The 115343-nt window shown below is 56.3% G+C and carries 98 protein-coding genes, 4 tRNA genes, 3 rRNA genes and 1 riboswitch (2 of these 106 cut by a window edge); of the genes, 46 read left to right on the top strand and 59 right to left on the bottom strand.

All coding sequences use genetic code 11. The annotated features are described in order from the left end of the window. The 4 genes from selA to O1722_RS00775 all read right to left on the bottom strand — a co-directional run. Window positions 1-162, bottom strand: partial view of an L-seryl-tRNA(Sec) selenium transferase gene (gene selA / locus O1722_RS00790; RefSeq protein ID WP_033488025.1) — the beginning only. The gene continues 1224 nt to the left of window position 1, outside the view; only the first 162 of its 1386 coding nucleotides appear in the window; it begins with the start codon at window positions 160-162; its stop codon lies beyond the left edge, outside the window. Between the two features lie 102 nt (window positions 163-264). Beyond that, window positions 265-873, bottom strand: coding sequence for a glutathione S-transferase (locus O1722_RS00785; RefSeq protein ID WP_015572763.1), 609 nt, complete (start codon window positions 871-873; stop codon window positions 265-267). Window positions 874-962: 89 nt separating this feature from the next. Further along, window positions 963-2099, bottom strand: coding sequence for an HlyD family secretion protein (locus O1722_RS00780; RefSeq protein WP_033488024.1), 1137 nt, complete (start codon window positions 2097-2099; stop codon window positions 963-965). Window positions 2100-2101: 2 nt separating this feature from the next. Continuing rightward, on the bottom strand, window positions 2102-2458 hold the full coding sequence (locus O1722_RS00775) for a DUF3302 domain-containing protein (RefSeq protein WP_033488023.1): 357 nt from the start codon (window positions 2456-2458) through the stop codon (window positions 2102-2104). Window positions 2459-3121: 663 nt separating this feature from the next. Between O1722_RS00775 and O1722_RS00770 the strand changes: the two genes are divergently transcribed. The 4 genes from O1722_RS00770 to O1722_RS00755 all read left to right on the top strand — a co-directional run bounded on the left by O1722_RS00770 (window position 3122) and on the right by O1722_RS00755 (window position 7287). Continuing rightward, complete coding sequence (locus O1722_RS00770; RefSeq protein ID WP_015572764.1) at window positions 3122-5029, top strand: PTS mannitol transporter subunit IICBA; 1908 nt, start codon at window positions 3122-3124, stop codon at window positions 5027-5029. 101 nt (window positions 5030-5130) lie between these two features. Beyond that, the gene (mtlD, locus tag O1722_RS00765; protein ID WP_017382581.1) at window positions 5131-6279 is read left to right on the top strand and encodes a mannitol-1-phosphate 5-dehydrogenase; all 1149 of its coding nucleotides are present in this window, start codon (window positions 5131-5133) and stop codon (window positions 6277-6279) included. Further along, on the top strand, window positions 6276-6866 hold the full coding sequence (gene mtlR, locus O1722_RS00760; RefSeq protein ID WP_015572766.1) for a mannitol operon repressor MtlR: 591 nt from the start codon (window positions 6276-6278) through the stop codon (window positions 6864-6866). The genes mtlD and mtlR overlap by 4 nt, the downstream gene beginning before the upstream one ends. 58 nt (window positions 6867-6924) lie before the next feature. Further along, a complete protein-coding gene (locus tag O1722_RS00755) occupies window positions 6925-7287 on the top strand; it encodes a YibL family ribosome-associated protein (protein ID WP_015572767.1) in 363 nt (120 codons plus the stop codon). 32 nt (window positions 7288-7319) lie between these two features. On the opposite strand, the gene O1722_RS00750 is transcribed toward O1722_RS00755, so the two are convergent. Genes O1722_RS00750 through O1722_RS00735 form a run of 4 tightly spaced genes read right to left on the bottom strand, consistent with a single transcriptional unit; the run spans window position 7320 to window position 12195 of the window. Beyond that, window positions 7320-8414, bottom strand: a complete 1095-nt coding sequence (locus O1722_RS00750; RefSeq protein WP_033488022.1) for a fimbrial protein — start codon at window positions 8412-8414, stop codon at window positions 7320-7322. 9 nt (window positions 8415-8423) lie between these two features. Next, window positions 8424-10904 (bottom strand): fimbria/pilus outer membrane usher protein, encoded by a 2481-nt coding sequence (locus tag O1722_RS00745; protein WP_032668987.1) that lies wholly within the window; start codon window positions 10902-10904, stop codon window positions 8424-8426. Between the two features lie 4 nt (window positions 10905-10908). After that, window positions 10909-11583 (bottom strand): fimbrial biogenesis chaperone, encoded by a 675-nt coding sequence (locus tag O1722_RS00740; RefSeq protein ID WP_023295610.1) that lies wholly within the window; start codon window positions 11581-11583, stop codon window positions 10909-10911. Between the two features lie 30 nt (window positions 11584-11613). Beyond that, a complete protein-coding gene (locus tag O1722_RS00735) occupies window positions 11614-12195 on the bottom strand; it encodes a fimbrial protein (RefSeq protein WP_015572771.1) in 582 nt (193 codons plus the stop codon). A gap of 1098 nt (window positions 12196-13293) precedes the next feature. Between O1722_RS00735 and lldP the strand changes: the two genes are divergently transcribed. The 5 genes from lldP (at window position 13294) to trmL (ending at window position 18943) form a co-directional block, all read left to right on the top strand. After that, window positions 13294-14949 carry an L-lactate permease gene (gene lldP, locus O1722_RS00730; RefSeq protein ID WP_003860175.1) on the top strand — a complete coding sequence of 552 codons (1656 nt, stop codon included), beginning with the start codon at window positions 13294-13296 and terminating at the stop codon, window positions 14947-14949. Beyond that, window positions 14946-15719 (top strand): transcriptional regulator LldR, encoded by a 774-nt coding sequence (gene lldR, locus O1722_RS00725; protein WP_006808630.1) that lies wholly within the window; start codon window positions 14946-14948, stop codon window positions 15717-15719. Before lldP ends, lldR begins: the two co-directional genes overlap by 4 nt. Then, complete coding sequence (gene lldD / locus O1722_RS00720) at window positions 15716-16903, top strand: FMN-dependent L-lactate dehydrogenase LldD (protein WP_015572772.1); 1188 nt, start codon at window positions 15716-15718, stop codon at window positions 16901-16903. The genes lldR and lldD overlap by 4 nt, the downstream gene beginning before the upstream one ends. A gap of 180 nt (window positions 16904-17083) precedes the next feature. Then, entirely contained in the window at window positions 17084-18424 is a 1341-nt protein-coding gene (locus tag O1722_RS00715; protein WP_032651952.1) for an MFS transporter, read from the top strand. Between the two features lie 45 nt (window positions 18425-18469). Beyond that, a complete protein-coding gene (gene trmL, locus O1722_RS00710) occupies window positions 18470-18943 on the top strand; it encodes a tRNA (uridine(34)/cytosine(34)/5-carboxymethylaminomethyluridine(34)-2'-O)-methyltransferase TrmL (protein ID WP_017693778.1) in 474 nt (157 codons plus the stop codon). Window positions 18944-18981: 38 nt separating this feature from the next. Here trmL and ilvC read toward each other — a convergent pair whose 3' ends face one another. Then, window positions 18982-20457, bottom strand: coding sequence for a ketol-acid reductoisomerase (gene ilvC / locus O1722_RS00705; RefSeq protein WP_006808634.1), 1476 nt, complete (start codon window positions 20455-20457; stop codon window positions 18982-18984). A gap of 152 nt (window positions 20458-20609) precedes the next feature. On the opposite strand from ilvC, the gene ilvY reads away from it, so the two are divergent. Continuing rightward, window positions 20610-21500 (top strand): HTH-type transcriptional activator IlvY, encoded by an 891-nt coding sequence (gene ilvY / locus O1722_RS00700; RefSeq protein WP_017693777.1) that lies wholly within the window; start codon window positions 20610-20612, stop codon window positions 21498-21500. A gap of 97 nt (window positions 21501-21597) precedes the next feature. Here the strand turns inward: ilvY and ilvA are convergent, their stop codons facing one another. The 7 genes from ilvA to ilvL form a co-directional block, all read right to left on the bottom strand. Continuing rightward, window positions 21598-23142, bottom strand: coding sequence for a threonine ammonia-lyase, biosynthetic (ilvA, locus tag O1722_RS00695; protein ID WP_086524719.1), 1545 nt, complete (start codon window positions 23140-23142; stop codon window positions 21598-21600). Window positions 23143-23144: 2 nt separating this feature from the next. Next, entirely contained in the window at window positions 23145-24995 is a 1851-nt protein-coding gene (ilvD, locus tag O1722_RS00690; RefSeq protein ID WP_033488021.1) for a dihydroxy-acid dehydratase, read from the bottom strand. A gap of 60 nt (window positions 24996-25055) precedes the next feature. Further along, the gene (ilvE, locus tag O1722_RS00685) at window positions 25056-25985 is read right to left on the bottom strand and encodes a branched-chain-amino-acid transaminase (protein WP_003860182.1); all 930 of its coding nucleotides are present in this window, start codon (window positions 25983-25985) and stop codon (window positions 25056-25058) included. Window positions 25986-26003: 18 nt separating this feature from the next. Further along, window positions 26004-26267, bottom strand: coding sequence for an acetolactate synthase 2 small subunit (gene ilvM, locus O1722_RS00680; RefSeq protein WP_003860184.1), 264 nt, complete (start codon window positions 26265-26267; stop codon window positions 26004-26006). Further along, window positions 26264-27910 carry an acetolactate synthase 2 catalytic subunit gene (ilvG, locus tag O1722_RS00675; RefSeq protein ID WP_033488020.1) on the bottom strand — a complete coding sequence of 549 codons (1647 nt, stop codon included), beginning with the start codon at window positions 27908-27910 and terminating at the stop codon, window positions 26264-26266. The genes ilvM and ilvG overlap by 4 nt, the downstream gene beginning before the upstream one ends. A gap of 2 nt (window positions 27911-27912) precedes the next feature. Continuing rightward, window positions 27913-27963 (bottom strand): peptide IlvX, encoded by a 51-nt coding sequence (gene ilvX, locus O1722_RS00670; RefSeq protein WP_166792073.1) that lies wholly within the window; start codon window positions 27961-27963, stop codon window positions 27913-27915. A gap of 86 nt (window positions 27964-28049) precedes the next feature. After that, window positions 28050-28148, bottom strand: a complete 99-nt coding sequence (gene ilvL, locus O1722_RS00665) for an ilv operon leader peptide (RefSeq protein ID WP_001311244.1) — start codon at window positions 28146-28148, stop codon at window positions 28050-28052. 340 nt (window positions 28149-28488) lie between these two features. Here ilvL and O1722_RS00660 point away from each other — a divergent pair, with 340 nt between their 5' ends. After that, window positions 28489-30009 (top strand): YifB family Mg chelatase-like AAA ATPase, encoded by a 1521-nt coding sequence (locus tag O1722_RS00660; RefSeq protein ID WP_032620478.1) that lies wholly within the window; start codon window positions 28489-28491, stop codon window positions 30007-30009. 27 nt (window positions 30010-30036) lie between these two features. Here O1722_RS00660 and O1722_RS00655 read toward each other — a convergent pair whose 3' ends face one another. Further along, window positions 30037-30375: a MaoP family protein gene (locus O1722_RS00655; RefSeq protein ID WP_006808641.1), complete on the bottom strand. Its 339-nt coding sequence runs from the start codon at window positions 30373-30375 to the stop codon at window positions 30037-30039. 118 nt (window positions 30376-30493) lie between these two features. Between O1722_RS00655 and hdfR the strand changes: the two genes are divergently transcribed. Beyond that, the gene (hdfR, locus tag O1722_RS00650) at window positions 30494-31315 is read left to right on the top strand and encodes an HTH-type transcriptional regulator HdfR (RefSeq protein ID WP_017693775.1); all 822 of its coding nucleotides are present in this window, start codon (window positions 30494-30496) and stop codon (window positions 31313-31315) included. Between the two features lie 99 nt (window positions 31316-31414). Here the strand turns inward: hdfR and O1722_RS00645 are convergent. The 9 genes from O1722_RS00645 to btuB all read right to left on the bottom strand — a co-directional run bounded on the left by O1722_RS00645 (window position 31415) and on the right by btuB (window position 39834). Then, window positions 31415-31490 (bottom strand) — tRNA-Trp (locus tag O1722_RS00645). Between the two features lie 52 nt (window positions 31491-31542). Next, window positions 31543-31619, bottom strand: a tRNA-Asp gene (locus O1722_RS00640). Window positions 31620-31674: 55 nt separating this feature from the next. Further along, a 5S ribosomal RNA gene (rrf, locus tag O1722_RS00635) occupies window positions 31675-31790 on the bottom strand. Window positions 31791-31859: 69 nt separating this feature from the next. After that, window positions 31860-34764 (bottom strand): 23S ribosomal RNA (locus O1722_RS00630). 170 nt (window positions 34765-34934) lie between these two features. Then, window positions 34935-35010: transfer RNA gene (locus tag O1722_RS00625), tRNA-Ala, on the bottom strand. Window positions 35011-35115: 105 nt separating this feature from the next. Further along, window positions 35116-35192: transfer RNA gene (locus O1722_RS00620), tRNA-Ile, on the bottom strand. A 70-nt stretch (window positions 35193-35262) separates the two neighbouring features. Continuing rightward, a 16S ribosomal RNA gene (locus O1722_RS00615) occupies window positions 35263-36804 on the bottom strand. Together the 16S, 23S and 5S rRNA genes with 4 tRNA genes alongside form the textbook arrangement of a ribosomal RNA operon. Window positions 36805-37190: 386 nt before the next feature. Then, a complete protein-coding gene (gene murI / locus O1722_RS00610) occupies window positions 37191-38042 on the bottom strand; it encodes a glutamate racemase (RefSeq protein ID WP_003862067.1) in 852 nt (283 codons plus the stop codon). Next, a complete protein-coding gene (btuB, locus tag O1722_RS00605; RefSeq protein WP_033487963.1) occupies window positions 37987-39834 on the bottom strand; it encodes a TonB-dependent vitamin B12 receptor BtuB in 1848 nt (615 codons plus the stop codon). The genes murI and btuB overlap by 56 nt, the downstream gene beginning before the upstream one ends. A 66-nt stretch (window positions 39835-39900) precedes the next feature. Then, window positions 39901-40076, bottom strand: a riboswitch (cobalamin riboswitch). Between the two features lie 104 nt (window positions 40077-40180). On the opposite strand from btuB, the gene trmA reads away from it, so the two are divergent. Further along, a complete protein-coding gene (gene trmA / locus O1722_RS00600) occupies window positions 40181-41281 on the top strand; it encodes a tRNA (uridine(54)-C5)-methyltransferase TrmA (protein ID WP_003862063.1) in 1101 nt (366 codons plus the stop codon). 80 nt (window positions 41282-41361) lie between these two features. Here the strand turns inward: trmA and O1722_RS00595 are convergent, their stop codons facing one another. Together O1722_RS00595 and fabR are read right to left on the bottom strand one after the other, a co-directional pair. Further along, window positions 41362-41721, bottom strand: coding sequence for a YijD family membrane protein (locus tag O1722_RS00595; protein WP_017383113.1), 360 nt, complete (start codon window positions 41719-41721; stop codon window positions 41362-41364). Between the two features lie 9 nt (window positions 41722-41730). Beyond that, entirely contained in the window at window positions 41731-42369 is a 639-nt protein-coding gene (gene fabR / locus O1722_RS00590; RefSeq protein WP_003862059.1) for an HTH-type transcriptional repressor FabR, read from the bottom strand. Between the two features lie 196 nt (window positions 42370-42565). Between fabR and sthA the strand changes: the two genes are divergently transcribed. Continuing rightward, a complete protein-coding gene (gene sthA / locus O1722_RS00585) occupies window positions 42566-43966 on the top strand; it encodes a Si-specific NAD(P)(+) transhydrogenase (protein WP_003862057.1) in 1401 nt (466 codons plus the stop codon). Here sthA and oxyR read toward each other — a convergent pair. The 4 genes from oxyR to argC all read right to left on the bottom strand — a co-directional run bounded on the left by oxyR (window position 43949) and on the right by argC (window position 48437). Beyond that, window positions 43949-44866 carry a DNA-binding transcriptional regulator OxyR gene (oxyR, locus tag O1722_RS00580; RefSeq protein ID WP_003862055.1) on the bottom strand — a complete coding sequence of 306 codons (918 nt, stop codon included), beginning with the start codon at window positions 44864-44866 and terminating at the stop codon, window positions 43949-43951. The genes sthA and oxyR overlap by 18 nt on opposite strands. Before the next feature lie 304 nt (window positions 44867-45170). Next, window positions 45171-46544, bottom strand: coding sequence for an argininosuccinate lyase (gene argH, locus O1722_RS00575; RefSeq protein WP_032104309.1), 1374 nt, complete (start codon window positions 46542-46544; stop codon window positions 45171-45173). Between the two features lie 105 nt (window positions 46545-46649). Continuing rightward, the gene (gene argB, locus O1722_RS00570) at window positions 46650-47426 is read right to left on the bottom strand and encodes an acetylglutamate kinase (RefSeq protein WP_094058360.1); all 777 of its coding nucleotides are present in this window, start codon (window positions 47424-47426) and stop codon (window positions 46650-46652) included. 6 nt (window positions 47427-47432) lie between these two features. Continuing rightward, on the bottom strand, window positions 47433-48437 hold the full coding sequence (gene argC, locus O1722_RS00565) for an N-acetyl-gamma-glutamyl-phosphate reductase (RefSeq protein ID WP_033487965.1): 1005 nt from the start codon (window positions 48435-48437) through the stop codon (window positions 47433-47435). Between the two features lie 88 nt (window positions 48438-48525). On the opposite strand from argC, the gene argE reads away from it, so the two are divergent. The 3 genes from argE (at window position 48526) to gldA (ending at window position 53910) form a co-directional block, all read left to right on the top strand. Beyond that, window positions 48526-49677, top strand: coding sequence for an acetylornithine deacetylase (gene argE / locus O1722_RS00560; RefSeq protein ID WP_015569956.1), 1152 nt, complete (start codon window positions 48526-48528; stop codon window positions 49675-49677). A gap of 271 nt (window positions 49678-49948) precedes the next feature. Next, window positions 49949-52600: a phosphoenolpyruvate carboxylase gene (gene ppc / locus O1722_RS00555; RefSeq protein ID WP_032672225.1), complete on the top strand. Its 2652-nt coding sequence runs from the start codon at window positions 49949-49951 to the stop codon at window positions 52598-52600. A 206-nt stretch (window positions 52601-52806) separates the two neighbouring features. Next, on the top strand, window positions 52807-53910 hold the full coding sequence (gene gldA, locus O1722_RS00550) for a bifunctional L-1,2-propanediol dehydrogenase/glycerol dehydrogenase (RefSeq protein WP_033487967.1): 1104 nt from the start codon (window positions 52807-52809) through the stop codon (window positions 53908-53910). Window positions 53911-54002: 92 nt separating this feature from the next. Here gldA and katG read toward each other — a convergent pair whose 3' ends face one another. The 4 genes from katG to metB form a co-directional block, all read right to left on the bottom strand. Next, window positions 54003-56183 (bottom strand): catalase/peroxidase HPI, encoded by a 2181-nt coding sequence (katG, locus tag O1722_RS00545; RefSeq protein WP_017383105.1) that lies wholly within the window; start codon window positions 56181-56183, stop codon window positions 54003-54005. Window positions 56184-56327: 144 nt separating this feature from the next. Further along, window positions 56328-57218 (bottom strand): methylenetetrahydrofolate reductase, encoded by an 891-nt coding sequence (metF, locus tag O1722_RS00540; protein WP_003862045.1) that lies wholly within the window; start codon window positions 57216-57218, stop codon window positions 56328-56330. 225 nt (window positions 57219-57443) lie between these two features. Beyond that, window positions 57444-59876 (bottom strand): bifunctional aspartate kinase/homoserine dehydrogenase II, encoded by a 2433-nt coding sequence (locus O1722_RS00535; RefSeq protein ID WP_033487968.1) that lies wholly within the window; start codon window positions 59874-59876, stop codon window positions 57444-57446. Between the two features lie 2 nt (window positions 59877-59878). Continuing rightward, entirely contained in the window at window positions 59879-61039 is a 1161-nt protein-coding gene (gene metB / locus O1722_RS00530) for a cystathionine gamma-synthase (RefSeq protein WP_017383102.1), read from the bottom strand. 275 nt (window positions 61040-61314) lie between these two features. On the opposite strand from metB, the gene metJ reads away from it, so the two are divergent. Then, window positions 61315-61632, top strand: a complete 318-nt coding sequence (metJ, locus tag O1722_RS00525) for a met regulon transcriptional regulator MetJ (RefSeq protein WP_006179183.1) — start codon at window positions 61315-61317, stop codon at window positions 61630-61632. A 48-nt stretch (window positions 61633-61680) separates the two neighbouring features. On the opposite strand, the gene rpmE is transcribed toward metJ, so the two are convergent. Then, window positions 61681-61893 (bottom strand): 50S ribosomal protein L31, encoded by a 213-nt coding sequence (gene rpmE / locus O1722_RS00520; protein ID WP_003862040.1) that lies wholly within the window; start codon window positions 61891-61893, stop codon window positions 61681-61683. A gap of 200 nt (window positions 61894-62093) precedes the next feature. Between rpmE and priA the strand changes: the two genes are divergently transcribed. The 7 genes from priA (at window position 62094) to rraA (ending at window position 70028) form a co-directional block, all read left to right on the top strand. Next, complete coding sequence (priA, locus tag O1722_RS00515; RefSeq protein WP_032104298.1) at window positions 62094-64289, top strand: primosomal protein N'; 2196 nt, start codon at window positions 62094-62096, stop codon at window positions 64287-64289. Window positions 64290-64408: 119 nt separating this feature from the next. After that, window positions 64409-65434, top strand: a complete 1026-nt coding sequence (cytR, locus tag O1722_RS00510) for a DNA-binding transcriptional regulator CytR (protein WP_017383100.1) — start codon at window positions 64409-64411, stop codon at window positions 65432-65434. 92 nt (window positions 65435-65526) lie between these two features. Then, the gene (gene ftsN / locus O1722_RS00505) at window positions 65527-66495 is read left to right on the top strand and encodes a cell division protein FtsN (protein WP_017383099.1); all 969 of its coding nucleotides are present in this window, start codon (window positions 65527-65529) and stop codon (window positions 66493-66495) included. Window positions 66496-66589: 94 nt separating this feature from the next. Further along, a complete protein-coding gene (gene hslV / locus O1722_RS00500) occupies window positions 66590-67120 on the top strand; it encodes an ATP-dependent protease subunit HslV (RefSeq protein ID WP_003862036.1) in 531 nt (176 codons plus the stop codon). 9 nt (window positions 67121-67129) lie between these two features. Then, window positions 67130-68461 carry an HslU--HslV peptidase ATPase subunit gene (gene hslU, locus O1722_RS00495; protein WP_015569947.1) on the top strand — a complete coding sequence of 444 codons (1332 nt, stop codon included), beginning with the start codon at window positions 67130-67132 and terminating at the stop codon, window positions 68459-68461. Between the two features lie 62 nt (window positions 68462-68523). Then, the gene (menA, locus tag O1722_RS00490) at window positions 68524-69450 is read left to right on the top strand and encodes a 1,4-dihydroxy-2-naphthoate polyprenyltransferase (RefSeq protein ID WP_087924327.1); all 927 of its coding nucleotides are present in this window, start codon (window positions 68524-68526) and stop codon (window positions 69448-69450) included. A gap of 92 nt (window positions 69451-69542) precedes the next feature. Next, entirely contained in the window at window positions 69543-70028 is a 486-nt protein-coding gene (gene rraA / locus O1722_RS00485) for a ribonuclease E activity regulator RraA (protein ID WP_033487969.1), read from the top strand. Between the two features lie 587 nt (window positions 70029-70615). Here rraA and zapB read toward each other — a convergent pair. Then, window positions 70616-70855: a septal ring assembly protein ZapB gene (zapB, locus tag O1722_RS00480; RefSeq protein ID WP_003862031.1), complete on the bottom strand. Its 240-nt coding sequence runs from the start codon at window positions 70853-70855 to the stop codon at window positions 70616-70618. Window positions 70856-71254: 399 nt separating this feature from the next. Here zapB and O1722_RS00475 point away from each other — a divergent pair, with 399 nt between their 5' ends. The 4 genes from O1722_RS00475 to fpr all read left to right on the top strand — a co-directional run bounded on the left by O1722_RS00475 (window position 71255) and on the right by fpr (window position 75606). Then, window positions 71255-72100 carry an MIP/aquaporin family protein gene (locus O1722_RS00475; RefSeq protein ID WP_033487971.1) on the top strand — a complete coding sequence of 282 codons (846 nt, stop codon included), beginning with the start codon at window positions 71255-71257 and terminating at the stop codon, window positions 72098-72100. 21 nt (window positions 72101-72121) lie between these two features. After that, window positions 72122-73630: a glycerol kinase GlpK gene (glpK, locus tag O1722_RS00470; RefSeq protein WP_033487972.1), complete on the top strand. Its 1509-nt coding sequence runs from the start codon at window positions 72122-72124 to the stop codon at window positions 73628-73630. A gap of 122 nt (window positions 73631-73752) precedes the next feature. Beyond that, on the top strand, window positions 73753-74763 hold the full coding sequence (glpX, locus tag O1722_RS00465) for a class II fructose-bisphosphatase (RefSeq protein WP_015569942.1): 1011 nt from the start codon (window positions 73753-73755) through the stop codon (window positions 74761-74763). 96 nt (window positions 74764-74859) lie between these two features. Beyond that, on the top strand, window positions 74860-75606 hold the full coding sequence (gene fpr / locus O1722_RS00460) for a ferredoxin--NADP(+) reductase (protein ID WP_033487973.1): 747 nt from the start codon (window positions 74860-74862) through the stop codon (window positions 75604-75606). Here fpr and O1722_RS00455 read toward each other — a convergent pair whose 3' ends face one another. Next, window positions 75607-76026: a DUF805 domain-containing protein gene (locus tag O1722_RS00455; RefSeq protein WP_006808672.1), complete on the bottom strand. Its 420-nt coding sequence runs from the start codon at window positions 76024-76026 to the stop codon at window positions 75607-75609. 112 nt (window positions 76027-76138) lie between these two features. On the opposite strand from O1722_RS00455, the gene O1722_RS00450 reads away from it, so the two are divergent. Both O1722_RS00450 and tpiA read left to right on the top strand, forming a co-directional pair. Further along, complete coding sequence (locus O1722_RS00450) at window positions 76139-76735, top strand: DUF1454 family protein (protein ID WP_017383094.1); 597 nt, start codon at window positions 76139-76141, stop codon at window positions 76733-76735. 111 nt (window positions 76736-76846) lie between these two features. After that, window positions 76847-77614, top strand: coding sequence for a triose-phosphate isomerase (gene tpiA, locus O1722_RS00445; RefSeq protein ID WP_003862019.1), 768 nt, complete (start codon window positions 76847-76849; stop codon window positions 77612-77614). Between the two features lie 36 nt (window positions 77615-77650). On the opposite strand, the gene O1722_RS00440 is transcribed toward tpiA, so the two are convergent. The 6 genes from O1722_RS00440 to cpxP all read right to left on the bottom strand — a co-directional run bounded on the left by O1722_RS00440 (window position 77651) and on the right by cpxP (window position 83796). Further along, window positions 77651-78955, bottom strand: a complete 1305-nt coding sequence (locus tag O1722_RS00440; RefSeq protein WP_023304636.1) for an SLC13 family permease — start codon at window positions 78953-78955, stop codon at window positions 77651-77653. Window positions 78956-79028: 73 nt separating this feature from the next. Beyond that, on the bottom strand, window positions 79029-79772 hold the full coding sequence (locus O1722_RS00435) for a CDP-diacylglycerol diphosphatase (RefSeq protein ID WP_003862014.1): 744 nt from the start codon (window positions 79770-79772) through the stop codon (window positions 79029-79031). A gap of 111 nt (window positions 79773-79883) precedes the next feature. Beyond that, window positions 79884-80873: a sulfate ABC transporter substrate-binding protein gene (locus tag O1722_RS00430; RefSeq protein ID WP_032660777.1), complete on the bottom strand. Its 990-nt coding sequence runs from the start codon at window positions 80871-80873 to the stop codon at window positions 79884-79886. Between the two features lie 231 nt (window positions 80874-81104). Continuing rightward, the gene (pfkA, locus tag O1722_RS00425) at window positions 81105-82067 is read right to left on the bottom strand and encodes a 6-phosphofructokinase (RefSeq protein WP_003862009.1); all 963 of its coding nucleotides are present in this window, start codon (window positions 82065-82067) and stop codon (window positions 81105-81107) included. A 184-nt stretch (window positions 82068-82251) separates the two neighbouring features. After that, on the bottom strand, window positions 82252-83136 hold the full coding sequence (gene fieF / locus O1722_RS00420) for a CDF family cation-efflux transporter FieF (protein WP_017382698.1): 885 nt from the start codon (window positions 83134-83136) through the stop codon (window positions 82252-82254). 153 nt (window positions 83137-83289) lie between these two features. Continuing rightward, a complete protein-coding gene (gene cpxP, locus O1722_RS00415; RefSeq protein WP_003862006.1) occupies window positions 83290-83796 on the bottom strand; it encodes a cell-envelope stress modulator CpxP in 507 nt (168 codons plus the stop codon). Between the two features lie 150 nt (window positions 83797-83946). Here cpxP and cpxR point away from each other — a divergent pair, with 150 nt between their 5' ends. Further along, window positions 83947-84645, top strand: coding sequence for an envelope stress response regulator transcription factor CpxR (gene cpxR, locus O1722_RS00410; RefSeq protein WP_003862004.1), 699 nt, complete (start codon window positions 83947-83949; stop codon window positions 84643-84645). Further along, window positions 84642-86015 carry an envelope stress sensor histidine kinase CpxA gene (gene cpxA, locus O1722_RS00405; protein WP_015569937.1) on the top strand — a complete coding sequence of 458 codons (1374 nt, stop codon included), beginning with the start codon at window positions 84642-84644 and terminating at the stop codon, window positions 86013-86015. The genes cpxR and cpxA overlap by 4 nt, the downstream gene beginning before the upstream one ends. Before the next feature lie 43 nt (window positions 86016-86058). Here the strand turns inward: cpxA and yiiM are convergent, their stop codons facing one another. After that, the gene (yiiM, locus tag O1722_RS00400) at window positions 86059-86742 is read right to left on the bottom strand and encodes a 6-hydroxyaminopurine reductase (protein WP_017382697.1); all 684 of its coding nucleotides are present in this window, start codon (window positions 86740-86742) and stop codon (window positions 86059-86061) included. A 66-nt stretch (window positions 86743-86808) separates the two neighbouring features. Next, on the bottom strand, window positions 86809-87429 hold the full coding sequence (gene sodA, locus O1722_RS00395; protein WP_003861999.1) for a superoxide dismutase [Mn]: 621 nt from the start codon (window positions 87427-87429) through the stop codon (window positions 86809-86811). Between the two features lie 288 nt (window positions 87430-87717). Here sodA and rhaT point away from each other — a divergent pair, with 288 nt between their 5' ends. After that, on the top strand, window positions 87718-88752 hold the full coding sequence (gene rhaT, locus O1722_RS00390; RefSeq protein WP_015569935.1) for an L-rhamnose/proton symporter RhaT: 1035 nt from the start codon (window positions 87718-87720) through the stop codon (window positions 88750-88752). Here the strand turns inward: rhaT and rhaR are convergent, their stop codons facing one another. Together rhaR and rhaS (O1722_RS00380) are read right to left on the bottom strand one after the other, a co-directional pair. After that, window positions 88753-89601, bottom strand: a complete 849-nt coding sequence (gene rhaR, locus O1722_RS00385) for an HTH-type transcriptional activator RhaR (RefSeq protein WP_017382695.1) — start codon at window positions 89599-89601, stop codon at window positions 88753-88755. Window positions 89602-89674: 73 nt separating this feature from the next. Continuing rightward, window positions 89675-90511, bottom strand: a complete 837-nt coding sequence (rhaS, locus tag O1722_RS00380) for an HTH-type transcriptional activator RhaS (protein ID WP_015569934.1) — start codon at window positions 90509-90511, stop codon at window positions 89675-89677. A gap of 301 nt (window positions 90512-90812) precedes the next feature. Between rhaS (O1722_RS00380) and rhaB the strand changes: the two genes are divergently transcribed. The 9 genes from rhaB to rhaM all read left to right on the top strand — a co-directional run bounded on the left by rhaB (window position 90813) and on the right by rhaM (window position 100698). Further along, window positions 90813-92282: a rhamnulokinase gene (gene rhaB / locus O1722_RS00375; protein ID WP_033487975.1), complete on the top strand. Its 1470-nt coding sequence runs from the start codon at window positions 90813-90815 to the stop codon at window positions 92280-92282. Continuing rightward, window positions 92279-93538, top strand: coding sequence for an L-rhamnose isomerase (gene rhaA / locus O1722_RS00370; protein ID WP_033487976.1), 1260 nt, complete (start codon window positions 92279-92281; stop codon window positions 93536-93538). The genes rhaB and rhaA overlap by 4 nt, the downstream gene beginning before the upstream one ends. A 95-nt stretch (window positions 93539-93633) precedes the next feature. Continuing rightward, entirely contained in the window at window positions 93634-94464 is an 831-nt protein-coding gene (gene rhaD, locus O1722_RS00365; protein ID WP_015569930.1) for a rhamnulose-1-phosphate aldolase, read from the top strand. 82 nt (window positions 94465-94546) lie between these two features. Then, window positions 94547-95533: a rhamnose ABC transporter substrate-binding protein gene (rhaS, locus tag O1722_RS00360; protein ID WP_017694056.1), complete on the top strand. Its 987-nt coding sequence runs from the start codon at window positions 94547-94549 to the stop codon at window positions 95531-95533. A gap of 99 nt (window positions 95534-95632) precedes the next feature. Beyond that, window positions 95633-97135, top strand: coding sequence for a sugar ABC transporter ATP-binding protein (locus O1722_RS00355; RefSeq protein WP_032649877.1), 1503 nt, complete (start codon window positions 95633-95635; stop codon window positions 97133-97135). Continuing rightward, window positions 97136-98140: an ABC transporter permease gene (locus O1722_RS00350; RefSeq protein ID WP_033487977.1), complete on the top strand. Its 1005-nt coding sequence runs from the start codon at window positions 97136-97138 to the stop codon at window positions 98138-98140. Next, window positions 98137-99141 (top strand): ABC transporter permease, encoded by a 1005-nt coding sequence (locus tag O1722_RS00345; RefSeq protein ID WP_015569926.1) that lies wholly within the window; start codon window positions 98137-98139, stop codon window positions 99139-99141. Before O1722_RS00350 ends, O1722_RS00345 begins: the two co-directional genes overlap by 4 nt. Before the next feature lie 97 nt (window positions 99142-99238). Next, the gene (gene fucO / locus O1722_RS00340; RefSeq protein ID WP_033487978.1) at window positions 99239-100387 is read left to right on the top strand and encodes a lactaldehyde reductase; all 1149 of its coding nucleotides are present in this window, start codon (window positions 99239-99241) and stop codon (window positions 100385-100387) included. Further along, the gene (rhaM, locus tag O1722_RS00335; protein WP_015569925.1) at window positions 100384-100698 is read left to right on the top strand and encodes an L-rhamnose mutarotase; all 315 of its coding nucleotides are present in this window, start codon (window positions 100384-100386) and stop codon (window positions 100696-100698) included. The genes fucO and rhaM overlap by 4 nt, the downstream gene beginning before the upstream one ends. On the opposite strand, the gene O1722_RS00330 is transcribed toward rhaM, so the two are convergent. The 4 genes from O1722_RS00330 to O1722_RS00315 form a co-directional block, all read right to left on the bottom strand. Further along, entirely contained in the window at window positions 100686-101963 is a 1278-nt protein-coding gene (locus tag O1722_RS00330; protein WP_015569924.1) for an MFS transporter, read from the bottom strand. The genes rhaM and O1722_RS00330 overlap by 13 nt on opposite strands. Before the next feature lie 44 nt (window positions 101964-102007). Further along, on the bottom strand, window positions 102008-104131 hold the full coding sequence (locus O1722_RS00325) for an alpha-galactosidase (RefSeq protein ID WP_033487979.1): 2124 nt from the start codon (window positions 104129-104131) through the stop codon (window positions 102008-102010). A gap of 105 nt (window positions 104132-104236) precedes the next feature. Beyond that, on the bottom strand, window positions 104237-105232 hold the full coding sequence (locus O1722_RS00320) for a LacI family DNA-binding transcriptional regulator (protein WP_003861974.1): 996 nt from the start codon (window positions 105230-105232) through the stop codon (window positions 104237-104239). A 17-nt stretch (window positions 105233-105249) separates the two neighbouring features. Beyond that, entirely contained in the window at window positions 105250-105798 is a 549-nt protein-coding gene (locus tag O1722_RS00315; protein WP_032649886.1) for a helix-turn-helix domain-containing protein, read from the bottom strand. Between the two features lie 103 nt (window positions 105799-105901). Between O1722_RS00315 and O1722_RS00310 the strand changes: the two genes are divergently transcribed. Next, complete coding sequence (locus O1722_RS00310; protein ID WP_015569922.1) at window positions 105902-106561, top strand: AzlC family ABC transporter permease; 660 nt, start codon at window positions 105902-105904, stop codon at window positions 106559-106561. After that, a complete protein-coding gene (locus tag O1722_RS00305) occupies window positions 106561-106884 on the top strand; it encodes an AzlD domain-containing protein (RefSeq protein WP_015569921.1) in 324 nt (107 codons plus the stop codon). Before O1722_RS00310 ends, O1722_RS00305 begins: the two co-directional genes overlap by 1 nt. A gap of 42 nt (window positions 106885-106926) precedes the next feature. On the opposite strand, the gene O1722_RS00300 is transcribed toward O1722_RS00305, so the two are convergent. The 6 genes from O1722_RS00300 to fdhD all read right to left on the bottom strand — a co-directional run bounded on the left by O1722_RS00300 (window position 106927) and on the right by fdhD (window position 113065). Continuing rightward, complete coding sequence (locus tag O1722_RS00300; protein WP_033487980.1) at window positions 106927-107526, bottom strand: DUF1120 domain-containing protein; 600 nt, start codon at window positions 107524-107526, stop codon at window positions 106927-106929. Continuing rightward, the gene (locus tag O1722_RS00295; RefSeq protein WP_033487981.1) at window positions 107517-109940 is read right to left on the bottom strand and encodes a fimbrial biogenesis usher protein; all 2424 of its coding nucleotides are present in this window, start codon (window positions 109938-109940) and stop codon (window positions 107517-107519) included. The genes O1722_RS00300 and O1722_RS00295 overlap by 10 nt, the downstream gene beginning before the upstream one ends. A 26-nt stretch (window positions 109941-109966) precedes the next feature. After that, entirely contained in the window at window positions 109967-110653 is a 687-nt protein-coding gene (locus tag O1722_RS00290) for a fimbria/pilus chaperone family protein (RefSeq protein WP_032668945.1), read from the bottom strand. Window positions 110654-110729: 76 nt separating this feature from the next. Beyond that, entirely contained in the window at window positions 110730-111437 is a 708-nt protein-coding gene (locus O1722_RS00285; RefSeq protein WP_032651996.1) for a DUF1120 domain-containing protein, read from the bottom strand. Window positions 111438-111901: 464 nt separating this feature from the next. Continuing rightward, window positions 111902-112114 carry a YdgH/BhsA/McbA family protein gene (locus O1722_RS00280; protein WP_032651998.1) on the bottom strand — a complete coding sequence of 71 codons (213 nt, stop codon included), beginning with the start codon at window positions 112112-112114 and terminating at the stop codon, window positions 111902-111904. Between the two features lie 114 nt (window positions 112115-112228). Then, window positions 112229-113065: a formate dehydrogenase accessory sulfurtransferase FdhD gene (fdhD, locus tag O1722_RS00275; RefSeq protein ID WP_023295636.1), complete on the bottom strand. Its 837-nt coding sequence runs from the start codon at window positions 113063-113065 to the stop codon at window positions 112229-112231. Window positions 113066-113436: 371 nt separating this feature from the next. On the opposite strand from fdhD, the gene fdnG reads away from it, so the two are divergent. Beyond that, window positions 113437-115343: the 5' portion of a formate dehydrogenase-N subunit alpha gene (gene fdnG, locus O1722_RS00270; protein WP_086626598.1), read on the top strand. Its footprint extends 1144 nt past the window's final position; the window shows 1907 of its 3051 coding nt (coding positions 1-1907); it begins with the start codon at window positions 113437-113439; its stop codon lies beyond the right edge, outside the window.

The raw sequence follows: 115343 nt of genomic DNA, 5'->3' as shown, positions 1-115343 counted from the left end.
GTTCTCAGCCTGAATATGGCGACGCGCATCGTCCTGAAGCTGGCGTAGCATGTCGACCGTTGCAGTATGGCCAAACTGCTCCAGCACCGCAGTGATGCGCGGGTCACGAAGCAGACGATCGGTAGCGGGGATCTGGCTGTAGAGGGAATGATGAGTAGTCATGAATGCGCCTGGCGAGTAAATATCTTCCCCCCTCCCGACGGGAGAGGGAGTTAACATGTGGGGGATTGTACCGCCTCCCGCCAGGAAGTGTTATAACCCGCATCAAGCCTTTGGCGGTTCAGTCCGGGCAAAACTTTCGCGCTGGAAGAGCGTCTCCGCCAGTTTGACCAGCAGCGGACGATCCACGCACCAGCCCGGCGAGACGCGGCGGAAATTGAGGTAGCCAATGGCGCAGGCGATGGCGATCGTCGCCAGATTCAGGCTATCGCTCTGAATTTTCCCGTCGCGGATCAGCTGTTCGCACATATCCAGGCTGCGGCTGATTTTTTCGCGCTGGCGTAGCAGCTCATTTTCTGACTGCTGGGCGGCGGGCCTTGCCTGCTCGCGTACGGACGTCAATGCCGCATCCATAATGCCATCCGCCAGGGCTTCAATTTGCTTCATCGCCAGCGCTGCTTTTGGATCCGCCGGCAGCATGGCTGGCGCAACGCCAAGCAGCTCGATGTACTCCGCAATGATCGGGGAATCAAACCAGTAGTCGCCCTCGTCCGTTACCAGCGCCGGGACTTTCCCCAGCGGGTTGTACTGCGCAACGCCGTTCTCTGCGTTGTAGGGCTGTTCATTCACGAATTCAAATTCAATCCCTTTCTCCAGCAGGAGAATCGAAATCTTACGCACGAAAGGACTGGTATAACTGCCGATGAGTTTCATTGCTTATCCTTAATGCCCATAAAGAGGTCAGTATGGATCAAGCCGTGGAAAAAGGCAGGTATGCGTATCGCATTCCTGCCCTCAAACGCTTAGTGGTCGAGGTAAAGATAGTGCATCCAGCTGGTCATACGCAGCAGCACTTTACGCATCACCGAGACGTGGGCAAAGTGGTCGGAATAGACGGCGACCTGGGCATAGATGCCGTCAGGCAGCGCATCAACATCCGCGTTCGGTTCCAGTTCGATAAGCGCCTGCACTCCGTCCGTTCCCGGCGCCACCGTCAGCGACTGTAACGCCCCCTGTGCCTGATAGGTTCCTCCCGGCACTACCGGCAGGATGCTGGTGAGTTTACCGGAAAACACCTGGCCCGGCAGCGCGTTGAACACCACTTCCGCTTCGTCGCCAGGCTTTAGACGCAGTAATGAGTTCTGGCGAAACTGAGCGATAATCTGGCGTTTCTGCTCAGGAATAAACACCATCACCGGACGCAGCGGCAGCGCGGCGGCGTAGGTTCCCGGGCGGATAAGGACCTGCGTGACGTAGCCGTTGCCTGGCGCGCGGACCACCGTCTGTTCCAGGTTATAGGTGGCCTCGGCCAGCTGCGCCCGAAGAGAAGCAATTTGCGACTGCTCGCCGTTGACCATACTGTCTAACTGACTCTGGATCTGAGTCTGTTCAGCAACCGAGCCTTTTACCAGCGCATCCTGCGCCAGATAGTTCTGCCGTGCGTTATCAATATCGCTTTCAGAGAACGGATTGACCTTCGCCCGGCTGCCTTTGACATAGCGCTGATAATCTTTATACAGCCGGTCACGTTCAGCAGAAACGCGGGTCGTGTTGGCCTGCGCTTCAGAGAGCTGGGCTTTCAGTACGTCAATATTGTGTGTGGCGGTGACCAGATCGGCTTTCAACCTGTCGACGCGCGCCTGATACTTACCCGGATCGAGTTTAAATAACATTTCGCCCTTTTTAATGAGCTGATTATTTTTATGGGTCACTTCACTGACCACACCGGTGACCTGTGGCGTAATTGGGATTGAAATAACCGCTTTTTGCGCCGTAAAGGTGTAGGGATGGTTATAGTTCATTAACAGGATTAGCCCCGCTACAATAAATATCCCGCCTAATGACGTGGTGGCAAGCGTCCACTGGTTTACCGGAATACGGAATATTTTGAAAATAGCCCAGGCAAAGGCCACATAGGTCAGAATAATCAACAGATCCATGACTATCGCTCCAGCGCGTTTTTATCGGCCACGGGCTGCACGGCGGCGAGCTTTTGCTCAAGCTCGGTGACGCGTCTCGCAAGCGCTTCAACATCAGAAGGTCGGTCTGACGGCTGCATGTGGTTTTGCATACCCCAGCCGCGATCTTCACGGTATAGCGTGGCCCAAATCCACAGGAAGGGCCAGATGGCATGGAGCGTAAACAGGCTGATCCAGCCTGCCGTATGGATAGCATCCGCATGGGGGTGATTACGCTTTTTCGCCATATTGTAAGGAATATCATGAATGGCAATGATCCCGTAGAACAGAACCAGGAACACGAAAATTAATACGCCCAGCGCGAAATAGTTGAGAAACATAGTCTCCTCGCTTACATAATATCAACTCATTAAATGAATAAATTGGCACGCAACCTGTTAATTAATTTATTTTTAAACAAACAGGCGGCGACTATTATTTCAGAGCCGGGGAGTATCCTTTTTTATAATAACTGCATGCAAGTTTATAAACGTGTCAAAATATAACCCGGATAATAATATATTCACTCTTACGATATGAGCGTAATCCAGGTTTTCGCTTTTCGCCATACAACATTATGACGCATTCGGCTTAGCTATTAATGTTGCTTTTTTACAGTGCGCCACGCTATTGCGAGCAGAAAATGGCTGCGCTCGCAGCGGGACGAATCGGAATAAAAATATTTTGTGAATCAAATCACAATTTGGAAACAAACGGCCAACTTAACATTGTGATATAAATCACAAAACACCGCCCATTTTGGCGTAACTTTGAGCGATGTATTTTTTTTACACACTCATTTTGTGATCATGATCACTTCATTAATATCCTCACCCCCTACATTCATGTGATTCAGATCACACAAAATTTCACTGTCTGGACAGTTGAACGATTCAGTGCCAGATTTCACAGCATCAGAACAGGGCCCGGCTACCTCTGCCGCCGCACATTAACGATAAACCTCGGGCCACAAGCCTAAGCGTAAACATAAGAAGGGGTGTTTTATGTCATCCGATTTCAAGATCAAAGTGCAAAGCTTTGGTCGTTTCCTCAGCAACATGGTGATGCCAAATATCGGCGCGTTTATCGCGTGGGGTATTATCACCGCATTATTTATTCCGACAGGGTGGTTGCCTAACGAAACGCTGGCAAAACTTGTTGGCCCAATGATTACCTATCTCCTGCCACTGCTCATCGGTTATACCGGTGGTCGTCTGGTGGGCGGTGACCGCGGTGGCGTCGTGGGTGCCATCACAACCATGGGGGTGATCGTCGGTGCGGATATGCCGATGTTCCTCGGTGCGATGATTGCCGGTCCTCTGGGCGGCTGGGCGATCAAGAAATTTGACGTCTGGGTTGATGGCAAGATCAAATCCGGCTTCGAAATGCTGGTGAACAACTTCTCTGCGGGCATCATCGGGATGATCCTCGCGATTCTGGCGTTCCTCGGCATTGGCCCGGCGGTTGAAGTGCTGTCCAAGCTGCTGGCGGCGGGCGTTAACTTCATGGTGGCGCACGACATGCTGCCGCTGGCGTCTATCTTTGTTGAACCAGCGAAAATCCTGTTCCTGAACAACGCCATCAACCACGGTATCTTCTCACCGCTGGGTATTCAGCAGTCACACGATCTCGGCAAGTCCATCTTCTTCCTGATTGAAGCGAACCCGGGTCCAGGTATGGGCGTTCTGCTGGCGTACATGTTCTTTGGTCGCGGTAGCGCGAAACAGTCTGCTGGCGGCGCGGCGATCATTCACTTCCTGGGCGGTATTCACGAAATTTACTTCCCGTATGTGCTGATGAACCCACGTCTGATCCTGGCCGTTATCCTTGGCGGTATGACCGGCGTGTTCACCCTGAGCGTACTGGGCGGTGGTCTGGTGTCTCCTGCTTCTCCAGGCTCTATCCTGGCGGTGCTGGCGATGACCCCGAAAGGCGCCTACTTCGCGAACATCGCGGCGATCTGTGCGGCCATGGCGGTCTCCTTCGTGGCCTCCGCTATCCTGCTGAAAACCAGCAAGGTGAAAGAAGACGACGATATCGAAGCGGCAACCCGTCGTATGCATGACATGAAAGCCGAATCCAAAGGCGCAACGCCGCTGGCGGCGGGAGATGTCTCTAACGACCTGAGCCACGTGCGTAAAATCATCGTGGCTTGTGATGCCGGTATGGGCTCCAGCGCAATGGGTGCGGGCGTACTGCGGAAGAAAGTGCAGGATGCGGGTCTGACCAACATCTCCGTCACCAACAGCGCGATTAACAGCCTGCCGCCGGACGTTGACCTGGTGATCACGCACCGCGATCTGACCGAACGCGCTATGCGTCAGGTACCGCAGGCGCAGCACATTTCCCTGACCAACTTCCTCGACAGCGGCCTGTACGCCAGCCTGACCGAACGCCTGGTGGCGGCGCAGCGCCATGAAGATAACGAAGTGAAAGTGCGTACCAGCCTGCAAGACAGCTTCGACGAGAGCAACGCGCATCTGTTCAAACTGGGCGCTGAAAACATCTTCCTTGGCCGCACGGCGACCAATAAAGAAGAGGCCATTCGCTTCGCCGGTGAGCAGCTGGTGAAAGGCGGCTACGTTCAGCCTGAGTACGTTGAGGCGATGCTGGAACGCGAAAAGCTGACCCCAACCTACCTGGGTGAATCCATCGCGGTTCCGCACGGTACGGTGGAAGCCAAAGACCGCGTGCTGAAAACCGGCGTGGTGTTCTGTCAGTATCCTGATGGCGTGCGCTTCGGTGAAGAAGAGGACGACATCGCCCGTCTGGTGATTGGTATCGCCGCTCGCAACAACGAGCATATCCAGGTGATTACCAGCCTGACCAATGCGCTGGATGACGAAACGGTTATTGAGCGTCTGGCCAACACCACCAGCGTTGAAGAAGTTCTGGCCCTGCTGAACAAGTAACAGCGCCTCTTCCCTCTCCCCCCGGGGAGAGGGCTAGGGTGAGGGGAAAACGTTCCTCACCCCAGCCCTCTCGGGTAAAAACATTGATGAAGGTTAACACTATGAAAGCATTACATTTTGGCGCAGGTAATATTGGTCGTGGCTTTATCGGTAAACTGCTGGCAGACGCGGGCATTACCCTGACATTCGCCGATGTGAATCAGGTGGTTCTGGATGCCCTGAATGCCCGTCATAGCTATCAGGTTCACGTGGTGGGTGAAAACGAACAGGTTGAAACGGTCTCTGGCGTCAACGCGGTAAGCAGCATTGGCGACGACGTGATTGACCTCATCGCGAGCGTTGATCTGGTCACCACCGCCGTGGGTCCGGTGGTGCTTGAGCGTATCGCCCCGGCGGTCGCGAAAGGCCTGGCGAAGCGTAAAGCACAGGGCGTTGAAACGCCGCTGAACATCATCGCCTGTGAAAACATGGTGCGCGGCACCACGCAGCTGAAAGGCCACGTTCTTGCGGCCGTCGCAGACGAAGATAAAGCCTGGGTTGAAGCGCACGTAGGTTTTGTGGATTCCGCCGTGGATCGCATCGTTCCACCTTCAGCATCCGCCACCAACGATCCGCTGGAAGTGACCGTGGAAACCTTCAGCGAGTGGATCGTTGATAAAACCCAGTTTAAGGGCGCGCTGCCGACCATTCCGGGAATGGAATTAACCGATAACCTGATGGCATTTGTCGAACGTAAACTCTTCACGCTGAACACCGGGCATGCTATAACCGCGTACCTCGGAAAATTGGCCGGTCATCAGACGATTCGTGACGCGATCCTCGATGAGAACATCCGTGCGGTGGTCAAAGGGGCAATGGAAGAGAGCGGCGCGGTGCTGATCAAACGCTACGGTTTTGATGCTGATAAACACGCGGCATACATCCAGAAAATCCTCGGTCGTTTTGAAAACCCGTATCTGAAAGATGACGTTGAGCGCGTGGGTCGTCAGCCGCTGCGTAAACTGAGCGCGGGCGACCGCCTGATTAAACCGCTGCTGGGCACGCTGGAATACGGCCTGCCGCACGCAAACCTGGTGAAGGGCATCGCTGCCGCCATGCACTACCGCAGCGAGCAGGACCCGCAGGCGATTGAGCTGGCTCAGCTGATTGATGACAAAGGCGCGCAGGCTGCGCTGGCGCAGATCTCCGGTCTGGATGCCAACAGTGACGTAGTTGCGGAGGCGGTCAGCGCATACAACGCAACCAAATGATGCAGAGTCCGGCGCAGGTTAGCCTGCGCCCGAATAACAGATTGTCAGATATGCAGGCAATAATGGAACAAACCCAGGCCTTTGAAAATCGTGTGCTTGAGCGTCTGAATGCTGGCAAAACCGTACGAAGTTTCCTGATTGCCGCCGTCGAGCTGTTAACCGAGGCGGTGAACATTCTGGTGCTTCAGGTGTTTCGCAAAGACGACTACGCGGTAAAGTATGCTGTAGAACCGTTACTGGACGGAGACGGACCGCTGGGCGATTTATCGGTACGGCTGAAGCTGATTTACGGTCTTGGCGTGCTGAACCGCCAGGAGTATGAAGACGCCGAGCTGTTAATGGCGCTGCGCGAAGAGCTCAATCATGACGGTAATGAGTACACCTTTACCGATGATGAGATACTGGGGCCCTTCGGCGAACTGCACTGCGTATCCGCGCTCCCTCCCGCACCTCAGTTTGATAACAGCGACCCTGAGCTGTACGCGATGCAAAAGCTGCGTTATCAACAGGTTGTGCGCTCCACCATGGTGCTTTCCCTGACTGAGCTGATTTCTAAAATCAGCTTAAAAAAAGCGTTTCAGAAGTAAGCCCGCACACATTGGTGTATCCTTCCCTGTAAATTCCCCGTTTTCAGAGTTATTTGTCATGAAAGAAGTCGAAAAGAACGAAATTAAACGCCTGAGCGACCGTCTGGATCTGATCCGCCATCAGATGGCTGGCCTCTCCCTGGTCGATTCTGCCGAGAAATATGCCGAGCTGGAAAAAGAGTCCGTGAAGCTGGAGGCGGAAATTGAACGCCTGCGCGAAGTGAAAGGCCAGAAGCTGAGTAAAGAAGCGCAGAAGCTGATGAACATGCCGCATCGCCGCGCGATCACCAAAAAAGAGCAGGCCGACATGGGCAAGCTGAAGAAAAGCGTCCGTGGCCTGGTAGTGGTGCACCCGATGACTGAGCTTGGTCGCGAAATGGGCCTGAAAGAGATGACGGGTTTTTGTAAGACCGCGTTCTGATCGTCCTCCCCTGCCGCTGCGGCAGGGGAAACTCAGTTGTAAATCAGGTTAAACGTCGCCATCGCATCCGCTTTTCCCGCCGTCACGTTCTCTTCCGTCTGAAGGTAATGCGCATCAAACCAGAAGGTTTGCGTCTGGTTATCCCCCACTTGCTCAAATGCTGACACCTGTGGGATGTTCCACGGTACCACCTGCCCCTGAACCGAACCGGTATTGTCACCGTAAAGCAGTTCGATCCCGACACCGCTGGCGCTATCCTCCTGCTTCGTCAACGCCAGCGCCCGATCGTTGCCCGGCGTGGTATCGCCAAAGAAACCCATCTTCACCGCCGTGTTATTTTCGCAGGTCACCGGAATGCTGAAGCGTCCGCCTCCGGCGCGGGAGCCTATGCCATGAAATTCACGCTGGCTCACGCTCCCCATGGGAACAAGAATGCTGCGAGAGCCCACTGAACAGCTGGTACGCCTGACGGTGAAGCTGGCGAGATGGATCTGTACCGGTGTCGCCACGTTGGTGGCGCTGGCTTGATTTTCTCCCGCCTGCAATATCAGCGATCCGACATTTTGCTCCTGGGAATTGGCGTTATCGTCAGGCATGGCGCTGGTCGTTGGAATTTTGTAAAACACCACCCAGAACTGCATTTTATACATTGAGGCGCTGGCAAAGGCGGGGTTTTGCGATGCGTCGCAAATGCGCCGGGACTCATTGCCATTCACCTGACTTGTGCCGTCAATATAGCGTACCGCATCGGCGCCGCAGTACTGCTGTTCCCGGAACCCCAGCGCATAGCCGATGCCATCGATCTGAGTTTTATAGACGTGACGTGACGCGCCGTCTTCACCAACCACGGTGCCGACGGGGTTATCCATGTCGACAAAGCCGATACTACGCCAGGCATCATTCCCGCCATCACAGCTGTAGAAATCCGCCCCGGTAGACTGTATCGGCGCAGATATCGGCGTCCAGTCCGCCGTGCCGGGCGCATACCCTATGGCGTAGGGCACCTGAACGACCCACTGATCGCGCGTGGTGCGGCAAGATGAGGTCTGAGCATGGGCATGAAAACTCAGCATGCCAAAAAGCGAAAGAAGGCTCAGGTAGAAAAACCAGTGAATAAAACGACGCATGATATTCCTCTAATGGCACTCAACGGATAGCGTGGCGATACCGGGGGCCATATGAGCTTTCCCCAGTCTGAAAGGTGTCTGGCATTGCTGCTGCTCCCCGTCCTGATACCAGCTGACGCGCAGGGTGCCGCGCTCTGGTACCCCACTCAGGTAGGCCTGACCGCCGTCAGCGACCATGCTTCGGTTTGCAGAATGGCGGTTCTGCTCCACCACTTCAGCCTGCGCGCCAAACGGCAACGGTTCGCCGTGGTAGCGCAGGGAAAACAGAACGCGATAACCAATGTGGGTTTTGTAATTGGCCAGCACCACCGCGCCGCTGGTGGGAATGAGCGTCAGACCGCTCTGCTCAACGTCGACGTTCTCACCCAGCGTCGCCGTATCAAGACTGACGGTATTTTTGCGGTACGCCGAGAGCGTTGGCATGACCGCATAGCCGCGGCTGTCGGTATGGATCCCGTTGTAGCCCTCCGGCTCAACGTTCGCCGCGCCGGGCACGCGTAGCAGGGCGACGGTATCGCCCAGCGGCTGGCTAAGCGTGACGCCATACTGCGTGGCGATAACGCCTCCGGCGAGTCCGAGGCTCGCGTTGCTACCGCTTCGGCTGTGGTCATAACCGAGGCTGACGTTGCCGTAGCCACCGTTGTATTGCAGCGCCAGGCTGGTACTGTCGGCTTGTCCCTCGCTGGCCTTACTCTGCTGAACGCTGTAATTAAGGTTGCGATTCGCCAGCGCACTGCCGTTGAGTGACACCTGCTGCGTGGTCATCCCACGATTGTTGTGGTTGATGAAGTAACTGACCGAGCTGTCCGGCAACCAGTGACCAAGCGGAACATTGACGTTAAACGACACGGTACGATCGGGATGCTGCTCAAGCGCTGAGTCGGTGTAGTCATACCCCGCGCCCCAGGTAATGCCTCGCCAGCTGGTGTACCAGCCAATGTGGATGGTTTTATCCTGCCCGGACGTATGCCAGTAATCCTGCATCCATGCCGAGACGCTGAGGCTGCCGAACTGACCCAGCGTCTGTGAGAAGGTGACCTGCGAGCGGCTACGGCGATTATTGAGTTGCAGCTGTTGGCTGTCAGACTGATTCAGTTCACTGAATTCATAGTAATTGCGCGAGGCATAGCGATAACTCGCCAGGTTGAAGGCGGTGCCGGTAGCGCTGAAATCTTTCTGATACTGAATGCGCCACGCCTGCCCCATCGCGCTTTTGCCATTGGGTAAACGGCTTTTTGCCAGCGTATCGTCAATGCCCAGCGAGCCAAATGCGCCAAACCCTCTGCCTACGCCAATTGCACCGGCCTGATAGTTGCTCGCCGTACGAAAGCCGCCATACACCGTCATCCTCGAGAGCAGGCCGTAGAAGAAAGCGCCTTCAACAAACTCAGGTGAACGCGCATCGCCGGAGCCGGAGTGAAATCGTCCGGCGTTGAGGCTGTATTTCAGGCTGCCCAGGCGTCGCATAAACGGCACCGCAGAATAGGGTTGGGTAAAGACGCGCGTTGAGCCGTCACTTTCCGTGACCGTCACCTGTAGATCGCCACTTTGTGCGCCGGGGAACAGATCGTTAATGATAAATGGCCCGGCGGCCACCCAGGTTTCATAGATCACATAGCCATTTTGCGAAACGGAGACTTTAGCGAAGCTGTGTGCGACGCCGCGGATGGTTGGTGCGAAGCCGCGCTGGCTGTCGGGCAACATGCTTTCGCTTGATGTGAGCTGTACCCCGCGAAACGCCACGCTATCGAAGACGTCGCCTGCGGTCCAGGCATCGCCGATCCGTAGCTGGCTGTTAAGACGGCGAATATCCCGGGTCAGCCAGCTACTTTGCGACTGAAAATGGTCGCCGCCCGCGTCGCTGTGGCTCCAGGCGGAGGTGTTGCGCAACCGCCACGCCCCCAGATTGATACCGTTACGCAGGCTCAGATAGCTGGATGTCGTGACGCCACGCTGATGATGTGCCTGGCCGCCCGACAGACTGTAATCAGTAAAGGCCGCCGGGATACCATCGTCCCACTGCGACTGCGGCACGTAGCCACGGCTACGGTGTTTCATCGCCGCCTGCGGCAGGCTGAGAAAGAGACGCTGCTGGTTGAAATCATAGGAGGTTCGCGCTGCCGGAATGAAATCCGCGAGGTGCGTGAACGATTCTCCCTCCCGCAACCGGGAGAATGCAGGAATGGCCCTGACATTCACCCCAAGCGCTTCCAGCAGCGATACGCTAAAAACGGGTTGCAGGCTGCCTTTCTCATTGACGAAGGTGATCTCCTGATGCCGCTCCTCGCGTCCGTTAATCTCCAGCGTCACGAGCCAGGTGCCTGGCATCTGCCCGCCCTTTTCAGAGAAATAGTGCAGATCCGCCGTTTTCTGTTCGGTAGAGGAAAGCTCCAGCGCGGCGGGATCAAAGTAATCCTCGGCCATCCCCGCGCGGCTGAAGCTAAGCAGCAACACCGAAAGCGGCGCGTAACGAAACAGGCGAAAAGACATGGTCTTAAAGAGGCTGGGTGTGGGTGGCGGTGATGGCACCAAAATCATTAATAGCCGACCAGCTTACGCCCCCGGAGGCGGACACAGGCCATTCGCGGATTTCCCCTGGACCGATCATGCCCGGCTGCTCAATTTTATGCCCGCCAACGGACAGTCGATAAAAAGAGACGTAGTATGGCGTCGGGTTGGCGGCCTTAAGCCCTTTTCCCGTCCGCGAAAACGTTATTTTCTGCCAGGCAGTGGCAGCGTCCCCTTTAAGGTTGTCCGGGCGGTAGAAAATTTTAAATTTCGATTTAACGTTAACTTGTAATTCGTTGCTGCTCTCTTTTGGCTTTGGCGCAATCGCTTTAATATCGAGCCAGAATACAGATTCACGATCTGTGGGCAGCGGAGCGCCGGTATATTGAATACGCAGCGTGTTGGTCTGCTCCGGATCAAGTCTGAACAGAGGTGGTGTGACAATAAATGGCGCAGCGTTATTTTTATCCTGCCCATCACCTTCAACCCACGACTGAATAAGATAGGGAACCGCACTTTCCATATTAGAAACAGAAAATGCCACCTCCTTGCTGTGTTGTGGGTATACGATCCGTGTTCCCCCCATTACAACGCCAGCGGAAACTGACGCAGAACTAACCATTAATGCAGTGAGCATAATATACGATAAACGTTTCATCATTATTATCTCTGGAGGTGGCTGAGAGTGAAATCAGTTATAAACCATCAGGAAGTTGGAAACGGCATTGACGTCGCCCGCGTTAATTTCCGAACCGTCTTTGTCGAGAGAGGCATAAAACGTTAATTCAGCATTGCCTTCAGCATCCGGTGCGGTTGTTTCAGATACCGTACCCGGTTTAATCGCGGTGCTGCGATCGCTGTTATAAAGCTTCACGCCGACGCCCGTCGCCATACCTTCGCCTGGCGTAACCTGTAGCAGTGTGTCATTCACCGTATCTTTGGTTCCGTCAAAAAGTACCGCAACCGATTCAACCGTCTCCGGGCAGTTCTCTACGTTGATTTTGAACTCACGCGGCGTCGTTTCGCTGTGATCGTCGAAGTAGCTTTTCGCCCACGCGCCGAGGTCTACCGTTTTGCTTTTTGACGCAGGGGTAATATCACAGGAAATAAGGGTGATTTTCCCGGTAAAGTTGATCACGCCGCCTGTGCTCTGCGAGCCAGCGCCTGTATCCAGGGAAGCATTAACACCAGAATCACTGCTTGCCAGTACTGATTGAGAAGATAACAGCAGCCCCGCCGCGGCAATCGCCAGCGCCACATTTTTGATTTTCATTTGGAACACTTTCCCCTCTGTAAATTAAACAGATATAGACTTGTTGTACCAGGTACAATAACCGCTATAAGGATTTAAAAACGCCACCAAAAGGGTTTTAGCAGAATGGGTGACGCGACCTTATAGAATAAAGCAGGGTCCATCCCATGGTGATAATCCGTATATTTTCAGAAGGCCATACACAGATATCCTGCAACTGAGGAAATGACTTCTGGCCGAAAATAACACTGAATACGTTGTGGTTAGTAATAAATTTAATGTCTTCTGTAACGTTGCTTCTGAATAAATAGTAAATCATATGCCTTTTAACGTCTACGTATTGAAAAGCAGTACGCCGCGTCTGTAAACACTCTGGAATTAACACTCAGCTAACAAATTTAACCCCTTTCGATTGCCCTGATAATTATTAATTTGCTTTTAATACCGTAACTAAATTACAAGAGAGCCAACTGATCATTGTTTGATCAATTTATTTCAGAATATTATTAGCCAAAAAATGTCACTTCAGCAAAAAATTCTTGCCCTTTATCCTGAAAAATCACGGTTAAACAGGATATTTCTTTATCGATCAGCAATTGATCGTTTGTAATACACTGTTAAAATCTATATGTGAAATTTACCTTAATTAAAATTTTTTGCTACAGCTTAGATTTCGCATTTTTAACCAAAAAAAATTTTATTTATAGGAAATAAATCACTCTGCTCACATATATACAGCTTTTCAAAAACACAAATAAAGCAAACAAACCTCATTCAATTCACGTAATATTATCACCTCCCCATTTTATTCAACATCTTTTACGCGTCGTATCTGCTCAAAAACGAATGTAATGCTCTCCACCTGACTACCGCTCCCATCGCACACGGTAAGTTAATTTTGCGGGTTTGGTCCTACCAATCATGTGCAAAGCTATCCATCGTTCACAGTTTTGATGCTCCACTTCACAAAACCATTGCCGAATAGCAACACTTGGTTAACCATTTATTGCCATTAACCCTACATCACAATATTGGACGGACCACTTTTACACTAAGTGTGACGCTGAGATGAGCAGAGACTCACCCGACGAACACCTGTGTGGTCCTCAGGAGACCTGCATGAGCCTCTGGCAACAAAACTACGATCCGGCCGGGAATATCTGGCTGTCGAGCCTGATCGCATCGCTACCGATCCTGTTCTTCTTCTTTGCGCTAATTAAGCTCAAGCTGAAGGGCTACCTTGCCGCAACGTACACCGTTGCCATCGCCCTGCTGGTGGCGCTGTTCTTCTATAAAATGCCGGTCGATCGCGCGCTGGCCTCCGTGGTGTATGGTTTCTTCTACGGCCTGTGGCCGATTGCGTGGATCATCATCGCCGCCGTCTTTGTCTACAAAATCTCGGTCAAAACCGGGCAGTTCGACATTATTCGCTCGTCGATTCTCTCTATTACACCGGACCAGCGTTTACAGATGCTGATTGTCGGTTTCTCCTTCGGGGCGTTCCTTGAAGGGGCAGCAGGATTTGGCGCGCCGGTGGCGATCACCGCCGCTCTGCTGGTCGGGCTGGGCTTTAACCCGCTGTATGCCGCTGGCCTGTGCCTGATTGTGAACACCGCCCCGGTGGCGTTTGGCGCGATGGGCATTCCGATTCTGGTGGCGGGCCAGGTGACCGGGCTGGACAGCTTCGAGATCGGCCAGATGGTAGGTCGCCAGCTGCCGTTCCTGACCATTATCGTGCTGTTCTGGATCATGGCGATTATGGACGGCTGGCGCGGCGTGAAGGAGACCTGGCCTGCGGTGATGGTAGCGGGCGGTTCGTTCGCCATTGCCCAGTATCTCAGCTCCAACTTCCTCGGCCCGGAACTGCCGGACATCATCTCTTCCCTGGTGTCGCTGGTCTGTCTGACGCTGTTCCTGAAACGCTGGCAGCCGGTGCGCATCTTCCGCTTTGCCGATATGGGTGCCTCACATGTGGATCAGACGCTGGCGCGCACCGGCTATACCGCCGGACAGATTGTGCGCGCATGGTCACCGTTCCTGTTCCTGACCGCCACCGTGACGCTGTGGAGCATTCCGCCGTTTAAAGCCCTGTTCGCCCCGGGCGGCGCGCTGTACGACATGGTGATTAATATCTCCGTGCCGTTCCTCGACAAAATGGTCGCCCGTATGCCGCCGGTGGTGCACGACGCCACGCCATATGCGGCAGTGTTTAAGTTCGACTGGTTCTCAGCCACCGGCACGGCCATCCTGTTTGCCGCTATCCTTTCCGTAGTGTGGCTGCGCATGAAGCCTGCCGCCGCGGTGCAGACCTTTGCGGCGACGATTAAAGAGCTGATGTTGCCGATTTACTCCATCGGCATGGTGCTGGCGTTCGCGTTTATTTCGAACTACTCCGGCCTGTCGTCGACGCTGGCGTTAGCGCTGGCGCATACCGGCCACGCGTTTACCTTCTTCTCGCCGTTCCTCGGCTGGCTGGGGGTGTTCCTGACTGGTTCAGATACGTCATCTAACGCCCTGTTTGCCGCCCTACAGGCCACGGCCGCGCAGCAGATTGGCGTCTCGGACGTGCTGCTGGTCGCCGCGAACACCACCGGCGGCGTGACCGGGAAGATGATCTCGCCGCAGTCCATCGCCATTGCCTGTGCCGCGGTGGGGCTGGTAGGCAAAGAGTCGGACCTGTTCCGCTTTACCGTTAAACACAGCCTGATATTTACCTGCATGGTGGGCGTGATCACCACATTGCAGGCCTATGTCTTAACCTGGATGATTCCATGATAGTGATGCCCAGACGCCTGTCCGACGAGATTGCCACTCGCGTACGGGCGCTGATAGAAGAACAACAGCTGGAAGCGGGCATGAGATTGCCCGCCGAGCGTCAGCTTGCCGCTCAGCTTGGCGTGTCGCGCAACTCGCTGCGCGAGGCGCTGGCGACGCTGGTTAGTGAAGGGGTGCTGCTGAGCCGTCGCGGCGGCGGCACCTTCGTGCGCTGGCAGCATGACGACTGGTCCGAACAAAACATCGTGCAGCCGCTGAAGACGCTGATGGAAAACGACCCGGACTACAGCTTCGACATCCTCGAAGCGCGTCACGCCATCGAAACCAGTACAGCGTGGCACGCGGCGATGCGGGCAACCGACGCCGACAAAGAGAAGCTCAAAGCCTGTTTTGAAGCCACGCAAAGCAGCGACCCGGACATCGCCTCCCAGGCGGATGTGCGGTTCCATCTGGCGATTGCCGAGGCCTCGCACAACGTGGTACTGCTGCAAACCATGCGCGGGTTCTTCGACCTGCTGCAATCCTCCGTGAAGCAGAGCCGCCAGCGCATGTATCTGGTCCCGCCGGTGTTTGCTCAGCTGACCGAACAGCACGAGGCGGTGCTCAACGCCATTCTGGCCGGTGATGCCGAGGCCGCGCGCAAGGCGATGATGGCGCATCTCGGCTTCGTGCATACCACCATTAAACGATTCGATGAAGATCAGGCCCGACAGGCGCGTATTACCCGTCTGCCTGGCGAGAGTGATATTTCCAGGGAGAACAAAGCATGATTATTTCAGCAGCCAGTGATTATCGCGCCGCGGCGCAGCGCATTTTGCCCCCGTTCCTGTTCCACTACATTGACGGCGGGGCGTATGCCGAATACACCCTGCGCCGCAACGTGGAAGACCTGTCGGAGGTGGCCCTGCGCCAGCGCGTGCTGAAGAATATGTCTGACCTGAGCCTTGAGACGAAGCTGTTTAACGAAACGCTCTCCATGCCGGTAGCGCTCGCACCTGTCGGTTTATGCGGCATGTATGCCCGTCGCGGTGAAGTGCAGGCCGCCGCCGCCGCAGATGCCAAAGGCATTCCGTTTACCCTTTCCACCGTGTCCGTCTGCCCGATTGAAGAAGTCGCCCCGACCATCAAGCGCCCGATGTGGTTCCAGCTGTACGTCCTGCGCGATCGCGGTTTTATGCGCAACGCACTGGAGCGCGCCAAAGCGGCGGGCTGCTCAACGCTGGTCTTTACCGTCGACATGCCGACCCCCGGCGCGCGCTACCGCGACGCCCACTCCGGCATGAGCGGCCCTAACGCGGCCCTGCGCCGTTACTGGCAGGCGGTGACGCACCCGCAGTGGGCGTGGGATGTGGGCGTGAACGGCCGTCCGCACGATCTGGGCAATATTTCGGCCTACCTGGGTAAACCGACCGGGCTGGAAGATTACATCGGCTGGCTGGCGAACAATTTCGATCCATCTATCTCATGGAAAGACCTGGAGTGGATCCGCGAATTCTGGGACGGCCCGATGGTGATCAAAGGGATCCTCGACCCGGAAGATGCCCGCGACGCGGTACGTTTTGGCGCCGATGGGATCGTGGTCTCTAACCATGGTGGCCGCCAGCTTGACGGGGTGCTCTCCTCCGCCCGCGCCCTGCCGGCCATTGCCGATGCGGTGAAAGGCGATATTGCGATCCTGGCCGACAGCGGCATCCGTAACGGGCTGGACGTGGTGCGCATGATCGCCCTGGGCGCGGACAGCGTGCTGCTGGGCCGTGCTTACCTGTACGCGCTGGCCACCAGCGGCCAGGCGGGCGTGGCGAATCTGCTGAACCTGATCGAGAAAGAGATGAAGGTGGCGATGACGCTGACCGGTGCGAAAACAATCGGTGAAATCAGCAAAGACTCGCTGGTGCAGGAGCTCAGTAAGCTGCCTGCGGCGCTGGCCCCTCTTTCTCAGGGAAACGCGGCCTGATCTCCCCCGGTTAGCCTCCCCTTCTTCCGCGCCCGACTTCCCCCTCGGGCGCTTTTTTTGTCGAAAATAACACCTGCGTAACATTCTGGATAATAAAATTTGACATCCACCTGCCGTCCGCAATTGTATAGACAAGCAAATACAAGAACACAAAAACAACATCAGATCGGAGTGGAGCGTATGGCGTATTCAGGTAAGGTGGATATTCAGCAGGTGATCGATGAAAGTCCTTTTTCAGGGTTTCACTGGCTTCTTATTGTGCTGGGCTTTCTGGTGCTGGCGATTGATGGGTTTGATACCGCAGCGATGGGTTACATTGCGCCTACGCTGTCGACGGAGTGGGGAATACATAAACAGGATCTGGGGCCGGTGCTGAGTGCGGCGCTGCTGGGGCTGTCGCTGGGTGCCCTGATTGCAGGTCCGGTATCGGACCGGATGGGACGCAAGCGCGTGCTGGTCTTTTCGTGTCTGTTCTTCGGCCTGGCGAGCCTGGGCACGGCCTGGGCGCAAAGTCTGAATACCCTGACGCTGTGGCGCTTTCTGACGGGCCTCGGCCTCGGCGCTGCCATGCCTAACGCCATCACGCTGATCTCCGAGTTTGCCCCCCAGCGCTGCCGCGCCATGGCAATTAACACCATGTACTGCGGCTTTCCGCTGGGTGCGGCGGGCGGCGGAGCAATCTCATCCTGGCTTATCCCTCACCACGGCTGGCGAAGCGTGCTGCTGACCGGCGCGATTGCGCCGCTGATTTTAACGGTGCTGCTGGCGCTGCTGTTGCCGGAGTCGGTGAAGTTTCTGGTGCAGCGCGGGAAAGACGTCGCCCAGGTTCGCCGCATCGCCAGCCGGTTCGCCCGCAGCACGCTGGATAGCGTCACGGGCTTTTTCCTCGCGGAGGAGAAAGTCGCGTCGAAAAAAGGCAGCGTGTCGCAGCTGTTTTCCATGCCCTGGCTGCCCGGCACCCTGATGCTGTGGGTCACCTATTTTATGGGGCTGGTGATTTATTACGTCCTGCTGAGCTGGATGCCAACGCTGATGCAGGGGATGGGATATGCGCTGGCGGAATCCGCCTGGCTTACCTCGCTGTTCACCTTCGGCGGCACCGCTGGCATTTTGCTCGCGGGCTGGATGATGGATCGCTGGGAAGCGCACAAGGTGGTAGCGTGTGGTTTCGTGCTGACGATGGGCCTGATTCTTTTACTCGGCATTGAGCATAACCATATCGCCCTGTTTGGCGGGTTAATTTTCCTGATGGGGATCGCGATGAACGGCGCGCAGTCGGGCATGCAGACCCTGGCCGCCACCTTTTACCCTACCGAGTGCCGTGCGACGGGTATCGCCTGGATGCAGGGGATCGGCCGCTTCGGCGGCGTGGCGGGCACCATGACCAGCGCCCAGCTTCTTTCCATGCAGTGGCAGGCGGACAGTATTTTAATGATCCTCAGCGTACCTGCTCTCGTGGCTGCGGCGGCAACCGTCTACAAAATGCTGTATAGCCGCGCGCAGGAGCCGGGCGTCGCCTAGTCCCTCTCTTTTCTGCTATTCTGCCCCCGCAATTAAGGGGGCAGCATGCTTAACATCGTCTTATTCGAACCAGAAATTCCGCCGAACACCGGCAATATTATCCGCCTGTGCGCCAACACCGGTTTTCGTCTGCACATTATTGAGCCGATGGGCTTTACGTGGGACGACAAACGTCTGCGCCGCGCGGGGCTGGACTACCATGAGTTTACCGCCGTCGTTCGTCATCACGATTACGCCGCGTTTCTGGGATCCGAAAAACCACAGCGCATGTTCGCCCTGACCACCAAAGGTACGCCAGCGCACAGCGCCGTACGCTATCAGGACGGGGATTATCTGATGTTTGGTCCGGAAACCCGCGGCCTGCCGGCCACCATTCTGGATGCCCTGCCCGCTGAGCAGAAAATTCGTATTCCGATGATGCCGGACAGCCGCAGCATGAACCTGTCGAATGCGGTGTCGGTGGTGGTGTATGAGGCGTGGCGCCAGCTGGGTTATCCCGGCGCGATATTGCGTAGCTAAAACAGTTCGGGTGGCTTACGCCACCCGATTCGTCGTGTTTAGCCTGCTACCGCGATACGTTTCATATCGGTCATGTAGCCACGCAGTTTCTGGCCCACTTTCTCGATTTCGTGGCTGCGAATCGCTTCGTTGACGTCACGCAGCTGCGCGTTATCAACCGCTCCTTCCGCAATCGCCTGGCCCAGATCGCCCGCTTGCAGGGTGGTCATGAACTCTTTCAGCAGCGGTACGCAGGCGTAAGAGAACAGGTAGTTACCGTACTCGGCGGTATCGGAGATCACCACGTTCATCTCATACAGACGTTTACGGGCGATGGTGTTTGCGATCAGCGGCAGCTCGTGCAGCGATTCGTAGTACGCAGATTCTTCAATGATGCCCGAATCCACCATGGTTTCGAACGCCAGCTCAACGCCCGCTTTCACCATCGCGATCATCAGGACGCCTTTATCGAAGTACTCCTGCTCGGTGATCTTGCCGTCATACTGTGGTGCGGTTTCGAACGCGGTTTTACCGGTCTCTTCGCGCCAGGTCAGCAGTTTCTTATCGTCATTCGCCCAGTCCGCCATCATGCCGGAAGAGAACTCGCCGGAGATAATGTCGTCCATGTGTTTCTGGAACAGCGGCGCCATGATGGTTTTCAGCTGTTCAGAGAGTGCGAACGCGCGCAGTTTTGCCGGGTTGGACAGACGGTCCATCATCAGCGTAATGCCGCCCTGCTTCAGCGCTTCGGTGATGGTTTCCCAGCCGAACTGAATCAGTTTTTCCGCATATGCCGGATCGGTGCCTTCTTCCACCAGCTTGTCGAAGCACAGCAGAGAGCCGGCCTGGAGCATGCCGCACAGGATGGTCTGCTCGCCCATCAGGTCAGATTTCACTTCCGCAACGAAGGAAGATTCCAACACGCCCGCACGATGGCCGCCAGTGGCCGCAGCCCAGGCTTTGGCAATCGCCATGCCCTCGCCTTTCGGATCGTTTTCCGGGTGAACGGCGATCAGCGTCGGTACGCCGAAGCCACGTTTGTACTCTTCGCGCACTTCGGTGCCCGGGCACTTCGGTGCCACCATCACCACGGTGATGTCTTTACGGATCTGCTCGCCCACTTCAACGATGTTGAAGCCGTGGGAGTAACCCAGCGCGGCGCCGTCTTTCATCAGCGGCTGTACGGAACGCACAACGTCAGAGTGCTGCTTGTCCGGCGTCAGGTTAACCACCAGATCCGCCTGCGGGATCAGCTCTTCGTAGGTGCCCACTTTGAAGCCGTTTTCGGTCGCTTTACGCCAGGAAGCACGCTTTTCGGCAATCGCTTCTTTACGCAGGGCGTAGGAGATATCCAGCCCGGAGTCACGCATGTTCAGGCCCTGGTTCAGACCCTGTGCGCCACAGCCGACAATGACCACTTTTTTACCCTGAAGGTAGCTCGCGCCATCAGCAAATTCATCGCGCGCCATGAAGCGGCATTTGCCCAGCTGCGCCAGCTGCTGGCGCAAGTTCAGTGTATTAAAGTAGTTAGCCATGGGTGATACCTCGTGATGTTGTGTGTCTTATTGTTCGGTTCGCGTTTCAGCGAGAATGTACCCACATTACAACAGGAAATTTATTGCGGAAATTGATATATTCACAACGTCACATTGCAATTTATGCAATGTAAAAAGAGGGAGTGGAATCGGTGGATTTACGCGATCTGAAAATGTTCCTGCACCTGGCGGAAAGCCGTCACTTTGGCCGTAGCGCCCGGGCGATGCACGTCAGCCCCTCCACGCTGTCGCGCCAGATCCAGCGCCTTGAGGAAGACCTCGGCCAGCCGCTGTTCGTGCGCGATAACCGCACCGTCACCCTCACGGAAGCAGGTGAAGAGCTGCGCATCTTTGCTCAGCAGACGTTATTACAGTATCAGCAGCTGCGGCACACCATCGACCAGCAAGGGCCGTCGCTTTCCGGCGAGCTGCATATTTTCTGTTCCGTGACCGCTGCCTACAGCCATCTTCCCCCCATTCTCGACCGCTTCCGTGCGGAACATCCGTCGGTTGAAATTAAGCTCACCACCGGCGATGCCGCCGACGCGATGGAAAAAGTGGTAACGGGCGAAGCGGATCTGGCGATTGCCGGGAAACCCGAAACGCTGCCGGGGGCGGTGGCGTTCTCGATGCTGGAAAATCTGGCGGTAGTGCTGATTGCCCCGGCGCTGCCCTGCCCGGTGCGCAACCAGGTTTCGGTGGAGAAACCGGACTGGTCCACGGTGCCGTTTATCATGGCCGATCAGGGGCCGGTGCGCCGCCGCATTGAGCTGTGGTTCCGCCGCCAGAAGATCAGTAACCCGTCGATTTACGCCACGGTCGGCGGCCATGAGGCGATGGTATCGATGGTGGCGCTCGGCTGCGGCGTAGCGCTGCTACCGGAAGTGGTGCTGGAAAACAGCCCGGAGCCGGTGCGCAATCGCGTGATGATTTTAGAACGCAGCGATGAGAAAACGCCGTTCGAGCTCGGCGTGTGCGCACAAAAAAAGCGGCTGCATGAGCCGCTTATTGATGCGTTCTGGACGATATTGCCGAACCACTAAAGCCGGGTGGAGCTGCGCTTACCCGGCCTACACGCAGTTCAACCCTTAGAACGTAGGCCTGATAAGCGCAGCGCCATCAGGCATTTTCCCGAACAACCTAACCCGCCAGGAAGAAACGGAACGCCGGGTTGTGGGTTTCGTCATGGCACTCATAGCCCAGCTCGTTCAGGCGCGTTTCGAAATCCGGCTCGTGCTCGCCCAGCTCGAACGCCGCCAGTACGCGGCCATAGTCGGTGCCGTGGCTGCGGTAGTGGAACAGAGAGATGTTCCAGTGCGTGCCCAACGTGTGCAGGAACTTGAGCAGCGCGCCCGGCGATTCCGGGAACTCGAAGCTGAACAGGCGTTCCTTCAGCGGCTTGGATGGACGGCCGCCGACCATGTAACGCACGTGCAGCTTCGCCATCTCGTCGTCGGAGAGATCGACCACGCTGTAACCGCCGTCATGCAGCAGGCTGAGGATCTCTTTGCGCTCCTCCACGCCACGGCTCAGACGCACGCCGACAAAAATGCACGCATCTTTGGCATCGGCAAAGCGGTAGTTGAACTCCGTTACCGAACGACCGCCCAGCAGCTGACAGAACTTCAGGAAGCTGCCCTTCTCTTCCGGAATGGTCACCGCCAGCAGCGCTTCACGCTGCTCACCCAGCTCACAGCGCTCGGAAACGTAGCGCAGACCGTGGAAGTTCACGTTGGCACCGGAAAGCACGTGCGCCAGACGCTCGCCGCGAATATTGTGCTGGGCGATGTATTTTTTCATTCCCGCCAGCGCCAGCGCGCCGGATGGTTCCGCCACCGCACGCACATCCTCGAAGAGATCTTTCATCGCCGCGCAGATAGCGTCGCTGTCGACGGTGACGATATCGTCGAGATACTCCTGGCACAGGCGGAACGTTTCGTCGCCAATGCGCTTCACCGCCACGCCCTCGGCGAACAGCCCGACGCGCGGCAGATCTACCGGATGTCCGGCGTCCAGCGCCGCCTTCAGGCAGGCAGAGTCTTCCGCTTCAACCGCAATCACTTTGATCTGCGGCATCAGCTGTTTGATCAGCACCGCCACACCTGCGGCTAAGCCACCGCCGCCCACCGGGACGAAAACGCGGTCGAGATGGGCGTCCTGCTGCAACAGTTCCAGCGCCAGCGTACCCTGCCCGGCAATCACCATCGGGTGATCGAACGGCGGCACCCAGGTGAAGCCCTGCTGCTGCGCCAGCTCAATCGCTTTGGCTTTGGCTTCGTCAAAGTTAGCGCCGTGAAGCAGCACTTCTCCGCCGAACCCGCGCACCGCGTCGACCTTGATATCTGCGGTGGCGACCGGCATCACGATCAGCGCCTTCAGCCCCAGACGCGCCGAGGAGAACGCCACGCCCTGCGCGTGATTGCCCGCCGAGGCGGTAATCACCCCGCGCGCTTTCTGCTCGTCCGTCAGCCCGGCCATCATCGCGTAGGCGCCGCGCAGCTTGAAGCTGTGCACCGGCTGCCTGTCTTCACGCTTCACCAGAATGACGTTGTCGAGACGCGAAGAGATTTTGTCCATTTTTTGCAGGGGCGTGACCTGCACCGCTTCATAGACCGGCGCGCGTAGTACCGCTCTCAGGTATTCCGCCCCCTCCGGGGCGGCGGATAAGGGTTGTGACTCGGCCATCATTAGCCCCCCAGTTTAGATTTATCGCGCACCGCGCCTTTATCTGCACTGGTGGCAAGACTCGCGTAAGCGCGCAGGGCGAAGGAGACTTCACGCTGACGATCTTTCGGCGTCCAGGCTTTGTCGCCGCGGGCTTCCTGCGCCTCACGACGGGCCGCAATCTCCTGGTCACTCAGCTTCAGCTGAATGCCGCGGTTCGGAATGTCGATTTCGATCAGGTCGCCATCTTCGATGATCGCGATATTGCCGCCGCTTGCCGCTTCTGGCGAGACGTGACCAATGGAGAGGCCTGACGTGCCGCCAGAGAATCGACCATCGGTGATCAGCGCGCAGGCTTTGCCGAGGCCCATCGATTTCAGGAAGGTGGTCGGGTAGAGCATCTCCTGCATGCCCGGACCGCCTTTCGGCCCTTCGTAGCGAATGACCACCACGTCGCCTTCCACCACTTTGCCGCCGAGGATAGCGTCTACCGCTTCGTCCTGGCTTTCATACACTTTTGCCGGGCCGGTAAATTTCAGGATGCTGTCGTCCACGCCTGCGGTTTTCACAATGCAGCCATTTTCCGCGAAGTTACCGTACAGCACGGCCAAACCGCCGTCTTTGCTGTAGGCATGTTCCAGCGAGCGAATGCAGCCTTCGGCGCGATCGTCATCCAGCGTGTCCCAGCGGCAATCCTGCGAGAACGCCTGGGTGGTACGGATGCCCGCCGGACCGGCGCGATACATGTTTTTCACCGCGTCGTCTTTGGTCAGCATCACGTCGTACTGCTCCAGCGACTCCGGCAGCGTCAGGCCGAGCACGTTTTTCACGTCGCGGTTCAGCAGCCCGGCGCGATCCAGCTCGCCGAGAATACCAATCACGCCACCCGCACGGTGGACATCTTCCATGTGGTACTTCTGGGTACTCGGCGCGACTTTACACAGCTGCGGCACTTTGCGGGAGAGCTTGTCGATGTCGCTCATGGTGAAGTCGATTTCAGCTTCCTGCGCGGCGGCCAGCAGGTGCAGAACGGTGTTGGTGGAACCGCCCATGGCGATATCCAGCGTCATGGCGTTTTCGAACGCCGCTTTGCTGGCGATGTTACGCGGCAGCGCGCTGGCGTCGTCCTGCTCGTAGTAGCGTTTGGTCAGCTCAACGATGCGCTTGCCCGCGTTAAGGAACAGCTGTTTACGGTCGGCGTGGGTCGCCAGCAGCGAGCCGTTACCCGGCTGAGAAAGACCCAGCGCTTCGGTCAGGCAGTTCATGGAGTTGGCGGTGAACATCCCGGAACAGGAGCCGCAGGTCGGGCACGCGGAGCGTTCCACCTGGTCGCTCTGCTCGTCAGTGACTTTCGGATCCGCGCCCTGGATCATCGCATCGACCAGGTCGAGCTTGATGATTTTGTCGGAGAGCTTGGTTTTCCCCGCTTCCATTGGGCCACCAGAAACGAAGATCACCGGAATGTTCAGGCGCAGGGAAGCCATCAGCATCCCCGGGGTGATTTTGTCGCAGTTGGAGATACAGACCATCGCATCGGCGCAGTGGGCATTAACCATGTACTCCACCGAGTCGGCGATCAGCTCGCGCGACGGCAGTGAATAGAGCATTCCCCCGTGGCCCATTGCGATACCGTCATCCACCGCAATGGTGTTGAACTCTTTCGCCACGCCGCCGGAGGCTTCGATTTGCTCGGCAACCAGCTTGCCGAGATCGCGCAGGTGCACGTGGCCCGGTACAAACTGGGTGAAGGAGTTCACCACGGCGATAATTGGCTTGCCGAAATCGGCGTCGGTCATTCCGGTGGCGCGCCACAGTGCGCGGGCACCCGCCATATTACGGCCGTGGGTGGTGGTGGCTGAACGATACTTAGGCATGCTTTATTTACTCCCGTCTGACTATTTAATGGGACGGTGCGTGCCGTCCCAAATTTATATTTAGTGATTAACCTGATCCAACCAGCCGTATTTGTCTTCTGTTTCGCCGGTGAACAGGCCGAAGAAGGCTTGCTGAATGCGTTTGGTGACCGGGCCACAGCGGCCTTCGCCCACCTGAATGCCGTCTACGCTACGCACCGGCGTAATTTCAGCCGCGGTACCGGACATGAACACTTCGTCAGCCAGGTACAGGGATTCGCGGGACAGTACCTGCTCGCGCACTTCGATACCCAGATCTTTTGCCAGCTTGATGATGGCGTCGCGGGTGATGCCCGGCAGCGCGGACGAAGTGAACGGCGGGGTGAACAGAATGCCGTCTTTCACTTCAAACAGGTTTTCGCCCGCACCTTCGGAGATGTAGCCATTCACATCCAGCGCGATACCTTCCTGATAGCCGTGACGGCGCGCTTCGCTGCCGACCAGCAGTGAGGAAAGGTAGTTACCGCCCGCTTTAGCCGCAGTCGGGATAGTGTTTGGCGCCACGCGGTTCCAGGAAGAAACCATTGCGTCGATCCCCTGATCCAGCGCTTCCGCGCCCAGGTAGGCGCCCCACGGGAACGCGGCAATGATCACATCGGTGTTATAGCCGGCGGGCGGGTTCACGCCCATGCCAACGTCGCCCACGAACACCAGCGGACGAATATAGGCGCTGGTCAGTTTGTTCTGGCGAATCACCTCGCGGCAGGCTTCCATCAGCTCATCAACGCTTTGGGAGACCGGGAAACGATAAATTTTGGCTGAGTCATGCAGACGCTGCATGTGTTCGCGATGGCGGAACACCACTGGCCCTTTGTGAGAATCGTAGCAACGGATCCCTTCAAACACGGAGGTGCCGTAGTGCAGCGCGTGGGACATCACGTGAACTTTCGCGTCTTCCCAGCGAACCATCTCACCATTGAACCAAATGTAATCAGCTTTTTTTGTCGTCATTTTTTCGTCCTGTCACGCTTAAGCGCGGATTTGTTGTGATGTGGTTGTGCTCTGGCAGATGGCAACATGGGCAACGTCTACCAGTTTTGATAACTGACTAAACAGTAAGTCGACCGGCCGCGGGCTGGCAACGGTTAATTCGATACTGATGTTCTGCGCGTCGGTGGCCGTTTCCATATTCATAGAGCAAATCTGAAAGCCACGGTGGCGAACCACGCGCAATACGCGTTCTAACGTTTCCGGGTTGAAGCGAGCCTGCACGGCGACCTGATGTTGCATCATGATAATTTCTCCAGCATTTGTGAGTTACTGGCACCGGGCGGTACCAACGGCCAGACGTTCTCAAGCTCGTCGATTGAGACATGAAGCAGGTATGGCCCTTCGCTTGACAGCATGGTGTCGAGTGCCGCTTCAACCTGGTCTTTACGGGTGATGTGCTGGCCAGGAATGCCAAAGGCGCTGGCCAGGGTGAGGAAATCGGGGTTATCGGTCAGGGTCGTTTCGCTGTAACGCTCCTGGAAGAACAGCTGCTGCCACTGGCGAACCATGCCTAAACGCTGGTTATCGAGCAAGACGATCTTCAGCGGTAACTGCTTACGCTTCACGGTGCCGAGCTCCTGGACGTTCATCATGAAGGAGCCGTCACCGGAGATACAGATAACGGTATCGTTCGGGCGGGCAACCTGTGCGCCCACGGCAGCGGGCAGACCGAAGCCCATCGTCCCTAACCCGCTCGAGGTGATAAAGTTCTCCGGGCGGGTGTAGGTCATGTGCTGGGCTGACCACATCTGATGCTGGCCGACATCCGTCGTTACCACGCTGTCTGCGGGTTTACGGTCTGACAGCTGTTTCAACAGCAGCGGCGCATAGATGGCGTCGCCTGGGTGATCGTAACGCCACGCGTGTTCAGTACGCATATCAGCGGTGTGCTGACGCCATGGGTTGATATCCAGCGGCTGCTCCAGCGCCGGTAACAGCGCGTTAAGATCGCCCTGCAACGCGACATGCGCCTGACGCAGTTTGCTCATCTCCGCCGGGTCGATGTCCATATGGATCACTTTGGCGTTCGGCGCGAAGGTATTCAGCTTGCCGGTAACGCGGTCGTCAAAACGTGCGCCGACGGCGATAAGCAAGTCGCATTCCTGCACCGCCAGGTTTGCCGCTTTGGTACCATGCATCCCCAGCATGCCGAGGTAGTACGGGTAATCTGCCTCTACCGCACCGAGACCTTTCAGCGTGCAGGTGGCGGGCATTTGCGTGGTCGCAATGAACGCGCGAAGCGCCGGAACAGCCTGCGCCATGCCCACGCCGCCGCCTACGTACAGCATCGGTTGTTTGGCCTGCGCCATCATCTGACGCGCCTCTTCCACCTCTGCATGCGGGAACGCATTATCGCTTTCCACGGTAGAGAAATGCGGCTCCAGTTCGCCGAGTGCAACCTGGATATCTTTCGGGATATCAACCAGAACCGGGCCAGGACGGCCAGAGCTGGCAACCTCGAACGCTTCGGCCATCACACGCGGCAGCTCTTCGAGAGACTGAACGAGGAAGCTGTGTTTGGTGCAGGCCAGCGATAAACCGAGCACATCCACTTCCTGGAAAGCATCGGTGCCGATGAATGGAGAGGCCACCTGGCCGGTGATCGCCACCACGGGTACGGAATCGAGCAGCGCGTCAGCCAGGCCGGTGATCAGGTTCGTTGCGCCGGGACCTGAGGTGGCCATACAGACGCCAGTTTTACCGGTCGCACGGGCATAACCGATGGCGGCCATCGCTGCGCCCTGCTCGTGTCGGCACAACAGGTGTTCCACGCCGCCGTCATACAGTGCATCGTAAATCGGCATAATTGCGCCACCCGGATAACCGAATACGGTTTCGACTCCCTGCGCGCGCAACGCATGTACTACCCATTGTGCCCCATTCATAGTTAGTTCCCCGTCATAAATCTGGAGAAACAGAATTTTGTGCTAGTCGTCATTCTCTGCTCCTCATTTAAGTTTTTTAGTCATAAAAAAACCCCCGGACCTTTCGGTGCGGGGGTCTTAGTTCGTTAAGGCTTGATTTCTAAGCCTTTCCTCGTCCAAGTGCAGCCCCGCACGGTGGGATAATAATCACCACCACGCTAATCACGACCAGGCTAATCACTCGTAGAAGGGCTGTCATTTTCAGTTCTTTTTGCATCTTGTTCGAAGGAATACCTAAAGAGTTACCACAGATATTTCATCTGACACAAGATTTTTTTATGACCTATATCTGTAGCATGCGAACTATTTCTTTCAAAATCGTTGTTTTATATAGGGAAAAAATAGAAATGAAGATTTTTCATTTTTTTGTCCTGTTTCATCAGGCAAGGCGCGCATGATTTCTTTTCTGCGAGGCCGATTCCACCGACATGTAAGGATTACATTTTGCCGCTAAAAGGCTGGAACGAGCGCCGTAATTCAGTGAATTAGTGCTAAACAGGAAAAAATGATGCTGGCATAGTCACCGCCAAGGAGGGCTTATGTCACTGTCAGTTGTTTATACACGCGCGGCCATCGGCGTGAAGGCACCGCTTATTTCTGTAGAGGTTCATTTAAGTAATGGACTGCCCGGACTGACGCTGGTCGGCTTACCAGAAACGACCGTTAAAGAGGCGAGGGATCGCGTGCGCAGCGCAATTATTAATAGCGGTTATGCTTTTCCGGCGAAGAAGATCACCATTAACCTTGCGCCCGCCGATTTGCCAAAGGAGGGAGGGCGATATGATTTACCTATTGCTATAGCGCTTCTCGCGGCTTCTGAACAGCTCAATACGCCAGGGCTAAGCTCGTGTGAGTTCGTGGGTGAATTAGCGCTTACAGGCGCGTTAAGAGGCGTTCCCGGAGCAATCTCGGGTGCGCTTGAAGCCATACGCGCGGGAAGACAAATCATTGTGGCCAATGAAAATGCCTCTGAAGTAAGCCTTATCGCCGAAAAGGGGTGTCTTGTCGCGGGACATTTGCAAGAGGTTTGCGCCTGGCTGGAAGGCCGACACGAGCTTGCCGAGCCGCAGGAGAATGACGAGGTGGCGCCAGCTTCGCCCGAGGATCTCAGCGATATTATGGGTCAGGAACAGGGTAAACGGGCGTTAGAGATAACGGCCGCGGGTGGGCATAACCTGTTACTGATAGGTCCGCCAGGCACGGGGAAAACGATGCTGGCGAGCAGATTGAGCGGCCTGTTGCCACCCCTCAATAATCATGAAGCACTGGAAAGCGCCGCGATATTTAGCCTGGTCAGTTCTACCTCGCTGCATAAACAGTGGCGCCGCCGTCCTTTCCGCTCTCCACACCACAGTGCGTCTCTTACCGCGATGGTGGGCGGGGGTTCGATCCCCGGACCGGGTGAAATCTCACTGGCGCACAACGGCATTTTGTTTCTGGATGAATTGCCAGAGTTTGAACGCCGCGTGCTGGATGCATTGCGGGAGCCGATTGAATCCGGCGAAATCCATTTGTCTCGTACACGGGCCAAAATAAGCTACCCTGCGCAGTTTCAGCTAGTCGCGGCGATGAACCCTAGCCCTACGGGTCATTATCAGGGCAATCATAACCGCTGTACGCCGGAGCAGACGCTGCGCTATCTGAGTAAGCTGTCTGGCCCCTTCCTCGACCGTTTTGATTTATCTCTCGAGATCCCCCTGCCCCCGCCCGGTCTGCTGAGGCAAACCGGTATTAGGGGCGAAAGCTCAGCAACTGTGCGTGAACGGGTTATTGCGGCGCAGGCGCGGCAGTATGCTCGTCAGAACAGGCTGAATGCCCGGCTGGATAACAGCGGGATCCGACAGTTTTGTTCTCTCAACGCTGAAGATGCAGGCTGGCTGGAAGAGACACTGACGCGGTTTGGGCTATCCATTCGCGCGTGGCAGCGTTTGTTGAAAGTAGCGCGCACGGTCGCCGACGTGGAGGGCTGCCCCGGAATAGAGAGGCGGCATTTGCAGGAGGCATTAAGTTACCGTGCGATCGATCGGCTGCTGTTGCATCTGCAAAAAATGCTGGCGTAAAAAAAGGGGCCGTAGCCCCTTCTCTTCTTAATCGTCAGACTCGGTATAGTCTTCTGCACCTTCCATCTGCGGCTTACCGCCAGACAGCGTATGGAAACGCTTAGGACGCTTAATGCGAGCCATATACTTGATCCATACACGTTCTGCATCAGACTGCGGCTCACGCTCACCACGGCAAACAGAGACAAACTGTTTTTCATCTTCGGTTGCCGGTTCACGTTTACCCAGATCCAGCTCGTTAAAGGCATAACCATGGCGCTCAAGAAGTTGAGCTTCTTTGATAGTGAAATCGCCGTGACGAGAGAACCCGCGCGGGTAATGTTTATTGTCGAAAAAACGATTAGTCGTCGTAAAGCTTTCCGCCATCCTACACGCTCCTAATTCTTTGGCCGAGCTATTTATGGCGCGGAGTATTAGTTACGCTTGACAGAGTGTAAAACAAAACATTTAAATCATAACGACAAATAATTTTGTGGAGAAAGATGTGGATACGGAATTGCTAAAAACTTTCCTCGAAGTGAGCAGAACGCGACACTTTGGGCGAGCAGCTGAAGCCCTCTACCTGACGCAGTCAGCAGTCAGTTTTCGTATTCGACAGCTGGAAAATCAACTGGGTGTGAACCTTTTTACCCGCCATCGCAACAATATTCGTTTAACTCCGGCTGGTGAAAAGCTGTTGCCTTATGCAGAAACCCTGATGAATACCTGGCAGGCAGCGCGAAAGGAGGTTGCGCACACCTCCCGGCATAATGAATTCTCGATCGGTGCCAGCGCTTCACTATGGGAATGCATGCTCAGCCAGTGGCTTATGCGGCTATATCGCACACACAACCATCTGCAATTTGAGGCGAGGATTGCGCAACGTCAGTCGCTGGTTAAGCAACTCCACGAGCGGCAGCTTGATCTGCTGATCACCACAGAAGCCCCCAAGATGGACGAATTTAGCAGCCAGATTGTTGGACAATTTAGCCTGGCGCTCTATGCATCGGAGCCTGCAATGATGAAGGCCGACCTGAATTATTTACGCCTGGAATGGGGGCCTGATTTTCAGCAGCACGAGACGGGGTTAATTGCCAGCGATGATATCCCGCAGCTCACGACAAGCTCTGCGGAGATCGCATGCCAGCATCTTCCCGCATTGAAAGGCTGTACCTGGTTACCTGTTCGCTGGGCGGATAATAAACCCGCACTCCATGTTGTCACCGATTCGACAACGCTCTCCAGGCCGCTGTATGCCATTTGGCTGCAAAACAGCGATAAGCAGTCGCAGATAAAAGATCTGTTAAAAACCAGCATACTGGATTAACGCAAAAGCCTGCGGAAACGCAGGCTGCTTATTCTTCAGGAAGGTGTTGAGCTGTTTTGCAGGCAAAAAAAATCCTTTGCCGAAGCAAAGGATTCTATATGGCAGGGGCGGAGAGACTCGAACTCGCGACACCCGGTTTTGGAGACCGGTGCTCTACCAACTGAGCTACGCCCCTAAAGTTTTTGCCATTAAGCCTGCCGGAAGGGCAGGCTTAATGTCTTAATGAGTGGCGGAACGGACGGGACTCGAACCCGCGACCCCCTGCGTGACAGGCAGGTATTCTAACCGACTGAACTACCGCTCCACCGAATACTTCTGTAACCACCGGATTAATGCACCGGCTTACTACTTAATTTGATGCCTGGCAGTTCCCTACTCTCACATGGGGAGACCCCACACTACCATCGGCGCTACGGCGTTTCACTTCTGAGTTCGGCATGGGGTCAGGTGGGACCACCGCGCTAAAGCCGCCAGGCAAATTCTGTTAATCTGTATCAGGCTGAAAATCGTGTCTGTCTCTTCGCCAAAACACCTTCGGCGTTGTAAGGTTAAGCCTCACGGTTCATTAGTATCGGTTAGCTCAACGCATCGCTGCGCTTACACACCCGACCTATCAACGTCATCGTCTTTAACGTTCCTTCAGGAGACTTAAAGTCTCAGGGAGAACTCATCTCGGGGCAAGTTTCGTGCTTAGATGCTTTCAGCACTTATCTCTTCCGCATTTAGCTACCGGGCAGTGCCATTGGCATGACAACCCGAACACCAGTGATGCGTCCACTCCGGTCCTCTCGTACTAGGAGCAGCCCCCCTCAATTCTCCAGCGCCCACGGCAGATAGGGACCGAACTGTCTCACGACGTTCTAAACCCAGCTCGCGTACCACTTTAAATGGCGAACAGCCATACCCTTGGGACCTACTTCAGCCCCAGGATGTGATGAGCCGACATCGAGGTGCCAAACACCGCCGTCGATATGAACTCTTGGGCGGTATCAGCCTGTTATCCCCGGAGTACCTTTTATCCGTTGAGCGATGGCCCTTCCATTCAGAACCACCGGATCACTATGACCTGCTTTCGCACCTGCTCGCGCCGTCACGCTCGCAGTCAAGCTGGCTTATGCCATTGCACTAACCTCCTGATGTCCGACCAGGATTAGCCAACCTTCGTGCTCCTCCGTTACTCTTTGGGAGGAGACCGCCCCAGTCAAACTACCCACCAGACACTGTCCGCAACCCGGATTACGGGTCCACGTTAGAACACCAGCCATTAAAGGGTGGTATTTCAAGGTTGGCTCCACGCAGACTGGCGTCCACGCTTCAAAGCCTCCCACCTATCCTACACATCAAGGACCAGTGTTCAGTGTCAAGCTATAGTAAAGGTTCACGGGGTCTTTCCGTCTTGCCGCGGGTACACTGCATCTTCACAGCGAGTTCAATTTCACTGAGTCTCGGGTGGAGACAGCCTGGCCATCATTACGCCATTCGTGCAGGTCGGAACTTACCCGACAAGGAATTTCGCTACCTTAGGACCGTTATAGTTACGGCCGCCGTTTACCGGGGCTTCGATCAAGAGCTTCGCGTTGCCGCTAACCCCATCAATTAACCTTCCGGCACCGGGCAGGCGTCACACCGTATACGTCCACTTTCGTGTTTGCACAGTGCTGTGTTTTTAATAAACAGTTGCAGCCAGCTGGTATCTTCGACTGATTTCAGCTCCGCCCGCAGGGGCTTCACCTACATATCAGCGTGCCTTCTCCCGAAGTTACGGCACCATTTTGCCTAGTTCCTTCACCCGAGTTCTCTCAAGCGCCTTGGTATTCTCTACCTGACCACCTGTGTCGGTTTGGGGTACGATTTCGTGTTACCTGATGCTTAGAGGCTTTTCCTGGAAGCAGGGCATTTATCACTTCAGCACCGTAGTGCCTCGTCATCACACCTCAGCGTTAATAAGGTACCGGATTTACCTGGAACCTCCGCCTACATGCTTAAACCGGGACAACCGTCGCCCGGCTGACATAGCCTTCTCCGTCCCCCCTTCGCAGTAACACCAAGTACAGGAATATTAACCTGTTTCCCATCGACTACGCCTTTCGGCCTCGCCTTAGGGGTCGACTCACCCTGCCCCGATTAACGTTGGACAGGAACCCTTGGTCTTCCGGCGAGCGGGCTTTTCACCCGCTTTATCGTTACTTATGTCAGCATTCGCACTTCTGATACCTCCAGCATGCCTCACAGCACACCTTCAACGGCTTACAGAACGCTCCCCTACCCAACAACACATAGTGTCGCTGCCGCAGCTTCGGTGCATGGTTTAGCCCCGTTACATCTTCCGCGCAGGCCGACTCGACCAGTGAGCTATTACGCTTTCTTTAAATGATGGCTGCTTCTAAGCCAACATCCTGGCTGTCTGTGCCTTCCCACATCGTTTCCCACTTAACCATGACTTTGGGACCTTAGCTGGCGGTCTGGGTTGTTTCCCTCTTCACGACGGACGTTAGCACCCGCCGTGTGTCTCCCGTGATAACATTCTTCGGTATTCGTAGTTTGCATCGGGTTGGTAAGCCGGGATGGCCCCCTAGCCGAAACAGTGCTCTACCCCCGAAGATGAGTTCACGAGGCGCTACCTAAATAGCTTTCGGGGAGAACCAGCTATCTCCCGGTTTGATTGGCCTTTCACCCCCAGCCACAGGTCATCCGCTAATTTTTCAACATTAGTCGGTTCGGTCCTCCAGTTAGTGTTACCCAACCTTCAACCTGCCCATGGCTAGATCACCGGGTTTCGGGTCTATACCCTGCAACTTAACGCCCAGTTAAGACTCGGTTTCCCTTCGGCTCCCCTATACGGTTAACCTTGCTACAGAATATAAGTCGCTGACCCATTATACAAAAGGTACGCAGTCACCCCATAAAGAGGCTCCCACTGCTTGTACGTACACGGTTTCAGGTTCTTTTTCACTCCCCTCGCCGGGGTTCTTTTCGCCTTTCCCTCACGGTACTGGTTCACTATCGGTCAGTCAGGAGTATTTAGCCTTGGAGGATGGTCCCCCCATATTCAGACAGGATACCACGTGTCCCGCCCTACTCTTCGAGTTCACAGCATGTGCATTTTCGTGTACGGGACTATCACCCTGTACCGTCGGACTTTCCAGACCGTTCCACTAACACACAAGCTGATTCAGACTCCGGGCTGCTCCCCGTTCGCTCGCCGCTACTGGGGGAATCTCGGTTGATTTCTTTTCCTCGGGGTACTTAGATGTTTCAGTTCCCCCGGTTCGCCTCGTTAACCTATGTATTCAGTTAACGATAGTGCAACGGATTGCACTGGGTTTCCCCATTCGGACATCGCCGGGTCAAAGGTTCATATCACCTCGCCGGCGCTTTTCGCAGATTAGCACGTCCTTCATCGCCTCTGACTGCCAGGGCATCCACCGTGTACGCTTAGTCGCTTAACCTCACAACCCGAAGATGTTTCACTTCTGATTGCGAAAATTTGAGAGACTCGAACACACATGAGCTGTGTGTCGTTTCAATTTTCAGCTTGATCCAGATTTTTAAAGAGCAAAACTTCGCAGTGCACCTTTTCAGGTTCACTCTGAAGTTTTCTTGTGTTCGCAGTAAAAGATGGTGGAGCTATGCGGGATCGAACCGCAGACCTCCTGCGTGCAAGGCAGGCGCTCTCCCAGCTGAGCTATAGCCCCATCGTAGTCACCTCTGTACCGGTAATTTTTGTTGAGGCAAGGCGTGGTGACACGAAGCATACTTATGTATGTGAGTGTCGCCGCAACGCAGCATCAGCAAAAATTTGGTAGGCCTGAGTGGACTTGAACCACCGACCTCACCCTTATCAGGGGTGCGCTCTAACCACCTGAGCTACAAGCCTGTAGAGGTTTTTTACTGCTGTTTTTCATCAGACAATCTGTGTGAGCACTACAAAGGCAGGTTCTTTAAGGTAAGGAGGTGATCCAACCGCAGGTTCCCCTACGGTTACCTTGTTACGACTTCACCCCAGTCATGAATCACAAAGTGGTAAGCGCCCTCCCGAAGGTTAAGCTACCTACTTCTTTTGCAACCCACTCCCATGGTGTGACGGGCGGTGTGTACAAGGCCCGGGAACGTATTCACCGTGGCATTCTGATCCACGATTACTAGCGATTCCGACTTCATGGAGTCGAGTTGCAGACTCCAATCCGGACTACGACGCACTTTATGAGGTCCGCTTGCTCTCGCGAGGTCGCTTCTCTTTGTATGCGCCATTGTAGCACGTGTGTAGCCCTACTCGTAAGGGCCATGATGACTTGACGTCATCCCCACCTTCCTCCAGTTTATCACTGGCAGTCTCCTTTGAGTTCCCGGCCGGACCGCTGGCAACAAAGGATAAGGGTTGCGCTCGTTGCGGGACTTAACCCAACATTTCACAACACGAGCTGACGACAGCCATGCAGCACCTGTCTCAGAGTTCCCGAAGGCACCAAAGCATCTCTGCTAAGTTCTCTGGATGTCAAGAGTAGGTAAGGTTCTTCGCGTTGCATCGAATTAAACCACATGCTCCACCGCTTGTGCGGGCCCCCGTCAATTCATTTGAGTTTTAACCTTGCGGCCGTACTCCCCAGGCGGTCGACTTAACGCGTTAGCTCCGGAAGCCACGCCTCAAGGGCACAACCTCCAAGTCGACATCGTTTACGGCGTGGACTACCAGGGTATCTAATCCTGTTTGCTCCCCACGCTTTCGCACCTGAGCGTCAGTCTTTGTCCAGGGGGCCGCCTTCGCCACCGGTATTCCTCCAGATCTCTACGCATTTCACCGCTACACCTGGAATTCTACCCCCCTCTACAAGACTCTAGCCTGCCAGTTTCGAATGCAGTTCCCAGGTTGAGCCCGGGGATTTCACATCCGACTTGACAGACCGCCTGCGTGCGCTTTACGCCCAGTAATTCCGATTAACGCTTGCACCCTCCGTATTACCGCGGCTGCTGGCACGGAGTTAGCCGGTGCTTCTTCTGCGGGTAACGTCAATCGACAAGGTTATTAACCTTATCGCCTTCCTCCCCGCTGAAAGTACTTTACAACCCGAAGGCCTTCTTCATACACGCGGCATGGCTGCATCAGGCTTGCGCCCATTGTGCAATATTCCCCACTGCTGCCTCCCGTAGGAGTCTGGACCGTGTCTCAGTTCCAGTGTGGCTGGTCATCCTCTCAGACCAGCTAGGGATCGTCGCCTAGGTGAGCCGTTACCCCACCTACTAGCTAATCCCATCTGGGCACATCCGATGGCAAGAGGCCCGAAGGTCCCCCTCTTTGGTCTTGCGACGTTATGCGGTATTAGCTACCGTTTCCAGTAGTTATCCCCCTCCATCAGGCAGTTTCCCAGACATTACTCACCCGTCCGCCACTCGTCAGCGAAGCAGCAAGCTGCTTCCTGTTACCGTTCGACTTGCATGTGTTAGGCCTGCCGCCAGCGTTCAATCTGAGCCATGATCAAACTCTTCAATTTAAAAGTTTGATGCTCAATGAATTAAACTTCGTAATGAATTACGTGTTCACTCGTTGAGACTTGGTATTCATTTAGTGTCCGAGGACATTAAGAATCCATGTCACTTTGAGTGCCCACACAGATTGTCTGATAAATTGTTAAAGAGCAGTTGCAACGCGGCTTTCAGCTCATCGTTGCGAGGTCCCGTATATTACGTTTTCCTCATTCAGAGTCAAGCAATTATTTTCACTTTTCTCTGTTGGCGTTCATCTCTGAACCCCGCTGTCCCGGCGGCTTGTAAGCCGTTGTTCCGTGTCAGTGGAGGCGCATTATAGGGAGTTCTCCGACGTTGACAACCCCTCTTTGAAAAAAAACGTTCAACCGTCTCTTTTTTGCTCAAAACCGTGCTACAGCGCCAGTTTTTCGAGCGTTTCGAAGCCATAACGACGTAAAACGGGCAAAAGTTGTTCGGTTTCTTTTGTTATCGCCATACAGAAAGCGATGTTCGCATCCGCTGATTTCGCATCCGGCGCCTCGTGTTCCAGCAGCCAGGCCGTCCGACGCGCAATTGCAGCACCGGAATCCACCAGCCGGGTCCCTTCAGGCAGAACCTTTAACAGCTCTTCCTGTAATAGCGGGAAATGGGTGCAGCCAAGAACAACCGTATCCGGTGGTTCCTGCATCCGCAGCCATGGACGCAAAATACGACGCAGCTCTTCAAGCGATACCGTCTCGCCGTGCAGTTTTGCTTCCGCCATTTCCACCAGCTCCGCGGAGCCGAGCATGGCGATCTGGCATTCATTGGCAAAGCGCTCAATAAGCTCACGCGTATAAGGACGTTTTACCGTACCGCGCGTAGCCAGCAACCCCACAATGCCGTTCGCCGTCAGACGCGCCGCAGGTTTGATTGCCGGAACAACGCCCACAACCGGGAACGGGAATTTTTCGCGCAGGGCAGGAAGAGAGACCGTGCTTGCCGTATTACAGGCAATGACCGCCAGCGCCAGGGGATAACGCTTTTGTACCGCGGTGACGATTTCAACCACACGCTCAACAATAAAGTCTTCGCTCTTTTCCCCGTACGGGAACGCGACGTTATCGAAGGCGTAGATGTAATGGAGATCCGGCAGGAGCTGCCGAATCTCATCATAGACCGAAAGCCCACCGACGCCGGAATCAAACACCAGCACGGTGGGACGCGGATCAGAAGGTGTAGCTGCCAGACAAGGTGTATTCCCGTCCTGCAGTTTGGTAGCCATAAACTGTCTCGTAATCTTTATCGAACAGGTTGGCTATTTTACCACGAACTGTGAGATGAGAGGTGACAGGATATGAAACCGCGACGTCCCACAGGCTGACGCCGCCCATTTTGACTTTCTCTGACGGATAGGTTCCAAAGTCGGTGTCGTAGCGCGTGCCGAGATAGTGATACGTCAGGCTCCAGTCGAAATCATCGATCTGCGTATCGAGCTGATACTTCACCTGCTGTTTAGCACGACGGTCCAGAAGTTGGTTGGTTGCCGCATTGCGGGCATCCACATAGTCGTAGCCTACAGTATGCGTCAACGGACCCGTATCAAACGACGCTGTTGCTTCCACACCTTTAATGCGTGCTTTGCCGACGTTGTAATATTGCTGAAGGTTATTGTTGAAGTCGATGAGATTATCAACGTCATTACGATAGCCGGATACGCGCCAGCTCACGCCTGCCGTCAGGCCTTCAAACGCCCCTTCCCACTGCTTGCTCTCTTCAGGATCAAGATGGGTATTGCCGTAGAAGCCATAGAGCTGACCCAGATTCGGCGCTTTATAGGCCGTACCATAAGAGGCTATGAAGCGGTAACCGTCAACGAACTCCCAGGCTGCGCTACTTTGCCAGGTACCATGGCGACCAAACTGAGAGTTGTCATCGCTGCGGGCTGCCGCCTCCAGAGTGAAATCGCCAAACTGCTGCAACCCGGTCAGGTAGACGCCGGTGTTACGCAGGTCATAGGCGTTGGTGACGTAGTTGGTACCCGGCTCGGTGCTCTGTTTCTGCCAGTCAACGCCCGCGCCGATATTGCCATGCCCCACGTCAACAGAGTTGGTCCACTGAACATTGTACTGTTTGATTTCATCCAGGGTAGCCGTGGAGTCATAGCGTCCAAGGTGCGGATCGTAATTGTAGTCTTTGCTGTGACTGTAGCTGGAGAGCAACTGTGAATGGAAAATATCCCGGCTAAACCGTAATCCGGCATCCCAGGTCTGGCTATAGAGCTGGCGGGTATCGACCAGTACATCAGGGGTAAATGAACTGTAATAGCCGTCATAGGCGGTACGGTTGCTGTAACCATAGCCGCGTACGAAACCACTCCATTGCTCAGAGAAAGCATGCTCCAGTGCGCCATAGAGCGTTTTATTCATAAAGCCGTCGCGATCGGTCTGGGCAAGGCCGCCGTTATTACCGTCAGCAACGACGTCAAAACCTTTTGTGTAGGTGTAATCCCCTGCCAGCGTAACGCGCGTACTGTCACCCAACGTTTGCTGGGTGCTGCCACCATAATTCTGGAAGCCGTGTGTCCCAACGCCAGCATTCAGCGTTGTGCCATCCTTCGCACGCGTAGTGATAATGTTGACTACGCCACCAATCGCATCCGAGCCGTACACCGCCGAACGCGGTCCACGAATGTATTCGATGCGCTGCACCAGGGAGATCGGAAACTGGCTGAGATCGGACGACCCCGTGACGCCCGCCTGGTTAAGGCGTATCCCATCGACGAGAATCAGGACATGGCTGGAGTTCGTACCGCGTATAAAGAGAGAAGAGAGCTGCCCCATCCCGCCATTTTGCGCGGTATCTACGCCGGGCAGGCGACGCATGACATCCAGAACCGTGGTGGATTGCCAGCGGTCGATATCGGCCCGCGTCACGACAGAAGTCGCAGCCAGAACAGATTTTTCAGGTTGTTCGAAACGGTTTGCTGTCACCACCAACGAGTCGGCGCTTTCCTGCGCCCAGCCCGAAAATGCCGTGACGGAAAACGCCGTCAACAGCGATACTTTTTTAATCATTGTTAAAGCATCCACAATATAAGAAGGATGCCGCAGGCCTCATCGATAGCACGCGATGATGAAACCAAATGCGACGTGATCCCGGCAGGTCTTCGGGCTGGGTGGCGTTATACGGATGAAGACTTCCCATTTTCACAGTGTCTACAACTCTCATCCCGCCAGTCTTTACCGCTGCGCGTCAGCTCCAGATTTGCACTGGATTCCCTTTTCACTCTCAGGAGACCGGAAACAGAATGCTACAATTAGACACGTATAGATGTCCAGATAGCTATTAGCCATTAAATCTGGACATCCACTGCACAATCCCTACAATCCCCGCGTAATTCTTTATCACTCAGGACGCATCATGACCCCCGAACACCTCCCGACAGAACAGTACGACGCACAGCTGGCAGAAAAAGTTGTCCGCCTGCAAAGTATGATGACGCCTTTCAACGCGCCGGTTCCCGAGGTGTTTCGTTCTCCGGTCAGCCACTACCGTATGCGCGCTGAGTTCCGCATCTGGCACGATGGCGATGACCTGTACCACATCATTTTCGATCAGCAGACGAAATCCCGCATTCGCGTAGACAGTTTTCCGGCGGCGAGTGAGCTCATCAACCAGCTGATGACGCTAATGATCGACGGTGTACGCAATAATCCGGTGCTGCGCAACAAGCTGTTCCAGATTGACTACCTGACCACTCAGAGCAATCAGGCCATTGTTTCTCTGCTCTATCACAAAGCGCTGACCGACGAGTGGCGCGAGCAGGCAGAAGCCCTGCGCGATGCGCTGCGCGCGCAGAACATCAACGTGCACCTGATTGGCCGCGCGACCAAAACCAAAATCATGCTGGACCAGGATTACATCGACGAGCGTCTGCCGGTAGCAGGTAAAGAGATGGTTTACCGTCAGGTAGAGAACAGCTTCACCCAGCCGAACGCCGCCATGAACGTGCAGATGCTTGAATGGGCGCTGAAGGCGACAGAAGGGTCTAAGGGCGATCTGCTGGAGCTCTACTGCGGTAACGGCAACTTCTCGCTGGCGCTGGCGCGTAATTTCGAGCGCGTGCTGGCGACGGAAATCGCCAAACCGTCGGTGGCCGCCGCGCAGTACAACATCGCCGCTAACCATATTGATAACGTACAAATTATTCGTATGGCGGCAGAAGAATTTACCCAGGCGATGAACGGCGTACGCGAGTTTAACCGCCTGCAAGGGATTGATTTGAAGAGCTACCAGTGTGAGACAATTTTTGTCGATCCGCCGCGCAGTGGCCTGGACAGCGAAACCGAGAAGATGGTGCAGGCGTACCCGCGTATTTTGTACATCTCCTGTAACCCGGAGACGCTGTGCAAGAATCTGGAAACATTAAGCCAGACGCACAAGGTTGAACGTCTGGCGCTGTTCGATCAGTTCCCGTATACGCACCATATGGAGTGCGGCGTTTTACTTACCGCACGGTGATCTGTAGGCCGGATAAGCGTAGCGCCATCCGGCATTTTTTGGCAGATGGCGCTTCGCTTACCTGCCCTACAAATAATTCATTACTCCGGTAACTGGCTCTTGCGGCTACGCATGCGCGAGCCAATCCAGAACACCAGCGCCACAGACAGTACCGCAGGCAGGAAGTTAGAGCCAATATCCGGATACTCTGCGCGCACCACGGTGCTGTACAACAGTACACCCAGAATAAAACAGGCTGCGGCCAGTCCCGGTAACCCAACCGGCATGGTGCGGTTCAGATAACGTTGATGCAGGCAGTACACCGTCAGCACCAGCGCGATAATCGGGAAAATCGAGAACGGTACAATTGAGCTAAAAACCGCCGCAAACGTACCATTGATGGATAAGCCAGCGATCAATGCCAGCAACAGCGTTCCTTTATCCTGACCTGACTGTTTCATTACTCACCTTCACTCATCGTTTTGATGTGCCAACTTCTCTTGTTCACGGCGATACCAGTAGTACGCACCTTTAGAAATCATCCGCAGCTGCAATACCAGTCGCTCTTCGAGTTGCTTACGTTGTTCAATGCTGACATCCAGCGCTTCGGCACCCGCGCTGAAAACAATCGTCACCATCGCCTCGGCCTGTGCTTCAGTAAACGCACGCGGCATATGGTTTTCGAGTTCAAGATAGTCGGCAAGTTCCGCGATGAAATGCTGAATTTCACGCGCGACGGCGGCACGAAACGCGGCTGACGTTCCGGAACGCTCACGCAACAGCAGGCGAAACGCGTTAGGGTTATTGCCGATAAATTCCATAAATGTCGACACGGAGGTGCGGATCACGCTGCCGCCTTTGGCGATACGCTGACGCGCCTGACGCATAAGCTGGCGCAGCATCAAACCGCTCTCGTCGACCATGGTCAAGCCCAGTTCATCCACATCACGGAAATGACGATAGAAGGACGTTGGCGCAATCCCGGCCTCGCGCGCCACTTCACGCAGGCTCAAACTGGCAAAACTCCGCTCAGCACTCAGTTGACTGAATGCGGCTTCCACCAGCGAACGCCGGGTTTTCTCTTTTTGTTGTGCTCTTACGCCCATCACGATAGTTGAATCCTTCCAAAGGCCCGTTGGCACTATACCAGAGAATAAAATTAATCTGTTTACCTGGCTTTGTGAATGATTGTTTACGGGCGGTTTGTGCTCCACTGCCCGAAAAAAGCACAACGATAATTGGGTTACCCTGGCAATGATGTTATGATTCTGTTGCTTTTATGTATAAGAACAGGTAAGCCTTGCCATGCCACATTCCTACGATTACGACGCAATAGTTATTGGTTCCGGCCCCGGCGGCGAAGGTGCTGCTATGGGTCTGGTAAAACAGGGAGCCAGAGTAGCGGTTATTGAGCGCTACCATAACGTCGGCGGCGGTTGCACCCACTGGGGCACCATCCCTTCGAAAGCCCTCCGCCACGCCGTTAGCCGCATTATCGAATTTAACCAGAACCCTCTTTACAGCGACCACTCCCGACTTCTTCGCTCCTCCTTTGCCGATATCCTGAATCACGCAGACACGGTCATTAACCAGCAGACGCGCATGCGTCAGGGTTTCTATGAGCGCAACCACTGTGAAATTCTGCAAGGGAACGCGCATTTTGTGGATGAACACACCCTGGCGCTGGAGTGCCACGACGGTTCGGTTGAGACGCTCACCGCTGAAAAATTTGTGATCGCCTGCGGCTCCCGTCCTTACCATCCGGCAGATGTGGATTTCTCGCACCCGCGCATTTACGACAGCGACTCCATCCTCAGCCTGCACCACGAGCCACGCCATGTGATCATCTACGGCGCGGGCGTGATTGGCTGCGAATATGCGTCGATTTTCCGGGGAATGGAGGTCAAAGTTGATCTGATCAACACCCGCGACCGGCTGCTGGCGTTCCTCGATCAGGAGATGTCAGATTCCCTCTCCTACCACTTCTGGAACAGCGGCGTGGTGATTCGCCACAACGAAGAGTACGAGAAAATCGAAGGCTGCGACGACGGTGTGATCATGCACCTGAAATCCGGTAAGAAGCTGAAGGCGGACTGCCTGCTGTACGCCAACGGCCGTACCGGCAACACGGATTCATTGCAGCTGGAGAATATCGGGCTTGAAACCGACAGCCGCGGTCAGCTCAAGGTCAACAGCATGTATCAGACTGCGCTGCCGCACGTTTACGCGGTGGGCGACGTGATTGGTTACCCAAGCCTGGCCTCCGCCGCGTACGATCAGGGCCGCATCGCCGCACAGGCGCTGGTGAAAGGTGAAGCGACGGCGCATCTGATTGAAGATATCCCGACGGGCATCTACACCATTCCGGAAATCAGTTCTGTCGGCAAAACCGAGCAGCAGCTGACGGCCATGAAGGTGCCTTACGAGGTGGGTCGTGCCCAGTTTAAACATCTGGCGCGGGCGCAAATCGTGGGAATGAGCGTGGGTACGCTGAAGATCCTGTTCCATCGCGAGACGAAAGAGATCCTCGGTATTCACTGCTTCGGTGAACGCGCGGCGGAAATCATTCATATCGGCCAGGCGATCATGGAGCAAAAAGGTGGTGGCAACACCATTGAGTACTTCGTTAACACCACCTTTAACTACCCGACCATGGCGGAAGCTTATCGGGTAGCTGCGCTGAACGGCTTAAACCGCCTGTTTTAACGCGCTGTCGAAATGGCCATCCATCGCACCCCGGATGGCCTCTGCCAGCTGCTCATAGCGGCTGCGCAGCGGTGACCCCGGACGATAAACCAGACCAATGGTGCGACGCGGCTCCGGCTTAATACAGGGCAGATAGACCACGCCATCACGTTTACGCTCGTGCGGCACCGCCAGCGCCGGCAGCAGCGTAATACCGCTTCCCGCCGCCACCATATTACGCAGCGTTTCCAGGCTGGTTGCGCGGAAATGGGTATCTTCATCGGCACCCGCTTCGAAGCAGAAGCCCATCGCCTGATCGCGCAGACAGTGGCCATCTTCCAGCATCAGCAGTTTTTCACCGGCCAGATCGGCCATCGGCACGCGATCGCGGTTCGCCCACGGGTGATCTTCATAGATCGCCAGCATCATCGGCTCATCGAACAGCGGTACTTCAATAAACGCTTCACTCTCTTTGACCAGCGCCAGGATCGCGCAGTCGAGCTTGCCGCTGTCTAACTGCGCCAACAGCTGATGGGTTTGCGCTTCATGCAGGTACATTTCGAGTTTCGGGAACGTCTGGTGCAGCATCGGAATGATTTGCGGCAACAGGTACGGGCCAACGGTTGGGATCAGGCCAATATGCAGCGGGCCGGACATCGCTTCCCCCTGCTGGCTTGCCATTTCCTTGAGCACTTTGACCTCGCGCAGTACGGTGCGCGCCTGATCCACCAGAAGCAGACCTGCCTGCGTGAACAGTACCTTACGACTGGTGCGCTCCAGCAGCATCACGCCCAGCTCATCTTCCAGCTTGCGGATCTGACCGCTCAGCGTTGGCTGGCTGACGTGGCAGGAGTCTGCCGCGCGGCGAAAATGGCGATGCTCAGCTAACGCTACCAGGTATTCAAGATCACGAATATTCATTATTCATCCTCCGTCGCCACGATAGTTCATGGCGATAGATAGCATAGCAACGAACGATTATCCCTATCAAGCATTCTGTTGAATAATACATCACATAGACGAGGCGGCACGTGTTTGACCCTTGACGTCCCCGCACCGTCAGCGAGTTTCTCTCAAAACTCGAAAAACTAAAGCCAACGTGAACTTTTGCGGACCCCGTGGTCCGCTTTTTTTTGCGTAAAAAAAGCCCAGCACTAAGCCAGGCTCCGTTTTTCTCCCTCTCCCTGTGGGAGAGAGCCGGGGTGAGGGCACCAGCCCGCACTATTCAAACCAACCGGTTTTTCGCATCCGCAATCGCCTGCGCTACCTGCTTCGGCGACACGCCACCTTTCGCTGCACGCTTATCCAGGCAGGATTGCAGGGCCAGAATCGGGTAGACATCATCCCCGATAACCGCGCTGAATTTTTGCAGGTCGGCAAGCGCCAGCTCTTCAAGGGCTTTACCCTGACGAATCGCTTCCACCACTGCTTCACCCACAATATGGTGCGCCTCGCGGAACGGTACGCCTTTCGCCACCAGGTAGTCCGCCAGCTCGGTAGAGTTAGCATACCCCTGCTGCGCCGCTTCCTGGCAGCGCGGACGTTTCACCTGAATGCCGTCCAGCACCAGCGCGCCCATATGCAGACAGTCCAGCCAGGTGTCGAGCGCGTCGAACAGCCCCTCTTTGTCTTCCTGCATGTCTTTGTTGTATGCCAGCGGCAGCCCTTTCAGGGTCATCATCATACCGGTCAGCGCGCCCTGCACACGGCCACACTTGCCGCGGATCAGCTCCAGCGCATCCGGGTTTTTCTTCTGCGGCATCAGGGAGGAGCCGGACGTCACGCGGTCGGACAGCTCCACAAACCCGGCTTCGCCAGAGTTAAAGAAGATCAGGTCTTCGGCAAAGCGCGACAGGTGCACCATCCCGATAGAGGCATTCGAGAGCAGCTCCAGCACGTGGTCACGGTCAGAGACGCTGTCCAGGCTGTTGCGGGTGGCGGAGGCAAAGCCCAGCCAGCCTGCCAGCTGCTCACGGTCGATTTCATACGCCGTACCGGCCAGCGCGCCGCTGCCCAGCGGGCTGACGTCCAGACGCTTTAAGGTATCCTGTAAACGGCTCTCATCACGCGCCAGCATCTCAACGTAGGCCAGACACCAGTGCGCGAACGTCACCGGCTGCGCGCGTTGCAGGTGGGTATAACCCGGCATCACCGCATCCTGATTGCTCTGCGCGGTGTCCACCAGCGCGCTCTGCAACTGACGATTCGCCGCCAGCAGTTCGCCGACGGTCTCTTTGCACCACAGCTTCAGGTCGGTCGCCACCTGGTCATTACGGCTACGCCCGGTATGGAGCTTTTTACCCAACTGGCCGACTTTGTCGATCAGTTTGCCTTCCACCCAGCTGTGAATATCTTCGGCATCGCTCTGGAGGATTTGCTCCGGATCCAGACGCACCTCTTCCAGCAGGTTGTTCAGCGCCTCTTCCAGCTGCTGCTGTTCGTCTGCGGTCAGCACGCCAACGGTCACCAGCGCTTTGGACCAGGCCACAGAGCCGACAATATCCTGTTCGGCCAGGCGGTAGTCGAAGCGCAAAGAGTCGTTGAACTGTTTGAACCGCTGATCCGCTGCCTGTGTAAAACGCCCACCCCAAAGTGCCATAACGAATTTCCTTAATGATGATATTTTTGCCCGGTGGCGCTGCGCTTACCGGGCTTACAAAATTCACGTAGGCCGGATAAGCGAAGCGCCATCCGGCACAGAATCTTAAGCCAGAATACGCGTGCCAATCGGCGTGCCGTTAAACAGCGCCGGGAGTTGCTCCGCGTGACGCCAGGAGGCGATATCCACCGGGCGGCCCAGCGTGCGGGCCGCATCCAGCGCGGCGTTCACTTTAACGATCATGCCGTCGGTAATAATGCCCTGATCGATCAGCTGCTCGGCTTTTGCGGCGGTCATTTCCGCAATGCGCTGGCCTTTGCCGTCCAGAATGCCGCTCACGTCGGAGAGCAGGATCAGGTCTGCGCCCAGCGTTGCCGCCAGCGCCGTCGCCGCCTGGTCCGCATTGACGTTCATCAGTTCGCCCTCTTCGGTCACGCCGATTGAGCTCACCACCGGCAGGAAACCGCCTTCCAGCAGGGTGTTAATCAGCTCAGGCGAACCTGGCTGCGCCAGTCCAACATGGCCAAGCTCTTCGTCGAGCTGGGTCACTTTTACGCTATCGCCATCGCCCAGAAAGAGGCCAACGGAGGCGATATGGTGTTTCTTCGCCCACGCCAGCAGCGTTTTGTTCGCCGTTCCCGCCAGCGCGCCGGTAATGATGTCAATCTGGTCCGCAGGCGTCACGCGCAGGCCATTTTTCTTTTTCACCGGCAGGTTGAGCCCTTTCATCAGCTCATCCACCACGCAGCCGCCGCCGTGCACAATCACCAGCGGACGTTGATGTGATTCACGATAGTTCACCAGTGCGGTAAACAGGCGCTCCAGCGCTTCTTCGCTGTCCAGCAGTACACCACCGAGTTTGATAATTAATGAATTCATCATCACACCTTAAATAAGAGCCTGCGTTTCAGGGAAGCCGAAACGAATATTTGCACACTGCATTGCCTGTGCGGCAGCGCCTTTGAGTAAGTTATCTTCTGCGGCGACCACAATCAGATGCTCGCCCTGCACGGCAAAGCCGATGTCGCAGAACGGCAGGCCAACCACGTTTTTCAACGCCGGCACGCCTTTGTCATACAGGCGCACCAGCGGTTTATCCGCATACGCCTGCGTGAAGACCTCGCTCACCTGTTCTTTGGTCACACCCGGCTTCAGGCGGCAGGTAATGGTTTCGAGGATCCCACGTGGGAAGCTGCCGAGGTGCGGGGTGAAAATCACGTCCGCGCCCAGATGGGTGGTGATTTCAGGGTGATGGCGGTGATTAAACACGCCATACGGCTGAAGGCTCACTTCGCAGAAGCTGTTGGAGATCGCCGCTTTGCGCCCGGCGCCGCTCACGCCACTGGTGGCGTTGATCACCGGCCACTGATTCAGATCCAGCAGACCGGCGTCGATCAGCGGCTTCAGGGAAAGCTGCGCCGCCGTCGGGTAGCAGCCCGGCACGGCAATCAGATCCGCTTCTTTCAGTTTGTCAGCGCTCCACTCCGCCAGGCCGTACACCGCTTTTTCGAGCAGATCCGGGTGCTGATGGGTGAAACCGTAATATTTTTCGTAGAACGCGCTGTCGTTAACGCGAAACGCGCCGGAGAGATCAAAGACCACGCAGCCGGCGGCTAAAAATTGCGGTGCCAGGTCGTGGCTAACTTCATGCGCCGTGGCTAAAAACACAACGTCAACGCCGTCGGTGAACTCGCTGATGTCAGACATGGGCTGCAAAGGCAAATCAACCACGCCCTTAAGTTGTGGATGCAAATCGGAAATTAACTTTCCGGCATCATTGCTTTGCGCTGACACGGTCAAAGCGGTTATGGTCATATGAGGGTGGCGATTTACGTAGCTTACAAGCTCTGCGCCCGCATAACCGCTAGCGCCTACAATCAGCGTATTCAACATCGGGTTCCTTTATGCTCAACGATAATGTATTTTTATTCACATTTATTGCATGAATATTGATACTATCACGACCTAAGGTGTGTCAACAATGAAAATGAACTTACCGCCATTTATCGAGATTTACCGCGCCCTGATTGCCACACCCTCCATCAGCGCGACGGAAGAAGCCCTGGATCAGAGCAATGAGTCTTTAATCAATCTGCTGGCGGGTTGGTTTAGCGATCTTGGATTTAACGTTGAGGTTCAGCCCGTCCCCGGAACACGCCACAAATTTAACCTGCTCGCCAGTACCGGACATGGCGCGGGCGGCCTGCTGCTGGCTGGCCACACTGACACCGTGCCGTTTGATGATGGCCGCTGGACGCGCGATCCGTTCACGCTGACCGAACATGACAACAAACTCTACGGTTTGGGCACCGCCGACATGAAAGGCTTTTTCGCCTTTATCCTCGACGCGCTGCGTGACGTGGACGTGACAACCCTGAAAAAGCCGCTCTACATTCTGGCGACCGCCGATGAAGAGACCAGCATGGCGGGCGCACGTTATTTCTCTGAAAACACATCGATTCGCCCGGACTGCGCGATCATCGGCGAACCGACCTCTCTGCAACCGATTCGGGCGCACAAAGGCCATATTTCTACCGCGGTGCGCGTGCTCGGACAGTCCGGCCACTCCAGCGATCCGGCGCGCGGCGTGAACGCCATCGAGCTGATGCATGACGCGATTGGCCGCATCATGACCCTGCGCGACGATCTGAAAGAGCGTTATCACTACGAGGCGTTCACCGTGCCGTATCCGACGCTAAACCTCGGCAGCCTGCACGGCGGTGATGCGTCCAACCGTATCTGCGCCTGCTGCGAACTGCATATGGATATCCGTCCTCTGCCGGGCATGACGCTAAGCGATCTGGATGGCTTACTGAACGAAGCGCTGGCACCGGTCAGCGAGCGCTGGCCGGGCCGTCTGACGGTCTCCGAACTGCATCCGCCGATTCCAGGCTACGAATGTCCGCCTGACCATCAGCTGGTTCAGGTGGTGGAAAAACTGCTCGGCGAGAAAACCGACGTGGTGAACTACTGCACCGAAGCGCCGTTTATTCAGACGCTGTGTCCGACGCTGGTTCTGGGCCCTGGCTCCATCAACCAGGCCCACCAGCCGGACGAATATCTCGAAACCCGCTTCATCAAGCCCACTCGCGAACTCATTACCCAGGTTGTGCATCACTTCTGCTGGCATTAAAAACGCACCGAACAGTCCCCTCTCCCTGTGGGAGAGGGTTAGGGTGAGGGCAACAAATCGCATGATCTTCGTCACATTCCCATAAGCATCTCTTATCTGACGCAATACGAATTAAATTTCGTAAATTGCCCACATTTATTCGTTTGCTGAACCGTTTTCGCAGCAATTGACGACGGGGGTTTTACGTGGCTTTATAAAGGGAGATGACAAAATAATGTCCAGAAGATTTTCGCATGGGCATAAACAAAAATGATGGGGTGACTGGGTTTTTATGAACGAACAATATTCCGCGTTGCGTAGTAATGTCAGTATGCTCGGCAAAGTGCTTGGAGATACCATCAAAGACGCACTGGGGGAGAACATCCTCGACCGCGTTGAAACCATCCGCAAGCTGTCCAAATCTTCCCGCGCCGGTAACGAGGCCAATCGTCAGGAGCTGCTCACCACCTTGCAGAACCTCTCTAACGATGAGCTGCTGCCCGTTGCCCGCGCCTTCAGCCAGTTTCTGAACCTGGCAAACACCGCTGAGCAATACCACAGCATTTCGCCAAAAGGCGAAGCGGCCAGCAACCCGGAAGTCATTGCCCGCACCCTTCGTAAACTCAAAGACCAGCCCGACCTCAACGAAGCGACCATCAAAAAAGCGGTAGAATCCCTTTCGCTGGAGCTGGTGCTGACCGCACACCCAACCGAAATCACCCGTCGTACGCTGATCCACAAAATGGTGGAAGTGAACAACTGTCTGAAGCAACTGGATAACAAAGACATTGCCGACTACGAACGTAACCAGCTTATGCGCCGTCTGCGCCAGCTAATTGCCCAGTCCTGGCACACGGATGAAATTCGTAAGCATCGCCCAAGCCCGGTCGACGAAGCCAAATGGGGCTTTGCGGTGGTGGAAAACAGCCTGTGGGAAGGGGTCCCCAACTACCTGCGCGAGCTGAACGAACAGCTGGAAGAGAACCTGGGCTACCGCCTGCCGGTTGATTTTGTTCCGGTGCGCTTCACCTCCTGGATGGGCGGCGACCGCGACGGCAACCCGAACGTAACGGCGGAAATCACCCGCCACGTCCTGCTGCTGAGCCGCTGGAAAGCGACCGACCTGTTCCTGAAAGATATTCAGGTGCTGATCTCCGAGCTGTCGATGGTGGAAGCCACGCCGGAACTGCGCGCGCTGGCCGGTGAAGAAGGCGCCAGCGAACCGTACCGTTTCCTGATGAAAAAACTGCGCGGTCAGCTGATGGCCACTCAGGTCTGGCTGGAAGCGCGCCTGAAAGGCCAGCGCCTGCCGAAGCCGGAAGGTCTGCTGAGCCAGAACGAACAGCTTTGGGAGCCGCTGTACGCCTGCTATAAATCGCTCCAGGCCTGTGGGATGGGCATCATTGCCAACGGCGAACTGCTCGACACCCTGCGCCGCGTGAAGTGTTTCGGCGTGCCGCTGGTGCGTATCGACGTTCGTCAGGAAAGTACCCGTCATACCGAAGCACTGGGCGAGCTGACCCGCTACCTCGGCATCGGCGACTATGAAAGCTGGTCAGAAGCCGACAAACAGGCGTTCCTGATCCGCGAGCTGAACTCCAAGCGCCCGCTGCTGCCGCGCAACTGGGAGCCAAGCAACGACACCCGCGAAGTGCTCAACACCTGTAAAGCGATCGTGGATGCGCCGAAAGGATCGGTGGCCGCCTATGTGATCTCCATGGCGAAGACCCCGTCCGACGTGCTGGGCGTTCACCTTCTGCTGAAAGAAGCGGGCATTGACTATGCTCTGCCAGTGGCCCCGCTGTTTGAGACCCTCGACGACCTGAACAACGCTAACGACGTGATGACCCAGTTGCTGAACATCGACTGGTATCGCGGCTTTATTCAGGGCAAACAGATGGTGATGATTGGCTATTCCGACTCCGCGAAAGATGCGGGCGTGATGGCAGCCTCCTGGGCGCAGTATCAGGCGCAGGATGCGCTAATCAAAACCTGCGAAAAAGCCGGTATTGAACTGACCCTGTTCCACGGACGCGGCGGCTCCATTGGTCGTGGCGGTGCGCCTGCACACGCAGCGCTGCTCTCTCAACCACCAGGAAGCCTGAAAGGCGGCCTGCGCGTGACCGAGCAGGGCGAGATGATCCGCTTCAAGTACGGCCTGCCGGAAGTGACCATCAGCAGCCTGTCGCTCTATACCAGTGCGATCCTGGAAGCCAACCTGCTGCCGCCGCCGGAGCCAAAAGAGTCCTGGTGCCGGATCATGGACGAGCTGTCTGACATCTCCTGCGACCTCTATCGCGGCTACGTGCGTGAAAACAAAGACTTTGTGCCTTACTTCCGCTCAGCAACGCCTGAGCAGGAGCTGGGTAAACTGCCGCTGGGTTCGCGCCCGGCCAAGCGTCGCCCGACCGGCGGCGTTGAATCCCTGCGCGCCATTCCGTGGATCTTCGCCTGGACGCAAAACCGTCTGATGCTGCCGGCCTGGCTGGGTGCCGGTGCGGCGCTGCAAAAAGTGGTGGAAGACGGAAAGCAGAGCGAACTGGAAACCATGTGCCGCGACTGGCCGTTCTTCTCTACCCGTCTGGGCATGCTGGAGATGGTCTTCTCGAAAGCCGACCTGTGGCTGGCGGAATACTACGATCAGCGTCTGGTGAAACCAGAGCTGTGGGCGCTGGGTAAAGAGCTGCGCGAGCTGCTTGAAGGCGATATTAAAGTGGTGCTGGATATCGCTAATGACTCCCACCTGATGGAAGACCTGCCGTGGATCGCCGAGTCTATCCAGCTGCGTAACATCTACACCGACCCGCTGAACGTTTTACAGGCTGAACTGCTGCACCGTTCGCGTCTGGCGGAGGAGGAAGGTAAAGAGCCGGATCCGCGCGTTGAACAGGCGCTGATGGTAACGATAGCAGGCGTTGCGGCAGGTATGCGCAACACCGGTTAATGCTCAGTGCCCGGCAGCGCTACGCTTGCCGGGCACTTCTCGATCTTCCCCCTTCCCTGATCTCCCCCTCAATCTTTGCCACCGTTAAGGCAATCATGTTTCCCTTAGACGTAGCGCAACAAATGACCGGCACGCCGGGAGTAGAGTCACTCTTAGTGCAGTTCGAACAGGACAGAATTTACCTCAAACACTAAGGGAGTAATGTTATGGACCGTGTGATTCAATCCCCGGGAAAATACATCCAGGGCGCAGATGTTCTCACTCGCCTCGGCGACTACCTGAAGCCGCTGGCAAATCGCTGGCTGGTGGTGGGCGATAAATTTGTGCTGGGTCTTGCTGAAGAAACCCTGCGCCAGAGTTTTAAAAAAGCCGGACTCCATGCCGAAATTGCACCATTTGGTGGCGAATGTTCGCAAAATGAAATCGATCGCCTGAAAAAGCTGGCCGACAGCGCTGACTGTCTGGCGGTGCTGGGTATCGGCGGCGGAAAAACGCTGGATACTGCCAAAGCGCTGGCCCACTTTATGGACGTGCCGGTGGCCATTGCCCCGACCATTGCCTCCACCGATGCGCCGTGCAGCGCCCTTTCCGTGATTTATACCGACAGCGGCGAGTTCGATCGCTACCTGATGCTGCCGCACAACCCGAACATGGTGATTGTCGATACCAAAGTGGTGGCGGGCGCACCTGCGCGCCTGCTGGCCGCCGGGATTGGCGATGCCCTGGCAACCTGGTTTGAAGCGCGTGCCTGCTCACGTAGCGGCGCGACGACCATGGCGGGCGGCAAGTGCACGCAGGCAGCGTTAGCGCTGGCAGAGTTGTGCTACAACACGCTGGTTGAAGAGGGCGAGAAAGCGATGCTGGCGGCGGAACAGCACGTGGTCACACCGGCTCTGGAACGCATTATCGAAACCAACACCTATCTCAGCGGCGTGGGCTTTGAAAGCGGCGGGCTGGCGGCGGCGCATGCCATTCACAACGGCATGACGGCGGTGCCGGATGCGCATCATTTCTACCATGGTGAAAAGGTCGCGTTCGGCACGCTGACGCAACTGGTACTGGAGAACGCGCCGGTTGAAGAAATTGAGACCGTCGCCGCGCTTTGCCACAGTGTTGGGCTGCCGATCACGCTGGCGCAGCTGAATATCAAAGAGGATATTCCGGCCAAAATGCGGCTGATCGCGGAGGCGTCCTGTGCCGAAGGGGAAACCATTCACAACATGCCTGGCGGCGTAACGCCGGATCAGGTCTATGCGGCGCTGCTGGTGGCGGACCAGTACGGACAGCGATTCTTGCAGGAGTGGGAGTAACGAAAAAAGCCGGGTGGCGCTGCGCTTACCCGGCCTACATGGCACTTTAATTTGTAGGCCGGGTAAGGCGTAGCCGCCACCCGGCACAATGGTTACTTCACATCAAACCGGTCCAAATCCATCACTCGCGCCCATGCGGCAACAAAATCACGAACGAACTTCTCGTGTGCATCACTGCTGGCGTAAACTTCGGCCAGCGCACGCAGGACGGCGTTTGAACCGAAGACCAGATCGGCGCGGGTCGCGGTGTATTTCACTTCCCCGCTGGCGCGATCGCTACCGGCAAACAGCTCGTTTGAGTCGTCGGTCGCTTTCCACTGGGTGTTCATATCCAGCAGATTAACGAAGAAGTCGTTGCTCAGCACGCCCTCGCGGTTGGTAAACACGCCATTCTTGCTGCCATCGAAGTTTGCACCCAGTACGCGCAGACCGCCGATCAGCACCGTCAGTTCCGGCGCGGTCAGGGTCAGCTGCTGGGCTTTGTCGATCAGCAGCGACTCCGTAGTGGACACATCCACCTGCGCACGGTAGTTGCGGAAACCGTCAGCAACCGGTTCGAGCAGGTTAAACATCTCGATGTCCGTCTGGTCCTGACGCGCATCTACGCGGCCCGGGGTGAACGGTACGTTGACGTAAACGCCCGCGGCTTTCGCCGCCTGCTCAACGCCCACAACACCCGCCAGCACGATGATATCGGCCAGTGAGGCTTTATTAGTGGTGCGCTGGATTGCTTCCAGAGCCGGTAACGCCCGCACCGCCGCGGCGTTCACATCCCAGTCGCGCTGAGGCGCCAGCGCCAGACGCGCGCCGTTAGCGCCGCCACGCTTGTCGCCGCCGCGGAAGGTCGATGCCGACGCCCAGGCCACGGAAACCAGCTCGCTCACGGAGAGACCAGAGGCCGCGATTTCCGCTTTCAGGCTTTCAATATCTTCCTGCGTCGGATGGAACACCGGTTGAGGCAGCGGATCCTGCCAAATCAGATCTTCTTTCGGTACTTCCGGGCCGATGTACCGCGCTTTTGGCCCCATATCGCGGTGGGTCAGCTTGAACCACGCGCGCGCAAAGGCTTCGTTGAAGGCCTGCGGATCGTTCAGGAAGCGACGGGAAATTTTCTCGAATTCCGGATCAAAACGCAGCGTCAGGTCGGTGACCAGCATGGTTGGCTTGCGTTTTTTCGACGGGTCGAACGGGTCAGGCATAATTTCCGGCGCATCCACGGCTTCAAACTGAATGGCGCCCGCCGGGCTACGCGTCTGCACCCATTCGTATTTGAACAGGTTCTCGAAGAAGTAATTGCTCCACTGGGTCGGGGTTTGAGACCAGATAACTTCCAGCCCAGAGGTGATGGCGTCAGCGCCAATACCGGTGCCGTGCGTGCTGGCCCAGCCCAGGCCCTGCGCTTCAATCGGCGACGCTTCCGGGTCAGTGCCCACGTGCGTGGCTTCACCTGCGCCGTGCGTTTTACCGAGCGTATGGCCGCCCGCAATCAGCGCGACGGTCTCTTCGTCATTCATGCCCATGTTGCCAAAGGTAGCGCGGATCGCCGCCGCCGCAGACAGCGGTTCACCGCTGGCGTTCGGCCCTTCCGGGTTAACGTAAATCAGGCCCATTTCGGTGGCCGCAAGCGGGCGCTTCGCCAGCGCTTCCGGGTCACGGTGGGTCAGCCAGGCTTTTTCATCGCCCCAGTTCACGTCCAGATCCGGTTCCCAAACGTCTTCACGCCCGGCACCGAAACCAAAGGTGCGGAAGCCGGAGTTCTCCAGCGCCACGTTACCCGCGAGGATAAAGAGGTCAGCCCAGGAGATTTTTTGTCCGTATTTTTGCTTAATTGGCCACAGCAGGCGGCGAGCCTTATCCAGGCTGACGTTATCCGGCCAGGAGTTCAGCGGTGCAAAGCGTTGCTGACCGCGTCCGGCGCCGCCGCGACCGTCAACGGAGCGATAGGTACCCGCACCGTGCCAGGCCATACGGATAAACAGGCCCGCATAGCTGCCCCAGTCGGCAGGCCACCACGGTTGTGAGTCGGTTAACAGTGCTTTGAGATCGCCCTTAAGGGCGGAATAGTCGAGCTTGCTGAATTCTTTGCGGTAGTCGAAGTCTTCACCCAGAGGGTTAGAACGGCTGGAGTGTTGATTAAGTAGATCGATGCGAAGTTGTTTAGGCCACCATTCTTTGCTGCCGGTACCTGCACCCGCGCTATGATCGACGCCGCCCTGGTGGAACGGACATTTGCCGGCGGATGCCGCGTTATTGGTCTCGTCTGACATGCTCATCGCTATGCTCCCTTTACAGTGTTACCGTTACGATATACACCACTAGCGATAAGAGATAGTTGAATTAATCCACAGATTCGATAGCTAATACCTTTTAACTCTCCGTTCGATTAAAAAACCCTCATTTTATGAGGGTTTTTTACTTTACAGCGCCGGGCGAACACCGAGCGTATGGCAAATGGCGTAGCTCATTTCCGCGCGGTTCAGGGTATAGAAATGGAAATCTTTCACCCCTTCGCGACTTAAAATCTTCACCATGTCCATCGCGATATTGGCCCCCACCAGCTTACGGGTTTCCGGATCGTCGTCCAGCCCTTCGTACATTTTGGACATCCACAGCGGAATGCGCACGTTGGTCATATCTGCGAATTTCTTCGCCTGTTTGAAGTTCGAGACCGGCAGAATGCCAGGAATGATTTCGACATCAATACCCGCCGAGACGCAGCGGTCGCGAAAGCGCAGGTAGCTTTCCACGTCAAAGAAGAACTGAGTAATCGCGCGGTTAGCACCGGCCTCCACTTTACGCTTCAGGTTGAGCAGATCCGCCTGGGCGCTTTTGGCTTCCGGGTGAACTTCAGGGTAGGCAGCCACGGAGATATCAAAGTCGGCAACGTCTTTCAGCAGCCCGACCAGATCGGCGGCAAACATCTCTGGCTTGCCGCTGCCTGGCGGGAGGTCGCCGCGCAGGGCCACAATGTGGCGAATGCCGTTATTCCAGTAGTCCTGGGCAATGGCGCGCAGCTCATCACGGGTGGCGTCGATACAGGTCAGGTGCGGTGCCGCTTCCAGACCGGTTCGATCTTTAATGCCCTTAATGATGCTGTGCGTGCGATCACGCTCACCGGAGTTGGCGCCGTAGGTTACGGAGACGAACTTCGGCTTCAGGCTGCTCAGGCGATCGATAGAGCTCCACAGGGTTTGCTCCATTTCACTGGTGCGCGGCGGGAAAAATTCAAAAGAGACGTTAATCTGGCCGTTTACTTCGGCCAGGCTCTGATTCAGGGCTTCCCGCTGGTTGGCGTGAAAAAAGCTCATACCTTACCTCTATCTTTCGCGTGTCGTTGTTTGTTGTGTTGTGAACTTCTATACGTTTAGACGTCCAGATGTAAAAATGACGTAAAAGCGGGATGACGTCAACAGAAATAATCACAATAACGGTGAGGTTTGCTCAGGGAAGATGAAGGGCGTTCATGATGGGGGTGAGTGCGGTCTGCTGCCCTCACCCTAACCCTCTCCCACGGGGAGAGGGAACAAGCGAAATTACAGCAGCTTAGCCAGACGATTAATATCAGACTGAATGGCTCCGGCGGTGACATCGCGTCCCGCGCCCGGGCCACGGATCACCAGCGGGTTATCGCGATACCAGCGGCTTTCGATGGCGAAGACGTTGTCGCACGGCAGGAGCGCCGCCAGCGGATGTTCAGGACGCACCGCCTCCACGCCCACGCGCGCTTTACCGTTCGCCTCGAAGCGCGCCACGTAACGCAGCACCAGGCCCATCTCGTTAGCCGCTTCCAGACGTTGCACCATCTGCTCGTTCAGCTCGTCGCCGTTCTCGAAGAAGTGATCGACGGACCCTTCCTCGCAGCCCGCAGGCACCAGAGACTCGACGCGTACCTGACCCGGCTCAATGTCGTAGCCGGCTTCACGCGCCAGGATCACCAGCTTACGCATCACATCTTTACCGGCAAGGTCAACGCGCGGATCCGGCTCGGTTAAGCCCTGCTGCCACGCCTGATCCACCAGGTCGGTGAACGGAACGGTGCCGTCAAACTGCAAAAACAGCCAGGAGAGCGTGCCGGAGAAGATCCCGCTCAGCGCCAGAATGCTGTCGCCGCTTTCAATCAGGTCGCGCACGGTATGGTTCACCGGCAGGCCCGCGCCAACGGTGGCGTTATACAGCCAGTGACGGCCCGTTTTTTCGAATGCGTCATGGATCTGACGGTATTTATCAGTGCTGCTCGCGCCCGCCAGTTTGTTGGCGCTGATGACGTGGAAACCGTGGCTGGCGAAATCCAGATACTGATCGGCCAGCTGTTCGCTGGCGGTCACATCCAGCACCACCAGATCGTCGTACGGGTGCGCGCGCATCCACAGGAACAGCGACTCTTCATCCTGCTCAACCGCTTCATCGTTAAAGAAGGCCAGCGCCCGGCTGGCGTCCAGCCCTTCGTAGTTCAGCAGGCTGCGGCGGCTGTCCACCACCCCTGCCAGAATAAATTCAAACCCGGTACGCGCCGAAAGCGTTACCTGCTCGCGGGCGAACAGCTCCAGCCAGCGGGAACCGATGTTCCCTTTCCCGAACAGTACCAGGCCGATGCGTTTTTCCGCGCGGAACAGGGAGGTGTGCAGACCCTGAATCAGGCTTTCGGTTGGCCCTTTACGCAGCACGGCAACCAGACTGATGCCCTCTTCCGACTGCCAGGTGAACTCCACCGGCTGACCTTTCAGTTGCTGCCAGAAGCGGTGGCAGTGGAGCGGGTTACGGGTGACGCCCGCGCCCACCATCGCCACCAGCGCCAGCCCCTGACGCAGGCGAAGCTCGCCCGGCAGGCCCGCTTCATCCAGAATTTTCAGGGCGCTGTCCACCACTTCAGCGGTATAGCAGAACTGCAACAGCTGACGATCGTTATGTACGCCAACGGCCAGCGGACGCACCTGGGCACGTTTCAGGATGGTGTCGATATCTTTGTGTGCCAGTTTGAAATCCTGGCCCGCAGGCACCTGGAACTCAATCAGGCAGATGTCATCATGGCTGGTGACAATGCGCGCGCCCGTACCGGATGCCAGCACGCGTTCAATGCGGGTGGAACCCTGATCCGGCGTGTAGCTACAGCGTAGTTGCAGGTCGATGTCGCTGCCGGAAACCGGCTGTAGCGTGCGCGCGTGCAGCACCGGGGCCGCCAGACGCGCCAGTTCGCTCGCTTCGTCGAGACGCAGCAGCGGCAGCAGGCAGGCATCTTTTACTTTGCGCGGGTCCGCGCTGTAGACACCGGCCACGTCGCTCCAGATGGTGACGCGGGACACGCCCGCCAGGGCGCCAATCTGCGTTGCCGAGTAGTCAGAGCCGTTACGGCCCAGCAGAACGGTTTCGCCCGCGTTGCTGCGGCTGATAAAACCGGTGACGACAATACGTTTACCAGGATGTTGCACCAGCAGCTGTTGCAGCAGCGGGTAAGACAACCCTTCGTCCACCTGCGGCTGTGCGGCACGTTCGGCACGCAGGAAATCACGCGCGTCGAGCCAGGCGGCGTCCACACCAAGATGTTGCAGCACAGCGGCCATCAGGCGCGCAGACCACACTTCACCGTGGCCAACCACTTCCGCATACACTGCATCGGTAATGCCGCTGTCCAGCAGAGCGGCCAGACGCTCAAGGTCGTGCGTAAAAGCGCTAATCAGCCCGTCCGCCACGTCCGCAGGCAGCAAACCGGCAATCAGTTCACTCTGGTAACGACGTAAGGACTGTTGCACCTGATGCGCAGAGAGGCGATCGGTCTGGCTCAGTTTCAGCCAGCTAATCAACTGGTTGGTGGTGCTGCCCGCCGCAGAGACAACCATCATGTCCCCCGGCTGTGAATACTCGGTCATGATCCCTGCGACACGCAGGTAACATTTCACATCAGCAAGACTACTACCACCAAACTTGTGCAGCTGACGACCCTTCGTCCCTGCCTGCGCTATCACACTCATGATTACCCCTTGGCTGCGACCCGGAAGCCATTTTCCAGATCGGCAATTAAATCTTCAGAATCTTCAATACCGGTCGAGATACGCAGCAGCGTCTCGGAAATCCCGGCGGCGGCACGTGCTTCGGGTGCCATACCTGCGTGCGTCATGGTTGCGGCGTGGGAGATCAAGCTTTCTACTCCCCCTAAGGATTCCGCCAGCGTAAACAATGACAACCCGCTCAGGAAGCGACGCAGCGTTTGCTCGTCACCGTCCAGTTCAAAACTTAACATCGCGCCAAATCCTTTCTGTTGGCGCGCGGCAATCTCGTGCCCCTGGTTTTCCGGCAGCGACGGGTGATAAAGCTTCTTCACCAGCGGCTGGGTTTTCAGGAAATCCACGATCGCCTGGGCATTACGCTGCGCCACGTCCATACGCGGCGACAGCGTACGGATGCCGCGCAACAGCAAATAGCTGTCGAACGCGCCCGCGGTGACGCCAATGTTATTGGCCCACCATGCCAGTTCGGTGACTACATCAGGATCTTTGGCAATCACCACACCTGCTACTACGTCAGAATGGCCGTTCAGATATTTAGTGCATGAATGCAACACCAGATCGGCGCCCAGTGCCAGTGGGTTCTGAAGGGCCGGACTGAGGAACGTATTATCCACTACACTTATCGCTCCCGCATCCCTTGCGAGCTGACAAATTTTCGCAATATCGACTACGCGCAACAATGGATTGCTTGGACTTTCCACCAGCACCAGCTTCGGCTGCTCGGCAAGCGCCTGTTTCAGCGCCTGTTCGTCGTTTTGATCGACAAACAGCACACGGTAGCAGCCACGTTTCGCCAGGCTATCAAACAGACGATAGCTGCCGCCATAACAGTCGTGCGGCGCCACCAGCAGATCGCCAGGTTTCAGGAACACCGTAGTCACCAGGTGAATGGCAGACATGCCGGTATTGGTTAATACCGCACCCGCGCCGCCTTCCAGTTCCGCCAGCGCGCGCTGGGTGACGTCACGCGTAGGATTGCCGCGACGCGAGTAGTCATGCGCGCGGGGTTCATTAAATCCGGTGAAATTATAGGTGCTGGAGAGATGAATTGGCGGGACAACGCAGCCGTACTGCTCGTCATCATTCAATCCGCTACGCACTGCGATGGTGGCCTGTTTACGCGTCATGGTGAGGCTTCCTGGCGAATGAGGTGAAAAGTCAGGCACCAGAGTAAACATTGAAAGTATGGACGTCAATACATCTGGACATCTAAACTTCTTTGCGTATAGATTGAGCAATGTGCAAATAGCCGTTAAAATTATATGCTTTAGGACACGCTACAGCGGCAATATCCGTGCCTCGGTATCGTCTCTACGGTAAACTACGCAAGATTACGGTTCAAAACTGATGGTTACCGGTTTTGCACCTTTAGATTAATGACTGAGAGGATTAAAGGTATCTCATGGCTGAATGGAGCGGCGAATATATCAGCCCATACGCTGAGCACGGTAAGAAGAGTGAGCAAGTCAAGAAAATCACGGTGTCCATTCCTCTGAAGGTGTTGAAGATCCTCACCGATGAACGTACGCGTCGTCAGGTGAACAACCTGCGTCACGCCACCAACAGCGAACTGCTGTGCGAAGCGTTCCTGCATGCGTTTACCGGCCAACCGTTGCCGAACGATGACGATCTGCGCAAAGAGCGCAGTGACGAAATTCCAGAAGAGGCGAAGGTGATCATGCGTGAACTGGGTATCGACCCGGATACGTGGGAATACTGATAAGCGGATACAAAAAAGGCACCTTGCGGTGCCTTTTTTTCGGGAAACTTATTTAGCGCCCGGGATGCTGAAACGCTTGTTGAAGCGGTCAACACGGCCACCGGTTGCAACATCACGCTGCTTACCAGTGTAGAACGGGTGGCATTTGCCGCACACGTCCAGGTTCAGATCGTGACCCACGGTAGAGCGGATCTGGATAGAGTTACCGCAAGAGCAGTTTGCAGTAATCATTTCGTATTTCGGGTGAATATCTTTTTTCATGGGAGAACCTCAGTTAAGGCCGCGTCGCTCTTCCAGCCCTAACGCCAGACACCACGCGATGTTGAATGTAAGTTCTTTGGCGTAAAATACACCAAAGGCGGCGAATCATACAGAATTTGACCAACGTATGCAAACTGATCCGCACGCCGCTTTCACTAATGTGTATACTAACGCGCCACTTTTCAAGTCAGGAAGATTCGATGCCCGTCGCTCACGTTGCCCTGCCCGTTCCGCTTCCCCGCACCTTTGACTACCTGCTGCCCGACAGCATGAGCGCCAAAGCGGGCTGTCGCGTGACCGTGCCGTTTGGCAAACAGCAGCGTGTGGGGATCGTGGTGTCCGTCAGCGAACACAGCGAACTGCCGCTTAACGAGCTGAAATCGGTTGTTGAGGTGCTGGACAGCGAGCCGGTTTACTCCACCAGCACCTGGCGACTGCTGCTGTGGGCGGCAGATTATTATCATCATCCGATTGGCGACGTGCTGTTCCATGCCCTGCCCATTATGCTGCGCCAGGGCAAGAGCGCCAGCCACGCGCCAATGTGGTACTGGTTTGCCACCGAGCAGGGCCAGGCTGTGGACATTAACAGCCTGAAGCGCTCGCAGAAACAGCAGCAGGCGCTGGCCGCGCTGCGCCAGGGAAAAATCTGGCGCCATCAGGTCGACGAGCTTGAGGTAAGCGAAACCGCGTTGCAGGCATTAAGGAAGAAAGGGTTGAGCGAGCTGGCCAGTGAAGCACCTGCCCTTCACGACTGGCGCGACGGCTTTTCCGTCTCGGGCGATCGCCTGCGTCTGAATACCGAGCAGGCCACCGCCGTGGGCGCGATTCACAGCGCCGCCGACCATTTTTCCGCCTGGCTGCTGGCGGGCGTCACCGGCTCCGGTAAAACCGAAGTGTATCTGAGCGTGCTGGAAAACGTGCTCGCGCAGGGCAAACAGGCGCTGGTGATGGTGCCGGAAATCGGCCTGACGCCGCAAACCATCGCGCGTTTTCGTGAACGCTTTAATGCGCCCGTTGAGGTCCTGCACTCCGGCCTGAACGACAGCGAGCGCCTCAGCGCCTGGCTGAAAGCGAAAAACGGCGAAGCAGCAATTGTGATCGGCACCCGTTCATCGCTGTTTACGCCCTTTAAAAATCTCGGCGTTATCGTAATCGATGAAGAGCATGACAGCTCCTATAAACAGCAGGAAGGCTGGCGCTATCACGCCCGCGACTTAGCCGTGTACCGCGCCCACAGCGAGCAAATCCCCATTATTCTCGGGTCCGCCACCCCCGCGCTTGAAACGCTGCACAACGTTCGCCAGCGTAAATACCACATGCTGCGCCTGACGCGCCGTGCGGGGAATGCCCGCCCGGCCATTCAGCATGTGCTGGATTTGAAAGGCCAGCAGGTGCAGGCCGGGTTAGCGCCTGCGCTGATTAGCCGCATGCGCCAGCATTTGCAGGCGGGCAACCAGGTGATCCTGTTCCTGAACCGCCGCGGCTTCGCGCCTGCGCTGCTGTGCCACGACTGCGGCTGGATCGCGGAGTGCCCGCGCTGCGATCACTACTACACCTTCCACCAGGCTCAGCGCCATTTACGCTGCCACCACTGCGACAGCCAGCGTCCGGTCCCCCGTCAATGCCCGTCCTGCGGCTCAACGCACATCGTGCCGGTCGGTCTGGGAACGGAACAGCTTGAACAGGCGCTCGCGCCCTTCTTCCCGGACGTACCCATCTCCCGTATCGACAGGGATACCACCAGCCGTAAAGGGGCGCTGGAGCAGCAACTGGCGGAAGTGCATCGCGGCGGCGCGCGCATCCTGATTGGTACTCAGATGCTGGCGAAAGGGCACCACTTCCCGGACGTGACGCTGGTCGCCCTGCTGGACGTCGACGGCGCGCTGTTCTCCGCGGATTTTCGCTCCGCCGAGCGTTTCGCCCAGCTTTATACCCAGGTTGCCGGTCGCGCTGGTCGAGCGGGTAAGCAGGGCGAGGTGGTTCTGCAAACGCACCACCCTGAACATCCGCTGCTGCAAACTCTGCTGCACAAAGGCTATGACGCCTTCGCGGACCAGGCGCTGGCCGAACGTCAGACGATGCAGCTTCCCCCGTGGACCAGCCACGTTATCATCCGTGCGGAAGATCATAATAACCAGCAGGCGCCGCTGTTCCTGCAACAGCTGAGGAACCTACTGCAAGCCAGCCCGCTGGTGGATAATCAGCTGTGGATTTTAGGCCCGGTACCCGCGCTCGCCCCGAAACGCGGGGGCCGTTTCCGCTGGCAACTGTTACTTCAGCACCCCTCGCGTATCCGTTTACAGCAGATCGTCAGCGGCACGCTGGCGCTGATCAATACCCTACCGGAAGCGCGAAAAGTGAAGTGGGTTCTTGACGTCGATCCGATTGAAGGCTGAAGACGGATCGAAAAATTTAATGCGCCTCACACTTTTTATGAAAATTCTGTAACCGATTCCATTAACTATCTGTAAAAATGGTGCTGTCCGCAGTTCGGTGTTCAGGCGAGGAGAAGACGTTGAAGTCCAGGAAAGAGGTTGCCTCGGCGACCATGAAAGACGTTGCCGAGAAAGCACAAGTCTCAACAGCAACCGTGTCCCGCGCATTGATGAACCCTGACAAAGTCTCCCAGGCGACCCGAAACCGGGTTGAAAAGGCGGCGCTTGAGGTCGGTTATTTCCCGCAAGCCATGGGGCGCAACGTTAAACGCAACGAATCCCGCACCATCCTGGTGATCGTGCCGGATATCTGCGATCCCTTCTTCAGCGAAATCATCCGCGGCATTGAGGTCACGGCCGCCGCCCAGGGCTATCTGGTGCTGATTGGCGATTGTGCTCACCAGAACCAGCAGGAAAAAACGTTCATCGACCTGATCATCACCAAGCAGATTGATGGCATGCTGCTGCTTGGCTCACGCCTGCCGTTTGATGCCAGCATTGAAGAACAGCGCAATTTACCGCCGATGGTCATGGCGAACGAATTCGCGCCGGAGCTGGAGCTGCCAACCGTTCATATCGATAACCTCACCGCCGCATTCAACGCCGTGAACTATCTTCAGGAACTGGGGCATAAGCGTATCGGCTGTATCGCCGGACCAGAAGAGATGCCGCTGTGTCATTACCGCTTGCAGGGCTACGTTCAGGCGCTGCGCCGTACCGGGGCTATCGTCGATCCGCACTACATTGCGCGCGGTGATTTCACCTTTGAAGCGGGCGGGCAGGCGCTGGAAAAATTGCTGGCCTTGCCAGAACCGCCCACCGCGGTCTTCTGCCACAGCGACGTGATGGCGCTGGGGGCGTTATCCTACGCCAAACGTCACGGCCTGCGCGTGCCGCAGGACCTGTCGATAATCGGTTTTGATAATATTTCACTTTCGGAGTTTTGCGATCCGCCGCTTTCGACCGTTGCACAGCCGCGGTATGACATCGGCCGTGAAGCGATGCTGCTTTTGCTGGATCAGCTGCACGGTCAATCAGTTAGCAGTGGGTCACGACTACTGGATTGTGAGCTGATTGTGCGCGGCTCTACCCAGGCATTAACTTAAAGTAAATACCTTTCGACACCCTTATCTGGTCAAAGCCCCGTCGCTTAAGTAACATGGCGGGCTGACGAACGAATAAATACAGCGAAACGATAGTGGCACAACGAGATTATGTACGTCGCGGCCAGCCGGCACCTTCGCGACGCAAAAAGAGTAGTTCAAAAAGCAAGCAACGCAGCCTGTCTGCTGTCTCCCCAGCTATGGTCGCCATTGCTGCGGCTGTGCTGGTGGCCTTTATTGGCGGCCTCTACTTCATTACGCATCATAAAAAAGAAGAGTCTGAAGCCCTTCAGGGTAATAAGGTCGTCGGCAACGGCCTGCCGCCGAAGCCTGAAGAGCGCTGGCGCTACATTAAAGAGCTGGAAAGCCGCCAGCCTGGCGTACGTGCGCCTACCGAGCCTTCTGCCGGGGGTGAAGTAAAGAATGCCGATCAGCTGACGGACGAACAGCGTCAATTGCTCGCTCAGATGCAGGCGGACATGCGCCAGCAGCCTACGCAGCTGAACGAAGTACCGTGGAACGAACAAACCCCGGCGCAGCGTCAGCAAACGTTGCAGCGCCAGCGTCAGGCTCAGCAGCAAACGCAACAGCAGCAGTGGACGCAGACGCAGCCGGTACAGCAGCCGCGTACACAACCGCAGCAGCAGACGCGTACCGTACAAACTCAGCCTGTCCAGCAGCAACCGAAGGCGCAGCCGCAGAAGCAAACGGCACAGCCGTATCAGGATCTGTTGCAGACGCCTGCGCATACCACTGCGCAACAGCCAAAAACGCAGCAGGCTGCGCCGGTCACCAAAGAGACCGAGGCACCGAAGCAGACGGCTGAGAAAAAAGATGAACGCCGCTGGATGGTTCAGTGCGGTTCGTTTAAAGGCGCCGAACAGGCAGAAACGGTGCGTGCTCAGCTGGCATTTGAAGGATTTGACTCACGCATTACCACCAATAACGGCTGGAATCGCGTAGTGATTGGACCGGTCAAAGGCAAAGAAAACGCAGACGGCACCATTTCCCGTTTGAAAGTGGCTGGCCACACAAACTGCATTCGACTCGCCTCCGGGGGTTGAAACCCCCAAAATCCCCCCCATCTATCATTTAATTCAGCCCTGAGCACAGGCTCAGGGCTTCTGTTTCCCGAATCTGTAACCAGGGGGTCTGCTCGTGACAACAATAGTAAGTGTACGCCGTAACGGCCAGGTGGTAATTGCCGGTGATGGCCAGGCCACGCTGGGTAATACCGTCATGAAAGGCAACGTGAAGAAAGTACGTCGTCTTTATAACGACAAAGTGATCGCCGGTTTCGCAGGCGGCACGGCTGATGCCTTCACGCTGTTTGAACTGTTTGAACGCAAACTGGAAATGCATCAGGGTCATCTGGTGAAAGCCGCCGTTGAGCTGGCAAAAGACTGGCGTACCGACCGCATGCTGCGCAAGCTCGAAGCGCTGCTGGCCGTGGCTGACGAAAACGCCTCGCTGATCATCACCGGTAACGGCGACGTGGTTCAGCCTGAAAACGACCTGATTGCCATCGGCTCTGGCGGCCCGTACGCCCAGGCCGCAGCCCGTGCGCTGTTGGAAAATACCGACATGAACGCGCGCGATATCGCGGTGAAAGCGTTGGATATTGCAGGTGATATCTGCATCTATACCAACCACAATCACACCATCGAAGAATTACCGTCTAAAGCGTAAGGATCGCCCATGTCTGAAATGACCCCACGCGAAATTGTCAGCGAACTGAACAAACACATTATCGGCCAGGACGACGCCAAGCGCTCCGTGGCTATCGCACTGCGTAACCGCTGGCGTCGCATGCAGCTCGATGAAGAGCTTCGCCACGAAGTAACGCCAAAAAATATTCTGATGATCGGCCCGACCGGTGTGGGTAAAACCGAAATCGCCCGTCGTCTGGCCAAACTGGCTAACGCGCCGTTCATCAAAGTTGAAGCCACCAAGTTCACCGAAGTGGGCTATGTGGGTAAAGAAGTGGACTCCATCATCCGTGACCTGACCGACTCGGCGATTAAGATGGTGCGTGTCCAGGCAATTGAGAAAAACCGCTATCGCGCCGAAGAGATGGCCGAAGAGCGTATTCTCGACGTGCTGATCCCACCGGCAAAAAACAACTGGGGACAGGCTGAACAGCAGCCTGAACCTTCTGCTGCGCGTCAGGCATTCCGCAAAAAACTGCGCGAAGGCGAGCTGGACGACAAAGAGATTGAGATCGATCTCGCTGCCGCGCCAATGGGCGTGGAAATTATGGCACCTCCGGGCATGGAAGAGATGACCAGCCAGTTGCAGTCCATGTTCCAGAACCTGGGCGGACAGAAGCAGAAAGCGCGTAAGCTGAAAATCAAAGACGCGATGAAGCTGCTGATTGAAGAAGAAGCCGCGAAGCTGGTTAACCCGGAAGAGCTGAAACAGGATGCTATCGACGCGGTTGAGCAGCACGGTATCGTGTTTATCGACGAAATCGACAAGATCTGTAAGCGCGGCAACGCGTCCGGCCCGGATGTCTCACGCGAAGGCGTTCAGCGCGACCTGCTGCCGCTGGTGGAAGGTTGCACCGTCTCCACCAAGCACGGCATGGTTAAAACTGACCACATTCTGTTTATCGCCTCCGGTGCGTTCCAGATTGCCAGCCCGTCTGACCTGATCCCGGAACTTCAGGGACGTCTGCCAATCCGCGTCGAGTTGCAGGCGCTGACCACCGAAGATTTCGAACGTATCCTGACTGAGCCAAACGCTTCTGTGACCGTACAGTACAAAGCGCTGATGGCGACCGAAGGCGTGAACATTGAATTTACCGATGACGGTATCAAGCGCATCGCTCAGGCCGCGTGGCAGGTCAACGAAACCACCGAAAACATCGGTGCGCGTCGTCTGCACACCGTGCTGGAACGCCTGATGGAAGACATCTCTTATGATGCGAGCGACCTTAACGGTCAAAGCATTACCATTGACGCAGACTATGTGGGCAAACACCTGGATGCGTTAGTGGCAGATGAAGATCTGAGCCGTTTTATTCTATAATCGCGTTCAATGCATTTTCATCACTGTTGATGGGGGCTATGGCCCCCATTTTTATTGGCTAAATAACTATGACTGATATCAGCCGTACACAGGCGTGGCTCGAAAGTCTGCGCCCTAAAACGCTTCCTCTGGCTTTTGCCGCCATTATCGTCGGTACCACGCTTGCCTGGTGGCAGGGTCATTTCGATCCGCTGGTAGCAGGTCTGGCGCTTGTCACCGCCGGGCTGCTGCAAATCCTCTCTAATCTCGCCAATGATTACGGCGATGCGGTAAAAGGCAGCGACAAGCCTGACCGCATCGGGCCGCTGCGCGGCATGCAAAAAGGGGTGATTACCCAGGCACAGATGAAGCGGGCGCTGATTATCACCGTGGTGTTGATTTGCCTGTCCGGGCTGGCGCTGGTGACGGTCGCCTCGAAAACCACCAGTGATTTCATTGGCTTCCTGGTGCTGGGCTTGCTCGCCATTATTGCAGCCATTACCTATACCGTCGGGACGCGTCCTTACGGGTATATTGGTCTGGGCGACATCTCCGTGCTGGTGTTCTTCGGCTGGCTGAGCGTGATGGGAAGCTGGTACTTACAGGCGCACACGGTGATCCCTGCCCTGTTCCTGCCGGCGACCGCCTGTGGTCTGCTGGCGACGGCGGTGCTGAATATCAATAATCTGCGCGACATCGATAGCGACCGCGAGAACGGTAAAAACACGCTGGCCGTGCGTCTGGGTCCGGTGAATGCACGCCGCTATCACGCCTGCCTGCTCATCGGCGCGCTGGTCTGCCTGGCGCTGTTCAATCTGATTTCGCTGCACAGCCTCTGGGGCTGGCTGTTTGTGCTCGCCGCACCGCTGCTGATTAAGCAGGCCCGCTACGTCATGCGTGAACTCAGCCCGGCCGCCATGCCACCGATGCTGGAACGTACGGTAAAAGGCGCGTTGCTGACTAACCTGCTGTTCGTCATCGGGATTGTCTTAAGCCAGACGCTGAGTTAGCTGACAAATATCAATTAACAATTGATGATTTTGCCAACAACGCATTTCGCACGATATACTGAACACATTCGCAGCAACAGAGCGTTAAACCTATGAAATACGATACCTCCGAGCTTTGTGACATCTACCAGGAAGATGTCAACGTCGTTGAACCCCTGTTCTCCAACTTTGGTGGACGGTCGTCGTTTGGCGGACAAATCATCACGGTGAAATGTTTCGAGGACAACGGGTTGCTGTACGATCTGCTCGAAGAGAACGGTCGTGGTCGCGTCCTGCTGGTGGATGGTGGCGGTTCCGTGCGCCGTGCATTGATTGATGCTGAACTGGCGGGAATTGCCGTCCAGAACGAGTGGGAAGGCATTGTGGTGTACGGTTCCGTGCGTCAGGTGGACGATCTCGAAGACCTGGATATCGGGATTCAGGCCATCGCGGCCATACCGGTAGGCGCAGCGGGCGACGGCATCGGCGAAAGCGACGTGCGCGTCAATTTCGGCGGCGTGACCTTCTTCTCGGGCGACCACCTTTATGCTGACAATACCGGCATTATCCTTTCTGAGGATGCGCTGGATATTGAGTAATTAATCGGTAAGCGAGATGCATAAAAAAACCGCCAACAGCAATGTGGCGGTTTTTTTTGTCCCTCGGGATTCGCGGTCCGTTGGGACGTCTTACAGACTAACACCAAGGAACTTCATCATACTCTCGCCCAAACCTTGGGCAACCCTTCCTAACCTTTATAAAATCCTAATTGTCTGTGAATACCTTAACTACCTGGTTGATGCTCATTATGATACCGCGTCCCTTTCCGCCATCTCGCAAATGGGCATCGGTCCAGGGAAAGGTGTATTCACTACCGTAAAGCAGGCTAACATCAAGGCTTGTGTCCACCGACTTATCACCGGTGGTGAACGGTGGAGCGGTAAGCAGCAGGGACCGCATAATGAAACGCTATTTATGTATCGCGTTCATTGTCGCCAGCGTACTCGTTGTAAAGAGCGATGAACCTGTTGGGTTTGTTGCTTTTGCTACGACAGCGCAGGACAAGTAGCGTTAAGGCCGCCCAGGGCGGCCTTTTTTATGGTTTGATGTCGGTTAGCGAAAACCATAAAAAAGCCGGGTGGCGGCTTCGCCTTACCCGGCCTGTTCAATGCATTCCCTAAGGAAATCAAACTTCTTCCATACGTCCCAGCAACGCCTGCAAGCGTTCCTGCCAGCCGTTCTGCTGTTCGCGCAGCTGGTTGTTTTCGCGCTCCAGTTCTTCACGGCTGTGCTGAGCATTCTGAACTTCCTGTGACAGGGAGTTGTTCTTCTCTTTCAGCTCTTCAATTTCCATTTGCAGCAGCGTGATGGTGTCAATCGCCTGCTGTACTTTCGATTCCAGTTTCTCAAACACTTCTAAAGACATGATCCTACCTCTCCTGAATTGCAAGGCGACGCTTTAACATAAACGCGCACAACATATGTTCCGATTGTATGGAGCGCCGTCGCCCCTGTCCAGCGGCATGCCACGCAGATCGCGGTTTGCAACACTTTTCGGCCTCGTCCTGGTGCGTTCGCCGCATATACCCCTAAGTTGTTAACCCATAAGTTAAAGAAATGATTCAGCCCATAATCATTATCTGATGCAAAAACGCGCTTTATGGCGCGAAAACGCTCATTTTATTGACGCAGACCACACATTTAGATTTCGATATTTCTCGTTTGTGCTCGTTAACGATAAATTAACACTATGTCTACAGGGCATCGTGACTGTCACGGGCGGTCACGCAAACAATAAACATTACTCTTTTGCAGGATTCCGATTATGAGTCAGACATCAACCTTAAAAGGCCAGTGTATTGCCGAGTTCCTGGGTACCGGGTTGTTGATATTCTTCGGAGTAGGCTGTGTCGCAGCACTGAAAGTGGCGGGTGCCAGTTTTGGTCAGTGGGAAATCAGTATTATCTGGGGTCTGGGCGTGGCGATGGCCATCTACCTGACCGCAGGGGTTTCCGGTGCACATCTTAACCCGGCGGTGACCATCGCGTTGTGGCTATTCGCGTGTTTTGACGGACGCAAAGTTGTTCCTTTCATCATTTCGCAATTTGCCGGCGCCTTTTGCGCAGCGGCGTTAGTTTACGGGCTTTATTACAATCTTTTCATCGACTTCGAACAGACGCATCATATGGTGCGTGGCAGTGTCGAAAGTCTGGATCTGGCAGGCATTTTCTCAACGTATCCGAATCCGCATATCAATTTTGTGCAGGCGTTCGCGGTTGAGATGGTGATTACCGCTATTCTGATGGGCGTCATCATGGCGCTGGGCGACGATGGAAACGGCATTCCGCGCGGCCCGCTGGCGCCACTTTTGATTGGCCTTCTGATTGCGGTAATTGGCGCATCCATGGGTCCGCTGACCGGCTTTGCGATGAATCCGGCGCGTGACCTGGGTCCAAAAACCTTCGCCTTCTTTGCGGGATGGGGCGATGTCACCTTCACGGGCGGCAAAGACATTCCTTACTTCCTGGTTCCGCTGTTCGGGCCAATCGTAGGGGCGGCGCTGGGCGCATTCGGCTATCGCAAATTAATTGGTCGCCACTTACCGTGCGACACTTGTGTGGAAGAGGAGAAAGAGACGGCTTCCACCACACAACAAAAAGCTTCGCTGTAATCTGACTACGGGACACATACCATGACCGAAAAAAAATATATCGTTGCGCTCGACCAGGGCACCACCAGCTCCCGCGCTGTCGTAATGGATCATGACGCGAACATTGTCAGCATGTCTCAACGCGAATTTGAGCAAATTTACCCGCGTCCAGGCTGGGTAGAACACGACCCGATGGAGATCTGGGCGTCGCAAAGCTCCACGCTGGTGGAAGTGCTGGCGAAAGCCGACATCAGTTCTGACCAGATTGCCGCTATCGGTATCACCAACCAGCGTGAAACGACTGTGGTCTGGGAGCGCGAAACCGGTAAGCCCATCTACAACGCCATTGTCTGGCAGTGCCGTCGTACGTCAGAGATCTGCGAACAGCTGAAGCGCGAAGGAATGGAAGAGTACGTGCGCAGCGCCACCGGCCTGGTGGTTGACCCCTATTTCTCCGGCACCAAAGTGAAGTGGATCCTCGACCACGTGGAAGGTTCACGCGAGCGCGCACGACGTGGCGAGCTACTGTTCGGCACCGTCGATACCTGGCTTATCTGGAAGATGACTCAGGGACGCGTTCACGTTACCGACTACACCAACGCCTCGCGCACCATGCTGTTCAACATCAACACCCTTGAGTGGGATGACAAGATGCTGGACGCGCTGGACATTCCGCGCGCGATGCTGCCTGAAGTCCGTAAGTCTTCTGAAGTATACGGCCAGACCAACATTGGCGGTAAAGGTGGCACCCGTATTCCTATCGCCGGTATCGCCGGTGACCAGCAGGCGGCCCTGTTCGGCCAGCTGTGCGTCAAGGAAGGGATGGCGAAGAACACCTACGGCACCGGTTGTTTTATGCTGATGAACACCGGCGAGAAAGCGGTGAAATCAGAAAACGGTCTGCTGACCACCATCGCCTGCGGCCCGCGCGGCGAAGTGAACTATGCCCTGGAAGGCGCGGTATTCATGGCGGGTGCCTCCATTCAGTGGCTGCGCGACGAGATGAAGCTGATCAGCGACGCGTTTGACTCCGAATACTTCGCGACCAAAGTGAAAGACACCAACGGCGTGTACGTGGTGCCAGCGTTCACCGGTCTGGGCGCACCGTACTGGGATCCGTATGCCCGCGGCGCGATTTTCGGCCTGACGCGCGGCGTGAACTCAAACCACATCATTCGCGCGACGCTGGAATCCATCGCCTACCAGACGCGCGACGTGCTGGAAGCGATGCAGGCTGACTCCGGCATTCGTCTGCACGCCCTGCGCGTGGACGGCGGTGCGGTCGCGAACAACTTCCTGATGCAGTTCCAGTCCGACATTCTGGGCACCCGCGTTGAACGTCCTGAGGTGCGAGAAGTGACGGCGCTGGGCGCGGCGTATCTGGCAGGTCTGGCGGTTGGCTTCTGGCAAAACCTCGACGAGCTTCAGGAAAAAGCGGTTATCGAACGCGAATTCCGTCCTGGCATCGAAACCACCGAGCGCAACTACCGCTACAGCGGCTGGAAGAAAGCGGTGAAACGTGCCCTGGCGTGGGAAGAGCACGACGAGTAAACCTATATTCCCTCTCCCCTGGGAGAGGGTTAGGGTGAGGGGCTCCGACCGCACCGGTCCCTTCGCCCCTCCCCACTCTGTGATAAACTTCGTGCAATTCCTTTTGATTGTACGAGTACCTCATGAAACGTGAACTTGCTATCGAGTTTTCCCGCGTCACCGAAGCTGCCGCCCTCGCAGGCTACAAGTGGCTGGGCCGTGGCGACAAAAATACCGCAGACGGTGCAGCCGTCCACGCCATGCGCATTGTGCTTAATCAGGTCAATATCGATGGCACTATCGTCATTGGCGAAGGCGAAATCGACGAAGCGCCGATGCTCTACATCGGTGAAAAAGTCGGGACGGGCAAAGGCGATGCCGTGGATATCGCGGTCGACCCGATTGAAGGCACGCGTATGACGGCGATGGGCCAGGCCAACGCGCTGGCGGTACTGGCGGTGGGCGATAAGGGCTGCTTCCTCAACGCGCCCGATATGTACATGGAAAAACTGATCGTCGGTCCTGGCGCTAAAGGCGCTATCGACCTTAGCCTGCCGCTGGACGCCAACCTGCGCAATATCGCTGCGGCGCTGGGTAAAGCGCTCAGCGAACTCACCGTGACCATTCTGGCGAAACCGCGCCACGACGCCACCATTGCGTACCTGCAAGCGCTCGGCGTACGCGTGTTTGCTATTCCGGATGGCGACGTTGCCGCCTCTATTCTGACCTGCATGCCGGACAGCGAAGTCGACGTGCTTTACGGCATCGGCGGCGCGCCGGAGGGTGTGGTCTCTGCGGCAGTGATCCGCGCGCTGGACGGCGATATGCAGGCGCGTTTGCTGCCACGCCATGAGGTCAAAGGCGACAGCGACGAGAACCTTCGCATTGGTGCAGACGAACTGGCGCGCTGCGCGGCGATGGGCATCGAGGCCAATAAAGTGCTCGCGCTGAACGAGATGGCCCGCAGCGATAACGTGGTCTTCTCCGCAACCGGCATCACCAAAGGCGATCTGCTGGACGGCATCACCCGCAAGGGCAACATGGCCACCACTGAAACCCTGCTGATCCGTGGTAAATCCCGCACCATTCGCCGCATTAAGTCCATTCATTATCTCGATCGTAAAGATCCGGACGTACAGACGCACATTCTGTAAAACCGTTTGATCGATAGAGCTTTCCGGCCCGAATGGGCTGGAAATGTTTCCCGCAAGTACGGAAGATAGAAGAGAGAAACAGCACAGGAGAAGATCATGGCGGACTGGGTAACAGGTAAAGTCACAAAGGTACAGTTCTGGACCGATGCGCTATTTAGCCTCACGCTGCACGCTCCCGTTCATCCGTTTACTGCCGGGCAGTTTGCCAAGCTCGGGTTGGATATCGACGGTGAACGCGTACAGCGCGCCTACTCTTACGTTAATGCGCCTGATAACCCGGACCTTGAGTTCTATCTGGTCACCGTCCCGGACGGTAAGCTCAGCCCACGCCTCGCCGCGCTGAAGCCGGGCGATGAAGTGCAGATTGTCTCCGGCGCGGCGGGGTTCTTCGTGCTGGATGAAATCCCCGACTGTGACACGCTCTGGATGCTGGCGACCGGCACGGCCATTGGCCCGTATCTTTCCATTCTGCAATACGGCAAAGATCTGGAGCGCTTTAAAAATATCGTGCTGGTTCACGCCGCGCGCTACGCCGCAGACCTGAGCTATTTGCCGCAGATGCAGGCGCTGGAACAGCGATATGGCGGGAAGTTAAAAATTCAGACGGTGGTCAGCCGCGAAACCGCAGCCGGCTCGTTAACCGGTCGCGTTCCGGCGTTGATTGAAAGCGGCGCGCTGGAAGAAGCGGTGGGTTTACCGATGAATACCGAAACCAGCCATGTGATGCTGTGCGGTAACCCGCAGATGGTACGCGATACGCAGCAGTTGCTGAAGGATACCCGGCAGATGACGAAGCACCTTCGCCGCCGGCCGGGCCACATGACCGCCGAACACTACTGGTGATCAGCGGTACTTCACCTCAAGGGTATCTTTTCCATATTTGTTCTCGCTCTGGGTGCCGATAAACGCGCCCAGTTCGACAACCATCATTACAAAGATAACCGTCGGCAGCAGTCTGCCCACCACCCATGGGAGGATTGAGGGCAGCATTGACCAGTTCCCCGCCACCAGCATCCACGCCAGAATAATCAGGAAAGCCCATGCGCCGGAGCGGCCACGATCGTGCAGACGTTTCACCACTACGGCGGCGGTTGGCCACAGTAAACAGACCAGCGCAAATGCCGCCGTTTGCGTGCTCAGCCATGCGTTGTAGGCAACAAAAAACAGAAGCAGCATGGCGACAACCCACGTTGCAATCCAGATCCAGAAGTCACGGCGTCCAATACGCCCTTTGAATGAAAACAGCCACTGCTGTATGGTCATGTAAGGTTCCTTATTATTGTTTAGCCCGCATTTTACCCTGGAGTTGTGACCTTTTGACAAGCCGACCAGATATCGTTTTAATCATGGGCAATGACGGCCAGGGGCAATGTTGATGAAAAGTTCGGCACACTCTCTTTATTTGTGTTTAGCGATGCTGAGCGCCAGTTTTTCCCTGTATGCCGCGGAAACGGCTTCCCCGGTCACCGCCCCCTATCTTCTGGCGGGCGCCCCCTCTTTCGATCAATCTATCAGCCAGTTCCGCGAAGCCTTCAACAAAGAAAACCCCTCACTTCCGCTGGGAGAGTTCCGTGCGATTGACAGCGCCCGCGATACGCCGACCCTGACCCGCGCGGCCAGCAAAATTAACGAGAATCTGTATGCCTCTACCGCCCTTGAGCGCGGAACGTTAAAAATCAAAAGTATGCAGATCACCTGGCTGCCGATTCAGGGGCCAGAGCAGAAAGCGGCGAAAGCGAAAGCGCTGGAGTACATGAGCGCTATTCTGCGCGCCTTTACCCCCACCTTCACGAAAGCGCAAAGCCAGCAAAAGCTGCAAAAACTGCTTACCGCCGGGAAAAACAAACGCTATTACGCCGATACGGAAGGTGCCGTTCGCTATGTCGTCGCAGATAACGGCGAAAAGGGGCTGACCTTCGCGGTTGAACCGATTAAGCTGGCCCTATCAGACGCACTCGAGGGGGCGAATTAATGACAAAAAGCAAAGCCTTTCGAGGGAAAATCTCTATACTGATTCACAGACCATGCTGCCCGACAGGGCGGCCATATTCCTTAATTCGCTTATTGAGCGTGGAGAATTGAAATGCGACATCCTTTAGTGATGGGTAACTGGAAACTGAACGGCAGCCGCCACATGGTAAACGAACTGGTTGCTAACCTGCGTAAAGAGCTGGCTGGCGTGACCGGCTGCGCGGTTGCTATCGCTCCGCCGGATATGTACCTGGATCTGGCTAAACGTGCCGCTGACGGCAGCCACATCATTCTGGGCGCGCAGAACGTTGACGTTAACCTGTCTGGCGCGTTCACCGGTGAAACCTCCGCTGAAATGCTGAAAGATATCGGCGCGAAATACATCATCATCGGCCACTCCGAGCGTCGCACCTATCACAAAGAATCCGATGAGTTCATCGCGAAGAAATTCGCTGTGCTGAAAGAGCAGGGTCTGATCCCGGTTCTGTGCATCGGTGAAACCGAAGCAGAAAACGAAGCAGGCAAAACCGAAGAAGTGTGCGCACGTCAGATCGACGCTGTGCTGAAAACCCAGGGCGCGGCAGCGTTCGAAGGCGCGGTTATCGCTTACGAGCCAGTCTGGGCGATCGGTACCGGCAAATCTGCAACTCCAGCGCAGGCACAGGCGGTGCACAAGTTCATCCGTGACCACATTGCAAAAGCAGACGCGAAAGTGGCTGAGCAGGTCATCATCCAGTACGGCGGTTCCGTTAACGCATCAAACGCAGCTGAGCTGTTCACCCAGCCAGACATCGATGGCGCACTGGTTGGCGGCGCATCCCTGAAAGCAGACGCTTTCGCGGTGATCGTTAAAGCGGCAGAAGCGGCTAAGCAGGCGTAATCGCCTTTGTGGCGGGTGGCGCTTCGCTAACCCGCCCTACAAACGACCTAACACGCTAAACCACAAATAATCCAGCGGCAGCAGCACCAGATACGTCGCAATCGCCAGCGCCAGACAAAGCAGCATCCCCGCCTTCGCAGGCACTTTCCCTAAGCCCATCGCCACTACAATCGGCGACGCCTGATACGGCAGCAGCGGCGTGGAATACCCCAGCACCTGAATCATGATCACCGACAGCAGCGGGAAGCCGGTCGCGTCCGAGAAGCTCTGCGCCAGCGTGGTGTACAGCGCAGGAACGCCGTTGGCGGTCATAATGAAGTTGAGCGCCGTGGTGATCCCCGTCAGCGCCAGGAAGCTGGTAAACGGGCGGTCTGCATCCAGCGGCATGATATGGAGCAACGCCTCGCCTACGGCCGCACCGATACCGGTCTGCGTCACCGTAATGGCCAGCCCGAGTATACCCGCGACGTAAATACAGGTGCGCATATTCACCCCCGCCGAGAACTCCTCCCCGGTGATAAAACCGATGCGCGGCAGCATAACGATGACCGAGGCCGCCAGCCCCGTCCACGCTGGCCCAACGCCGTGCCAGCTCTCCGTCACCCACATCGTCAGCACCACCGCCAGCAGCCAGGCGAGTCGTTTTTCGTCACGCCCCATCGGTTCCGATGGCGTGAGATCCTTCGCCGGTTTCGGGTTGCCGGGGAACAGCCAGCAGATCAGGCCAATCAGAATCAGGCCTTTGAGAATACCCAGCACCGGGGTGTGCAGCAGCAGATACGGGACATAGTTGAGGTGGATACCGTATGAGCCTTCCGCCGCGCCGCTCATCACCAGGTTGGGCACGTTGGCGGGCAAAATAGTGGCCGAGAGCTGGAAGGTGCCAAACCCGACCGCCAGCGCCAGGCCAAACCAGGCCCGCGAGCCATCAGGAATGCCGGCCCGCTTCGCCATCGCGGCGACAATCGGCATCAGCAGCGCAATACGTCCCATGTTCGACGGCATCACGAATGCCAGGGCATAGCTCAGCAGCACAACGCTCGCCACCATCAGCACCCAGGAGTCGGTAAGCTTTGCCGACAGCGCCCGGGCGGCCCTGTCCGCCAGGCCGGTTTTCCGAATCGCCACGCCCAGCACAAAGCCGCTGAACACCAGCCAGAAGGCAGACGAGGCGAAGCCGCCGAAGATCACTTCCGGCGGGGCGATTCTGGCGGTCATCGCCGCCGTGAAAAACAGCAGCGCGGTGATAAATTCCGGCAATAGCGACGTCGCCCACAGCACAATGGTGACGCCGACGATCAGCGAGGGAAGCAGCAGAGGATGCGTTAACCAGAGCGACATACCTGTCTCCTGTAGAATTTTTCAGCAAGTCTACGGCGACAGGCAGGGCGAGTAAACGCTATTTATGGTGGGGTCACTTCAGGATATCGCATTGATGATCCTGCAATTCCTCAGCCGACGCGCGGTTAAAGGTAAGCAGGTTACGCTCTGTCGCCAGCAATACAAACGAGCCGTCCGACTGCTGTGCCATCGCCAGCGCGAAGCGTCCCATATGATCGCGGGCTTCCGGCAGCTCTTCCGCCAGCATCATAAACGGGCTGCGCTGCACCAGTTCGTTCTCCGTCACCCGACGGGCAAGGTATTCATGCCCTTCCAGCCCGCCCGGAAGCGGTAACCACTGGGTGCTGATTTGCCCCTGCGACGCGTTCAGCTTCTCGCGCACGTCTGGGCGCAGACAGGAGATGTGGATATGAAAATGGTTTTGCGTGCGCCCGGTCGGGGAGTTGATGGTCAGCGAAACGGCGCTATCAGGCACGTCGGCCCCCCGTTTCATACTCATAAAATGGCGAGACTGCCATGCCAGCCAGAAGAAATTCGGTGTCTGCGGCTCAGTCAGCAGCGGGCTTTCGGTTCCGTTGATACGGTACGTGGGCATCAGCAGGTATTGCAGCGGCCCGTTGCGGTCCTTGAACACCACGTAGCCCGCATCTGGCTTCACCTGCGCACACGGTGCCGGGTTACGGTTATGCAGCTGGTTGGGCACACACTGGTCGAGAACGATATGACGCAACGCATTCGGATTACCCGCTTTCATCCAGTACACGCCGCCTGCGGCAAGGGCGATAACGATCAGAATCAGTAAGATAATTTTTTTCACAACGCGTTCCCTGTTTTCAATAGAGGCAAAAGAGTAACGCAAAATGATGACCAAATAAAAAACCCGGCGGATTTCTCACACCGGGTTACCGTGTCGTTCTTTGTAAAACGCTTAGCGCTTGCTGATCTGGTCGAAGGTGCCGCCGTTAGAGAAGTGCTCTTTCTGCGCTTTGGTCCAGCCGCCAAAAACCTCATCAATAGTGAACAGCTTCAGTTTCGGGAAGGCGTTTTCGTATTTCTTCGCGACGGCCTCATCGCGTGGGCGGTAGAAGTTTTTCGCCGCAATTTCCTGCCCTTCCGGTGAGTAGAGGTACTTCAGGTAGGCTTCCGCCACCGCTTTGGTGCCCTTCTTATCAACAACCTTATCGACGACGGAGACGGTCGGCTCAGCGAGGATGGATTCGCTCGGGGTGACGATCTCGAACTTGTCTTTACCCAGCTCGTTGGTCGCCAGCAGGGCTTCGTTTTCCCAGGCGATCAGTACGTCGCCAATGCCGCGTTCGACGAAGGTGTTGGTTGCACCGCGCGCGCCGGAGTCCAGCACTTCGACGTTTTTAAACAGTGCTTTGACGAAGTCCTGTGCTTTGGCCTGATCGCCGTTGTTGTGGTGCAGCGCGTAGCCCCAGGCTGCCAGATAGTTCCAGCGTGCGCCGCCGGAGCTTTTTGGGTTCGGGGTAATGACAGACACGCCTGGCTTAATCAGGTCGTTCCAGTCCTTAATCTGTTTCGGGTTGCCTTTACGCACCAGGAAGACAATGGTCGAGGTGTATGGCGCAGAGTTGTCCGGCAGACGCTTGATCCAGTTTTTGTCGATACGGCCACGCTCCGCGATCGCGTCCACGTCATAAGCCAGCGCCAGGGTAACCACATCGGCTTCAATACCGTTGATCACCGATGTCGCCTGCTTACCGGAACCGCCGTGAGACTGGCGAACCACCACGTTATCGCCGGTTTCCTGTTTCCAGTGCGCCGCGAAAGCTTTGTTGTACTGGTCGTACAGTTCACGCGTCGGATCGTACGACACGTTCAGTAACTGAATGTCCTTTGCCAGAACGCTGGTCGATGCCAGCAATAATGTTAACCCCACGCCCCATTTATTCATCGCCCAGCTCTCTTGTGTAGTGTTTTGATGAATGCAGCGTGCCAGAAAGCTAACCGATGATTAAAGAATAAAAAAAGATTGGCTATAACTTGCAGGAATAAAAAAAGTGAATGAGCGGCCTGATGCCCTCACCCCAACCCTCTCCCACGGGAGAGGGAGCAACCATAAAAAACGGTAACCCTTGGGTTACCGTTTTGCATTTACCTAGCCGCCACCGGGCAACAGAGCCAATCAGTACAGTTTTTTCGCGCAGTCCAGCCAGTCACCTTTGAACGGACGCTTCATGTTTTCAATGGCGTCGATGATGTCATGGTGAACCAGTTTCTCGTTCTGAATACCGACGCAGCGGCCGCCGTGGCCCTGAAGCAGTAGCTCGATCGCGTACGCGCCCATGCGGGACGCCAGGATACGGTCGTACGGGCCTGGGGAACCACCACGCTGAATGTGACCCAGAACGGTCGCGCGGGTTTCGCGTTTGGTTTCGGTTTCGATGTACTTCGCCAGCTCGTCAACGTCACAGATGTGCTCGGTGATAGCAACGATGGCGTGTTTCTTACCTTTCGCGATACCGGCTTTGATTTCAGCGACCAGATCTTCACGGCTAAATTCCACTTCCGGTACCACCACGAACTCACAGCCACCGGCAATTGCCGCCGCCAGAGTCAGGTCACCGCAGTAACGGCCCATCACTTCAACAATAGAAATACGCTGGTGAGAGGAAGAGGTGTCACGCAGGCGGTCAATCGCTTCCACAACGGTACCCAGCGCGGTGAAGTAACCGATGGTGTAGTCGGTGCCTTTGATGTCATTGTCGATGGTGCCAGGCAGGCCGATGCACGGGAAGCCCATTTCAGTCAGACGTTTTGCACCCATGTAGGAGCCGTCGCCGCCGATAACCACCAGCGCATCCAGACCCCGTTTTTTCATGTTTTCGATAGCCACTTCACGGATGTGTTCGTCACGGAATTCCGGGAAGCGTGCAGAACCGAGGAAAGTACCGCCACGGTTGATCATGTCAGACACGCTGTAGCGGTCGAGCTGAACCATGCGGTCTTCATACAGACCCAGGTAACCGTCATAGATACCAAAAACTTCCAGACCTTCCGTCAGCGCTGCACGGACAACCCCACGGATTGCCGCGTTCATGCCCGGCGCATCACCGCCGCTTGTCAACACACCGATTTTCTTAATCATGACTACCTCTGAACTTAGGAATGCAAAATTGAAATCTGCTGCCGGAAGAAACTGTTCAACCGTCGAATACTGCAAATAGTATATCAATCCCTTCCAGCTGAATTGATTCAGGTCAGGCCATATGGTGGTAATTTATCCACAAAATGCTGCTCTGGCTCACTTTTTTACAACGAATTACGAAAGCTCAAAACGCCCTGGGTACGACAGAGCACGGATCCTGATGAATAATGACGTCTGACCCAGGGAAACGCTGCAAAATCGCCTGCTCCACCTGTTCAGCGACCATATGCGCCTGAACCAGGGGCAGGTTGTCTTCCATTTCCAAATGAATCTGAATAAAGCGGGTCGGCCCTGACTGCCGCGTACGAAGATCGTGAGCACCACTGACGCCAGGCCAGTTGGTCACAATGGCATAAATTTCATCACGTTCTGCATCCGGAAGCGCACGGTCAAGAAGCGACTGTACCGCTTCATACCCCATCCGCAAGGCGCTGTATAAAATATAGATCCCTATCCCTAACGCAAACAACGCATCGGCCCGATGCCAGCCATACCAGGCCAGACCAAGCGCAATAAGAATAGCCCCATTCATCATAACATCAGACTGATAATGAAGCATATCGGCCCGTACAGCCTGGCTTTGTGTTTTGCGTACAACCCAGCGCTGGAACGTTACAAGAACAAGTGTGCTTATAAGTGCAACTACCGTTACGACCACGCCAACGCCCGGATCGTTCATCGGAGAAGGCGAAATAAGATGCTGAATACCGGTCAAAAACAGGAAAAGCGCAGAGCCCGAAATAAACATGCTTTGTGCCAGCGCGGCCAGCGATTCCGCTTTGCCGTGGCCAAACGTATGCTCTTCATCCGCCGGTTGCAGCGAGTAGCGCACCACCAGCAGGTTGGTCAGCGAGGCGGCAATATCCACCAGTGAATCCACCAGTGCCGCCAGAATACTGACCGACCCGGTGTACCACCACGCGAAAATTTTAATGATCAGCAAACACGACGCCATCACCGTCGCGGCTATTGCGGCCCGGCTTACCAGCCGTCCATAGGATTGATTCATAAACACTCCTGTCATGCCATGGCGCTAGTATAACGGATGGTGGTGGAGTGAAAGGATGAATAAAGCGTTAACAAACCTGAACAATGGGCAAAAAAAACCCCCACATCATGTGGGGGAAGACAGGGATGGTGTCTATGGCAAGGAAAACAGGGTTTACTGGTTACTACGGGTACTGCTATTGCTACTGAAAAGCGTCATATCTGAGCTTCGCTGCATCCGTGCAACCTCACGCAACTGATTCATACGTTGCTGATGTTTGGTATTCAAAACCGCTTGCTGCTCGGGCGTTAGCAGGTGGAACATCTGGTTGCGAACCTTCGCCATCTCTACCTGGCGGGCAACCTGTTCCTGCGCCATTTTTTCGGCCTGAGCGCGTACAGCGCTTTCGTCAAAATTTTCTGCGGTGACAAGGCGATGCATTGTCTCCATTTCGCTAACATTAACAGGGGGCTGGTCGTGTCTTGCCCTCTGCATCAGATCTCGCATCTGTTGACGCTGATGTTCGGTTAAACTTATGCCGTCAAACATATGGCTTTGGCTGCTGTGCTGCGTTGCGCCCTCTGCTGAGGAACCGTTATCGCTGATGATAGCTACAGCAGCCTGGCTAAACGCACTGAAGGCCAGCGTTGAGGCCATGACGGCAGCGGTAACTTTGCGCATCACTTGCTCCCAAAATCTTTCGTGTCGCGATTCAACGAGAGACAGTCTACGATTCAGGCTGCAAACATGCGTCAGGGGGTGTAAAACAACGTAAAGTCATGGATTAGATAGCCTTGATGTCGTAATTTCTGCCTCGGAGGTATTTAAACAATGAATAAAATCCTGTTAGTTGATGATGACCGAGAGCTCACATCTCTTTTAAAGGAGTTGCTCGACATGGAAGGTTTCAACGTCCTGGTTGCCCATGATGGCGAGCAGGCGCTGAGTCTCCTTGACGACAGCATCGATTTACTTTTGCTCGACGTCATGATGCCGAAGAAAAACGGTATTGATACGTTGAAAGAGCTTCGCCAGACACACCAGACCCCCGTCATTATGCTGACCGCACGCGGCAGCGAGCTTGACCGCGTACTCGGCCTTGAGCTGGGTGCGGATGACTATTTACCTAAGCCGTTCAACGACCGTGAACTGGTGGCCCGTATTCGCGCGATCCTGCGCCGCTCTCACTGGAGCGAGCAGCAGCAGAATACCGACAACAGCTCACCTACGCTGGAAGTGGACTCCCTGAGCCTGAACCCGGGCCGCCAGGAAGCGAGCTTCGACGGTGAAACGCTGGAGCTAACCGGCACCGAGTTCACCCTGCTGTATCTGCTGGCGCAGCATCTCGGCCAGGTGGTGTCGCGTGAACACTTAAGCCAGGAAGTGCTCGGCAAACGCCTCACCCCGTTTGACCGCGCCATCGACATGCACATCTCTAACCTGCGCCGTAAGCTGCCGGAGCGTAAAGACGGTCACCCATGGTTTAAAACCCTGCGTGGTCGCGGTTATCTGATGGTTTCCGCTTCATGATAGGCAGCTTAACCGCCCGCATCTTCGCCATCTTCTGGCTGACGCTGGCACTGGTTTTAATGCTCGTTTTGATGTTGCCAAAACTCGACTCACGCCAGATGACGGAGCTACTCGACAGCGAGCAACGTCAGGGCGTGATGATCGAGCAGCACGTGGAAGCGGAGCTGGCAAACGATCCGCCGAACGATTTAATGTGGTGGCGCAGGTTGTTTCGCGCTATCGACAAGTGGGCGCCCCCCGGACAACGTCTTTTACTGGTCACCAGTGAAGGCCGCGTGATTGGGGCCGATCGCAATGAAATGCAGATTATCCGCAACTTTATTGGCCAGGCGGATAATGCCGATCACCCACAGAAAAAGAAATATGGTCGGGTAGAGATGGTCGGTCCTTTCTCGGTGCGGGATGGGGAAGACAATTACCAGCTCTATCTGATTCGCCCTGCGAGCAGTTCCCAGTCCGACTTTATCAACCTGCTGTTTGACCGTCCGCTTTTGCTGTTGATTGTCACGATGCTGGTCAGTTCCCCGCTGCTGTTATGGCTGGCGTGGAGCCTGGCGAAACCGGCGCGTAAGCTGAAAAATGCGGCGGACGAAGTGGCGCAGGGCAACCTGAGGCAGCATCCGGAGCTGGAATCCGGGCCGCAGGAGTTCCTGGCCGCCGGAACCAGTTTTAACCAGATGGTCTCTGCTCTTGACCGCATGATGACCGCGCAGCAACGCCTGCTGTCGGATATCTCCCACGAGCTGCGGACGCCGCTCACGCGCTTACAGCTGGGTACCGCCCTGCTGCGCCGCCGCAGCGGTGAGAGCAAAGAGCTGGAGCGTATTGAGACGGAAGCGCATCGCCTGGACAGCATGATCAACGATCTGCTGGTGATGTCGCGCAATCAGCAGAAAAACGCGCTGGTGAGCGAAACGGTGAAAGCCAATCACCTCTGGCATGAGGTGCTGGACAACGCGGCGTTCGAAGCGGAGCAGATGGGCAAATCGTTCACCGTCAACTTCCCGCCGGGCCCGTGGCCGCTCTACGGTAACCCCAACACGCTGGAAAGCGCGCTGGAGAATATCGTGCGTAACGCCCTGCGCTATTCGCACACGAAGATTGAAGTGGCGTTTTCGGTGGATAAAGACGGGATTACCGTCATTGTCGATGACGATGGTCCTGGCGTCAGTCCGGAAGATCGCGAGCAGATTTTCCGTCCGTTCTACCGTACCGACGAGGCGCGCGACCGTGAATCTGGTGGTACGGGGCTAGGTCTGGCAATTGTTGAAACCGCCATGCAACAGCACCGTGGCTGGGTGAAAGCCGATGACAGCCCGCTGGGCGGGCTGAGGTTAACGCTGTGGCTGCCGCTGTATAAGCGTTCGTAACCGTATGTGCCGGGTGGCGGCTTCGCCTTACCCGGCCTACTTTCTACGGAACCTCTTTCCCCCACAATCTCCGCGAACTGCTCTCGATCTTGCCGCTTAACCGCCGCTTCTGCATCGTTCTGGTCCAGCTGGTGGATAATCCCGCCGCTGACAGCAGGCGGTGATACTGCTCGTCATCAAACGGCATATGCCAGGCAATTGCGCAGGCCTCGTATACCGACACCTCACTCAAGCGCGAAGCCAGCTCAAGCGGCGCATCCGCCGAAACCTGTCCCGCCTGCACAACGCGATACAGCCAGCCGGTTTTACCCGCGTTTTGCAGCTGGGCCGACATATCCTGAATGCCGAAATGGTAATTAAGCTTAAAGCACGGTGAGCGCGGCTGGGTGACCTGAATCAAAGCATCGCCCCAGCGGTAAATATCGCCGATAAAGACGTTCTTCTCCGTCAGCCCCTCCGTTGAGAGATTTTCGCCAAACGCGGGGGCGACGAAGAGGTCCGCCTGTTCAGGAAATTCGGCTTTCCAGTGCTGATAGTGCTCGCGCGGATAGTGGCACAGCGCGCGATCGGGCCCGCCGTGGATTTTCTTTTCAGCCTGCTGGTCACCCGCAAGCCCGAGATCGGTCAACGTCAGCTCACCGTCGACCTGCACTTTGGCGATGGCGCTCGGGCGGCTGCCTTCGTACTCCCTTACCTTGCCTGTAAACACATTCACCGGGTAATGCATCTCCACTCCTTCAGATACAAAAAAAGCGAGTCATCAGACTCGCTTCTCACAGGCGTCAATGCAACCTTATTTTTTAGCGGCGAAACGCGCTGCTGCTTCGTCCCAGTTCACTACATCCCAGAAGGCTTTGATGTAGTCAGGGCGACGGTTCTGGAACTTCAGGTAGTAAGCGTGTTCCCACACGTCCAGACCCAGAATTGGGAAGCCGGATGCGCCAGAGATAGCTTCACCCATCAGCGGGGAGTCCTGGTTAGCGGTAGAAACGACCGCCAGTTTGTCACCTTTCAGGACCAGCCACGCCCAGCCAGAGCCGAAACGGGTTGCAGCGGCTTTTTCGAATTCCGCTTTGAAGTTGTCAACGGAACCGAAGTCACGCTCGATAGCCGCTTTCAGGTCGCCCTGAAGGGTGGTGCCGGTTTTCAGGCCTTTCCAGAACAGGCTGTGGTTAGCGTGACCGCCCGCGTTGTTGCGCAGCACGGTTTTCTTGTCTGCCGGCAGCTGGTCCAGTTTGGTGATCAGCTCTTCAACAGGCAGATTAGCGAACTCTGGCAGGCTTTCCAGCGCAGCATTCGCGTTGTTCACATAGGTCTGGTGGTGTTTAGTGTGATGGATTTCCATCGTCTGCTTGTCGAAATGCGGTTCCAGTGCGTCGTAGGCATACGGCAGGGATGGCAGTGTATAACTCATAATCCTCTCCATTATTGTCGGGCGGCACAGCTGTTAATGCCGCGTAAGCAGTTGGTTCATTATAGTTAATTAAATGATATTGAAAATGATTATCAATGCCGTAGTTTTTATAAGGTTATTAGATTTTTGATAAATGACAAAATTGTGAGTCTGCTCACGTGCTTAACGTGGTGATTGCCATCCTGAACAAAAGTGCGGCAACCTTCTGAAGGTTCCCAAACCGCCTCATTTTTACACTCATCAAGTCGGCGGGAAGCCTCCGGCTATAAAAACGATGAGGATGTAAAAATGAATCATGCGATTACGATGGGTATTTTCTGGCATTTGATAGGCGCGGCCAGTGCAGCCTGTTTCTATGCCCCGTTTAAAAAGGTGAAAGGCTGGTCATGGGAAACCATGTGGTCCGTTGGCGGCACCGTGTCCTGGCTGATTTTGCCGTGGACAATCAGCGCCATGCTGCTGCCCGATTTCTGGGGCTACTTCTCCTCCTTCAACGCCTCCACCCTGCTGCCGGTATTCCTGTTCGGCGCGATGTGGGGCATCGGTAATATCAACTACGGCCTCACCATGCGCTACCTAGGCATGTCGATGGGGATTGGCATCGCGATTGGCATTACGCTGATTGTTGGCACCCTGATGACGCCAATCCTGAACGGCCACTTCGACGTGCTGATCAACACTCAGGGCGGGCGAATGACGCTGCTGGGCGTGCTGGTGGCGGTGATCGGCGTGGGCATCGTCACCCGCGCAGGCCAGCTGAAAGAACGCAAGATGGGCATCAAAGCCGAAGAGTTCAACCTGAAGAAAGGGCTGCTGCTGGCGGTGATGTGCGGCGTATTCTCGGCGGGCATGTCGTTCGCCATGAACGCCGCCAAACCGATGCACGACGCCGCTGCGGCGCTGGGCGTCGATCCGCTGTACGTTGCCCTGCCAAGCTACGTGGTGATCATGGGCGGCGGCGCGCTGGTAAACCTCGGCTTCTGCTTCATTCGTCTGGCAAAAGTGAAGAACCTGTCGGTAAAAGCCGACTTCTCGCTGGCAAAACCGCTGATCGTCACCAACGTCCTGCTCTCCGCCCTCGGCGGTCTGATGTGGTATCTGCAATTCTTCTTCTACGCCTGGGGTCACGCCAGTATTCCGGCGCAGTATGACTACATGAGCTGGATGCTGCACATGAGCTTCTACGTGCTGTGCGGCGGGCTGGTTGGGCTGGTGCTGAAAGAGTGGAACAATGCCGGGCGTCGTCCGGTTGGCGTGCTGAGCCTGGGCTGTGTGGTGATTATCATTGCGGCCAATATCGTCGGCCTCGGCATGGCGAACTGATTACGCTGCCTTTCGACTGCGATGACGCCACTGAACCGGCGTCATCCCCACCTCACGGTTAAACACCACCGAAAAGTAGTTACTGTCCTCAAAGCCGCAGCGCATCGCCACTTCACTCACCATCAGCTCCGTATGCTGTAACAGGTACTGGGCGTGGCAGATGCGCAGCTGGCGCAGATAGTGGTTGACCGTCATCCCCGTCTGGGTGCGGAACTGCTGGCGCAGCGCGCGCTCGCTGCACTGCTCCTGCTCGCAGAATTTTTCCAGCACGAAACTCTTGTTCAGACTGCCCGCAAGCCGGGTGATGAGCTTATCCAGCAGCGCTTCCTGCGTGGTAGCAGAGGGATTATCCGTAGCGTAACGATGCCGCTTCAGGGTCATCACCAGCTGGGCAAAAAGCAGCTCCGACATCTGGTTTGCCACCGGATCGCTCTTCTGGCTCTCCTGCTCCAGCTGGGAAATCGTCTGGCGTACCTGAGCCATGCCGTTGCTGCTTAAGCGCCAGTGCGGTTCGCCTCTGGCATCATGAAAACCGGGGATATTGCCCGCCCAGTCGACATTCAGTTTAAGTCTGTCGGGGCAGTAGATGACGTTCTGCAACACCAGATCGTTAACCGAGGCGTAGGAGTGTTTGTCTTCAGCGCGGATGTAGAACAGGTCTCCGCGCGTGATGCGGTAGGGGCGGTCGTTGAGGACGTGCAGGCCGTTGCCTCGCCATACCAGCACCAGCTCGCAAAACTCGTGGGTGTGCTCGGCAAAGACGTTTTGCGGGTAGCGGTCGGCCACCGCGACGGCCTGACTCGCGGAGGCAAAAAAATCATCTTTGCGAAGAATGAGCTGAGCAGCCACACCACAACCTCTACGGCGAATAACCGGACATTATTAGCCTTTTTGCAGCAAAAAAACGGTGACTGCCCTCGCGTTACTGAAGCAACGCGTCTTTCCCCTGACGAATATCGCGCGGCGACCAGTTAAACTCCCGGCGAAAAAGCGTCGAAAAGTGGTTACTGTCGCCGAATCCGCAGCGATAGGCGATATCGGTGACGCTTTCGTCGGTATGACGTAAAAGGTGCCGCGCTTTGATCAGGCGCAGACGGTTGAGGTAGCGCTGCGGCGTCAGCCCGGTATGCTGCTTGAGCTGACGATGCAGCGTGCGCAGCGAGAGCGAAAAGTCATCCGCCAGCGTTTCCCAGCAGACATCTTCGGCAAAATGATCTTCCAGCCAGGCCATCAGCTGATTCAGGCGCGCGTCGTTATTTTCCAGCCCTTCCACCAGGCTGCTGCGCCGCAGCAGCACCAGCAGCTGCATAAACAGCAGCTCGCGGGTAGCAATGGCGTGCGTCTCCTGTCCATCCTCGCTCTGCTCCATCTGGCTCACCAGCTGACGCACCTGCTGCAACGTGGACTGATTCACCCGCCAGTGCGAGGGGTAGTGACCGTCCTTCTCCTGCGGCAACAGCTGATTCAGCCCGGAGAGAAACTGGAACGCATCCGGAGAACGATAGAGCACATTAGTCAGGCAAAGGTTGTCGGTATGTTCATACAGGTGCCTGTCGTGATCGCGCACGAAGCACACCGTACCGCCGCTGATGGTATACGGCTGACCGTTAAACACGTGGATTCCCGTTCCGTGCTCAACAATCACAATTTCATGAAAATCATGATGATGCTCCGGGAACGCAGCCTGAGGCAGCCGTGGCTCAATCGCGACCGGCGAAGCCCCCGAAGGAAAAAAATCGACGCTGTGCAGTACGGTCATAACGGCCCCCACCAATGAGAAAAGTTCTCAAAATAGTAATTAAGGCCTTCCACGCTCACCTTAAATTTTTGACAGCAAACCGCGCAAAAGCTGTCGGTTTTTCAAGAAACAGACGGAAAGATCAGGAAATGCGGTCAGCGTCACACTGCCTGCAAACCCCGCCATTACTGGAAACTGTGAACTCCCTCACGTTCATCTTTGCTTTCTTGCCAGCGCGAGATTTGGGCTGTCAGTGGCGAGAAGGTGGCTATTTCTTCCCTTTCTTACACTCCTCGCTAATGACTTAAGAAAGGACCCGACCATGACTTTTCGCCATTGTGTGGCTGTCGATTTAGGCGCATCCAGCGGCCGTGTAATGCTCGCCACCTGGGACTGCGACCTGCACACCCTTACGCTTCGCGAAATGCACCGTTTCGCCAATTGTCTGCAAAAACAGGACGGTTTTGTTACCTGGGATATCGACGCCCTGGAAGCAGAGATCCGCACCGGACTTCACAACGTCTGCGAAGACGGTATTCGCATCGACAGTATCGGCATTGATACCTGGGGTGTGGATTACGTACTGCTGGACAGTCACGGCGAACGCGTCGGCCTGCCCGTCTCCTACCGCGACAGCCGCACCGATGGGCTAATGGCGCACGCCATCGCCCAGCTTGGCAAGGAGAACATCTATGGTCGCAGCGGCATTCAGTTTCTGCCGTTTAACACGCTGTATCAGCTGCGCGCGGTAGTTGAGCAACAGCCAGAGCTGGTCGAAAAGGTGGCGCATGCGCTGCTGATCCCGGACTACTTAAGCTACCGTCTGACCGGCAACATGAACTGGGAATACACCAACGCCACCACCACGCAGCTGGTTAACATCAACACCGATAACTGGGATGAACATCTGCTGGCCTGGACGGGCGCCTCGCCGTCCTGGTTCGGCGCGCCAACCCATCCGGGCAATGTGATCGGCCACTGGCTTTGCCCGCAGGGGAATGAGATCCCCGTTGTCGCCGTCGCCAGTCACGACACCGCGAGCGCGGTCATTGCCTCGCCGCTCGCCGGCAAAGATGCGGCGTACCTCTCTTCCGGCACCTGGTCGTTGATGGGCTTCGAGAGCAAAACACCCTACACCAGCGATGCCGCACTGGCGGCGAACATCACTAACGAAGGTGGCGCCGAAGGGCGCTACCGGGTGCTAAAGAACATCATGGGCCTGTGGCTGCTCCAGCGGGTGCTGAAAGAGCAGAACATCACCGACCTGCCCGCGCTTATCGCGGAAACCGAAACGCTGAAGGCCTGCACCTTCCTGATTAACCCGAACGACGACCGCTTTATCAACCCGGCGCACATGAGCGCTGAAATCCAGGCCGCCTGTTTTGAAGCGGGGCAGCCGGTACCTTCCCGCCCCGCCGAGCTGGCGCGCTGCATTTTTGACAGTCTCGCCCTGCTCTATGCCGACATCCTGAGCGAGCTGGCTGACCTTCGCGGCAAACCGTTCACGCAGCTGCATATCGTGGGCGGCGGCTGCCAGAACCAGCTACTGAACCAGCTCTGCGCGGATGCCTGCGGCATTACCGTGGTGGCAGGTCCGATTGAAGCCTCCACGCTCGGCAATATCGGCATTCAGCTGATGACCCTGGACGAACTGTCCAACGTTGACGATTTCCGTTCGGTGGTGACGGCGAATAACAGCCTGACCACCTTCACCCCCCATCCCTGCCATGAAATTGCCCGCTACCGGGCGCAGTTTCAGCAAAAACGACTGACTAAGGAGCTTTGCGCATGACCACTCAACTTGAACAAGCCTGGGACCTGGCTAAACAGCGTTTCGCCGCCGTCGGCGTGGATGTCGAAGAGGCGCTGCGCCAGCTCGACCGTCTGCCCGTCTCCATGCACTGCTGGCAGGGTGATGACGTCGCCGGTTTCGAGAACCCGGGCGGTTCCCTGACGGGGGGGATTCAGGCCACGGGTAACTACCCGGGCAAAGCGCGCAACGCCACCGAACTGCGTGCGGATCTGGAGCTGGCGCTGAGCCTGATCCCCGGGCCAAAGCGCCTGAATCTGCACGCCATTTATCTCGAATCCGACGAGCCGGTGGCGCGTAACGAGATCAAACCAGAGCACTTTACGAACTGGGTGGCGTGGGCGAAAGCCAACCGGCTGGGTCTGGATTTTAACCCCTCCTGCTTCTCGCACCCGCTGAGCGCGGACGGCTTTACCCTTGCGCACGCCAACGATGAAATCCGCCAGTTCTGGATCGACCATGTCAAAGCCAGCCGCCGTGTCTCGGCGTATTTCGGCGAGCAGCTTGGCACGCCGTCGGTGATGAATATCTGGATCCCGGACGGCATGAAGGACATCACCGTAGACCGGCTGGCCCCGCGTCAGCGCCTGCTGGCCGCGCTGGATGAAGCCATCAGCGAGAAGCTGGACCCGGCGCACCACATCGATGCCGTCGAGAGCAAGCTGTTCGGCATTGGCGCAGAGAGCTACACCGTGGGCTCAAACGAGTTCTACATGGGTTATGCCACCAGCCGCCAGACCGCGCTGTGCCTGGATGCCGGCCACTTCCACCCAACCGAGGTGATCTCCGACAAGATCTCCGCCGCCATGCTCTTCGTGCCGCGCCTGCTGCTGCACGTCAGCCGTCCGGTGCGCTGGGACAGCGACCACGTGGTGCTGCTGGATGACGAAACCCAGGCCATTGCCAGCGAAATCATCCGCCACGATCTGTTCGACCGCGTACACATCGGCCTCGACTTCTTCGACGCCTCCATCAACCGCATCGCGGCGTGGGTTATCGGCACCCGCAACATGAAGAAAGCCCTGCTGCGCGCGCTGCTGGAGCCTGTCGCCGCCCTGAAACAGCTGGAAGAAAACGGCGACTACACCGCGCGCCTGGCGCTGCTGGAAGAACAGAAATCTCTGCCGTGGCAGGCGGTGTGGGAGATGTACTGCCAGCATCACGATGCGCCTGCGGGCAGCCAGTGGCTGGACAACGTGCGGGCATATGAGAAAGACGTTCTTGCCGCTCGTCAGTAAAAACATTGCCCGGCGGCGCGTTGCTTGCCGGGCCTACAGGTAAAAGTAGGCCGGGTAAGCGTAGCGCCACCCGGCATTTTCAAAGGAAACACAGTATGCAGACCATCACCACCTCCTGGTTCGTCCAGGGCATGATCAAAGCCACCTCCGATGCCTGGCTGAAGGGCTGGGACGAGCGCAACGGCGGCAACCTGACGCTACGCCTGGACGACGCGGATATCGAGCCATTTGCCGCCGATTTCCACCAGAAGCCGCGCTATATCGCCCTGAGCCAGCCGATGCCGCTGCTCGCCAACACGCCGTTTATCGTCACCGGTTCCGGGAAGTTCTTCCGCAACGTTCAGCTCGACCCGCAGGCCAACCTCGGCGTAGTGAAAGTGGATAGCGACGGCGCGGGCTACCACATTCTGTGGGGGCTGACGGATGAGGCGGTGCCCACCTCAGAACTGCCGGCGCACTTCCTCTCCCACTGCGAGCGCATCAAGGCGACCAATGGCAAGGACCGCGTGATCATGCACTGCCACGCCACCAACCTGATCGCCCTGACCTACGTGCTGGAAAATAATTCTGATTTCTTCACCCGCAAATTGTGGGAAGGCAGCACCGAGTGTCTGGTGGTGTTCCCGGACGGCGTCGGCATTCTGCCGTGGATGGTGCCGGGCACCGACGAAATCGGCCAGGCAACCGCGACGGACATGCAGAAACATTCACTGGTGCTGTGGCCGTTCCATGGCGTCTTCGGCAGCGGCCCGACGCTGGATGAAACCTTCGGCCTGATCGACACCGCCGAGAAATCCGCGGAAGTGCTGGTGAAGGTCTATTCCATGGGCGGCATGAAGCAGACCATCACCCGGGAAGAACTGATCGCCCTGGGTAAACGCTTTGGCGTCACCCCCATGCAGTCGGCGTTAGATTTGTACCAATAACAACATCGCGCCCCGCTCACCGAGACGGGGCGAAAACCACCTGCAATCCCTACAACTAACTCAAGTCAGTGGAGTAAAAGCAATGAAAATAAAAGCAAGCTTGATCCTCACCGTTGCCGCTCTGGCGTTGTCCGGTTCCGCTTTAGCAGAAGTGAAAATCGCCCTGGTGGCGAAGTCCTTAGGGAATGGATTCTTCGAGGCAGCGAACGTCGGCGCGCAGGAGGCGGCCAAAGAGTTAGGCGATGTAAAAGTGATTTATACCGGCCCGACCACCACCACGGCGGAAGCGCAGATCGAGGTGCTGAACGGGCTGATCGCCCAGGGCGTGGATGCGATCGCGATTTCCGCGAACGATCCGGACGCCGTCGTGCCGGTGCTGAAAAAAGCAATGCAGCGCGGCATCAAGGTTGTGTCGTGGGATTCCGGGGTGGCGAAAGCCGGGCGTCAGATCCACCTCAATCCGTCCAATAACGCCCTTATTGGCGAAACTAACGTCAAGCTCGCCGCCGATGCCCTGAAAGCGCTGAACGTGGAGAAAGGCGATGTGGCGGTGCTGAGCGCCACGCCAACCTCGACCAACCAGAACACCTGGATTGCGGAGATGAAAAAGGTGCTGCCGAAGTACCCGTCCGTCAATCTGGTGACCGTGGCCTACGGGGACGATCTCTCTGACAAGAGCTACCGCGAAGCGGTCGGCCTGCTGAAAACCTATCCTGACCTGAAAGTGATCGTTTCACCGTCGTCCGTCGGCATTGTCGCTGCGGCGCAGGCGGTGAAGGACCAGGGCAAGATTGGCAAAGTGTACGTCACCGGTTTAGGCCTGCCGTCTGAGATGGCGGGCGCGGTGAAGTCCGGCGCAAGCAAGAGCTTTGCCATCTGGAACCCGATTGACCTGGGCTATGCCGCAACCTACCTGGCGGATGACCTGGTGAAAGGCAACGCCACGAAAGGCGAGGCCAGCATGGGCAAACTGGGCAAAGTGAAGCTGGATGCCGACGGCAACGGCGCGATGGCCGAGCCGTTCGTTTACGATGCCAGCAATATTGATAAGTTCTCAAAAATCTTTTGATGCGATTTGTAGGCCGGATAAGCGTAGCGCCATCCGGCAAAAGGCGGGTGGCGCTGCCGCTTACCCGCCCTACAAATTCCCCTGTTCAGGAGAACTATCATGACCCCATTGCTACAGCTTTCTGGCATCACCAAGGTGTTCCCCGGCGTGCGTGCTCTTGAGAACGTGCAGCTTGCGCTGTGGCCCGGCAAAGTGACGGCGCTTATCGGCGAAAACGGCGCGGGCAAGTCGACGCTGGTCAAAGTGATGACCGGCATATACCAGCCCGACGAGGGCGAAATTCTCTACAAGGCGATCCCCGTTCACCTTCCGACGCCGGAGTCGGCGCATAAAATGGGCATCACCGCCATTCACCAGGAAACCGTCCTGTTCGATGAACTCTCGGTCACCGAAAATATCTTTGTCGGTCAGTACCTTCACAAAGGCTTCCTGAAAAAGCTCGACTGGCCGGAAATGCACCGCCGGGCGCAGGCTATTCTCGCCCGCCTTGAGGTGCAAATCGACCCGCGCGCAACGCTGAAAACCCTGAGCATCGCCCAGCGTCACATGGTGGCGATTGCCCGCGCGCTGTCGTTTGAGGCGCAGGTGGTGATCCTCGATGAACCCACGGCGGCGCTGTCACAGCATGAAATCCTCGAGTTTTACCAGATTGTGGAGCGCTTAAAGCAGGAGGGAAAAGCCATCCTGTTTATCTCCCACAAGTTCGACGAGATTTTTGAGCTGGCCGATCACTACACCATTTTGCGCGACGGCGTGTTCGTCGGTGCAGGGGCAATAAATGAGATCACCGAGGAGCGGATGGTGTCGATGATGGTCGGGCGCGCCATTACCCAAACCTTCCCGAAAATCGACTGCGAAAAAGGCGAGACGGTGCTGGAGGTGAAAAACCTCTGCCATCCGACCGAGTTTGCGCATATCTCGTTCTCCCTGCGTAAAGGGGAGATCCTCGGCTTTTACGGGCTGGTGGGTGCCGGGCGTACCGAGCTGATGCAGGCGCTTTCCGGCGTCACGCGGCCATCGTCCGGGGAAATTATCCTCAATGGCCAGCCCCGGCGCTTCCGCCAGCCTGCGGATGCGATCAAAGCCGGTATCGTCTGTGTGCCAGAAGAAAGGCAGAAACAGGGGGCGATTATCGCCCTGCCGATTGCCCAGAACATCAGCCTGCCTCAGCTCAGCAGGCTCAATCCGAACGGCGTGCTGCATGACGACCGCGAATGGAAGCTGGCGGACGAGTACGCCAAACGCCTGCAAGTGAAAGCCTTCAGCTGGAAGCAGGCGGTGGAGACCCTCTCTGGCGGCAACCAGCAAAAGGTGGTGATCGGCAAATGGCTGGCGACGCACCCTGACGTGATCATCCTCGATGAGCCAACAAAAGGCATCGATATCGGCTCAAAGGCAGCCGTGCATCAGTTTATGTCCGAGCTGGTCAGTCAGGGGCTGGCGGTGATTATGGTCTCGTCCGAACTGCCGGAAGTGATGGGCATGGCGGATCGCATTATCGTCATGCACGAGGGGCTGATGGTGGCCGAATACCAGGCGGGAGACGCGACGGCGGAAACCATCGTCAGCGCCGCCAGCGGTGCAAAACAGGAGGCGGCATAAATGCTTAGCTCACTCTTAAAACACCGCGAGGCGCTGCTTGGCGCGGTGATTGTCCTGATGGTCGTCGCCATTGGCAGCCGCGTGCCATCGTTTATCGCACCGGGCAACCTGGTGGAGATGTTTAACGACACCGCCATTTTGATCGTCCTCGCGCTCGGGCAGATGATGGTGCTGCTCACTAAAGGCATCGACCTGTCGATGGCGGCTAATCTGGCCCTGACCGGGATGATTGTCGCCCTGATTAATTTCCATTACCCGGACGTGCCCGTCTGGGCGCTGCTGATCCTTGCCAGCGCGCTTGGGCTGCTGATGGGCGCAATAAACGGCCTGCTGGTGTGGAAACTGGGCATTCCGGCGATTGTGGTGACGCTCGGCACCATGAGCATCTACCGCGGAATGATCTTTTTGCTCTCCGGCGGCGGCTGGGTGAACTCCAACCAGATGGGTGCAGACTTCCTCGGCCTGCCGCGTGCGTCAGTGCTGGGCCTGCCGGTGCTGAGCTGGTGCGCCATCGCCGTACTGCTGCTGGTGGGCTACTTCCTGCGCTACAGTCGCACCGGACGGGCGCTCTACACCGCAGGCGGGAACGCCACGGCAGCGTACTACACCGGGATCAACGCCGGGAAAATGCAGTTCATCAGCTTCTGCCTTTCCGGTCTGCTGGCCGGGTTCTGCGGCTACCTGTGGATATCACGCTTTGCCGTTGCGTATGTTGACGTCGCTAACGGTTTTGAATTGCAGGTGGTGGCAGCCTGTGTGATTGGCGGGATCAGCACCATGGGCGGCACCGGCCGCGTGCTCGGCTGTCTGTTCGGGGCGCTGTTCCTTGGCGTCATCAACAACGCCCTGCCGGTGATCGGCGTCTCCCCGTTCTGGCAGATGGCGATTTCCGGCTCGGTCATTGTCATCGCTGTGCTGCTGAACGAGCGCGGCAACAGGCGCAAAGGCAGGCTGATCCTGCACGACGCGGCGCTGGCACGTCAGAAACTGGCGGTGAAACCATGAGCAAAATGATGACATCTGAAGAGTTCAAACCCACTTCTGCGCCGGGCATCTTCCAGCGCCTGCTGTGCTGGGAGGGCTTCCTGCTGGCGGTGACGCTGGCGGTGTTTGTGGTGAACGCGCTCGCCTCGCCCTACTTCCTCAATATCTGGAACCTCTCCGACGCGACGTTCAACTTCACGGAAAAAGCGATCATTGTGTTGCCGATGGCGATGCTGATTATCGCCCGGGAAATTGACCTGTCTGTGGCCTCCACCATCGCGCTCAGCTCCACGGTGATGGGCTTTTGCGCGGCAGCGGGCGTCGATACGCCACTGCTGGTGTGCGTGGGATTAGGCGTCGGGCTACTGTGCGGGCTGTTCAACGGTATTCTGGTGACGCGCTTTAACCTGTCGTCCATCGTCATCACCATCGGCACCATGAGCCTGTACCGCGGGATCACCTACATCCTGCTCGGGGACCAGGCGCTGAACAGCTACCCGGAGAGCTTCGCCTGGTTCGGCCAGGGCTACGTCTGGGGCGCGCTGTCGTTTGAGTTCGCGCTGTTTATCGTGCTGGCCGCTCTGTTTGCCTTTGTGCTGCACCGCACCAATTTTGGCCGCCGCACCTACGCCATCGGCAACAACCCGACCGGCGCGTGGTACTCCGGCATCAACGTGAAGCGCCACAACCTGATCCTGTTTGCGCTGGTAGGACTGATGTCCGGCCTGGCGTCGGTGCTGCTCACCTCGCGTCTGGGCAGTACCCGCCCGACCATCGCGATGGGCTGGGAGCTGGCGGTGGTGACGATGGCGGTGCTCGGCGGCGTCAATATTCTCGGTGGGTCCGGCAGCATGGTGGGCGTGATTATCGCCGCCTTCCTGATGGGGCTGGTGACCTTTGGCCTGAGCCTGCTTAACGTGCCCGGCATCGTGATGTCGGTGATTATCGGCGCGATGCTGATCGTGGTGATTTCGCTGCCGATTATTACCCGCCGGGTGATGCAGCGAAGACGGATCTCATAGCCGGGTGGCACTGCGTTTACCCGGCCTACTTAACCGTAGGCCCGTGCAAGCGCAGCGCCGCCGGGCATAAAAATCACAGTAATTAAGGAGAATTATCATGAGCTTTATGTTGGCACTCCCCAAAATCAGCCTGCACGGCGCGGGCGCGATCGGCGATATGGTCAATCTGGTGGCAAACAAACAGTGGGGAAAAGCGCTGATTGTCACCGACGGCCAGCTGGTGAAACTTGGCCTGCTCGACAGTTTGTTTTCCGCGCTCGACGCCCATCAGATGTCGTATCACCTGTTCGATGAGGTATTCCCGAATCCGACGGAAGCGCTGGTGCAAAAAGGCTATGCGGCATATCAGGATGCGGAGTGTGATTACCTGATTGCCTTTGGCGGCGGCAGCCCGATTGATACCGCCAAGGCGATCAAAATCCTCACCGCCAATCCCGGTCCGTCAACCGATTACTCCGGCGTCGGCAAAGTAAAAAACGCGGGCGTACCGCTGGTGGCGATCAACACCACCGCAGGCACGGCGGCGGAGATGACCAGCAACGCGGTGATCATTGACGCCGCGCGACAGGTGAAAGAGGTGATTATCGACCCGAACATCATCCCGGATATCGCCGTGGACGATGCCAGCGTGATGCTTGATATTCCGGCCTCCGTGACCGCCGCAACCGGCATGGATGCCTTGACCCACGCCATTGAAGCCTACGTGTCCGTCGGCGCGCACCCGCTGACCGATGCCAACGCGCTGGAGGCGATTCGCCTGATCAACCTCTGGCTGCCGAAAGCGGTTGACGATGGTCATAACCTGGAAGCGCGCGAGCAGATGGCCTTTGGTCAGTATCTGGCGGGCATGGCGTTTAACAGTGCCGGTCTGGGGCTGGTGCACGCCCTGGCGCACCAGCCGGGCGCGACGCACAACCTGCCGCACGGCGTGTGCAACGCCATTCTGCTGCCGATCATCGAAAACTTTAACCGCCCGAACGCGGTTGCCCGATTTGCCCGCGTGGCGCAGGCGATGGGCGTTGACACGCGCGGCATGAACGATGAAGCGGCCAGCATGTCGGCCATTCAGGCGATTCGCGACCTGAGCGCTCGCGTCGGCATTCCGTCCGGATTTAGCCAGCTCGGCGTCACCAAAGCCGATATTGAAGGCTGGCTGGATAAAGCCCTCGCCGACCCGTGCGCGCCGTGCAACCCGCGCACCGCCAGCCGCGATGAGGTCCGCGAGCTGTACCTGGAGGCATTATGATCCGCAAAGCGTTTGTGATGCAGGTAAACCCGGACGCGCACGAGGAGTACGCACGTCGCCACAACCCGATCTGGCCCGAGTTGGAAGCGGTGCTGAAAGCCCACGGCGCGCACCACTACGCCATCTATCTCGACAAAGCTCGCAACCTGCTGTTTGCGACGGTGGAGATTGAATCGGAAGAGCGCTGGAACGCGGTGGCAAACACCGATGTCTGCCAGCGCTGGTGGAAATATATGGGTGACGTTATGCCGTCGAACCCGGATAACAGCCCGGTGAGTTCGGCGCTGAAAGAGGTGTTTTACCTGGACTGATGTGTTAACGCTGCTGCCCCCGAGGCGGCAGCAATCTCCCGCCTGCCACTCAGCGTAAACGCCGACACCACCGTGATCGCCAGCACGAAGCAGCCCAGTATCAGATACGTCTCCTGGAAGCCGACCCGGTCATACATATTTCCGGCAAAGGCGGAGAGGAAGATCGCCGCCGACTGTTTGGCAAACTGGAAGCCAATCAGGTAGATGGTGGCCGACAGGCGCGTATCAAACACCCCGGTGATGTACTTGAATGCCCCCACCAGCAGGAACGGGACTTCCAGCGCGTGCAGCATCTTCAGGGCAATCACCTCCACGGCAGTGGTGGCAAACGACGAGCCGATAATGCGCGTCGCCATGATCACCCCGGCAATCAGCAGCGTGTTTTTCGCGCCGATGCGGTTAATGATCCACGGCGAGCAGAACATAATGATCGCGTTACAGATTTCCCCCGCCGTGGTGGCGAAACCAAAGGCACGGGTCCCCTCCTGCGGCGTGGCGAAGAAGGTTTTGAAGAAGGTGGCAAACTGCTGGTCGAAGACGTCATACACGCAGGCCACGCCAATCACGTACAGGATGAACATCCACATTCTGCGCTGGCGGAACAGGGTAAAAACGGTTTTAGCGGTGATCTGCGGCTGATTCGCGCCCAGGGCGTTCATCACCTGCGCCGTCTGGTTAGGCTTCGGTTTCGCGACCACCAGCAGCAGCATCAGCAACAGCGCCGCGGCCGACCCCATCCAGAAGACGTACGACGGATCGATGCCGAACAGGATGCCGCCCGTTGAGGCGCACAGCCCCCAGCCGAGACAGCCGAACATACGCGCCTTGCCGTACTCAAAAAAGCTGTTGCGGCTTACGCGCTCAATATAGGCCTCAATCGCCCCCGACCCCGCTGAGAAGACAAAGCCGATATACAACCCACCGCTCAGCGCCCCCAGCCAGATATTGGTTTTCAGCAGCGGGGCGAAGACGTACAGGAAGAACGGCGCGAACAGGAACAGCAGCACCGAGATGATCCAAAGCAGGTGTTTTTTCAGCCCCAGCTTGTCCGAAATGACCCCCAGCACCGGCTGGAAGGCAATGGCCGACAGCGAGATGCAGGAGAAAACAATCCCGGTATGGGTTTTGTTCAGGCCGATGATGTCCGACAGCCAGATCGGCAGGAACGGAAAGCAGGTGGCCATGATGAAGAAGTAGAGAAAGAAGAACAGCCCGAAGATCCAGAAATTAGGGTTGTCTTTGTGGGTACAGGTTGTTGTGTTCATTATTTTTATCCTCAACGGAGGGCCGGTTGCCCGGCCCGTCACCCTTACACGCGTTCCACACCAATCAGAATGGCGGTTTCCGGATCCAGAATCGGCAGCGCAATACCCGCCTGCATCAGCCACTCACCGCTTACCGTTTGCGGCGCGTTCATCCACGCCGGCAGCTTACGCATGGTGTGCCCGCCCTCGCCCGTAATCTGGATGTTCGGGTGATCGAGCAGCGTGATGCGGTACAGCGCGCTGGCGTCTAACCCCGGCATGCGCAGCGGCATCATCAGGGTGTAATCCGGCATCGCGAGCTGGCTGACCAAAAACAGCCCCTGCGTCTTATCTTCGCTCACTATACCCTGCGCCAGGGTGGTGGCGTCCGGCATATCCACGCGCCACTGGGTGCCGTGATGAATGACCTCTCGCCACCGCTTGTGCAGCGCGGCGTAATGGCGATAGCCTTCACGCTCCTGCGCATCGACGGTGAGCGGATCCAGCTCCAGCCCCATGTGACCAAACAGCGCTGTTAGCCCGCGGAACTGAATGCTGTGCTGGCGGAAGGTGGCGTGACATTTATGATGACCGATATGCGCGCCCATCACCTCCGGCGGGAAGAAGTAGCTCATGCCGCGCTGGATAGTGTTGCGCTCCAGCGCGTCGTTGTTGTCGGACGCCCAGAAGCGGTGGCAGCGGGTCAGCACTTCATAATCGATTCGCCCGCCGCCGGAGGAGCAGGATTCAAACTCAATGTGCGGGAAGCGCTCGCCCAGCACGTCCAGCAGGCGATAAAACTGGCGCGTCTGGGCGTCGGCGGCGGCTTTGCCCTTGTGCCCTGGCTGCACCAGCTCGCGGTTCATATCCCATTTCACGTAGTCGACCGCGTGTTCGCCCAGCAGCCAGCTCATGCGTTCGACCAGATATTCAAAGGCCTGCGGAATATTGAGATTGAGGACCAGCTGGTGTCGCCCGGTCGCCTGGGCGTAGCCCGGCAGCGCCAGCACCCAGTCAGGGTGCGCGCGATACAGATCGGAATCGGGGTTAATCATCTCCGGCTCAACCCAGATACCAAACTCCATGCTGAGCTGTTTAACGTGATCGATTACCGGCTTTAGGCCGTTCGGGTATTTTTTCTTGTCCAGATACCAGTCGCCCAGCGCGGCGTGGTCGTCGTTGCGGCCTTTAAACCAGCCGTCGTCGATAATAAAGCGCTCCACGCCCAGCGCAGCGGCCTCGTCGGCCATGCGCATGATGTAGTCCGGATCGTGGTTGAAGTAGATCCCCTCCCAGGTGTTGAGGTGCACCGGGCGCGGTTTATCTTCCGGGAAGCGGATAACATTGTCGCGCAGGTAGCGGTGGAACTGCTGGCTCATGCCGTTCAGCCCGTGCGGGGAGTGACTGGCATACAGGCGCGGCGTCCAGAGCGTTTCCCCCTCTTCAATCGCCATTTCACCCGGCAGGTAGAGCGCTTCGGCCTGCATATAGCGGCGGCCATCGGTTTTCGCCTCTGCGCGCAGGCGGTGGTTACCACTCCAGCCCAGATGTATACCCCAGACGTTGCCTTGCATTTCACTGAATGACGGCGTACCTGAAATCAGCGCCGGGAAATGTTCATGGGAGGTTTTACCCCGACGGTTTTCAATCACAAAGCTGTCATGTTCAAGCATCACGCGGTGCGGCTGAAACTCCCTGATCCAGCGTCCGTGGAAGGCCATCACCTCCTGCGCGCGTTCGGCCACCGGCAGCGTCACGGCAAAGCGATCCACCTGCCACGCCTGCGTTTTCAGGTTGGTTAACCCATGACGCACCACCAGTACGCCGCTGGCATCCAGCGTTATTTCACTGGTCAGGCGCAGGCCTGCATGCTCGTCTTCAGCAGTGATTGTCAGGGCGTTTAACGCCTGCTGCACCTGCGTGGTTTTAAATACCGGCGATCCGTCCAGCCCCTGGCGGTGCCCCTCGATGCCCGGCGAGCCAAACAGCCCATGCCCCAGCTCTGCCATCAGCGTGACGGGGGAGTCGACGTCCAGCCTGCCATTAGCAACCGGGCGCGCAATACTCAGCACATCCTGCGGCGTAAAGTGCTGAAGGTGCGGCCCCCAGTAGAGAATTTCGGCGAACGGGTGGGTTTTTAGCACCACGTCAACCGTATTGCTTTCAAGTCGAAAAATGGCATCTTGCATCGGACATCTCCTGTCATCGGGATGTCCTGAGTGTTGATCCGAAACGTTTCGGATACAAACCAAAACGTTTCGGATCTGTGATCGGGTTTTGAATTTTTGGTGTAATCAGGCCGTCTGGCCTGGGGAAAATTCTGGCTGCCAGAGCACCTGAAGGGTGTCAATGTCGTCGCCATTAATCAGCTGGCGCACCATATCGGCAATCTGTTTCCCGACACCCTGACGGGTAGACTGGATCACCGCCGCGACGTCGATATCGACAATGCTGTCCTGCGGTAAGCCGTCATAGACCACCAGCGAAACGGCATTTTCACCGGTTAAGCGCCCCATCTGCGCCAGGGCCATCGCTGCGCCGTCGCCGTGGGTGTTGCAGTCGGTAATGATGGCCGTGGGCGGCTGCGGCAGGGAGAGAAGTTCTTGCGTGGTGGCATACCCCACGCGACGCGAAGGGGGCATGGCACGCAGCCATTCGCTGGAAAGTCCGGCTTCCCGCAGCGCGTCCAGGTAGCCCTGGCGGCGCTGGGTGATGAATGCCTGGTTGTTGCTTTCGCCCAGCAGCGCAATGCGCTGATGGCCTTTCTCGATCAGCCAGCGGGTGGCCTGATATGTGCCGGCATAGTTGTCGAAATCGAACCACGCGTACGGCTGCGGGAGCTGGCTGCGGCCGAGCGCCAGGAACGGGAACCCGGCGGCCTGTAGCTGCTCAAGACGCGGATCGTGATCCAGCGTATGCGCCACAATCAGCGCATCCACGCGTCGGCTCTGCACCATGCGCATATAGCTGTGTTTGTCCGCCAGATCGTCGTCAGCGATGAGCAGCAGGTCAATCTCATGTCGCGCCAGTTCGTGGCTAATTTCGCCGACCATGTCCATAAAAACGCTGTTATTGAGCGGAACAGGATGCACCGGAAACACCAGCCCGACGGCGTCGATTTTGCCCATCTTCAGGCGACGGGCAAAGGTATTTGGTCGGTAGCCACGGCGCTGGGCCTCCGCTTCCACGCGGGCGCGCGTCTCAGCAGAAACGTCGTCATACCCGTTGAGGGCGCGGCTGACGGTGGTAACAGACAGCCCCAGTTCTTTGGCAATGGCTTTAAGCGACATGATTTTCCGTATCTTTGTTAGTTTTGTTCCGCCACCAGCAGCGCGTGCGTATCTGGCTCCAGCGCCTTAAAGATATGCGGCTGGTCAGCGGGGTAGCAAATGTAATCTCCCGGGCCGAGCTCTTCCGCCGCGTCGATCAGACCGACCACCGCCCGCCCCTGGGTCACGATAATATGCTCAACCGACCCAGGCGGATGGGGCTGGGAAATACGGTCTGCCCCCGGCTGAGTCAGCAGCAGATAGATATCACGACGCGCGCCAGGCGGACACGCCGCGAGCAAAATCGCCTCGTAGTTCGCCTGCCCGGCGACGACTTTTGTGCCCTCGCCGCGGCGGATCACCTGCGTGACGGGTTGCTGCGGCTCCAGTAACCGGGCAAACGGAATATCCAGCGCCACGCAAAGCGACCACAGCGTTTCCAGGCTAGGATTGCCGTTGCCAGACTCCAGTTGAGAAAGCGTGGATTTGGCGATCCCGGCACGGCGGGCAATTTCCGCCAGTGAGAGCCCGGTTCGCAAGCGTTCTCGCACCAGGCTTTTGGCGATCACGCTGATTGGCTGCGTCATAATAACGGCCTCTTTCTCTCTATAACGAACGAATCGTTCGTCTTGTAAAACGTTTCTGATGCGTTCATTATAATGGAAATACGTTCGATATGGCTAAAATGGTATGAAGAATCACCTCTCTTGCCTGAAAGGCGACACGATAAAAGCGATCGTCCTGGTCTGCCTCGCGGTGGGCGTGGTCGGCATGTCTTATGGCTCACTGGCGATGGCCTACGGTTTCCCGCTGTGGGTGCCGTTTGTCCTCTCCCTCACGGTGCTGGCAGGCGCATCCGAGTTTATGTTTATCGGCATCGTGGCGAGCGGCGGCAATCCGCTGGCAGCGGCAGCGGCCGGTTTACTGGTTAACGCGCGCCATGTGCCGTTCGGCGTTACGGTGCGTGAACTGGTGGGCAAGCGCGGCCTGAGCTTTCTGGGCTGTCATATCATGAATGATGAAAGTGTGGTGTTCGGCCTGTCGCAAAAAACCGCCGAGCAGCGTAAAGCGGCCTACTGGCTGTGCGGCCTGGGCGTGGCAATCATCTGGCCGCTGGGGGCGGTGCTGGGCGCGATGGTCGGCAAGCTGCTGCCGGACCCGGAAACCATCGGGCTGGACGCGGTGTTCCCGGCAATCCTGCTGGCGTTAGTGGTGCCGGCATTTAAAAACCGTACCACGCTGATCCGCGCCTGTAGCGGCGCAGTGTTGTCGCTGGCCGCCGTACCGTTTGCGCCGGTTGGCCTGCCGGTGCTGCTCTCTTTGCTCGGCCTTGCCGCGAGGAAAAAATAATGGAAAACATGACGGTTTTTATTCTCGGCATCGCCATTCTTTCTGCCGGAACCTATCTGATGCGTCTCGGCGGGGCGAAACTCGGTAGCCGGCTGGCGCTTTCTGAACGGTCGCAGGCGCTGCTTTCAGACGCGGCAACCGTTTTGTTGTTCTCCGTCGCGCTGGCAACAACGTTTTATGAAGGGGACCATTTTGCCGGGATGGCGCGCGTACTGGGGGTGGGGTTCGCGGTGTTTCTGGCCTGGCGCAAAATGCCGTTAATTGTGGTGATCGTCGCGGCGGCGGTGGTGACGGCGCTGCTGCGTCTGGCGGGGATCCACTAAGAAAAATGCCCGACAGAACAGCGCTGCCGGGCATCTGAGGGGTTAATGCGCAGGAAGCGTATCGACGTTAAGCGTCAGCGTTTCTTCAAAATCCGTGGTGTTAGTAACGCTAAACGCCTTGTCAGAGAGATAGGTCGTGATCATCATGGTGGCGACAAACTGCTCGCCCGCCACTTCTGTACCGTTTACCGCCGCCAGCGCTTTTTCCGGCTTCAGCGTCACCTGAGAAGCGCCTCCCTGAAAGGCTACCGCGCCAATATCGACCGCGGCCAGCTGCACGGGGTTCCCGTCCACCCGCCCATCTTTGAATTCGATTTTCATCGCGCCGCTGTCCGTAAAACGATACGCCAGGTTCTGTCGAGCAATCCCGTCTACGGAGATGCGCATTTTGCGCACATCCGGACACAGCACCGAAACCTGAACTTCACGCATCACAGAAGCATAACCGTTGTACACTTTGCCAATATGTTCAGCGGACGTTTGCCGCATATCCTCTTTACGGTAGCGCCCGTAATCGACTTTCTTCACCGCCGACATCATTTCACAGGCGCCGTCATCGGCCTGCGCCATTCCCGAAAGTCCCGCTGCGCCGCAGAGCAGCATAAGCATCAGCGCGTATTGACGAACGTTATTCAGAGACATTTCCCTGTCACCTCTTCATAGAATTTATTCGGTTCTGCCTCCGGCAGGGTGTACGTCAGCCTGCAACGCCCTTCATCCAGCTTCGCATACAGCTGCTGGCTGGCAGAGATATCGTTCAGGAAGATCACGCCGTCTTCTGGCGCACTCGTCACATACTCCCCTGCCGCGTCCACAATCGAGACACCTTCCGGCAGCGGCGTACCGTCCGCACGGCGTATACTGAGCAGCACGCGGCGCTGGCTTAACGTCGCAAACTCCCACTTCGCCACAGCGCCGTGAGACGCTTTGATCGCTGTTCTGCCATTTCTTACGTCCAGATTGCCTGGCAGGCTTTCCGTGTTGATCTCAATCGTGCTTTCACGGAACGGCGACAGCGCAGGAATAATCGCCTGGCCCCATTTATCTGTCCATACCGCGCCGCGCGGGGTACCTATCTCGATGCCAGCCACCGGTTTATCCAGTCTGGCAATGGCGTACGTATCGGTCACGCGGTAAGGCGAGAAGGTCACCCCGTCGCTGTGGGCGACAATCCCGCCGCTTAATGCTGCTGAGTAGTTGGTATTGCTGTCGTTATCTCCTCCTGCCGCCAGCGCCAGGTTGGTGTAATGCAGATTACTGTTCAGCGAGCTGTCCCAGCTGGTGGTGTTCTCTTCCTGGTCCTGAGTGACCCCCACCGTGTACTGGTTCTCAGCGTTGAGCGAGCCCATCGCCCGCGTGCCGTAAGAACGCTTACCTTCGCTCTCGCGATACCAGGAGCTGGTTGTCACGCCTGAGCGTCCCAGCGGGATCGACACGTTTACGTAAAACTGATCGTTGTCGCTGCTGTCGTGCCGGCTGACATCCGACTCCCAGTTCACGCTCACGTTGAAGTATTTAAAAGTCTGTGACCACGACGAGATAAACCGGCGACTGTCATAGTCGCTGTTCCAGCTCTCGTTGCGATAATAGCTAAGGGAAAAGCGGCCCAGCGTGGTACTCGACCAGTTGATACCGACGCTGGTGTCGTATTTGGTTTGCGACATATCGTCATCGTCGCCGTAAAGTTCCGCCATCTCGCGATAGTCCGGTGTGCCATAGCTACCGCCCAGCGAAAGCCCAATGCCCCACGGCAGGGAGTAACCCAGATCCAGCGTCGTTTTGTTGCCGTCAGTTTGCGTCTGGTTGTCTATTGACGCCAGAAAACCCAACGAGGCATACAGGTTCTGCATCGGTATGGTATCGAGGTTGCCGGAGAAGCCATAATAGTGGTTATCCGCCATCACCATACCGGCCAGGAAATTGACACGCTTATTGACAGACCAGCCGTTGTTGGCGGACACCACCCACGGATTTTCAAAGCGTGAGTCCATGTCTTCAACGCGGCCCATAGCCAGCGTAAAGCCCGGGGCACGGCCTATATGATTGCTGCGGAACGTACTTGCCGAGACAGTGAATCGGTTTTCGCTGCCGTCAGTCTCGGTGACCGTTACGTTCAGGTCGGTGTTGAGGTTCGCCAGCGGCACGTCATCCAGGTTGAACGGACCGGCAGGAACCAGCGTTGAGTAAATAAGCTGTCCGCCCTGGCGGATATCGACGCGCGCCTGCGGATTACGGGCAATACCGCTGACTTCGACGCCCGTCCCCACCTGAGGAGTGAGTGCGGTATCCGGCATCATCTGGACCCCGTAAATTCCCGGAATACTGAAGCGGCTGTTGGCGATGTTAATCTGGCCACCCTGCACCATCACGCCATAATCGGTAAAGGTACGCTGGGCATAGGTGTAGAGGGAGTCAACCTCAAAATCCTGATCGCTGCCGTCGCTAATGAACTGCGTGCTGCGCACAATCCAGTCTCCGGCATTAAAGCCCATTTCAAAGGTCGACTGGAAACGGTCAGCGTTCTCATCATCATAGTGATTATGGGTGCCAAACATGGAGTAATTCAGCATGGCTGCACGTCCGCCACGCACCTCGGCGAACTGTCGGCCATAATCAGGGTCGATCGCTTCAGGCGGTACAACAACCGATATTTCATCAATATCCGGCGAAGTCTGAATCGTTGATCCGGACCAGTAGTGATAAATCTTCGGGCAGGTGCCTCTTTTCGTCTGTTTAATCAGGCCCGCGTTTTCCAGAAACGCTTTATCAATACAGGGCGTTCCTTCCTCATCAAATTTCACGGGCATAATATTGCGCTGCTTACCATTAATATTAACCGTCACATTATGGTAGCCAGGGGTAAAACGGGGAGTGAGGGAATAGTAATCCGCAATGGCCGGATCAAGCCCGTTATTTTTTAAAGCATCGCTGTCAAATATGGCTCGCGCCAGTTCCAGAGATTCATTCGCATTAGAGGGAATCTCAGCCCGAATATTAAATGCCAGCACGCTAAGGCAAAACACGAGCATTCCCTTTTTACAGGAACCGTTTAACATAACTACTCCATGTTTGTTAAGTGATTTTATTGCTGAAGGTCGGCGATATAATTCCCTGCCTTATAGCCATAACGCGTTGCCGGATAGATTTCGATTTGTTTTTCGGATGCTGATATTTTGGCTGGGGCGCTGGCCATCATTTTTTCGCCAGGAAGAATGTAAGTCTTAGCTAATGTCGCGATCGTACCCGAGGCCATTAATTTCACCTTTTGCTCCAGTCGGACGACATAAGGCGTATTATTCTCAACCGTGACATTGCCATTTTTTATCTGCCAGGTGAGTGCCTTCCAGGGTTCAATATTTACCGCCAGGCCAGCCGGGTGAATAATGACGGGAAGGTTCTGGCTAAACACCACTTTAACTTTATTTTTTTCACGCTGAGGGATAGCGGTAAAAATGACACGCTTGAAATGTTCCACCTTCAGCGGCTCAGCGCTGCTTTTCAGCACAAAACGTACGCGCTGGGTTTTACCCGCATCTACGCGCACAACCGGCTGCGTGGCAAACAGGCCCGGCTTGGGGTCGTCCGGGAGATCAATAATTTTGGTGTACAGCAGCTGTGCTTCAGCATCCGTGTTTTTAACATCCATGCTGGCCCCCTGCTTGTCTTCATTGACAATAAGCAGCGAGGTATCCGGCACCATCCCGGCAGCCATACCGTTAAATGAGGCCAGCAGGCAGGCACAGATCAGCGTTCTCTTTAAAAGCAGCATAATATTAGTCCATTAATATTGGTAATGACACCCCGCCGGAGTGGGGTGTCAGGTATTTCATGATGCGCGGGTGCGATTACAGATAAACCAGCTCAACGTTGGTTAAGCCGTCCAGGGTGGCTTCATCCGTGATATTTAAATCATCGGTTGGGTTAATCATTGCGGCGACACCCACATTAAAGTTAACCTTGGTTTGTGCGACAGGCGTGCCGCCCAATGTGTCACTGAAGGAATATAATTCGCTTTTGTCTGTGTTTACTTTTAAATAGCGCTGTCCGCCTGTTGTTGCCCACGTTGTTCCGTTATCGCGCGATGCAGTAGGATACAGTTCATCGCCTGCGTCGTTCGTGACAGCGCCTTTCGTAAGCTGAATCCCTAATGAGTAGGCACCAATTTTCTTACCATTGTACATACCCAGCCCGGCGGTTTGGTACGCCTCTCTCCCAAATTCCGTATCAATAAAACTGGTCGGCAAAACTTGAGTTGGTCCTGAGTCTGCATGGGCATCATTAAACGTTACTGCAATGCGGGTGGCCTCTTCACAGGTAATGGAAACAGGAATAATTTTAACATCCGCCAATGGTGTAGCCGAAGTGGAATTCAGTGAAGACGCACTTATCGTGCCATAATCGGCAATACCACCACCGCTAATAAATGTAGGCGTACAGGAAGAGGGGACGATTTTACCCGTCACCTGAATATCAACACTGGAAGCTGCCAGAGCAGAGGACGCCACGACAGCCAGCGCGGACGCCAGCATTCCTTTTTTAAACATCGCGTTCATTTAATTTCCTTATAAAAGTGAAATACAAAATATGCCAAATAATTAATATTTGGCCTAAGGGGGTACTACTAAACATTGTTTTAGAAAGTAGCATTACAGATAGCTCAGATCAATAACCCCAAAACGTTTTAGGATTAGAGCCTGAGGAATTCCTTAAATCTCAAGATCAATAATAAATATTTTATATATGAAACTTAAAATAACCGAATGCAACCGCCAAAAACATTCATTGAATAAATACAAAGAATCAACTGGCCAGACCATTTATTTAATATACTTATGGGATTGTTGTTTTTTAAACAAAAGTCACATTAAAAAGCGGATTATTACTTATTTTATTTAGTTAATAAGGTTTATCCAGGAGGATATGACTGTTTTGGGAGGAGTCAAAAGAAAATTAAGCAGAAGGAAGAAGAATGAAACCTGTCCCTGCTCCGAAAAGCAAGGGACAGCGGCTATATGACTTATTTGTTCAGTTCAGCGGTCATGTGTACGCGGTTACCGGTGAATGCCTGGGTAATTTTGTAGGATGACGCGCCCGCTTCCTGAGCCTGTGCGGCGATTTTAGCTTCTGCACCATCCAGCGTAGAGGCGGATGCAGTCACAGTCTGCGCAGCGAAAGAACCGAAAGAAGTAGCCAGAGCGATTAAAGCGACAAAAGTTTTGATGCTTTTCATGAGATAAACCTTTTCGTTAAGTTGTTTAGATAAGGCACCGTGCCTTGATGAGACAAATACTAGCCCTCATCATGAACAACTAAAAGCGGAAGGTTTTGCTATACTCATTCAAAATTACTGATTAACAATTAATCGCTGCGGATGGGTGTAAATTGTCGCCCTGCCCGGCTTGCAGAACCCCACCAGCGTCAGGTTGCAGCGCTCTGCCACTTCGACCGCCAGCGTTGTCGCAGCCGACACCGCAAACAGGATCTCCACGCCGCACATGGCCGCTTTCTGCACCATTTCATAGCTGGCGCGGCTGGAAACGAGCGCGGCCCCTTGCTGCCAGACGGCATCTTCACGCGCGCGACGGCCCAGCAGCTTATCCAGCGCCACATGGCGGCCCACATCTTCATGACCTCCGACGATCTCGCCCGACGGGAGCAACCACGCCGCAGCATGTGTACAGCCGCTCAGCTGACCTATGGGCTGGACATCATTGAGGTGCTCCAGGGCTTTGTCGAGGTTACCGAGGTTGAAAGTCTGGGTAAACGGCAGCGGCGCGACGGGCTTACCGATATCGTTAAGCTGTTCAACCCCACACACGCCGCAGCCGGTGCGTCCGGCCAGCGCCCGGCGGCGCTCTTTCAGCCCCATAAAGCGACGACTGGAGAGTTCGATTTGTACTTCAAGGCCATTACAGGCCTGAACCACATCCATACCGTAGATCTCCTGCGGATGCGCAATGATGCCTTCCGAGAGGGAAAAACCTATGGCGAACAGTTCCAGATCTTTCGGTGAAGCCATCATCACCACATGCGAAATCCCGTTGTAAACCAGGGCAACGGGGACCTCTTCCGCCAGAAAATCCGGCGTGGCATGTGAAATGTGAGGCGGTCTGTGTACCGACAGTTCCACAATGCCCGCAGGCAGTGGCGACACGTGGGCAGCACGGTTTTGTTTAGACACAACGGTATTCCTGAACAACCACGGAAGTGAGCCTGCTATTGCAACACAAACGGCAGGCCTTACGCATAGTATGGATCAACTTTTCAGCAACCATTCTCCTACTCAATACGGAGGGGTGCAACCGATCAGCTGCTACACCTCTTTAACATGCACAGGATAAAATGTGATTGATATCACATTTTATAATCAATGCCGTGATAATACGTTCACTTTGTTTTAACCCCGTTAGAACAGGCGTACCGACATTGTGGTATTCTGGGCTTATCCCTCGGAGAAATGAGGGATTAATGCAAATTTTTCTCCTTTGCGGTTAATTCTCAACCGCAAAGTAAAACTACATAGCAATGTCGTAATGAACCAAGGAGTGACCCATGCAGGTCAGCAGAAGGCAGTTCTTTAAGATCTGCGCTGGCGGTATGGCAGGCACCACGGCGGCGGCACTGGGCTTTGCGCCCGGTGTAGCGCTGGCGGAAACACGGCAGTATAAACTGCTGCGCACCCGCGAAACCCGTAACACCTGTACGTACTGCTCCGTCGGCTGTGGGCTGTTAATGTATAGCCTCGGCGACGGTGCGAAAAACGCCAAAGCATCCATTTTCCACATCGAAGGCGATCCGGATCACCCGGTCAACCGTGGTGCGCTGTGTCCGAAAGGGGCCGGTCTGGTAGATTTTATCCACTCCGAAAGCCGCCTGAAGTTTCCTGAGTATCGTGCTCCCGGCTCTGACAAATGGCAGCAAATCAGCTGGGAAGAAGCGTTCGATCGCATCGCTAAGCTGATGAAAGAAGACCGCGATGCCAACTTTATCGCGAAGAATACCGAAGGCACCACCGTTAACCGCTGGCTCTCCACTGGCATGCTGTGTGCTTCTGCGTCCAGTAACGAAACCGGCTATTTAACCCAGAAATTTACGCGCGCACTCGGTATGCTCGCGGTCGACAACCAGGCGCGTGTCTGACACGGACCAACGGTAGCAAGTCTTGCTCCAACATTTGGTCGCGGTGCGATGACCAACCACTGGGTCGACATCAAAAACGCCAACCTCATTGTGGTGATGGGCGGTAACGCCGCTGAAGCGCACCCTGTCGGGTTCCGCTGGGCGATGGAAGCCAAAATCCACAACGGCGCGAAGCTGATTGTGATCGATCCCCGCTTTACGCGTACAGCGTCAGTGGCGGATTTCTACACCCCTATTCGTTCAGGTACTGACATCACTTTCCTGTCAGGCGTATTGCTGTACCTGATGACCAACGAAAAATATAACCGCGAGTACACCGAAGCCTATACCAACGCCAGCCTGATCGTGCGTGAGGATTACCACTTCGAAGATGGCCTGTTCAGCGGTTATGACGCCGAAAAACGCAAATACGACAAAACCAGCTGGAACTACGAGCTGGACGAAAACGGCTTTGCGAAGCGCGACACCACCCTGCAACACCCGCGCTGCGTGTGGAACCTGCTGAAAGAGCACGTGTCCCGCTATACGCCGGAGGTTGTCGAAAACATCTGTGGGACGCCGAAAGCGGATTTCCTGAAGGTGTGCGAGCTGATTGCGGAAACCAGCGCGAAAGATAAAACCGCGTCGTTCCTGTATGCGCTCGGCTGGACGCAGCACTCCATCGGCGCGCAGAACATCCGCACCATGGCGATGGTTCAGCTGCTCCTCGGCAACATGGGGATGGCAGGCGGCGGCGTGAACGCCCTGCGCGGTCACTCCAACATTCAGGGTCTGACCGACCTCGGCCTGCTGTCTCAGAGCCTGACGGGTTACATGAACCTGCCGAGCGAGAAACAGACCGATCTGCAAACCTACCTGACGGCCAGCACGCCAAAACCGCTGCTCGAAGGCCAGGTGAACTACTGGGGCAACTATCCGAAGTTCTTCGTCTCGCTGATGAAAGCCTTCTACGGCGACAAGGCGACGGCAGAAAACAGCTGGGGCTTTGACTGGCTGCCGAAGTGGGACAAAGGTTACGACGTACTTCAGTACTTCGAAATGATGCACCAGGGCCAGGTCAACGGCTATATCTGCCAGGGCTTTAACCCGGTGGCGTCGTTCCCGAACAAGAACAAGGTTGTCGAGTCTCTGTCGAAGCTGAAGTTCCTGGTGACGATTGACCCGCTCAATACCGAAACGTCGACGTTCTGGCAGAACCACGGTGAGTCGAACGATGTCGATCCGTCGAAGATTCAGACCGAAGTGTTCCGTCTGCCGTCTACCTGCTTCGCGGAAGAGAACGGGTCTATCGTCAACTCCGGCCGCTGGTTGCAGTGGCA

The organism is Enterobacter cloacae complex sp. HYC003_NIDB (genome assembly GCF_056673375.1).
Note: the sequence above shows the minus strand (reverse complement) of the source record. Positions and strands in the feature narration are given on the sequence as shown.

Excerpts from the sequence above, each read along its gene's own strand:
- O1722_RS00330 (WP_015569924.1), bottom strand. The coding sequence starts at position 101,963 with ATGAACACAACAACCTGTACCCACAAAGACAACCCTAATTTCTGGATC.
- O1722_RS00715 (WP_032651952.1), top strand. The coding sequence starts at position 17,084 with ATGGCGTATTCAGGTAAGGTGGATATTCAGCAGGTGATCGATGAAAGT.
- O1722_RS00290 (WP_032668945.1), bottom strand. The coding sequence starts at position 110,653 with ATGCTGCTTTTAAAGAGAACGCTGATCTGTGCCTGCCTGCTGGCCTCA.
- lldR (WP_006808630.1), top strand. The coding sequence starts at position 14,946 with ATGATAGTGATGCCCAGACGCCTGTCCGACGAGATTGCCACTCGCGTA.
- O1722_RS00450 (WP_017383094.1), top strand. The coding sequence starts at position 76,139 with ATGAAAAGTTCGGCACACTCTCTTTATTTGTGTTTAGCGATGCTGAGC.
- O1722_RS00770 (WP_015572764.1), top strand. The coding sequence starts at position 3,122 with ATGTCATCCGATTTCAAGATCAAAGTGCAAAGCTTTGGTCGTTTCCTC.
- cpxA (WP_015569937.1), top strand. The coding sequence starts at position 84,642 with ATGATAGGCAGCTTAACCGCCCGCATCTTCGCCATCTTCTGGCTGACG.
- O1722_RS00280 (WP_032651998.1), bottom strand. The coding sequence starts at position 112,114 with ATGAAAAGCATCAAAACTTTTGTCGCTTTAATCGCTCTGGCTACTTCT.
- O1722_RS00775 (WP_033488023.1), bottom strand. The coding sequence starts at position 2,458 with ATGTTTCTCAACTATTTCGCGCTGGGCGTATTAATTTTCGTGTTCCTG.
- O1722_RS00535 (WP_033487968.1), bottom strand. The coding sequence starts at position 59,876 with ATGAGTGTGATAGCGCAGGCAGGGACGAAGGGTCGTCAGCTGCACAAG.
- fucO (WP_033487978.1), top strand. The coding sequence starts at position 99,239 with ATGAGCTTTATGTTGGCACTCCCCAAAATCAGCCTGCACGGCGCGGGC.
- oxyR (WP_003862055.1), bottom strand. The coding sequence starts at position 44,866 with ATGAATATTCGTGATCTTGAATACCTGGTAGCGTTAGCTGAGCATCGC.
- glpX (WP_015569942.1), top strand. The coding sequence starts at position 73,753 with ATGAAACGTGAACTTGCTATCGAGTTTTCCCGCGTCACCGAAGCTGCC.
- O1722_RS00285 (WP_032651996.1), bottom strand. The coding sequence starts at position 111,437 with ATGAACGCGATGTTTAAAAAAGGAATGCTGGCGTCCGCGCTGGCTGTC.
- metF (WP_003862045.1), bottom strand. The coding sequence starts at position 57,218 with ATGAGCTTTTTTCACGCCAACCAGCGGGAAGCCCTGAATCAGAGCCTG.
- ilvD (WP_033488021.1), bottom strand. The coding sequence starts at position 24,995 with ATGCCTAAGTATCGTTCAGCCACCACCACCCACGGCCGTAATATGGCG.
- ilvA (WP_086524719.1), bottom strand. The coding sequence starts at position 23,142 with ATGGCCGAGTCACAACCCTTATCCGCCGCCCCGGAGGGGGCGGAATAC.
- rhaB (WP_033487975.1), top strand. The coding sequence starts at position 90,813 with ATGACTTTTCGCCATTGTGTGGCTGTCGATTTAGGCGCATCCAGCGGC.
- ilvG (WP_033488020.1), bottom strand. The coding sequence starts at position 27,910 with ATGAATGGGGCACAATGGGTAGTACATGCGTTGCGCGCGCAGGGAGTC.
- O1722_RS00735 (WP_015572771.1), bottom strand. The coding sequence starts at position 12,195 with ATGAAAATCAAAAATGTGGCGCTGGCGATTGCCGCGGCGGGGCTGCTG.
- O1722_RS00325 (WP_033487979.1), bottom strand. The coding sequence starts at position 104,131 with ATGCAAGATGCCATTTTTCGACTTGAAAGCAATACGGTTGACGTGGTG.
- yiiM (WP_017382697.1), bottom strand. The coding sequence starts at position 86,742 with ATGCATTACCCGGTGAATGTGTTTACAGGCAAGGTAAGGGAGTACGAA.
- tpiA (WP_003862019.1), top strand. The coding sequence starts at position 76,847 with ATGCGACATCCTTTAGTGATGGGTAACTGGAAACTGAACGGCAGCCGC.
- O1722_RS00310 (WP_015569922.1), top strand. The coding sequence starts at position 105,902 with ATGAAGAATCACCTCTCTTGCCTGAAAGGCGACACGATAAAAGCGATC.
- O1722_RS00355 (WP_032649877.1), top strand. The coding sequence starts at position 95,633 with ATGACCCCATTGCTACAGCTTTCTGGCATCACCAAGGTGTTCCCCGGC.
- glpK (WP_033487972.1), top strand. The coding sequence starts at position 72,122 with ATGACCGAAAAAAAATATATCGTTGCGCTCGACCAGGGCACCACCAGC.
- argC (WP_033487965.1), bottom strand. The coding sequence starts at position 48,437 with ATGTTGAATACGCTGATTGTAGGCGCTAGCGGTTATGCGGGCGCAGAG.
- O1722_RS00785 (WP_015572763.1), bottom strand. The coding sequence starts at position 873 with ATGAAACTCATCGGCAGTTATACCAGTCCTTTCGTGCGTAAGATTTCG.
- murI (WP_003862067.1), bottom strand. The coding sequence starts at position 38,042 with ATGGCTACCAAACTGCAGGACGGGAATACACCTTGTCTGGCAGCTACA.
- rraA (WP_033487969.1), top strand. The coding sequence starts at position 69,543 with ATGAAATACGATACCTCCGAGCTTTGTGACATCTACCAGGAAGATGTC.
- ilvC (WP_006808634.1), bottom strand. The coding sequence starts at position 20,457 with ATGGCTAACTACTTTAATACACTGAACTTGCGCCAGCAGCTGGCGCAG.
- mtlR (WP_015572766.1), top strand. The coding sequence starts at position 6,276 with ATGATGCAGAGTCCGGCGCAGGTTAGCCTGCGCCCGAATAACAGATTG.
- btuB (WP_033487963.1), bottom strand. The coding sequence starts at position 39,834 with ATGATTAAAAAAGTATCGCTGTTGACGGCGTTTTCCGTCACGGCATTT.
- O1722_RS00660 (WP_032620478.1), top strand. The coding sequence starts at position 28,489 with ATGTCACTGTCAGTTGTTTATACACGCGCGGCCATCGGCGTGAAGGCA.
- sthA (WP_003862057.1), top strand. The coding sequence starts at position 42,566 with ATGCCACATTCCTACGATTACGACGCAATAGTTATTGGTTCCGGCCCC.
- O1722_RS00350 (WP_033487977.1), top strand. The coding sequence starts at position 97,136 with ATGCTTAGCTCACTCTTAAAACACCGCGAGGCGCTGCTTGGCGCGGTG.
- hslU (WP_015569947.1), top strand. The coding sequence starts at position 67,130 with ATGTCTGAAATGACCCCACGCGAAATTGTCAGCGAACTGAACAAACAC.
- O1722_RS00595 (WP_017383113.1), bottom strand. The coding sequence starts at position 41,721 with ATGAAACAGTCAGGTCAGGATAAAGGAACGCTGTTGCTGGCATTGATC.
- pfkA (WP_003862009.1), bottom strand. The coding sequence starts at position 82,067 with ATGATTAAGAAAATCGGTGTGTTGACAAGCGGCGGTGATGCGCCGGGC.
- ppc (WP_032672225.1), top strand. The coding sequence starts at position 49,949 with ATGAACGAACAATATTCCGCGTTGCGTAGTAATGTCAGTATGCTCGGC.
- rhaS (WP_015569934.1), bottom strand. The coding sequence starts at position 90,511 with ATGACCGTACTGCACAGCGTCGATTTTTTTCCTTCGGGGGCTTCGCCG.
- mtlD (WP_017382581.1), top strand. The coding sequence starts at position 5,131 with ATGAAAGCATTACATTTTGGCGCAGGTAATATTGGTCGTGGCTTTATC.
- rhaM (WP_015569925.1), top strand. The coding sequence starts at position 100,384 with ATGATCCGCAAAGCGTTTGTGATGCAGGTAAACCCGGACGCGCACGAG.
- O1722_RS00750 (WP_033488022.1), bottom strand. The coding sequence starts at position 8,414 with ATGCGTCGTTTTATTCACTGGTTTTTCTACCTGAGCCTTCTTTCGCTT.
- ilvE (WP_003860182.1), bottom strand. The coding sequence starts at position 25,985 with ATGACGACAAAAAAAGCTGATTACATTTGGTTCAATGGTGAGATGGTT.
- priA (WP_032104298.1), top strand. The coding sequence starts at position 62,094 with ATGCCCGTCGCTCACGTTGCCCTGCCCGTTCCGCTTCCCCGCACCTTT.
- O1722_RS00440 (WP_023304636.1), bottom strand. The coding sequence starts at position 78,955 with ATGTCGCTCTGGTTAACGCATCCTCTGCTGCTTCCCTCGCTGATCGTC.
- trmL (WP_017693778.1), top strand. The coding sequence starts at position 18,470 with ATGCTTAACATCGTCTTATTCGAACCAGAAATTCCGCCGAACACCGGC.
- rhaT (WP_015569935.1), top strand. The coding sequence starts at position 87,718 with ATGAATCATGCGATTACGATGGGTATTTTCTGGCATTTGATAGGCGCG.
- gldA (WP_033487967.1), top strand. The coding sequence starts at position 52,807 with ATGGACCGTGTGATTCAATCCCCGGGAAAATACATCCAGGGCGCAGAT.
- O1722_RS00655 (WP_006808641.1), bottom strand. The coding sequence starts at position 30,375 with ATGGCGGAAAGCTTTACGACGACTAATCGTTTTTTCGACAATAAACAT.
- O1722_RS00455 (WP_006808672.1), bottom strand. The coding sequence starts at position 76,026 with ATGACCATACAGCAGTGGCTGTTTTCATTCAAAGGGCGTATTGGACGC.
- rhaA (WP_033487976.1), top strand. The coding sequence starts at position 92,279 with ATGACCACTCAACTTGAACAAGCCTGGGACCTGGCTAAACAGCGTTTC.
- O1722_RS00305 (WP_015569921.1), top strand. The coding sequence starts at position 106,561 with ATGGAAAACATGACGGTTTTTATTCTCGGCATCGCCATTCTTTCTGCC.
- argB (WP_094058360.1), bottom strand. The coding sequence starts at position 47,426 with ATGATGAATTCATTAATTATCAAACTCGGTGGTGTACTGCTGGACAGC.
- fieF (WP_017382698.1), bottom strand. The coding sequence starts at position 83,136 with ATGAATCAATCCTATGGACGGCTGGTAAGCCGGGCCGCAATAGCCGCG.
- rpmE (WP_003862040.1), bottom strand. The coding sequence starts at position 61,893 with ATGAAAAAAGATATTCACCCGAAATACGAAATGATTACTGCAAACTGC.
- katG (WP_017383105.1), bottom strand. The coding sequence starts at position 56,183 with ATGAGCATGTCAGACGAGACCAATAACGCGGCATCCGCCGGCAAATGT.
- O1722_RS00755 (WP_015572767.1), top strand. The coding sequence starts at position 6,925 with ATGAAAGAAGTCGAAAAGAACGAAATTAAACGCCTGAGCGACCGTCTG.
- sodA (WP_003861999.1), bottom strand. The coding sequence starts at position 87,429 with ATGAGTTATACACTGCCATCCCTGCCGTATGCCTACGACGCACTGGAA.
- O1722_RS00295 (WP_033487981.1), bottom strand. The coding sequence starts at position 109,940 with ATGTTAAACGGTTCCTGTAAAAAGGGAATGCTCGTGTTTTGCCTTAGC.
- O1722_RS00430 (WP_032660777.1), bottom strand. The coding sequence starts at position 80,873 with ATGAATAAATGGGGCGTGGGGTTAACATTATTGCTGGCATCGACCAGC.
- cpxR (WP_003862004.1), top strand. The coding sequence starts at position 83,947 with ATGAATAAAATCCTGTTAGTTGATGATGACCGAGAGCTCACATCTCTT.
- cpxP (WP_003862006.1), bottom strand. The coding sequence starts at position 83,796 with ATGCGCAAAGTTACCGCTGCCGTCATGGCCTCAACGCTGGCCTTCAGT.
- fpr (WP_033487973.1), top strand. The coding sequence starts at position 74,860 with ATGGCGGACTGGGTAACAGGTAAAGTCACAAAGGTACAGTTCTGGACC.
- O1722_RS00475 (WP_033487971.1), top strand. The coding sequence starts at position 71,255 with ATGAGTCAGACATCAACCTTAAAAGGCCAGTGTATTGCCGAGTTCCTG.
- metB (WP_017383102.1), bottom strand. The coding sequence starts at position 61,039 with ATGACGCGTAAACAGGCCACCATCGCAGTGCGTAGCGGATTGAATGAT.
- O1722_RS00745 (WP_032668987.1), bottom strand. The coding sequence starts at position 10,904 with ATGTCTTTTCGCCTGTTTCGTTACGCGCCGCTTTCGGTGTTGCTGCTT.
- O1722_RS00345 (WP_015569926.1), top strand. The coding sequence starts at position 98,137 with ATGAGCAAAATGATGACATCTGAAGAGTTCAAACCCACTTCTGCGCCG.
- argH (WP_032104309.1), bottom strand. The coding sequence starts at position 46,544 with ATGGCACTTTGGGGTGGGCGTTTTACACAGGCAGCGGATCAGCGGTTC.
- O1722_RS00320 (WP_003861974.1), bottom strand. The coding sequence starts at position 105,232 with ATGTCGCTTAAAGCCATTGCCAAAGAACTGGGGCTGTCTGTTACCACC.
- lldP (WP_003860175.1), top strand. The coding sequence starts at position 13,294 with ATGAGCCTCTGGCAACAAAACTACGATCCGGCCGGGAATATCTGGCTG.
- metJ (WP_006179183.1), top strand. The coding sequence starts at position 61,315 with ATGGCTGAATGGAGCGGCGAATATATCAGCCCATACGCTGAGCACGGT.
- O1722_RS00315 (WP_032649886.1), bottom strand. The coding sequence starts at position 105,798 with ATGACGCAGCCAATCAGCGTGATCGCCAAAAGCCTGGTGCGAGAACGC.
- rhaD (WP_015569930.1), top strand. The coding sequence starts at position 93,634 with ATGCAGACCATCACCACCTCCTGGTTCGTCCAGGGCATGATCAAAGCC.
- lldD (WP_015572772.1), top strand. The coding sequence starts at position 15,716 with ATGATTATTTCAGCAGCCAGTGATTATCGCGCCGCGGCGCAGCGCATT.
- rhaS (WP_017694056.1), top strand. The coding sequence starts at position 94,547 with ATGAAAATAAAAGCAAGCTTGATCCTCACCGTTGCCGCTCTGGCGTTG.
- trmA (WP_003862063.1), top strand. The coding sequence starts at position 40,181 with ATGACCCCCGAACACCTCCCGACAGAACAGTACGACGCACAGCTGGCA.
- zapB (WP_003862031.1), bottom strand. The coding sequence starts at position 70,855 with ATGTCTTTAGAAGTGTTTGAGAAACTGGAATCGAAAGTACAGCAGGCG.
- O1722_RS00780 (WP_033488024.1), bottom strand. The coding sequence starts at position 2,099 with ATGGATCTGTTGATTATTCTGACCTATGTGGCCTTTGCCTGGGCTATT.
- ilvL (WP_001311244.1), bottom strand. The coding sequence starts at position 28,148 with ATGACAGCCCTTCTACGAGTGATTAGCCTGGTCGTGATTAGCGTGGTG.
- ilvM (WP_003860184.1), bottom strand. The coding sequence starts at position 26,267 with ATGATGCAACATCAGGTCGCCGTGCAGGCTCGCTTCAACCCGGAAACG.
- O1722_RS00300 (WP_033487980.1), bottom strand. The coding sequence starts at position 107,526 with ATGTCTCTGAATAACGTTCGTCAATACGCGCTGATGCTTATGCTGCTC.
- O1722_RS00740 (WP_023295610.1), bottom strand. The coding sequence starts at position 11,583 with ATGATGAAACGTTTATCGTATATTATGCTCACTGCATTAATGGTTAGT.
- argE (WP_015569956.1), top strand. The coding sequence starts at position 48,526 with ATGAAAATGAACTTACCGCCATTTATCGAGATTTACCGCGCCCTGATT.